The sequence below is a fragment of the Terasakiella sp. genome (assembly GCF_048267425.1).
Taxonomy (GTDB): Bacteria; Pseudomonadota; Alphaproteobacteria; order Rhodospirillales; family Terasakiellaceae; genus Terasakiella.
Window position 1 is genome coordinate 283,089 of sequence record NZ_JBLWXN010000001.1, and the last position, 113,028, is coordinate 396,116.

Here is a 113,028-nt window from a genome sequence, read left to right on the forward strand (position 1 = left end):
CACCCTTCATCATTGTATACACTGTTCACTTTTGAATGGTTCCAATATTTTTCAAGGGATGATATGGTCGAACATAAAATGTTTGATCCCCTATCATTCCAACCAAGAGAAGGCAGCTTATGTCCGTTACCATCTATCATAATCCACGCTGTAGCAAATCCCGCCAAACACTTCAACTTATTGAAGATAAAGGCATTAGTCCGACAATTATTACCTATCTGGACAATCCCCCCAGCATTGATGAGCTTAAAGCTATTTTATCCAAACTGGGGATTACGCCACGCGAACTGCTGCGTAAAAAAGAAGCGGACGAATGTGGCCTGAATGACGATTCGCTCAACGAAGATGCCCTTATCGCCGGCATGGTTGCCAACCCACGCGCCATTGAACGCCCGATTGTGGTTAAAGGCGACAAGGCCGTTCTGGGGCGTCCCCCTGAAAATGTACTGGATCTGCTCTAATTTTTAGCCTTAACGTTAATGCGTTGTCGCAGGTTTAAGGCAACCTGCTCGGGATTACTTTAGAGGACTTCATTTATTTCATTGGTAAATCCTTTGTCATTAAACCATAACATGACTCTTCGTATATTCACGAAATATAAAAATGATATGAAAACAGAGAATGCCATACAGTTATTTGCCGCCCTTGCCCATGAAACAAGGCTTGGGGCTTTTCGAACCCTTCTCAACAAAGGGGCGATGAGCGCCGGCGACTTGTCTGAATGTCTGCATGCAACGCCATCAACACTTTCAGCCCATTTGCGGGAATTACGATCCGCCGGATTGATAAGCAGTTATAAACAAGGGCGTTTCATGTTTTATGAAGCCAACGTTTCAGCAATCGGTGTATTGGTAAACTATCTGCTGATGGATTGCTGCAATGGCAAACCGGAAGCCTGTGCGGATTCTCTGGGAGTTTTGAAATCCATATCAGAGGGTCTTTCCATGACGGCCAACATCACAGAAGACAAAGTATTCAACGTTCTCTTTCTTTGTACGGGCAATTCCGCCAGAAGCATCATGGCAGAAGCGATTTTAAACCGTGAAGGAATAGGACGTTTCAACGCTTATAGTGCGGGTTCCACCCCTCGCGGTGAAGTCCACCCGGAAACAATCAAATTGCTGCGCCGAAGCAATCTTCCTGTTGAACATCTACGATCCAAAAAATGGGAAGAGTTTATAGGGGAAGATGCCCCGAAACTGGATTTTGTTTTCACAGTTTGTGACAATGCCGCCCATGAAGTCTGCCCGGTTTGGCCTGGTCAACCCTTAACAGCCAATTGGGGGGTGCCTGATCCTGCACTGGCAGCGGGTACACCGTCAGAAGTTGCTCTTGCTTTTGCCGATACTTATCGAATGCTGAATAATCGAATTTCTATTTTCACGGCTTTGCCGTTACAAGCGCTCGATAAACTTTCGTTACAAAAACGACTAGATGAAATCGGGCAATCCTGACTTATCTAAATTACATGAATGAAACAGGCAGATAACGGATATTTAAGATGGGACTATTTGAAAAATATTTAACGCTTTGGGTCGGCCTCTGCATTGTCGCAGGTGTTGTCTTGGGAAATCTGTATCCTGCACTCTTTGCCTTTATTGCCGGATTGGAACTTGCACATGTCAACCTGGTCGTTGCGGTTTTAGTCTGGGTGATGATTTATCCGATGATGGTGCAAATTGATTTCTCCGCTATCAAGGATATAGGTAAAAAGCCCCAAGGTATCCTTCTGACTGTTCTTGTGAACTGGTTCATCAAACCCTTTTCAATGGCCTTTCTGGGTTGGTTGTTCTTCAAAGTTATCTTTGCCGGATGGATCGACCCCCAAACGGCAGAACAGTATATTGCCGGTATGATTTTGTTAGGGGTCGCCCCCTGTACAGCTATGGTATTTGTCTGGAGCCAGCTTACAAAAGGCGACCCTAACTATACATTGGTGCAAGTCTCGGTAAATGACATCATTATGGTGTTCGCCTTTGCCCCAATCGCCGCTTTTTTGCTGGGTATTTCAGAAATACATGTCCCGTGGGAAACCCTGCTTCTTTCCGTCGTTCTTTACGTTCTCTTTCCCTTGATTCTGGGTGTGCTGACTCGTAAACGACTGGAACGAAAAAATGATGACAGCAAACTCATGGCTTTTTTGGAGAAAGTCAAACCGTGGTCAGTTGTCGGCTTACTTTCAACCGTCATTCTTCTCTTTGGGTTTCAGGCCGAAAAGATCATCGCACAGCCTCAAGACATTGTGTTGATCGCAATCCCTTTGCTCATCCAGACGTATGGTATTTTTATCATTGCCTATCTGGCGGCAAAAGCCATGAAATTGGCACATAATATTGCAGGTCCGGCATCCTTGATCGGGACATCCAATTTTTTTGAACTGGCCGTCGCCGTTGCCATTTCACTTTTTGGCCTGCATTCCGGCGCCGCCCTTGCCACTGTTGTCGGCGTCCTCGTCGAGGTTCCGGTAATGCTGTCACTGGTGGCAGTCGTCAATAACACCCGCCATTGGTTCACAGAAAAACCCGCAGACTGATTGCTGCGGGCCTCCTCTCAACTTTTAAATCAGGTTGAGGACTTCTTTGACGCAAGCTTCTGCACCATCGGCAATCTGGGCAATATTGGCGTCCAGCATATAACAAGGGGTTGTGACCACTTTGGCTGCTGCATCAATGATGATGTCACCATGATCGGTGCAAGTATGCGTACAGCCCAATGTTTCAATCGCACCCGCAACGCCTTCGTCCTGACCGATGGTCACGTTCACATCCCCGAATACCTTGGCAAGAACAGCGGGGCTAATGCATAAGGCACCGATTGGTTTGCCTGCGCTGCGTGTTGTTTTCAAGGCCGCTTCCACATCCGCATTCACCGTGCAATTCGGCCCGTCAATCGCAAATGTGGACAGGTTTTTCGCCGCACCGAAACCACCGGGCAAGATCAATGCATCATAATCGGCAGCCTTATAATCAGACAGCGCTTTGATATCGCCGCGTGCAATCCGCGACGCTTCCACCATCACATTGCGTTTTTCGTCCATTTCATCACCCGTCATATGATTGATGACGTGGTATTGGTCCATGTCCGGTGCAAAACATTGATATGTGGACCCGGCACGCTGAATGGCCAGCATAGTCAAAACGGCTTCGTGAATTTCTGCGCCGTCAAAAACACCACAGCCTGATAAAAGAACTGCAATTTTCGCCATCTTCAATTCTCCCCAAATAAAATAAACGTATTAGAAGAAGTATAGACAGAAAAACGCCCCCCTGTCATGCGACACACCATAAAAAAAACCGGAAGTCTCCGTTCAGGACTTCCGGCTTTTTCATAGATATTCACAAGCGGTTTAATCAAGACCTTCACAAAAGTCTTTATAACCCGCTTCATCCATCAAACCATCCAGTTGCGCCGCATCGCCAATGGTCATTTTGAAGAACCAGCCGTCGCCTTCCGGGGAACTGTTGACAAGGGCGGGGTCGTCTTCCAAGGCTTCGTTGCCTTCAATGATTTCGCCGGTGATCGGCGCATAAACTTCGGAAGCTGCCTTTACAGATTCAACAACGGCACAGTCTTCACCCTGTTCAACTTCGCGGCCCGCTTCCGGCAATTCAACAAAAACGATATCGCCAAGGGCGTTTTGAGCATAATCGGTAATGCCGACCGTTGCGTTCTCGCCTTCAATCAATACCCATTCATGGTCTTCAGTATACTTTACTGTCATTCTCTTAGCCCTTGTAGTAACGTTGTGGAACAAATGGTAATTTAGCAACTTCCGCCGGCATCGCTTTGCCGCGTACAATTAAATTGACGGACGTGCCGATTTTCGAAAATTCTTGTTTGACGTAACCCATCGCAACCGGTCCTTGAAAAGTCGGACCGAAGCCACCGGATGTAATTTCACCGATGATGTTACCGTCTTGATCTGCAATCTCGGTATGGGCACGCGCAGGCGCACGGCCCAAAGGTTTAATCCCCACCCGTTTGCGTGCAATGCCGTCATTCAAATGCGACATCACGACACCATGACCGGGAAAACCACCTTCTTCGCGGCGACGTTTCCCCACCGCCCAATTCAAGGAAGCTTCAATCGGGGAAGTGGTTTCATCAATATCAGCCCCATAAAGACACAAACCGACTTCCAAACGCAGGGAGTCACGTGCGCCCAAGCCAATGGCTTCGACCTCGTCTTCACCCAGAAGCTTACGGGCCAAGTCTTCAGCTTTATCCGCCGGAACGGAAATTTCATAGCCATCTTCCCCGGTATAGCCGGAACGAGACACCAAACAAGGAATACCCGCAATATCGTATTCCCCCATATTCATAAAGATCAGTTGATCAATACCGTGGGCAAAACGGTTCAAAACCACAGGCGCCATCGGGCCTTGTAAGGCCAACAGCGCGCGATCATTCAATAATTCCAGCTCATAATCCGGTAAAGATTGGGCGATATAATCAAAATCGGCCTCTTTACACGCCGCATTTACCACCAGATAGAGATGATCCCCCCGGTTGGTCACCATAAAATCATCCCGGATACCGCCCTGTTCATTCATCAATAAAGAATATCGAATACCGTTTTGAGGAAGGCCTTTAACATCACTTGGCGTCAGGCTTTCAATCGCAGCGTGAACATCAGCACCCTTTAAAAGGGCTTGTCCCATATGGGACACGTCGAACAGACCGCAGGCCTCACGGGTATGTGTATGCTCTTTCATAATGCCCAGTTTATATTGCACTGGCATATCATAACCGGCAAAGGGCACCATCTTGCCGCCCAACTCCAAATGCAAGGCATGAAGCGGGGTGGTTTTTAAATCTTCACTCATGGAAAATTCCTTTTGTGATGAGTCCAGACCTACAAAAAACGACCCTTTTCAGGTCGAAACGGGCCCCCCTCTGTCATGGAACCTGAAAGATTCCCCCAACCCATACGGTTTGGGGTTTCATCGTCGGTGGGATTCGTCATGGCAGTCATGCTAAAAAAATCCACTTTCCAGAGTCTCATCACCCAGCGGTCCTATATGCCTGAGAGTTTGCAGGGGCGCTTGCTCCTTCGGCGGATGATCCATTTAACAGTACAGATCATCGCTCTCCCGCATGGGGTCATATGATTTAGCCTCATTTTACAGAGGGTCGTTTTTACGGTCAAAAGGATTTTACGCAATCTGAAAAATATCTCGCCACACACAGAAATATGAGATGCGTAATGATACTTATAGGAGAAATATTTATTTTGAAATAATTTGTATTATACTAAATAAAAAATGAAAGATATGGCAGGCATTTATATTTGCGGGGGGAATACCTTATGGCATTTGAAGTCACACATAAAACCTTTCCTGACGGAACTGAATATATATACTCTAAATATGCATCCGACATTGACGCCCTTGATGTTATTCAACGCCTTGTTGACAATCTCGTTAAGGGAAGTCAGCAATCCATTACCCTTGTTTTCAGTGATTGGGAAGACGTTACAAACGTGAGTTTTGACCCCGAAGATGTCCTAACAGTCACCTCTTTAACATCGGTTGTGGAGTTTAATCACGAGAAAGTTTACATCGCTTTATATGCACCACAAGACAATGAAATAACGCAACATATCGAGACTTTTGTGCGGGAAAACTTAAATCAAAACGTTATTGCCAAGCGATTTAAAGATAAACAAGATGCATTAACTTGGCTTGAAAGCCATCAAGATTAGCGTCCCAGTTCCTTAAACGCAGCAAGGGCACGTTCCCGTGTCGATTTCAGATCCACAATTGGCCGGGGATATTGGTCATCAAGAACAATCGAATACTTCTTTAAAATATCCATCGGTGCCATCCACGGTTTGTGAATATATTTATCCGGCAAATTGGCCAGTTCCGGTACATAACGCCGGATATAATCGCCACTTGGATCAAATTTTTCTGATTGGGTCACCGGGTTAAATATCCGAAAATAAGGTGCGGCATCTGCCCCGCAACCAGCTACCCACTGCCAGCTTGCACTGTTATTGGCAAGATCGGCATCAAACAAACAATCCCAAAACCAGGCCTCCCCGTCTTGCCACGGGATCATTAAATTTTTAATCAGAAAAGATGCAACAATCATACGTACCCGATTGTGCATATATCCAGTTTGCCACAGCTCGCGCATCCCGGCATCAATAATGGGATATCCCGTTTTTCCAGTTTGCCATGCACTCACATGCTGTGCATTTTCCAACCAAGGAAAATCATTAAATTTTTCCTGAAGCGGTTTTTCCGGTATGTGCGAATTATAATAAAGCAGGGAATGGGAAAATTCGCGCCAAGCCAGTTCCGAACAGAAGTGATCCAGATCACGATCCAGATGATGCACCTGCCCATAACTGCGTGCCGCTGCCCATACCTGATGCGGTGAAATCTGTCCAAAATGCAGATAAGGCGCTAATCTTGAGGTGTTATCCTGCGCGGGGCAGTCTCGTCCCGTTTTATAATGGGACAGGCCGTCACACAAAAATGCATCCAGTCGGTTATGAGCCCCTTCCTCGCTAATATCCCAATGGGCGACCATATCGCTATACCAATCGATCTTGCGTGGTAATAACGACAAATCATCCAGTACAAGCCCCTCGCGTTTTTGCACCAATGATAGTGTGTCCTGTGCAGGCAACGGCAACCGCGGCGGAGGTGCGTTTAGGCACCCTTTACGAAAATAGGGCGTAAAGACCTTGTAAGGTGTGCCATCTTTCTTTTGGATCTCCCACGGTTCCCATAACAGAGAATGGTTGAAACTGCGCACATCCACGCCTTGTTGCCGAAAACGTTCCTTAATGGTGCAATCGCGTGCCATACGCCACGGCTCATAACAACGTCCCCAATAAAGCCCTTTGACGTCATAATCCGCAATCAGTTGCGCCAAAATCTCAGCCGCATTCCCCTGAAAAACCTGTAAACACCCGTCAAGCTGGTCATTCAAATCCTGCAAAGCTGAATGGAGCCAAACCCGTGACGCTGCCCCCATCTTCCACGGGGCCGCCGCCTCGTCATCCAGAATATAAATGGGTAAAACCATCCCGCGTTGCGCGGCATATTGCAACGCCGGATGGTCCGCCAAACGCAAATCCTGTCGAAACCAGACGATATTTACTTCGTTCATGCATTTAACCTACAAGGTTCATTTTTCTTCTAGCCAACAATCAATAATTTATAAGGTAAAAGCAACCAGCAATCCTTTGTCATAAAACTGCAACCAAATTGTCATACTACTTTTGTTGCAGTTTAACTATCCAAATAAGATAAATACCTATCCAAACATATAATAAATGACGTCATTTTATCAAAGTCATCCCCTCTTTCTTTCGGGAGCCTATGTCCATGATCCGCCGTCTTGCCATTCGCAATCAAATTTTGATCATCATCGCCATTTGTATTCTCTCCTTTGTTTTTCTTTCTCTCTATTATTCTTTTGAAAACAATAAATTAGATAAAATCGAATCTTATTTGGGACAAAGCAGGGAACTCAGTGCTATTGCATCAACAGCCCATAAAAACCTGCTACAAATGGTTCCCCTGCAAAAAGATTTCATCGCCCACCCCAACGAGGCAAAAGCAGAAACCTTTAATCGCCTGAATCATGAGCTAGACCAATCGCTGAAGACCCTTGAGAGCTTGGTTAAGGACAAATCTATCATCCAACAACTGGATGCCCATCAAAAAGAAATTGATCAACTCTTTAACCAATTAAAAGAGTCCCTGACCATCCTTGGATATAATGAGAAAGAAGGGCAACGCGGAAAATTGCGCAACGCTGTCCATTCCATTGAAACAGAGCTAAAAGACATTCAAGTTAAATCTATTGGCACAACTTTGGACATCGCCAACCAATTGACGATTAAGATGTTAATGATGCGCCGTCATGAAAAAGATTACATCATTCGAGGTAATCGCGAGAAATATCTGGGACGGGTCAACAAAAGAGCCGCAGAGTTTCGAGAAATTTTAGCACCTGCACCATTCACAGATACGATTAAGGAAAAACTGGATACTCTGCTTAGCACATATGTACAGGAACTCAGCACATACGCCGAAACCAAAGAAAACCTCTTCCAAATCAAATCAAAATTTGAAGACCATATCTCTCAATCCGGTGTGAAACTCGCAACCTTTGCTCAACAGGCTGATAACACTGCACAAACGGCACTTATGGAAGCACAATCCGCACGAAACGAGATGCAACTCAACTTACTGATCGGTGCCCTCTTCGCCATAAGCTTAATGACAATTTTAGGTCTCAGTATTGCCCGCATCATTGTTTCTGGATTGAAATCAAGTGTCCGCAACCTGATCCGCCTTGAAAAAGGCGATACGACAATTGAGGTCGTTAATACTGATCTACAGAATGAAATTGGCGAAATGGCACGGGCCTTACTTGTTTTTCGCGATAATCTGATGGAGACTCAACAACTTCGCGAAGAACGTAAACTTCAAAAACAACAAAGTGAAATTGAACAACGCGCGGCTTTGGCCAATCTTGCCAATAGTTTTGAAACAGATGTCGGAAACGTTATTCAAACAGTGACAAGTGCCGTCACTCAATTACAGGTTGCCTCCACACAAATGGCACAAACAGCACGCCATACGACTGTTAAAACCCGTGAAGTCGCCTTTGCCGCGAATGAGGCCTCTCAAAACGTACAAACAGTTGCCAGTGCCAGTGAGGAACTTTCCAGTTCGATCCACGAAATCAGCCGTCAGGTCGCAACCTCCAGTACAGTTTCAGAACGCGCCGTCAAGATTGCGACAGAAACATCGGCAACGATTGAAGAGCTTTCCACCACGGTTGCCGAAATCAGCAACGTCGTTAGCCTCATCACCGATATTGCCGAACAGACAAATATGCTTGCTCTCAACGCCACAATTGAATCTGCCCGCGCTGGTGAGTCAGGCAAAGGATTTGCCGTTGTTGCATCTGAAGTCAAAAATCTTGCCAATCAAACGAGCAGTGCCACGGATGAAATTTCCCGCCAAATTACCCACATTCAGGCAGGTACAACCCGTGCCGTAAACGCGATAGACAATATTTCCAACGTAATTCAGAAAATGAATGATATTTCAGCAACTGTTGCAACAGCTGTAAAACAACAGGCTGAAGCCACCGGTGAAATTGCTCGCAGCGTTGAACAAGCCTCTCATGGGACCCAACTCGTCCACAGCAACATTTCCGATGTTGAACAGGCGACCACAGATACCGGTGATGCCGCCGAACAGATTGCAACTTCGTCAGATGACTTATCGCGTCAATCTTCATTCCTGCAGGAAAAAGTTGCAAACTTTCTCCACGGTGTTCGATCCGATAAAAATATGTCAGCTTAATATAGGCTTTTGAACAACGTCTGCGTCCAATTAACGTTGGCGCAGGCGTTCGTTATAGGCCATCTCTTCTTCGCTCAGTTGAAAGCCGACGTAGATTTCATAGGCCGTACCGTCTTTACTGCCATCCGTTGTAATGGTCAGATCGATCGGTTCATCACGTACTTCATTTTGAACCAGATTGCCGGGGAAAGCGAGTTTCAGGGGAAAGACATTTTTTTGCAGAATTTTTTTCTGTTCATCCACCATTGCAACAAAATACTCAATTTCTGCCAAACGGCTGGTATCTGCCGGGCCGCGTTTACCTAAAATCACCGGTGCAATCTGTGCATGAATGGAACCCGCACGCGTGTCATAATCCACGTCATACTCACAAGCGCTATAAACATTTGTCACCTTGGCTTCAAACAGCACATCGATCAGATCACGCCCCGGTCCGGGTTTGAATTTGGTTAATTCCGCTGCGTTGCGCAAAACCGTGACACGCGGACAAGGTTCCGGTTTTGCCTTGCGCCAGACTTTCAAACTATCCACAGTATCACAAGCACTTAACCCAACACCAAGGGCCAAAGCGAGCAAAGTGAATTTAGCGATTTTCATTGAAAACTCCATAGCTTGAAAGGCAGTGACAGCACCTTACCCCATAAGCAAGGCGACAATCAATCAAAGCGATACGCCAAAGCTGCAAATTTTGCCAAGGCCCGTGAGCGTGCCCACGGATTTTTAAGTTCCTCAACCGTTGCAAGCCCCAGTTCAAAGGCGTGTTTTGCCCGTTCCGGCTCATTTTCCGTCTGATAATATTCCACCAGATCACCCAAGACCCAAACCCGGGAAAATTTACTTTTTATCGCCCCGACCGCCATTTGAGCGACAGCGTCCAAATCCGTACCAGCCACGGATAAATGATTCCGATTGGTAGCATGGGCCAGATCCCAGAGGCCACGCGCTTTCAAGCGGTCATCACTTATATCTTGTAAAATGGCATAAGCCCGCACCGCATGGACACTATCTTGCGAATTTTCCGCAATCTTCATCAGGGTTTGCGCGATATTGGACAAAGAAAAATTGCGTGCAAAGGGCAATTTCACCCCTTTGGCAATGACAACGGCTTTTTCCAACACATTCAAAGCATCTTGATGTTCCCCCGCACGCCACATATGTCCGGCCATATCGGCCAAGATAACACTGCGATAACGTTTCGCTGAAATCCGTTCAATGGTTTGACGGGCCGCATTAAAACGTTGTGCCTTTAAGAAAGCCCGCGCCGCCGCCATCAAGACCGGAATGCGGGTTTCATCATCCGGCATTTTTTCAAGCACTTTTAAGGCCCATTCCGGGTAGCCGATCTTTGCAATCGCCCCGGCCGCCTGACGCATCAAGGTGACTTTTGATCCGTTTAGCGCTTTTGTTCGGGCACGTTCAGACATGGCATCCAATAACTTAAGCGCCCGTTTACTCTCAACATCACCCAGCAATTCTGCCGCTTCAATCTGAAGAGATAAGCCTTCCTCAAAAGACTCCAGCCCCGCCGCTGTTGCCAAAATATTATCAACGATACGTTTAAGGTCCCTTTTACGATTTTCAGTGCGATAGGCTTTGGCAATTTCCAATAAAACAGAGAGGCGACGTTCAATCACCGGGATCAAATCCAAGCTGCTCAAGGCTTCTTCAATCTTGCCTTCACGCGCATGGGTTTTCGCAATATTGGTCAAGGCCGCAATAATCAAACGGCTGTCTTTAATCCGCGCCGCGGTTTTCAAGGCATCTTCTTCCTGACCGACAGCGACTTGCGCGGCCAAAATCTCGCCCAGCGCCCAATCGCGCATATCGTCTTCATAAACCGCCTTTGAAGCCTCAACCGCAGCCTTGAGCAAACATCCGCTGGTCGGTTGTGCAAAACAATGCGACATATCGCGGGTCGGGTCTGCGGTTTTATGGTCTTTTTGTTCCAGCAATTTCCGGGTGCGTGGATCTGACAGCAAAGCCTGACGCGCCTTTTCTCGACGTTGACGGCGCACGTCTTCCAATCGTGTGATCAGCGCCCGGATACGCCCAACATTTTCCAGATGCGCAATTAATTCTCCCGATATCTTGCCGGTTTGCGGTAATCCCTGTTCTTTTTGATACAACCGGATTGCGCGTTCCAGATCGGACCCCATAAAACCATCAATCGCCCCTTCATAACGCCCTTGCGCTTTCAGAAGTTCCTGAACACGGGCAACCGGATTCTTCAAACGATACAGTTCGGGGCGGGTCTGCGGGTCCGCCAATCCATCAGGTTTGGCAGCAAAGGCGGGCAATCCCATCCCGATCAACAAAAATATGAGTATCATGCGCAACATGGAAAAAATTTTATCACGAAAGAACAGGATTGGCTTTACTCTTTGTTTCGGGTTTCTATATTGGGCTTATGAAACCAACCTTGACCATATTACTGGCCGGACCGCGCGGCTTTTGCGCCGGTGTGGACCGGGCCATCCATATCGTAGAACGCGCACTGGAAAAATTCGGTGCGCCTGTTTATGTTCGCCACGAAATTGTCCACAACAAGTTTGTTGTGGATAGCTTGCGCGATAAAGGCGCTATATTCGTCGATGAACTGGACGAAGTGCCCGACGACAGGCCGGTGATTTTTTCTGCCCACGGTGTTGCCAAGTCCGTCCCCGCAGAAGCAAACCGCCGCGACATGACGTATGTAGATGCCACGTGCCCGTTGGTCAGCAAAGTCCATCGTGCGGCAGAAAAACATTATGACAAGGAACATCCCGTTATCCTGATCGGCCACGAGGGCCACCCCGAAGTCATCGGTACGATGGGGCAATTACCGGACGGGGCCGTCGTTCTGGTTGAAAATGTTACACAGGCCCAAACGGTTGAACTTCCCCGTGATGTCCCGTTAGGATTGGTCACACAAACCACCTTGTCGGTTGATGACACCAAAGAAGTTCTGGCGGTTTTAAAAGAACGTTATCCCAATCTGGAAATGCCGCGCAAAGAAGATATCTGTTATGCCACCACCAATCGTCAGGCTGCGGTTAAGCAGATTGCACAAAAGGCCGATATGATCATGGTCATCGGTGCGCCAAATTCATCCAATTCCAAACGATTGGTCGAAGTTGCCCGACTGAACGGTTGCCCCAAATCCATGCTGGTTCAACGCGCCGATGAAATTGATTTCGATTTGTTTGACGGGGTAAGCACACTCGGTATCACAGCAGGGGCATCCGCCCCGGAAATTCTGGTCGAAGAAGTGGTCAACGCCTGCAAAGATCATTTTGACGTTAGCGTTAAATTTGAAACATTCACCGAAGAAGACGTCGTCTTCAAACTGCCTGCAAGTCTGAGTGCATAAATCATGGCTGTTTATACCGAAGTCAGTGATACCGAGCTGAGCACCTTTGTTGAACGTTTCAATATCGGATCGTTACTATCCTATAAAGGCATTGCCGAAGGGGTGGAAAATTCCAACTACATTATCCAGACGGAACAAGGCCCGTTTATTCTGACGCTTTACGAAAAACGCGTGAACGAAGACGATCTGCCGTTTTTTCTGGATTTATTAGACTATTTAAGTGAACGCAACATCACCTGCCCAACCCCGTTAAAAGATGAGGCAGGTCATGCATTGGGGGTGCTGGCTGGTCGACCCGCTGCCATTTTTACCTTTCTGGCCGGGATGTGGCCGCGCAAGATCAAGCCGGTTCATTGTGCCCAGTTGGGGAAAGCCTTGGGTGAACTGCATGTTGCCGGAACCGATTTCCCCCATCACCGCAAAAATGATCTGGGGGTTGGCGATTGGCGTGCCTTGTTAAATAAATGCCGGGACCACGCAGATGATGTTATGCCCGGTATGGGTGATAAGTTATCAGCAGAACTGGATTATTTGGAAGCCTGCTGGCCAACAAATTTGCCCAAAGGCATCATTCATGCCGATGCCTTTCCCGACAATGTCTTTTTTCGGGATGAAAAATGCAGCGGTCTGATCGATTTCTATTTCGCCTGTTATGATATTTTTGCCTACGATCTCGCCATTTGCATGAATGCATGGTGTTTTGAAAAGGACGGTGATTTCAATGTCACCAAGGCCCGTTTACTGTTATCCAACTATCGCAAGGTACGTGATTTCAGCAAGGAGGAAGTCGAGGCCCTACCCTTGATTGCACGCGGCGCCGCGCTGCGGTTCTTGCTGACGCGCTTGTATGATTGGGTCAATACGCCCAAAGAGGCACTGGTTAAACCCAAAGATCCGCTGGAATACTATCAAATTCTTAAATTCCATCAGTCCATCCGCACCGCCGGTGCCTACGGGTTAGAATAATGAGCAAAGATATCGTAGAAATTTACACAGACGGTGCCTGTAGCGGCAATCCCGGCCCCGGCGGCTGGGGCGTTTTATTGCGCTGGAAAGGGACCGAACGTGAATTATGTGGTGGCGAAGAAAACACCACCAACAACCGCATGGAACTGATGGCCGCTATCCGCGCGCTGGAAAGCCTGAAACGTCCTGTTAAAATTGCCCTTTATACCGATAGCACGTACGTCAAAGACGGCATCACTAAATGGATTTTTAACTGGAAGAAAAACGGTTGGAAAACGGCTGCCAAAAAACCTGTTAAAAATGCCGATCTGTGGCAACAACTGGAAAGTGCGCTCGCCAAACATGAAATCGAATGGCATTGGGTCAAGGGTCACGCCGGACATGAAGAAAATGAGCGTGCCGATGCTTTGGCCCGTGAAGGTGTTGAAAAAATCAAAAACAGTATGATCTTGTAATTACCCCAATAAAAAAGCCCTCTTTTGAGGGCTTTTTGTTTGCTCATGTCGGCGTTTTCACCACAACATGGCTTTCTTTCATTACATGTGGGTTCCTGTTTATCGGTTTTCAACCCTTGGCCTTTTCAAGGGCGTTCAAGACCGTCTCTTCATCCAATAATTCCGGCAAGACAATACCCTTTGGGGCCCCCGGTCCATAAACCGCATTAAACGGAATGGCATAACGCCCGAAACTTGCCAGATACGCCGCAATTGTTTCATCCGGGTTGGTCCAGTCCGCTTTCATCGGGGTCACTTGGGCATCTGATAAAGCCGCGAACGCATCCCCACGATACAGAACAAGGTTCTTATTGACCTGACAGGTAATGCACCATTGGGCCGTAACATCCACAAACACAACTTGTCCGCGGGCAACTTCTTCCTCAATTTTCTGCAAGTCAAACGGAGTCCAAAGCTTTTCCGCCTGCGCCTTGTCAATTTCATCTTTTTGCGCAAAAGTCGGAACCGCAAAGGCGGCCAAGAACAAGGCAATCACCACTGGGCCCACCAGCGTTTTCAACTGCTTGTTCATCGCCAGTACCAAAATAACCCCTGCCATTAAGGCTGACAGGGCAATCACGCCATTCAAGCCGATTTGCACCCAAAGCACACTTAACAACCAACCCGCAGTGCCGAGCAACAGCAGCGCCAAAACCTTGCGCAAAGTGACCATCCACGCCCCCGGTTTGGGGAGACGGGTGGCAAAGCCGGGGAAAAGGGCAATCAGAATATAAGGCAGAGCCAGACCAACCCCAAGGGCGCTAAACACCATGAAAATATCAATTGGCCCACGCGCCAGAGCAAAACCAACCGCGGTTCCCAAAAACGGGGCAGAACACGGGGTCGCCAGCAATGTCGCAAAGGCACCAGTAAGAAAATGCCCCCCCAACCCATGCACATGAGAAGATCGTTCACCCAAATTCGACAACCAGCCCGGCAGGTGAATTTCAAAAAATCCCCACATGTTGCAGGCAAAGAGAATCACGATCAAAGCCAGCGCAATCAAAAACAAGGGTTGTTGGAACTGAATACCCCAGCCAATAGAAGCCCCCCCCATTTTCATCGCAACCAGAATCCCCGCCAAGACCCAGAACGAGAATAAAATCCCGGCGCTGGAGGCTAAAAAGCTGAGACGCACGGTTCCTTTTGCCGCCCCGCCATGACTGACCAGTCCGATGACTTTTAAGGAAAGAACCGGCAAGACACAGGGCATCAAGTTTAAAATTAAGCCCCCCAGAACAGCCAAGGCCAAAATCGTCACAAACGGCAAGTTATTCAAGCCGGTTTCACCGGGTGTACTAAACCCTTCCACAAAAGGAGGCATACCCGCTGGACCTGCCATCACTTTGGTCTTAAGCTCGACAGCCTGATTCCCATCCATCAGGGTAATGATAAAATCGTGATCCTCAAACCCGTTTTCGAGGAACTTCAACCCATCTAGCGGCACATCCACCAACACCGCTTTCTTGTCTTCTGAAAGCTGAAACCCCGGCTTGAAAAAGGCCAGTTCAATCGGTCCTTCAACCAGAACGTCAGGATTTTGATAGGCATTGTTTGAAGCAACCTTCAAACGCAACGTTCCTTTGTTGCCTTCGCGATCAGGATAAAGGGTCGCTGTTTCAATTGTGCGCGCCAAGGGGTCGTTCTGGGACGGCACAAGGCTTTCATACTTGTTCACCAACTGGGCATCTACACCGGGTTGGGTCGGGCCTGCAGGCAGATGTAAGGATAAATCCGCTTCCACCGGGACGCAAATTTCCGCGCAGGTCAAATAACGGACTTTGGCCTGAATATTTAAATCCTGTGACGGATCGTTCACTTTGACGCGGATCGGATAGACAACTTCTTTTTTATATCCAACCGTTTCCAGTCCCAGAACGACAAAGCGTTCTGGTCGGGGCCAACGCATTTCTGATGATTTGATATTGGGATTATTCTGCCAGTCGATTTCCGGGGGATATCCGGCATCACCGGGACTGCGCCAGTAAACTTTCCAACCGTCTTGCATTTTAAAATGCAAGCCCAGCGTCACTTCATCGCGATCCCCAATGGCGGTGGTCTGCGCAATCAAACGGACTTTGGCCTGATCGGCACCATGCCACCCTTCTGTCTGACTATGGGCCGATGTCGACCACGCCAACAGAAAAACAGATAAAACCAGAGCAATATTTTTAAATCGATGCATCATTATACGACCTCTCGCCCTCTGTATCAGGCAGAATTATGTCAGAATTAGGGTGAAACACAGCCATATTTCAGGGCATAAACTCATAAAATAGACCGGAAAAGCTTGCACTTGCGGGTAATCAGCCATATTTGTAAGTCATGGAAGAACAAGAAGACATAAACACCAGCTTAACCGGACAGCTTTTGGTCGCCATGCCCGGCATGCCGGATCCGCGTTTTGCAAAAACGGTTATTTACGTGTGCTCCCATAGTGAAGAAGGCGCAATGGGGCTTGTGGTGAACCGTCTTGTCCAATCGCTTAGTTTTCCTGAACTGATGAAACAGTTAGGCATTGATGCACGGACACCGGAAAACCAAATCCGCGTTCATCTGGGCGGCCCCGTTGATGAAGAACGGGGATTTGTCTTACACAGTCCCGATTATATGAAAGAATCCACCGTGGTTATCGGGGCGCATTTCGCCCTGACGGCAACCATTGATATTTTACGCGATATCGCCGTTGGGACAGGCCCGCGCAACAGCATGCTGGCCTTGGGTTATGCCGGATGGGGACCAGGACAACTGGATCAGGAACTCATGGAAAACGGCTGGCTGAACGTGCCCGCCAAAAGCGAAATTGTCTTTGACAACCATCTGGAAAGCAAATGGGAACGCGCCTTGGGCCAACTTGGTATCGACCCGCGCCTGTTGGTTGATGATGCCGGACACGCCTGATTGCTTTTTTCTTTACTGGGACAATTCAAGCGCCCGGTTATAAACATCCTTTTTCTTTAAGCCGGTCATCGCCACAACTTCAGCCACCGCATCACGAACCGATAACCGCGCCAAAGCATTTTTCAACAAGCTATCCAAATCTTCCGCGCTGGTTTCATTGACCGTCTCATCGGGTGGGCCGATTACCAAAACGATCTCGCCGCGCACTTCCGCATCCACATACATATCCGCTAATTCCGGTAACGGGGCGCGACGCACTTCTTCAAATTTTTTGGTTAATTCACGGGTCACGGCCGCCTCCCGCGTACCAAGAACCTCGGCCATATCCGCCAGACAAGCGGCCACCCGACGTGGGGATTCCAAAACGATCAATGTGGCCTTCACCGATTTAATTTCATCCAAGGCTTTTTTACGGGCCGTTGTTTTATTGGGCAAAAAGCCCAAATACAGGAACCGATCACTGGGTAATCCCGATAAAACCATCGCCGTAATGACCGAACTTGCCCCCGGTGCAGTCGTATAAGGCAGGCCGACTTCCGCACATTCACGCACCAGCTTATAACCCGGATCATTAATCAACGGTGTGCCGGCATCACTGACCAGAACAACCACTTCGCCTGCCTGTAATTTTTCCAGAACTTTAGGGCGCATTTTTTCCGCATTATGTTCATGGTAAGCGATGCATTTTTTTCTGGAAATACCATGTATCGCCAATAATTTAGATGTTACACGGGTATCTTCGCATAAGATGGTATCAGCTTGTTTCAACAGATCAAGCGCACGCAAAGTTATATCCTGTGCGTTCCCGATCGGTGTCGCCACAATATAGAGACCAGCGCGCCCTTTACTCCCTTGTCTACTCAGAGTAATCTCTTGCGCACCTTCTTCTTTGTCTTGGGGACCCAATGTTTCTAAATCTGCGTTATTTTGTTTTACCATTGATGCTCTGTATCACTTTGTTGTTGAGCGCATGTGAAACCACAACTGCACCCTCTAAATGGTGGGAAGTCCCCGGTACAACACCACAAGCGCGTGGTTCTGCCCCTGAAACCTATGATCCCACTGCCCTACCGCGCAGCGGAAGCGAGATCCCGCCTTGGGACCCTTCCCAGCCCGTGACGGTGCAACAGCCAGACGCGCAGGTCAAGGCCGAAGAATGGATGACCCAATATGATGCCCGCGGTGGCCTGCGCGCCGCCCGTGTCGGTTTGCTCGTCCCTTTAAGTGGCAGTGCCGCAAATGTGGGACGCGAAATTCTCAACGCGGCCCAGCTTGCCTTGTTCGATTTCGCAGGCCCGCATTATGAATTGCTGCCTTACGATACCAAAGGAACACCCGAAGGGGCTGTACGCGCCGCACAATACGCGCTTGCGGATGGCGTTTCCATCATTATCGGCCCGCTTCTGTCACAATCGGCACAAGCCATTGCCCCTTATCTGGAAGCGGCCAACGTCAATGCTCTGGCCTTCAGCAACGATTCGAACGCAGCCAGTCAAAATGTGTTTGTCATGGGAATTCGCCCAGAAGAAGAAGTCGAACGCATCATCAATTTTGCCGCCCTGCAAGGCAGCCAGCGTTTTGCCCTGCTTGCGCCCGCCGATGAATATGGCATACGTATCCGCACCGCTTTTGAACAAGCTGTTCAAGCCAATGGCGCCCAAGTTTCCAAAGTCGTTCAATTTTTATCCAGCAGTGATGACCTGCCCGCTTTGATCCGCGATATGGCAGATTACGATCAACGCCGTCAGGATTTACTGAAACAAAAACGCGAACTAGCCGGGAAATCAGACGAATTATCCAGAAAAGCACTGGATCGCCTTGAATTGCTGCAAACCGTTGGGGATGTGGATTTTGATGCCTTATTGGTTGCAGCAGGCGGAAAAACATTACAAGCCATTGCTGCCAACCTGCCTTATTACGATGTCGATCCCAAAAAGGTCCGGATTCTAGGCACCAGTTTGTGGGAAGCCAAATGGGTCCATGCCGAACCGGCTTTATTAGGGGGCTGGTTTGCCGCCCCCAGCCCAAAAAATCGAAGTGAATTTGTTGAACAATATCGTTCTGTTTACAAGGACACACCTCACCGCCTTGCCACCTTGGCCTACGATGCCATTGCTTTGTCTGCGGTTTTAGCCGATGACAAGGGCGAAGCCGATTATAGCCGGACAACCCTGACCGATCCTGCCGGGTTTTTAGGACGCACAGGTATTTTCCGTCTCCATCAATGGGGACTTGCCGAAAGGGGTTTAGCTGTTTTACAAGTTCAGTCAAAAGGGTTCCGCGAAATATCTCCTGCCCCCCGGAGCTTCGCCCCCATAACAAATTAGTCTCTTTTGGGTAACATTGATTATGGCTGAATATAAAAATCAGGAATTTAAGAACGGGGAATATATTATACGCGAAGGGGATGATCCCACTTGTGCCTATATTTTAAAAAACGGCAGTGTCGAGGTTATAAAAAGCCGTAACGACGGGGAAGAAGCCATTTTGGATGTGCTAAAAGCCGGGGACCTGTTCGGTGAAATGGCCTTGGTTGATCTGGAACCGCGTTCGGCAAGTGTGCGCGCGCTGGAAGATGTGACGGTCATCGTGGTTGATGGGCCGACCTTCAATCAAAAACAAGAAAAACTTGATGTTTTCAGCAAAAAGCTTGTGAAAACCCTGATTGACCGGGTTCGCTTACAAAACCAAAAATTAGCCGATCTATCCGACCCTTCCAGCTTGTTAAAAGCCGTGAGGAAAGGCCAGGTGAATGCAACCAAACCCGCCCATACCAATGTTCTGATCCGTGATGATTATCGCGACAAAATTGATTTTGGCAAAATACGCCTGTTGATGGGCGACAGTAACCCACAGTCACGTCAAGGCATTAAGGGTGGTTTGCATATGCAAGGGTTTCGTGAAATCGAGGATGTCAATAATGCCAAAGATTTCCGCAATTTAGTTGCCTCCACCGACTATGATCTGATTGTTGTGGATAGCAGCCTCAACGTGGCCGATATATCCGATGTCATCAACGACATCCGCCACGGTAAAATGGCGACCAGTCCGTTTGCTGTCATCTTCGCCGTTATCGAACAACCCGACCCCAAAACATTGGAAATGCTGGCCGAAGCCGGGCTTGATGATGTTTTGGTCAAACCGATTGCATTGGCCAATATTATCGATCGGGTGGAACGGCGCATTAAAAAACGCAAAGACTTTGTCGTGACCCTTGATTATGTCGGACCGGACCGGCGCAGCAGTGCCCGACCCGGCGGCGAACAAATCCCGTTGGTTGCTGTTCCCAATCCGCTCAGCTTCAAAGCGTTGGACCTTATTGATGAACGGACTTTTATCAGCTTGAGCAAAAAAGCGCGCGGACGTATCGAAGATTTAAAGATCGAACGTTTCGCCGTCCAAATTGACTGGTTGCGTGGAAAAATCGCCACACAAATCGGTGAAAAGCGAGACCCGGCCTTTTTCTTGGAACGTATATTTGAGGTCACGCAAACCCTTATTGAAAAACTGGACCGGCGCAAAGATGAAGATCACGTCACCACATGTCGCCTCATTTTATCCAGCTTGGATGATTTTGAAGTCGGGACAGCCGATATGGCAGGACAGGATTGGGAAAATTTTGCCAACCTGACCCGTCAGCTCCGCAGTGAACTCGGGCCGCAAAAAGCCGCTTAAAAAACACCTGATCCATCCCCACAAGGTGAAAAGAAGGTAATGTGTATGAACCCTCATAATCTCATCACTTTGACAGGAGGACCCGGTTCTGGAAAAACCAGTGTTCTTCAAGCCTTGGAGAAAGTTGGGTGGTGTTGCGTAAATGAAGTCGGACGCTTTGTTATTCAACAAAACCTTGAAACTTTAGGCGATGCCTTACCTTGGCAAAATAAAATCGCATTTCGTGATGCCATGTTACAGCAAGATTTGCTGAACTATGCCACCCATAAGCATAGTGAAAAAACGGTCTTTTTTGATCGGGGGATTATTGATGTTTATGGCTATAGCCTCTTAGAAAATCTACCGCTTTCCACGGCTTTGTTACACGCATGTGAAAAGACGCGTTACCACCCATGTGTATTTATATTTCCACCTTGGGAAGAGATTTACTGCAATGATACAGAACGCAAACAAACTTTCAAAGAAGCGATCGCCACATATCAGAAAATGCAAGAAGCCTACATGCATTGGGGCTATCACCTTGTCGAAGTTCCCAAAGTTTCCATAGATCAAAGAATGATTTTTATTTCGGAGACACTTAAGGCTTTTAGGCCATAAGCTCCTAAACCTGAATCAGCTTTTCCAGCACACCATCCAGACATTTGCGTCCTTCATAAGTCGGGCGCAAATGTTGTTGATCCCATTCAATCAAATCATGGGTTAATAAAAGGTCCAGCCCATCCGGGTCCAAGCAGCTTTTCAGGCTTTTGCCACTGACTTGTTGGAACTTCTCACAATTAATCCCGTTTTTCAGTCGCAATCCCATCATGAGCAACTCAACCGCGCGCTCATCCGGGGCAAGTTTTTTTCTTTTTTGCTCCCCCGTGCCGTTTTCCAGAACACCGTTCAGCCACAGGTCTGGCTTATATATTTGATGAATAGCAAAATTGTTCAGGCGGCTATGGGCACCGGGGCCAATACCGATATAGTCATCGCCTTGCCAATAAACCAAATTATGGCGGCTTTCTTCACCCGGTTTGGCATGATTGGATATTTCATAAGCCGGCATCCCGGCCTGTTCCATCATGGTTTGCGTCAAATCAAACAGATCAGCCCCCAGATTTTCCTCCGCTGCGGGGACATTGTCTTTATAAAAGGCCGTCCCCGGTTCGATCGTCAATTGATAAAGCGACAAATGCCCGGCACTCAGGCTTAAGGCCTGTGTCAATTCATCCTGCCAATCTGCAAGGCTTTGGTTAGGGCGGGCATAAATCAGATCGAAGCTATAGCGATCAAACGTTTTTGCTGCCAGTTCAAGGGCCCGATACCCTTCCTCTACACTATGGGCACGACCAAGAAACTTTAACACATCGGGGCGTAAAGATTGGATACCGATGGACAGGCGATTGATACCGGCATGTTTAAAATTGGCAAAGGTATCGCTTTCAACCGTCGTCGGGTTGGCTTCCAACGTAATCTCGACATCATCGCACAATCCCCACAAGGACGCGGTTGTTTCAAGAATCCGGTTAACGGTTTGCGGGGCCATTAAAGAAGGCGTCCCCCCACCAAAGAAAATACTGGAAACCTGTTGCCCCTTGCTTTCCTGAAAGACCCGATGCAATTCGGCTTCAAAAGCCTGTGCCCATTGGGCATGGTCAATCGTTTGCGCCACATGTGAATTAAAATCACAATACGGGCATTTCGACACACAATAAGGCCAATGAATATAAAGGCCAAAAGGGGGCTTTTTAATTTGGGTCATGGCCAAGGCTTATTACCTGCAAATGCAAAGAAAGACAGCGTCACCCAAGCAGGTAACCCTCTAATCATCAAGAACGCTTAAATTCTGGATGCGCAAACGATGAATGCGACGGGGATCGGCTTCAAGAATTTCAAATTCCAATCCACTTGGCGCATGGCGGATAATTTCACCACGAATAGGCACATGTCCGGTGATGGAAAACACCAGACCGCCGAGCGTATCAATATCTTCACGCTCGGTTTCTTCGAGGAAGATGCCGATTTTTTCTTCAACATCTTCAATTTCCCAACGGGCATCCGCATCAATTTTACCATCGGCGCGTTCGACAAACATCGGCCCTTCCGGTCGGTCATGTTCGTCTTCGATCTCGCCGACAATTTCTTCGACCAAGTCTTCAATGGTTACCAGACCGTCTGTGCCGCCATATTCATCGACCATCAAGGCCATATGGACGCGCTTGGTCCGCATTTCCAACAATAATTCCAGCACACGCGCACTGGGGGAAACAAACAGAACCTTGCGACAAAGCTTTGCCAGATTAAACGGGGTGGATTGGTTTTGCCACGCAATAACATCCTTGATATGCACCATCCCGACTGGATCGTCCAAATCTTCCCCATAAACTGGAATGCGCGAATGCCCTTCCTTGGTCATCAGCCCGACCACTTCCTCCAAGGAGGCATCCACCCCAATGGCACAAATATCAGAGCGCGGCACACACACATCTTCGATTGTACGTTCACGCAACCCTAAAATATTCTTGAGAAGTTGAGCCTCTTCGGCTTCCAGCGGAATTTCCTGTTCTTCGCGCTCTTCCAACAGTTCTTCCAGCGTGTCACGCACACTGTTATCGCCATTAGATTTTTTTCGGAACGGGTTTAAACGTTCGAGTAATCCGGGCTCATTCGTCCCGTTTTCCGGCCCCGCTTCACGGGGCATGCAACTGTCGCCTGACTGGTCGTTCATTCGTTTCTGTTTCGGTTAACCAATTTATCTTTTTACTCTGCCTCAGAATCATAGGGGTTCGCAATGCCAAAATCTTTTAATATGGCAATTTCCAGCGCTTCCATTTCCTCGGCTTCTTCATCTTCAATATGATCAAACCCAAGAAGATGCAAAACCCCATGCACAATCAAATGGCTGAGATGATCTTCAAATGCAATCTTTTGATCCGATGCTTCCTGCGCCACGACACCATAGGCCAGAATAATATCCCCGAGATGCAAGGGGCCGGGTTCCAAAATCAGGTGGCCCGGTTCATCACATTCAAGGGCAGGAAAAGACAAAACGTTAGTCGGTTTGTCTTTTTCACGATATTCACGATTTAAGTCCTGAACCTGATCATTATCACTCAGCAAAATACTGAGCTCAAACGGACGGCCATGTTGCGTATCGGTTTGACAATGGGCCAACGCGGCTTTGACACAGTTTTCGATTAACACATCACAATCAGGCCATGCCTCGTCCGCATGGGTGATATCCAGATCGCCCAACATTATACTTTTGGCCTTCTGCGCGGTGGTTTGACATAAATTTCAGCGTCTTCACGGTTCTTTTCTGCCGTGTCATAGGCTTCAACAATGCGTTTCACCAAGGCATGACGTACCACGTCTTTTTCAGTAAACTGAATGCCTGCAATCCCTTGAACACCGCTGAGAGTTTCCCACGCATCGCGTAAACCCGAACGCACCCCATGCGGCAGATCCACCTGTGATAAGTCGCCCGTTACCACCATGTGAGAGCCTTCGCCCAAACGGGTCAGGAACATTTTCATCTGAACAGCTGTGGTGTTTTGCGCTTCATCCAAAATAACAAAGGCATTGGACAGGGTTCGTCCGCGCATAAAAGCCAATGGCGCGATTTCAATCTCGCCCTTTTCCATACGTTTTTCCACTTGATCCTGAGGCAGCATATCATAAAGCGCATCATAGATCGGACGTAGATAGGGATCGACTTTTTCCTGCATATCACCGGGTAGAAAACCCAGCTGTTCGCCCGCTTCCACCGCAGGGCGTGACAAAATAATCCGGTCCACTTCGCCTGTGGTCAAGGCTTCCACCGCTTTTGCAACCGCCAGATAAGTTTTGCCCGTTCCCGCCGGACCGATACCAAAAACCAGCTCACAGGTATCAATAGCCCGCAAATATTCCGCCTGAAGATGGGAACGCGGCGAAATATGTTTTTTGCGGGTTTTCACCACCATTGCCGTATCGGGCAAAGCCGCGCGTGCTTTCTTTTCGCTTTCTTTGACATGAGGGGGCTGGTCGCCGTCAATCGCCATACGAATGGCACCATCAACCTCGGCAGAGCCAACGATCATGTCTTTTTTCAAACGGTTATAAAGACTGGAAAGTACATCGCGCGTGCGATTAACATTTTCAGGGTCCCCGACAACAATCAGTTGATTGCCGCGTTCGTGGATGGTGACATCCAACATTTGTTCCAAACGAGCCAGATTGCGATTGTGTTCGCCAAACAAGTCCGGCAGCAAGGCATTATCTTCAAAATCCAGATTCAGATTAATCTCGTCGCTCACGCACGTTTCCTTTCGCCATCAACCAATTGTGCCCCCAACGAATTCGGGCGGGCACTCACAATCTTAAGATCATGGATTTGGCCGACGAAATCAAGCGGCGCGTCCACATGAACGGGTTGCATATAAGGACTGCGTCCAACAAGCTGCCCCGGATTACGACCTTCGCGTTCCAGTAAAATCGGAAATTCCTTGCCGATGCAGGACTGGTTGAAATCGGTTTGAATATCGCCCAGTAATTTTTGCAAAATCTGCAAACGCTCGTTCGCCACCGCTTTGTCTACCTGCAAATCCATCGTGGCCGCCGGTGTACCAGGGCGCGCACTATAAACGAAGGAAAACGCCTGAATGAAACCGACCTGACGGATGATATCCAGTGTATCTTCAAAATCACGATCATTTTCACCGGGGAAACCAACGATAAAATCAGACGACAAAGCCAAATCCGGGCGTGCGGCCTTCAGTTTTGCGATAATTTCCAGATATTGTTCGCGCGTATGATTACGGTTCATTGCCGCCAACACACGGTTAGACCCGGCCTGAACAGGTAAATGCAGATACGGCATCAGTTGTGGCACTTCGGCATGGGCGCTGATCAGATCATCATCAACTTCTGCCGGATAAGATGTGGTGTAACGGATACGTTCCAGCCCGTCGATTTCAGCCAGCTCGCGGATCAAACGGCCCAAAGACCATTCCCCGCCCTGCCCGTCATCCCCATGATAGGCATTGACGTTTTGACCCAGCAAAGTGATCTCCAGCGCGCCTTGCGCAACCAATTGACGTGCTTCTTTCAACACATGAGCTGCGGGACGCGAATATTCAGCCCCGCGCGTATAAGGCACAACGCAATAAGTACAAAATTTGTCACAGCCTTCCTGAATAGACAGAAACGCGCTGTAACCTTCTGGCTTAACCGGATCAGGCAAATGATCAAATTTGTCTTCGGCGGGGAATTCGGTCATCAAAATGCCCCGACCTTTATCATCACCTGCCCGATGGGCCTTGGCGATCATTTCCGGCAAATTGTGATAACTTTGTGGGCCAAACACCATATCCACATAAGGGGCCCGACGTGAAATTTCTTCCCCTTCAGCCTGCGCGACACAACCTGCCACCGCAATAATCATTTCGTTATTTTCATCACGGACTTTTTTGATATTTTTCAAACGCCCCAGTTCGGAATACACTTTTTCCGAGGCTTTTTCCCGAATATGGCAGGTATTCAAAATCACCATATTGGCCTGATCCGGCCCGTCGGTCATTTCATATCCCAAGGGTTTAAGAACGTCTTCCATACGTGCAGAGTCATAGACATTCATCTGACATCCGTATGTTTTGATAAATACCTTCTTCGGCGTAGCCATGATTGATCCGTACTTTATAATATGAACATTGCAAAACTGTTGTGGGGTGCAGATAAGCCGAGACGCCCGCAGAGTCAAGCGATTCACGGCGACAGAAACCACGCCCCGTCTTTAGGAACAAGCGTCATTATTAAAAAATCAGAAGTTATAGAACTGAAACTTAGTCTTTTTTCAGCGGTACACCGAATAATTCCATTCGATGATCAACCAGCTCGTATCCAAGCTTTTCTGCAATCTTGCGCTGAAGCTCCTCAATTTCATCATCATGAAATTCAATGATCTTGCCGCTTTGCACATCAATTAAATGATCGTGATGATCTTCGGAAGCTTCTTCATAACGTGCGCGCCCATCACCAAAATCAAGGCGTTCAACGATCCCGGCTTCTTCAAACAAACGGACCGTGCGGTAAACCGTTGCGATAGAAATTTTCGGGTCAACTTCACTGGAGCGGCGATAGACTTCTTCAACATCAGGGTGATCGTCCGCATCGGAAAGAACTTTGGCAATCACACGTCGTTGCCCAGTCATTTTCATGCCTTTTTCAATGCACATTTCTTCGATACGAGAATCAGTCATTTTCCCTAAGCCCTATATCTGAAAATTATAAATTTCAGCAATTGCGAATGCGAATCACCGCTTCAATAATAATGCCTACTAAGGCATTTATGTCAATGTAAAGGAGCACTATTTTAAAATTTATCATGCTTCTAAACTAAAGATTATGGCTTTCAAGAAATAGAAATCCTTGAAAGCCAATACCCTAAAGCCAAGATCAAATCTGTTGAAAACAATTATTTGGCGCGTGCGCGCGTTCCCAAACCGATTTTTTTCGCCAAACTACTACGATGTTCCGCATAATTGGGCGCAACCATCGGATAATCAGACGGTAAATTCCATTTTTCACGATATTCTTCGGGTGTCATGTTGTAAGCGGTTTTCAAATGGCGCTTCAACATTTTCAATTTTTTACCATCTTCCAGACAGATAATGTAATCCTGTTGAATGGATTTTTTCACAGGTACGGCTGGAAGAAGTTTCTCTTTCATGTCGGATTTTTCACCAACTGAATTCAGAGATCTATAAACGTCTTCAATCAATTGCGGCAAATCGGCCGGACTGACAGAATTATTGCCGACGTGGGCAGAAACAATTTTGGATGTCAGCTCCAAAAGTTCTAGTTTGCTCGGTTGTTCGCTCATGCTAAAACCAACTCCAATTATTATGTTTGGTCGTTTTTATATAGGTCTTATATTCAAATCATAAAAGGGGTTACAAGTATAAAATGCTAATAAACAGTAATAATGACCAAGAAATTCAGGTTGATGAGTCTATAGACATTACTTCAGATACATGTCCCATGACATTCGTGAAGACAAAATTAAAAATCGAAAAAATGAAATCCGGGCAAATTCTCGAAGTTTTATTAAACGAGGGCGAACCTTTGAAAAACGTTCCGCTATCCGCCGAAGAATTGGGCCATAAGGTTTTAAATATTACACCTCAAAGCGACCAAAAAACATATAAACTCCTTATTCAGAAGAAGTAAATCGCTTGCCTTCTGTTCAACACTCATTCTATTTGCTATATTTCTCGTAGAAAAACAAAATATAAAGCGCTTAATCAATGGACGCTCAAAAAACGGATAACCATGACAAAGGACGCACGATCCTCCCCCTGATCGTTCTGTTTGCTGTTTTATGGACTGTTGTCGTTGCCGCTTCTTTAGCCTGGAATACGCACAAGGCCGAAGAAGAAGTCATGAACCTCGCCCGTAAAGAAGCCCTTGCCATGTATAACAAAGACATGGGCTTTCGACTGTGGGGTACACGTCATGGCGGTGTCTACGTCCCCATCAGCGAACATACGCCGCCCTCTCCTTATCTGGCACATATCCCGGAGCGTGATATTGAAACACCATCGGGGAAAAAGCTGACCTTGATGAACCCGGCCTATATGGTCCGACAGCTTATGGATAATTATAACGAGTTGTATGGAACCCGCGGTCACATTACCGGACTGGTCCTGCTGAGACCTGAAAATGCACCGGACACATGGGAAACCAAAGCCTTAAAATCCTTTATTGATGACGGCGTGAAAGAAGCCAACGAATTAACGGAGATAGATGGGGAGCCTTTCTTGCGCCTGATGCGCCCGATGATTATGACCAAGGGCTGTGAAAAATGCCACGGTCATCTTGGATTTCGCGAAGGCGATATTCGCGGTGGCGTCAGTGTCGCCATCCCTATGAAATCCTATCTTCAGCATCAAGCCGCACAAGAACAGGTTCTTTATGCAACACACGGCAGTGTCTGGCTTATCGGCCTGTTTTTAATTGGTTTTGGCGGACGGAAAATCCATACCGGATTGCAGGAAACCCTGAACGCCGAACAAGAGGTGCGCAAATTAAACCGCGACCTTGAACAGCGGGTTGCAGAACGGACAAAAGAGCTGAAGGAAAAAGAAGAACGACTGCGCATGACCGTGGAAAATGCCGCCGATGGCATTATCGTTATCGACGAAAACGGCATCATCGATACCTTTAACGAGTCCGCGCAACACATCTTCGGTTATAGTCCCAACGAAGTCATCGGTGAAGATATCGCCCTGCTCATGCCGGATGACGATGGAAAAAAACATGACAACTATGTCAGCACCTTCTTAAGGACAGGCCGTTCAACCGTATTAGGGGTCGGACGTGAAGTGACGGCAAAACGTAAAAACGGCGATCTATTCCCGCTTCATCTGGCGGTCAGCCAAACCCATATGGAAGATCGCATCCTTTTCAGCGCCATCTGTCGCGATTTAACCCATGAAAAGCAAATCGCACAGGAACTTTTGCAGGCCAAAAAAGAAGCCGAACAGGCCAACCATGCAAAGTCCGAGTTCCTGTCTTCTATGAGTCACGAATTACGCACACCCCTGAATAGCATTATCGGGTTTTCCCAATTGCTGAATTTGGGAAATAATGATCCTTTAAGCGCAAGCCAAAGCGAAAAAGTCAAACAAATCCATAACGCTGGACAGCACCTTCTCTCCCTCATCAATGATATTCTGGATCTTTCGCGCATTGAAACACAGGGATTTTCCCTATCACTGGAACCCATCGACGTTAAAAAAGCCGTTCAGGATTGTCTTGTCCTCATTACACCACAGGCCCAAAAACGTAAAATTCGCATTTGTGATAATATCACCACAAAAGACCTTCCCTTGGCCTTTGCTGACTTTGTACGTTTCAAACAAGTGTTGATGAACTTATTATCCAACGCCTTGAAATATAATGTCAAAGGCGGACAAATCACCTTAAGTGCTGAAATCAATGGCCCTTATATCAAACTGTCCATAGCCGATACCGGTGCCGGTATTGCACAAAGCCAGCTTGATCAGGTCTTCCTACCGTTTAACCGCCTCGGACATGAAAATGGGGATATTGAAGGGACTGGCATCGGGCTTTCCATCACAAAAAAATTGATTGAAACCATGAACGGGCAAATTTCCGTCGAAAGTATCCTTAATCAAGGGTCCGTCTTCCGCATTGAAATCCCGGTCTGCATCTCGGTTGAAGATTCTGAAAACGGGATACAGGTTTTGCCAATCCTGCCTGCCGGGTCGTGGCGTATCCTTTATATCGACGATAATGAAAACAATTGTAGTCTGTTAAATGATACATTCAGCCATTACGATACGGTTGAATTTATAAGTGTTCAGACAGGCGAGGAAGGTATAAATCTCGCCTATGAAGAACTCCCCGATATTATATTGATGGATCTCAACCTGCCGGGCATGGATGGATTCAGCAGCCTGCACGTTTTGAAAAACGATGACGCAACTTGTAACATTCCCGTGATTGCGCTTTCCGCCAATCGGGCCAAAAACCAAAAACAACTTGCCTTGCAAGCCGGGTTCCAGTCCTATATCGCAAAGCCGTTTGATATTGATAATTTACTCACAACGATTGCGACCATCCTGAGCCGTCAAATCAGACCGTAAATTCATAAACCAAGGCATCCACAACCACGCCGTTGGGGCGTTTATAATAATTTTTGCGCACCCCGATTTTAGCAAAGCCGTGTTTTTCATAAAAAGAAATCGCCGATAGGTTATCTGTCGCCACTTCTAAAAACATACGTGCGGTTTGCGTACAAGCGGCCTTCAGCAATGTACCGGCCACCCCTTTTCGACGAACACTGGGCCGGGTTGCAATCGTGATGATTTCAGCTTCGATATCATCGCCTTGGCACAAAACAAACCCAAGGGGATCATCGTTATCACGATCAAAGGCCAAAAAGCCAAACGTTGCCGGTAAACTGATTAAATCTGCAAATGCCTGTGTTGACCAGTTTTCTGTAAAGCTTTCCGCGTGTAAATCTGCAATTACCGCACAATGGCCTAGTCCCAATTCACATATATTCATGGGCGCAAGCGCCCACCGTTTTTAGGTAAAGCCGCATCCGGGGGGCGAATATAAAAAGCAGACGGACGGGCTTGATCCGCATCCGGCAAACCTTTGGCCGCCGCAATTTGCACGACATAACGGGCTTCAGGCAAAGTGACATCGCTACAGACAGCTTGCACTCCGCGGTCTTTCAACAGGTCTTTGACCCGGTGAAAAGAATCGCCACAGACAACGACCTTTGTACAGTCATCGGGCAGAATTTTAACCACATTTTCCGGCAATAAGGCCTGCGCCGGTGTACAAGCTTGCCCCATCCCATCAAACAATTGGCAATAGAGATCAGCGCGTTTCGCATCCAAGGCACACAAAATCGGGCAATCCTGTTTTCCAACACCGAAAGCCAAGGCTTCCAACGTCGTGACACCAATGACCGGCAAACCGCTGGCAACGCCAAACCCACGCGCCGCCGCCAAGCCAATGCGCAATCCGGTAAACGCCCCCGGCCCAACCGTAACCGCCAAGGCATCCATTTCCTTGACGCTTAATCCTGCCTCATCCAACATGTCAGAAATCATAGATAAAAGTTCGCTGGCATGCCCGCGTGTCATTTCTTGCAAAATAGAATGCGTAACATTATTATCCTGCCAAATCGCAACCGAACAAGACGCCGCTGCCGTATCCATGGCTAAAATTTTCATGGGTGCTTTCACCTTTTTCAAAGATCTCCGGCTTCTTATACTGTGAAAACCGTTTAACCTTCAAGGTTGGCAATATGGCCCTTATCGAAATTACCGAAGAAACCCACGACGTCATTCTGGATTTAAAATACGCCACAACCGATAATTTCACCGACGCGCCTGTTTACACAAATCCCCATTGCTACTTGCATGAAGAAGCCGAAGAACTGCTACGCAACGCCATTGTCCTTGCCAAACCGTTTGGTTATCGCTTTCGCATTTTCGATGCCTTTCGTCCGTCTGAAGCCCAATGGGCCTTGTGGAACCACACACCGGACCCGGAATTTTTGGCAGACCCACGACGCGGTTCCCCCCATTCACGGGGCGCTGCAATTGACGTAACCCTGACCGACGAACATGGAAATGATCTGGATATGGGCACAGGCTTTGATGCCTTCACACCCCTTTCCCATCACGGTAATATGGAAATTTCCGTCGAAGCACAGAAAAACCGCTGTCTGTTGATGGGGATTATGACCACGGCTGGTTGGGATTTTTTCCGCAATGAATGGTGGCACTATCAACTGTTTAATGCCCGCCGCCTGCCTGTTTTCAGCGATACCACTTTGCCAAATCCAATGATGAAAAATATTTAAAATTTTATCAACATAAGTATTTACATCTTTTGATAAACGCCTCTAAACTCTGCAGGAAAGTCTTACGGCAAAACAGGGAAAGATAGATGCTGCGTATTTCATTGGGTTTATTGGGAACGGTTCTGCTTTTAACAGGCTGTATGCGCGCTCATCTGGTTGCTGAAAACCGGGACGGTCTCATCGTTTTTCACCGAACCAATTATCAAAGCCGTGATATTTCCAATGTAACCGCCGAAGAATACTGTCAAAAACTTCAAAAGCCCACCACCTGGATTTCCACCAAAGTTGCAAAACGGGGCGGCTATTTAGATACATATAAATGTGGTGCCGTCCCCCCTGCTGCCTTGTCACATCAAAATAATCCTAAGGCTGAATATTCACCCAGACGCCCGCAAGCATCCCAAAACCGTTACGACCGCGAAGATAGCGAAGCTATCTCCGGTGACTATTTCGGATCACGTCGCCAATCTCGCGATGACAGCAACTGGTAAGGGCTCCTAAGCCGCATCGGCATTATCACAATGCGTTGCCAGTTCCAGCAAGGTTTTCATCGGTTTTGTCTGAATGGTGGATTTATTGCAGATCAGATAGGTCTGCACCAATGCGATATCATCGGGAATAAGTGAGATTGAGATATCGCTCGATAAATTGCGCGCGACTTCTTCGGGCAAAAGTGTAATGCCCAAACCGGCAGAAACACAGCCGATAATGCCTTCCTGTGTGCCAAATTCCATAACCTTATAGGGCAAACGCCCTGCACGTCGCAGCCATTCTTCAGCACGTGCGCGATAGGCACAACCTTGTCGATAAACCAAAAGCGTATTATCCGGGGCACTGCCTGAGGCACTAACCAGGACCAAACGTTCTGTAAAAAACGGATATTGCACAATTTCATCGCTTTGCACCGCACTTCCCACAATCGCACAATCAAGCTGATGATTAAGAACCTGTGCAATCATCTCATCCGTTGTCCCGGTACAAACTGACAATTGTGTGCGGGGCTGGCGTTTATGAAATTCCTTTAACAGACGGGGCAGTCGAACCGCCATTGCCGTTTCCATCGACCCCAGCGACAAAGTGCCACCATCTTCCACACTGGCCCGCACGGCCCGGCTGGCTTGGCGTTCCATATCCAGTAAACGATAGGCATGATCCAACAGAACACGGCCCTGACTGCTGAGTTCCATCCCCCTGCTTTTGCGCAAAAACAGACTGACCCCAAGTTCTTCTTCTAATTTTTTAATACGAGCCGTCACATTGGATTGCACACAGTTCAATTGCAGTGCTGCGCCCGAAACACTGGCATTTTCTGCAACGGCAACAAAGACTTTCAAGGCTGAAATTTCCATGGGCACATCCTATTATCACTTTTTATGAATGATAACATCAAAACAAATCATTTGTAATGATTTTTTATTTCCCCTACACTTTGTTCGTCAATCAAACAAAAAATAAATAGGGTGGTAACACATCATGTCCCAACGTCTGGCAACCTGGAAATTGCTTTGTGCCGGTATCTCGTCGTTAATCCTTGTTATGGGGATTGCCCGCTTTGCCATGACCCCGTTACTGCCCGCCATGCAGGCAGCCACTGGGTTGGGGGATGACGGGGCAGGATTTCTCGCTGCCTCCAACTATGCCGGATATCTCAGTGGCGCTTTATTTGCCAGCCGTTTGCGCGATCCTTTAAAAAAGCTGTTTTATTTCCGCCTTGGTATTGTTTTTGCCGTCCTGACCACCGCTGCAATGGCCCTTAGTGATCATGTTATCATCTGGTCTGTCTTGCGCTATTTCGGCGGATTAACCAGTGCAGCGGGTATGGTCATTGGGACAGCGATTATTTTAGACCACCTGAAACAACGCCATCGTCCCGATTTCATCGGTATTCATTTCAGCGGTGTCGGGTTGGGGGTTGTCCTCAGCGGAACGGTCCTCACCCTGATTGAACCGATTATGAGTTGGGATCAAGGTTGGTTACTGGTCGGTGGCATCGGTTTACTGCTCGCCCTGCCCTGCCTGTTCTGGATGAATGTTCATAACCTGAATACCGCACCAGCCGCACATGCCGATGCCGTCAGCATGCGTTCCAAACCCATCTTGTTTTTACTCATTTCCTACGGTTTTGCCGGGGCGACTTTCTCAATTGGCACAACCTTTATCATTTCGATTATGGCGCAAAGCCCTTCCTTGTCAGACAGTCGCAACCTCGCTTGGATTTTGCTGGGGGTTGCCTTGGCACCGTCTTGTTATTTCTGGATGCGCAGTGCGGTTAAACTTGGTGATTTCCGCGCCCTGACACTGGCCTATTTGTTGCAGGCTGTCGGTTGTGCCCTGCCTGTGATTTGGCCGTCAACCGCCAGCGCATTGATCGGTGGCTTCCTGTTTGGCGCCTGTTTCATGGGGATCGTCACAGTGGTTCTGGCCCTTGGTGGTAAATTATCACCCCACAATCCATCCGCCTTGATCGGAATTTTGGTGGTTTCCTATGGTGTCGGACAAATCGTCGGCCCTGTCTTAGCCGGAATTGCGATGGAAAAAACCGGCTACAGTGAAATTGGATTGTGGAGTGCGGCGGCCTGTAGCCTCTTATCCATCGTCACCTTAGCCGGTAGCCGTTGCCCAAGCGATAAACCAGTTGAAGAAAACTGTGGCTGTTTAACCTGACAATAACCCTTCTTTCACTTTTTTATCCTACCCTTACCCTGTAAATATGAAAGACAGGGTAAGGGTATGACTGACTTTGACAGACGAGAAGGGCCGGATCGACGCAAATCCCCCGTTCAGGATCGAAATAAATCTGTCGGACGACGCGAAAACGATATCTTAGATGCCGTTGCCCCTCTGGAACCCAGCTTCAAGGCACAAGGCCACAACCAAACCACACGCAACCGTATTTTTGAGATTATGGAAGTCGGCAGTCAAAAGGATGTCATTTCCCGTGCATTTGATATTTTTATTATCTGTTTAATTTCACTCAATGTCCTTGCCGTTATTCTGGAATCCGTCGTCAGCATTCACAAAGAATGGTTTCTGGAATTTGAATATTTTGACCGCTTTAGCGTTTTTATTTTCACCATCGAACTTTTAATGCGTATCTGGACCGTTATTGAAAGCCCGGACCCTAAATTCTCACATCCTATTTGGGGGCGAGTACGTTATCTTTTCACCTTGAATGCACTGGTTGATATTTTGGCAATTTTGCCATTTTATCTGAGTTTCCTTATGACATTGGACCTGCGCTTTATGCGTGTCCTCCGGTTATTGCGGGTCTTTAAACTGACGCGTTATTCCTCTGCCATGTCCATTATGCTCACAGTCTTACGCCAAGAAGCTCGCGCCTTTGGCGCAGCTCTGTTCGTCCTGCTTTTATTGATGATTTTTTCTGCTTCCATGATTTTCCTGTTTGAACACAAGGCCCAGCCGGACGTCTTTTCAAATATCCCCAATTCCATGTGGTGGGCGGTGATTACATTAACCACGGTGGGATTTGGTGATGCTTATCCCATTACCCCTATGGGCAAACTGTTTGGCGCGATGATTTCCATCATCGGGATCGGTATGGTGGCCTTGCCTGCTGGTATCTTGGCCTCGGCCTTTTCCGAGCAATTACATATTCGGCGTGAAAAATATCGTGATCAGGTTAATGATGCCCTGTCCGACGGTATCTTGACCCACGGCGAAGCCGAACAGCTACGCAAAATTCAAGAAGATCTGGGTATATCTGTGGAAGAAGCTCGCAATATTTTACATCATAGCGTAAAAGGCAAACTTCATTTTTATACCCACTGCCCACATTGTGGCGAAAACCTGCAAAAAGACCCATCCAAACCATGAGCAGCACTCCTTTCGACCTGATAATCTTTGACTGCGACGGCGTCCTTGTTGACAGCGAGCTTCTCGCATCAGACGTTTTGTCCGAAGAACTTGCCCGTCATAATATCGACATTCCGCCGCGCGAATGCCGGGACCGTTTTACCGGGTCCAGTCTAAAGCGGGTCAAAGAATTGGTCTTTCAAAGTACGGGGATTGAACTTCCCGATGATTTTGAAGAAAACGTACGTAAACAGGATCGTGATATTTTTGAAAAACGCCTGCGCCCCGTTTCCGGTATCGAAGAAACACTGGAACTTTTAAACATTCCGGTCTGTGTGGCCTCCAGCGGGTCTATGGAAAAAATCACCCATTCATTAAAATTGGCAACAATCTATGATCATTTTGCGCCGAACATTTTTTCTGCTGAAATGGTCGCACGCGGCAAACCTGCCCCTGATTTATTCCTGTTCGCCGCAGAAAAAATGGGTGTTGCCCCGGAACGCTGCCTTGTGATCGAAGACAGCCCTGTCGGCGTCAAAGGGGCCTTGAAAGCCGGCATGACCGTTTTTGGTTTCGCCGGGGCATCCCATGCCGGGCCGGGACATGCGGAAATGCTGGATTTAGCCGGGGTTAAAATCTCGTTTCGCGAGATGTTCGCTTTGCCCAACCTGATCAATTTTTATCAATAGAACCATATCGTTCCAGAACTTCATATTCCGCCCCATGTTGTGTCAAATGAGACTGAAACAGGGAAAAATGGGAAATTTCAAAAGTGTCCGTTTTAAAACGGTTGTTCTCGCTGATGTAATCCAGGAGTTTCTCTTTAGGAAAACGATTAAGATAAGACAAAGTCACATGGGGTTTAAATTTACGTCGTTCCGGTTCCAACCCTGCGCGTTCTAATGCTGTCATGATTTTATGCTGCAAATGACAGAGAGCCACCCGATCTCCATCAACACCCGTCCATAACACCCGGACCTTGCCCCGGCTTTCAAAACAATCGACGCCTGCCAATTGCAAATCAAACGGGTCAAAACGCAATGTGTTCAGGGCTTCGTGCAGATCGGCTGCCTGCACACTGTCCAGTTCCCCCAAAAAGGCCAAGGTTAAATGCATATTGCGCGGGGCCACCCAGCGCACATCTTTTAATCCTGTGCACAGGGTGACAACCGCATCACAAACATCTGAAGGCAGTTCCAGTGCGATAAATAATCTCATGTCCTGCCCCTTCTTCCTACTTACGGAGCCGGATTAGGGAAACTTCTGTGAACCGCATCAATATCGGCCAGTACATCGTCAGACAAGGTCAGTTCATAGGCATCAATATTGCTTTTCAACTGTTCCATCGTCGTCGCCCCAATAATCGACGCCGTAACAAAATTCTTGGATTTCAAAAAGGCCAGCGACATTTGGCTAAAATCCAAACCATGTTTTTGGGCCACCTCTGCATACGCCTGTGTCGCCTCCAAACCGCGCGGTTTGGTGTAGCGTGAATACCGATCCGGCCAAAGGGTCAGACGCGCACCTTGTGGTTCTGCACCATTTAGGTACTTGCCACTCAGCGTTCCACATCCCAAGGGCGAATACCCCAGCAAGCCAACCTGTTCACGCACCGCAAATTCGGACAAGCCAATTTCAAAAGAACGGTTGAGCAGGTTATAGGGGTTTTGGATGGATGCAATTCGTGGCCAGCCGTTTTTCTCCGCCAGTGCCAGATATTGTGCCACACCCCACGGTGTTTCGTTGGATACACCGATATGGCGTACCTTGCCTTGTTCCACCAATTTCGCAAGGGCGGACAAGGTTTCTTCAATCGCGACCGCATCCGAATAGTCCGCATTGTTGGGGAAATCCAACTGCCCGAAACAATTGACCGGACGCGACGGCCAATGGATTTGATAAAGATCGATATAATCCGTTTTCAATCGCTGCAAACTTTGATCACAGGCCGCGAAAATTTCAGACTCGGTCAAACGTTTGGCATCGTCGCGAATATATTTAAACCCACCCGGTCCAATCACTTTGGTTGCCAGCACGATCTTGTCACGCTTGGTGCTTTTTTCAAACCATGTCCCGATCACCCGTTCGGTATCGGCGTAGGTTTCCTTGCGCGGGCTGATGGGATACATTTCCGCCACGTCAAAGAAGTTTACCCCGCGTGAAACGGCGTAATCCATCTGTTCATGGCCTTCAGCTTCGCTGTTTTGTTCGCCCCACGTCATTGTGCCCAGACAAACAAGGCTAACGTCAATATCGGTGCGTCCCAGTTTTCTATATTCCATTAATTCATTACCTTTTTGATATGGGGTAGGAGACGTTCTACAATAATCGCAACGCCGTCTGCATTTGGATGAATACCGTCTTCCTGATTCAAATCCGCAATCCCTGCAACCCCTTCAAGAAAAAAGGGATATAGGGCGACCCCATGCTTTTTGGCAAGGCGGGGATAAATTGAATTGAATTCCCGACCATAATCGCCCCCCAGATTGGGCGGTGCCAACATACCTGTCAGTAAAACCTTCATCCCACGATCTTTTAAATTCTGTAAAATACCATCAAGATTTTTTTCTGTCAGTTTTGGGTCCAAACCACGCAAACCATCGTTTGCCCCCAGCTCCACAATCACCATATCGGGATTATCCACCAAGGCCCAGTTCAGACGTGCCAGACCGCCTTTGGTCGTATCCCCAGACACCCCGCCATTCATCACTTTGATATCTCGGTCCGGGAAATTATGATTAAGTGCTTGTTGCAGTTGAACCGTAAACCCCTGATTTTGATCCAGCCCGTATCCAGCCGTCAAACTGTCCCCCAGTGCCAGAATTTTAAAATCATCCGCCCATGCATTGACAGACACCATATTGACAAGGCCAAAGATCAGGACAAATCTGATAAGAACTGTTTTTATTGAAAATAGGCCCTGTTTCATGGACAAAACTCCCGCGCTGCGTTTAACCGACATTCATCTTAAACTGGCCAGTCAGGCCGGTCACGTCAATATCCTGCGGGGAATTGATTTGGAAATCAACCAGGGTGAAACCGTTGCCATTGTCGGCCCCAGCGGGTCTGGCAAATCTTCCCTTATGATGGTGGTTGCCGGGTTGGAACGCGCAACGTCCGGCAAAATTGAAATTGCCGGTCAAGATGTCACAGGCTTTGATGAAGATCGTTTTGCCCTGTTTCGACGTGATCAAATCGGCATTGTCTTTCAGGATTTTCATCTGGTTCCGACCATGACGGCCTTGGAAAATGTCGCCATTCCGTTGGAATTTGCAGATATCGCCAATCCGTTTGACGTGGCACGCCAACAGCTTGAAGCCGTCGGGCTGTCCCACCGAATAGATCATTATCCCTCGCAACTTTCTGGGGGGGAACAACAACGCGTTGCCCTTGCACGCGCTTGTGCGACAAACCCTGCTTTGTTACTTGCTGATGAACCCACCGGTAATCTGGATGGCGATACCGGAAAAAAAATTATGGACCTGTTACTGGGCCGTCATAAGGCGCAGAAGAACACACTTCTCCTGATTACCCACGATCCCAAACTGGCCGATAAATGCGACCGGATTGTCCGTGTTAAAGATGGCCTGATTGTTGAAAACATTCAGACACAAAAGGCCGTTGCGCAATGACCAATTGGACCCATGCCTTTCGCCTGGCCCGGCGCGAACTGCGCAGCGGCACCAAAGGGTTTCGCATTTTTCTGGCGTGCCTGATTTTAGGCGTCGCAACAATTGCCGCTGTTTCCTCTCTGAACCTGTCCATTTCCGATGGATTGGCGCGCGACGGTAAAATCTTGCTGGGGGGCGATGTCGACCTGCGCCTGTCCGGTCGCACCATTGATGAAGACCAACGCGACTATCTGACCAGCTTTGGCCAGCTTTCCCACGTCAGTGAACTGCGTGCAATGGCCCAAGGCGACGATAAACGCCTGTTGGTGGAACTCAAGGCCGTTGATATACTCTACCCACTGGTGGGCCAAGTCCAAACCAACGGGGCCAGCCCTTTTGACAGTGCCATGAATTCCGCACAAGCGGTAGTGGATCAGGAAGTTCTCAACCGCCTGCAAATAAACGTCGGTGACACAATAAAACTGGGGGAAGCCACCCTGTTTATTGCCGATGTGTTGAAAAAAGAACCGGACCGCATTGCTTCCGTCATCAATTTTGGGCCGCGTGTTCTCATTTCACAGCAAACTTTGGATCAAACCAAACTGTTACAGCCCGGCAGCGTTGTGCGCCATCATTACCGCCTGTTACTGGACGATCCCAATCAGGCTGTCGGTTTTGAAGAGAAACTAAAAGAGACTTTCCCCGAAGCCGGATGGCGCATTCGCACGCCCGATAATGCGGCCCCCGGTGTGGAAAACTTTATTGATCGTCTCGCCCTTTTCCTCAGTTTCGTTGGCTTTACCACTTTATTGATCGGCGGGGTTGGTGTCAGTGCGGGGGTGCGTGATTATCTGAATGGCAAAACCGCCACCATCGCGACCTTTAAATGCCTCGGGGCCTCCAGCGATATTATTTTTCGCACCTATCTCATTCAAATCACCCTGATCTCTTTAATCGGTATCTCAGTCGGTCTGATTTTGGGTGGGTCCGCCCCATTAATCGCAGCACAGATCGGGTCCAGCCTATTCCCCGTTGTCCCGCATGGCGCACTTTATCCCGGTGCCCTTCTTAGTGCCGCAGCCTTTGGTATTTTAACCGTCATGGCCTTTGCCTTCTGGCCCTTGGGCCGGGTGCAAAATGTCGCGGCCAGTGCGCTTTTTCGCGATAAAGTGACACCGATCACCGCGGAACCTGCTCGTAAATACAAAATATATTCTTATGGTGCAGCCGGATTATTAATTTTATTAACACTCATAACCGCGCATCGCCTTGATTTTGCGATTGTGTTTGTCGTTGTGGCTGCATTGGTTCTTTTAATCTTGAAACTTGCCGGACGCCTCACAGGTACGTTGGCGAAGAAGGCCCCACATCTGGGCCATACCGGCATGCGCCTTGCTATTGCCGCCTTGCACCGTCCCGGCACCACCGCCCCTGCTGTTATTCTCTCCCTCGGGCTTGGTCTGTCTGTTCTGGTCGCCGTCACCCAGATTGATCAGAACCTGCGCGGACAAATCAGTGACGAACTCCCCAAACAGGCACCGACCTTCTTTTTTATCGATATTCAAAGTGATCAAGCCGAAGCCTTCGATCAGGCCCTGCAAACCATCACCGGAACCGCACAGTATAAACGGGTCCCGTCTTTGCGCGGACGTATCACCCAGATTGACGGTGTCGATGTGGATAAAGTTAATATCGACAGTCAGTCCCAATGGGCGGTGCGTGGGGATCGCGCGTTGACCTATGCCCGTGAACCTGCTGAAGGATCCAAAATAATCAAAGGCGAATGGTGGCCTGCCGATTATCAGGGTGCCCCGCAAATATCGTTGGATGCAGGCCTCGCCAACGGGTTTGGTGTGGATATCGGTGACAGTCTGACCGTGAATGTCTTGGGGCGCAATGTAACAGCTAAAATTACCTCCTTGCGCGAAATTAACTGGAAATCCTTACGTTTTGATTTTGCCATTATCATGTCCCCCGGCCTGTTGGAACACGCCCCGCATTCCCATATCGCCGCCATTCATGCCAATGATCAAGCGGCCCCTGATATTGAACAAAAACTCGCACGTGGTTTTCCCAATGTTTCCATCATTCGGGTGGAAGAGGCACTTAATTCCGCACGCACGATCATGGACGGGATTTCCAGTGCCATTGGTGTCGCCGCCAGCCTGACCGTTATGGCGGGTGCCCTTGTCTTGGCCGGAGCAATGGCATCGGGTCGCCAGCAACGCATTTATGAGGCAGTTGTCTTCAAGGTCTTGGGCGCAACACGTGCAAAGATGCTACAGGCCTATTTAATCGAATATAGCGTCCTTGGCCTTGTCACCGGTGTCATCAGCGCCATTGTCGGAAGTTTGGCGGCTTGGGGTGTCATCACCTTTTTGATGGATATGAATTGGCGCTTTCATCCTCAAGGCGTGGTTCTTACCTTGGGCATCTGCCTGATTTTAACCATCGCCGCCGGATTCATCGGTACATGGAACGCCTTAAGCGAAAAGGCCGCGCCCCACTTGCGCAATGAATAGGAAATCGGTGCAATTCTATCCGGTTTCCCTTGCATTGCGGGAATTTCATGACATATTAAGTGGTAACAAATTCATTTTGATTGAGTCTTAATAGCTCCAACGAGGATTCAAATGCAATTCGGTAATGACCGTCAAACCATGTCGCACGCTGAAGCACGCGTTTCACAGTATGACGTGGGCCTACGCAAATATATGCTAGGTGTCTATAACTACATGGCTGCGGCCCTTGCCCTAACCGGTATTGTGGCCATGCTGGCCTCTAAATCCATGCCCTTGATGCAAACCATTCACGGTACACCGCTGAAATGGGTCATTATGCTGGCGCCGCTTGGCTTCGTCTTTTTCCTAAGCGCCCGCATCAATAAAATGTCTACTCAAGCCGCGCAAATGACCTTCTGGGCCTTTGCTGGTGTGATGGGTCTGTCCCTGTCCTACATCTTTCTGGCTTACACCGGGACAAGCATTGCGCGGACTTTCTTTGTGACAGCCGTTTCTTTCGGCTCACTCAGCCTGTACGGGTACACAACCAAACGCGACCTGTCCGGCATGGGCACGTTCCTGTTTATGGGTCTGGTCGGCTTGATCCTGGCGTCATTGGTCAACCTGTTCCTGCAAAGCTCCATGATGCATATGGTGATCTCTGCCATTGGTGTTCTGTTGTTTGCCGGTCTGACCGCCTATGACACACAACGCATCAAAGATATCTACAACCAACTCGATTCGTCCGATATCGCTGGCAAAAAAGCCATTATGGGTGCTTTGACGCTCTATCTCGACTTCATCAACATGTTCATGTTCCTGCTCTCATTCCTGGGCAATCGCGAATAGTCGAACATTATCGAGAGATAAAAGAAGAAGCCCGGCAATTACCGCCGGGCTTTTTTTATATCTGTTCCATAATCCCACTTGCGCCTTTTTAAAGCACTGCCATACTCCTTTTCAGTACACTGCCTTATGAGGAATCGATCATGGTTGCGACCAAAAAAAACAAAGAAAGCCAGCCCAAACTGATTGTGCGCAATACACAACACAGCGATATCAAACGCATTCAAAAACTGTGCAAAAAAGTTTATCCAGATATCCCGGCTTACTCTGCCGCTGAAATTAAAGCCCAGATCCAGAAATTCCCCGAAGGTCAGTTCGTTGTCATATTTGAAGATGACATTGTGGGATTTTGCGCCACTTGCCGCCTGCCTGAGAATTTGGCTTTTTCCAAACACGACTGGGAAAGCATCACAGGAAACGGATATGCTTCGCGCCACGATCCAAAGGGGGATTGGCTTTATGGCATTGAAATTTTGGTCGATCCCGATATGCACGGCAATCGCATCGGGCAACGCCTGTATAATGAACGTAAAAACCTGTGCCTGAACCTCAGTCTGAAAGGCATTGTATTTGGCGGACGCCTGCCCAACCTTGCCAAACGTTGGAAAAAAGTCGGCAGTGCAGAAGCTTATATTGAACTAGTTCAATCCAAAAAATTGCGCGACCCTGTGCTGGGGTTTCAGCTACGCAATGGCTTTGAACCCATCGGTGTTTTGGCCAAATATTTTCCCACAGACCATGAATCGATGGGGTATGCCGCCCATATGGTTTGGCGCAATATCAAATATGTTGATGACCCCATTCGCGAAACCGATCAACAACGCGGACGTACCATTAAAACGGTTCGGGTTTCGATCGTTCAATATCAGCAACGCAAGCTGGCGTCCTTTGAAGAATTTGCCACTCAGGTCGAATATTTCGTTGATGTGGTTGCCGATTACAAGGCGGATTTCGTTCTCTTCCCCGAATTATTCACCCTGCAATTGCTGTCGATTGAAAATCAGGAAATCCCAGCTTCCAACGCCATTGAAACACTCACCCAATATACCGAACCGCTGAAAAAACTGCTCTCAGAACTCGCCGTTTCCTACAATATCAATATTATTGGTGGCTCGCACCCCACCCGGGATGAAGACGGTAATATCCTTAATATCTGTTATGTCTGCCTGCGCGACGGGTCCATTCACCAACAGGCCAAAATCCACCCCACGCCCAATGAACGCTATTGGTGGAACATTGAAGGCGGGAACGAGCTGCAAACCATTATGACCGATTGCGGGCCGATCGGCGTTCTCATTTGCTATGACAGTGAATTTCCCGAACTGGCCCGCCATCTGGTGGATCAAGGGGCTGAAATTCTGTTTGTTCCCTTTTGTACGGACGAACGCCAAAGCTATATGCGGGTACGTTATTGTTCACAAGCGCGCGCCGTTGAAAACCAATGCTTTGTGGCTATGGCCGGGAATGTCGGCAACCTGCCCAACGTGGCCAATATGGATATACAATATGCCCAAAGCAGCATTTTAACCCCCTGTGATTTCCCCTTTGATCGGGACGGCATTGCCGCCGATACCACACCGAATGTGGAAATGGTCGCATTTGCCGACCTCAGACTGGAAGATTTACGCCAAGCCCGCCATAGCGGAACTGTCCAGAACCTGAAAGATCGCCGCTTCGATTTATATGCAACTCATTGGAAGAAGAAATCATAGAGCAAATCCCGAGCAATCTATTTTAGATTGTGACGACGCATTTGCGTAAAATCAACAACTTAGAGCATGACACATGATTCAAATGAAAAGGGACATGCTCTAAGAAATAGCCCATAAAAAAAAGCCCCTGAAAATATCCTCAGGGGCTTTTGCTTAACGCATCAGGTTTGTTTATTCATAGGTACGGATATCGTCGATAACCTTCCCGTCATTGGCCAAGCTGCCCGGGGCAACAAATTCAATGCCACCGCGCAATTTACAAATTGTTTGCACAGTCTCACCAATAGCTTTTGCCAAATCGTCTGTGCCGTTTTCCACTTCGCATTGCAAGGTCATAGCGTCGCGGTTGTCTGCGTTTGTCACCACCAGGCGTCCTTTTTGAATTTCATCAAAACTTTTCACCACCTGATTGACTTGGCCCGGATGGACAAACATGCCCTTTACCTTGGTGGTTTGATCAGCACGACCCATCCAGCCTTTAATGCGCATGTTTTTACGTCCGCACGGGCTTTCGCCTGCCAGAACAGCCGACAAATCACCTGTACCGAAACGGATCAACGGGTAAGCTTGCGAGGTCAGGTTTGTAACAACCACTTCACCAACTTCGCCTTCTACGACCGGATCATTTGTACCGGGACGTACGATTTCAACCAAAACGCCTTCGTCAACAATCAGGCCCTCACGTGCCGGTGATTCATAGGCAATCGCGCCAATATCTGCCGTTGCATAAACCTGACCAACCTTAATACCGCGCGCTTCAAACCAATCGCGCACCGATGGCGGCAAGGCTTCGCCTGTCACCAAGGCCTTGTTCATAAAGCTGGTATCAATCCCTGCACCATCACATTTTTCCAGCAAAATACGCAGGAAAGACGGTGTGCCGCAGTACCCGTTCGGTTTTAAATCACGCAGGATTTCAAGCTGTTGTTCCGTATTGCCCGGGCCGGCGGGAATAACAGCACAGCCCAAGGCACGTGCCCCACCTTCCACAATAAAACCACCCGGTGTCATGTGGTAAGATAACGTATTTAAAACCACATCACCTTCACGAAATCCAGCGGCATGAAACCCGCGTGCCGTACGCCAATAATCTGGCTGACGACCTTCCGGATCATAAATCGGTCCCGGTGATTGAAACAAACGGCCAATCAAGCCGTTTCCTTGCGCCGTCATTCCCCCAAACGGCGGCAATTCACGTTGTTTCGTGACGAGATCGGACTTGCGTGTCACCGGAATGCTCGCCAGCACCTCGCGATTAATAGATTGCGGATCAATATCTTTTAGAAGATCCGTAAAAAAAGAAGCATTGGCTTTCGCGTGGGTAAGCTGTGTGGAAAGCTGGGCGAACTGTTCCTTTTCGCGCTGCGCCTGATCGCGTGTTTCCAGTTCGTCGTAATAGTGTTGGTCGCTCATGGTTTTACCCTGTAGTTATCTTTTTTGGCCTGAGTGCTGAGTCTGATTTACAGCCAACGCTTACGACGTTTATAGGATTTAAGGTTCTTAAAGGATTTGCGTTCTTCACCGCCACCGCCGAGATAAAACTCTTTGACATCTTCGTTGCTCAGCAGTTCTTCACGCGTTCCATCCAGAACCACTTTACCGGATTCCATAATATACCCGTAATCACAGTGTTTCAGCGCCATATTGGCGTTCTGTTCCACCAGCAACATGGTAATGCCCAGCTCTTTGTTCAAAGTCCGGATAATTTCAAACACTTCTTTCACCAACAAAGGCGACAGACCCATGCTCGGTTCATCCAGCAAAATCATATCAGGCTTGGACATAATCGCGCGTCCGATTGCCAACATTTGCTGTTCCCCACCCGACAGATAACCTGCCAGACCCGTCCGTTCTTTCAAACGCGGGAAATAATGGAAAACTTTTTCAATGTCGGCCTTGATCTCGGCATTACTGTCTTTGCGGGTATAGGCACCCAGACGCAGGTTTTCAATAACCGTCATATCTTCAATGATCCGGCGGCCTTCCATCACCTGAAAGATCCCATCGCGGACAATCTGATCCGGACTGCCGTTGGCAACGTTTTTACCATTGTAAATGACTTCACCACGGGTCACTTCGCCGTCTTCCGTTCCCAAAAGACCGGAAATGGCCTTCAATGTGGTTGATTTGCCCGCACCGTTCGGACCCAACAAAGTCACCAGTGCGCCTTTCGGTACATCCAGAGAGACACCACGCAGTACCAGAATAACCTCGTTATAAACAACTTCGATGTTGTTTACACTCAGCATCAGGTCTGCATTGTCATTTGCTATAGCTGCCTCTGCCATCGTTTTTTCCTTTTTCCCTGCTTGCCCGCGAAAAATTCGAGCGATTTGTTTTTATAAAATGGATAAATATATAATTTTAATTTAGCGAGGGTATCGGAGGCCCCGGACAAATCGTCCTGTCCGGGGACACTCCAACACCTCAGGAAGGTGAACCTTAGAGGCCAAGCCACTCGGGCTTACGCTCCAATTTCGCATCGAACAATTTTGTCATGCCGATTGTACCGTCTTTCAACAGTTCAGGGACAGACTTGCTCGGGTCAACATCACCTTTTACGTTGGCTTGATAGACATAAACATCCATGTGACCACGGTGATCTTCCGCTGTCCAAGTGCCTGCCGGGCAAACGCCTTCAAGACCAGTCGGTACCCAATCTTTCTTCTGGTACATGCCTTTTTTGATGTTGTCGCCGGTGATGCCGCCATTTGCTGCAGCCCATTCCATTGCTTCTTTCATGTAGAAGAAGGAACAAACGCCACGCATATAGTGCACAGGGTGGTGTTCTTCATTTGAACCGGCTGCGTTAATTTCTTTCACCAGTTTCATGCCCGGAACGTCAGCACCATAAGCTGCTGCACCCATCGGGAAGACAACGCCGTCTGCTGCAGCACCAGCCGCTTTCATTACGTTTTCATCCATACCCCAAACATTGGTTACAAACTGAACGCCAGCACCCACAGATTTACACGCTTTCAAAAGCGCAATACCAGAACCGCCTGTGTTGGCAAGGTACGCGTAGTTTGCACCAGACTCTTTCAATGTCAGGCATTGTGCTTTGAAATCACCCGGCTTCATTGAATAAATAATGTCGTTGCCAACTTCGAAACCAAGATCTTCTGCATAACCTTTCGCCGCTTTTTTCGCAGCATTCGGATAAGGGTGGTTGTCGCCCATGTAAACGAACTTCGGCTTGGCAATGCCTTTTTCTTTGGCATCAGCTGCCGCCCACTGAATTACAGCGCGCGCACCGTCAGAATAAGACGGACCAGCAAAGAAGTTATAAGGTGCACCTTTTTTCACATGCTCGGATTTACCTGTCGGATCCTGCAGGTGAGCAGAATAAGACGCAGAGTAGTAAGGGATTTTGTCACGGCTTACGAAACCAACCAAAGCTTCTGTATCCGCTGTTCCCCAACCTTGGATAACCTTAACGCCTGCTGATTTCCATGATTTGTACTGAGCAATCGCACGCGGTGCAGCGTATGCATAATCGACTGTGTCCAGATCGATTTCCATACCGGCAATACCACCGTGTTTGTTCAAGTATGCTGCCGCATCCTGTTTGCCTTGTGTAAACGGCTTGGATACAGAAGCGGTCGGACCTGTCAAGTCAGCCAAGTTGGCAATCAAAACTTTGTCAGCTGCCAGTGCAGAACCGGCAAAAGCAACCGCCGTCGTTGTGGCCAACAGGCCTGAAAGTAATTTGCGCATGAAATGCGTCTCCCTTTATTAAGTTAACCTTCCTGAAGAGGTGATCCGGGGCGTTTGGTCTTGCTTTTATCGCCCCACAGTATTCACGTAACGATTTCTCGTTATCGAGCTTAGTAAGAGAAGGGATAAAGCTTCCAATAAGCTTTAATCATCCGCCAGCGGTGTGCCAGTCCGTCCGGTTCAAAGATAAGGAACAGGACGATTGCCAAACCGATGACCATCTCTTTCATAAAGTTGATACCTTCGGTAATTGCCGGAATGTTACCCCAGTCGGTGGAGGTAATCATACCCGCCGCCCCTTGCATAACTTCAGGCAATAAGACCATGAAGGCTGTTCCCATCAGGGAACCCATCACACTGCCCAATCCCCCAATAATGATCATGCCGATAAATTGGATGGAAAGGAACAGGTTGAAACTTTCTACAGATACATATTGCAGATAATGCGCGAACAAAGCGCCTGCGATCCCGGCATAGAAAGAAGAAATACCGAAAGACAAGACACGGTACCATGTCAGGTTAATGCCCATGACTTCTGCAGACAAGTAGTGGTCACGCACCGCAACAAAGGCACGGCCATCACGCGAACGCATCAGGTTTGCTGCCAGAATGTACATGGCAATCATATAGAACAGAACGACGTAATAATAACTACGGTCCCCGGACAATTGAAAACCAAACAGTTCGAAAGGATTTGCCAAAGCACCGGCAGACCCCCCGGTGAACCAATCGGCACGGGCAAAGAAATCTTCCAGAATGAACTGGGACGCCAAAGTCGCAATCGCAAGGTACAGACCTTTAATACGCGCGGCCGGCATCCCGAATAACATCCCGATTGCCATTGTCAGCACACCTGCCAACGGAATGGAGAAAAAGACCGGAATAGAGAAATCATTGTTCATCCAGGCCGAAGCAAATGCCCCGAACCCGAAGAATGCGGCATGGCCCAATGAAATTTGACCGGTAAAGCCCACCAGAATGTTCAGCCCCAAAGCCCCGATCGACAGATATCCGATTTGGATCATCAAGGTCAGGATTGTCGGGCTTACCAGTGAAAATTCACCAAATTGCAACGGCGCAACAGCGCAAAGTAACACACCCAGAAGAGCAAACTTCTTGGACATAGGGGTCGGAAAGATGGTTGTGTCTTTCTCGTAAGTCGTGCGGAATTCCCCGCAACGCATCATATTATAACCAGCCATCTAATTACACTCGCTCAATATCTTTTGTGCCAAACAAGCCGTACGGTTTAATCATCAAGATAATGACCAATACATAGAACGGCGCGATCGTGTACAGGTTACCTACATGGAACCATTGACTATCGGTAAATTCAGCGAAGTTTTCCAACAGACCGATAATGATCCCACCAACGATTGCCCCGATAATGGAGTCAAGACCACCGAGGATAACCGCCGGGAACACTTTGATCCCGATGAAGGCCAAGGTGTCGGACACCCCGTTTACAATCCCGATAACCACACCGGCAACCGCAGAAACAACCGCAGAAATTGCCCAAGCCATCGCAAATACGTTTTTAACCGAAATACCCAAAGATTGAGCAACCTGTTGGTCAAACGCTGTCGCACGCATGGCAAGACCGTGTTTGGATGTTTTAAAGAACCATGCAAAACCGATCATGATGAAGAGTGATATCACAAGGCTCATGATATAAGCCGTTTGCACTTGGAAGCCGAGGAACTCAACCGTTTGCGTATCAAATACACGCGGGAACGGCTGAACGTTTACACCAAACATCCATTTCATGCTTGCCTGGAAAAACAGGCTCAGACCGATGGTCACCATGATGACGGAGATAATCGGCTCGCCAATCATCGGGCGCAGGACAATCACCTGCAAGGCAATCCCGAATACGGTCATAAAGCCCAATGTAAAGAGGAAGCCCACGATGAACGGCAGTTCCCAAGTGGTCAAGAACCACCAGCAGACCCACGCCCCGATCAAGAGAAATTCCCCTTGGGCAAAGTTTACAATTTGTGTCGATTTATAGATTAGAACGAAGCACATCGCGACCACGCCGTATAAACAGCCGATGATCAGCCCGTTCATAAGCAGCTGGATAAGCAGATCCCAGTTCATTTATCGTCCTCCCTTATTCAGCCGCAGCTTTATTTGTTTGAATTGATGCACCGTCCATTGTTTCCACAACCAGGTCGGTGACGATGCGTGATTTGGATCCATCTTGGAACTGGATCATCGTGTCGATATGCACTTCCGGCTTATCTTCATAAATCGCATCGATAATATCTGCGTACTTTTCTGCAACCACTTTACGACGTACCTTACGGGTACGGGTCAGTTCGCCGTCATCGGCATCCAACTCTTTGTAAAGTAGAACGAATTTTTTGATTTGCTGCGCTTCGGGCAGCGTCTCATTAACTTTTTCAATCTCTTTTTTCACGGCCTGATAAATCGGCGGCAATGAAGAAAGGTTTGTATAGTTGGTAAAGGTAATCTGATTTTGTTCCGCCCATTTGGAAACAATGGAGAAACGGATACAGATCATAGCCGACAGATACGGACGGTCTTTACCCAAAATAACGGCTTCCGCCACAAACGGAGAGAACTTGAGTTTATTCTCGATAAATTGTGGGGAGAAACGAATCCCGGTTGACGTTTCCGCCAAATCCTTGATCCGGTCGATCACAACCAAATGACCGTTTTCTTTCTTGAAGTAACCGGCATCGCCAGTATGCATCCAACCGTCACGAACGTCTTCCTTGGTTGCTTCCTCGTTTTTGTAGTAACCGAGGAACATACCGGAGTTGCGCGAAACGATTTCGCCCACACCTTCTTCATCCGGGTTGATGATTTTGATTTCGGCATTATCAAATGGGAAGCCAACAGAATCGAAATCAATGTCATCGCCACGGTGGATGGTATAAGCACCCGCCATTTCTGTTTGACCGTACAGCTGTTTCAACGGCACACCCATTGCGAGGAAGAAACGGAACGTATCCGGCCCCATCGCCGCACCACCGGTTGCCGCAGAACGTAAGTTGGTGAAACCAAGACGGTCACGCAACGCACGGAACAAGATAAAATCAGCCAATTTGGAACGACGGCCCTGATCCAGCGCTTCTATCCCCAGCTTCATCCCCCATTCAAACATTTTCTGTTTGAATTTAGTGGAATCCATCATGCGGGCGCGCACATCAGCCGCGATATTTTCCCAAACACGCGGGGCCAGCAAAACGAAACTCGGTCCGATTTCACGCAGATCGGCCATCATGGTTTCCGGCTCTTCCACAAAGTTTACGATCACACGGGCAATCAAAGCCTGAGAAACCACATAAACCTGTTCCATAATCCACGGTAACGGCAGAACAGACACATAATTATCGCCCGGCATACGCCCATCGGCACGCAAATAAGCCAGCGAATGGTCTAAAAACGGACCGGACTGTAACATGGTCAGTTTCGGATTTGATGTCGTCCCGGACGTTGTACATAAAATGGCAACATCATCATCTTTGCCCTGATCGACCAGCTCGTCATAAAGCTTGGGATTCTTTTTCAAGGCATCGGTTGCGATTTCTTTGAGTTTTTCATGGTCAATCAAACGCGGATCATCGTACTTACGCATGCCGCGCGGGTCACAATAAACGATATGCTTGATGGAAGTGACGTCTTCCAGCTCCAGCAGTTTATCGACCTGTTCTTCGTCTTCTGCGATAACGACTTTTGTTTCGGCGTAATTGATCAAATAGGACGCTTCCGGTCCCAATGAATCTTCATAAATCCCCATAGACATGGACCCGATTGCCTGTGCAGCAACCTCACCCCATACCCATTCGGGACGGTTTTTACCCAGCAGGCCGACCGTATCGCCCTTGCCACAACCCAGTACATGCATACCAACAGCCAGAAGCTTCACTTCTTCCTGATAATCTGCCCATGTATATTCATTCCAGATACCGAATTCTTTTTCGCGCATGGCGGTTTCATTCGGCCAGTTCTGTGCATTGTAACGCAAAATCTTGGGGAAAGTATTATGCGTTTTGATGTCGCAATACTGTTCGCTCATCTTATGCCACCTCGTCGGATGCATTTTCGTCAGCGTCGTCTTCTTCACCGAGGTAAGCGCGCTTAACGTAATCGTTGCTCATAATTTCATCCGGCAGACCTTCGGCGATATTCTTACCGAAATCCAACACCATGACGCGTTCGGAAATATCCATAACAACGCCCATATCGTGTTCGATCATAATAACGGTCATGCCCCATTCTTCGTTGAGATCGACGATATAGCGCGCCATATCCTCTTTCTCTTCCAGGTTCATCCCGGCCATCGGTTCGTCCAGCAAAATCAGGTCGGGACGCAAAGCAACGGCGCGCGCCAACTCAACACGTTTGCGCAGACCGTAGGACAATGTACCGGCAACAGATTTACGAATATGGGAGATTTCCAAAAAGTCGATAATGTCTTCGGCTTCGCGGCGATGGATCAATTCTTCTTTTTGCGCGCCACCAAACCAGTACATACTGCCTGACAGGAAATTATTTTTCATCAGGTGATGACGACCAACCATGATGTTATCCAGAACAGACATATGCGCAAACAGCGCCAGGTTCTGGAATGTCCGCCCCATACCCAGTTCGGCACGGTGGTTCGGTGTCATCTTGGTGACTTCCTGGCCTTTAAATTTAATAGACCCTTCCTGCGGTGAATACCGCCCGGAAATACAGTTCAATAACGATGTTTTCCCCGCTCCGTTCGGACCGATGATGGAAAACAGCTCACCTTTTTTCACATTGAAACTGACATTGCTGAGCGCACGGACACCGCCGAAACGCAAGGAAATGTCGTCGACTTCCAATATGGGCGTGGTTTGCCCTGTCATGTATTTTCTCCCCGTCACATCGGCCCCTTATTTTTGAGAAGGCCGTTCTTTCTTGCTTATTTACAGCGTCTTATTTGATATCACTAAATTAGTTTCTAGCGAAACAAAAAGCGCAACGTTCACGTAAACGTCTTATTCGACTGTGTAGAGGCTACCTGAAAACTGTGAAGGGTCAATGCAGAGACATTCAAGAAGCGGATAAACATTGTAAAGGAATGTAAAGTTCGCCCCATCAAATCCTCTTTTCGCTAGCCTAAATATAAGTTAAAAACGGATATGATTATGGCGAAAGCGAATAAAATCGTTAATAAACAGCTGCTTAATAAATTGGAAGCGCCCTCTTTAGATGCGCAGCAATGGGCGTTCGTCCAAACCGGGCTTGAGCATCTCGATGATGGTTTTTCTATTTATGACGCGGATTTAAAGCTGGTTGCCTGGAATTCCAAGTTTTTTGAACTGACAGATTTCCCGATGGAGGGATTCGCATATTATGGCGCACCGTTTGAAGATTTCATCCGATATAACGCTGAGCGCGGTGAATATGGTCAATTTCCCGTTAAAGATATCATCGAAGACAAAGTCGCAGAAGCCCGCAAATTCCTGCCCCATACAATGGAGCGTGAACGCCCCAACGGCATGATCCTTGAAGTCCGCGGCAATCCGATTCCCGGGGGCGGTTTCGTCACCGTTTACAAAGATATCACCGAACGTAAAATGGCCGAACGGGCCTTGCGCCAAGCCAATGACGAATTGGAAGCACGTGTTCAAAAACGCACGGCTGAGCTTAAAAACGCGTTGGATGCCTTAAAAATTTCCGAAGAACAAATTCGCCTGATCGCCGATACGGTTCCGGCCCTGATCGGTTATGTCAACCGAGATTTGACCTATTCCTTCGCCAACCGCCAATATCAGGAATGGTTCGGACGCACCCCGGCCCAAATCGTTGGACGCACCGCACAAGAAGTTTTGGGTAAAAAAGTATATCGCGAACATTTGCCCTGCATTCGTGCGGCCTTGCGCGGTGAACGCGCCTCTCGTGAATTTGTGCTGAATGTTGCTGAAAATAAAGAACTGCATGTTCTTGTCTCTTTCATCCCGCATATGACCGATGACAATCAAGTTCATGGTTATTTCGTTCTCGGTCAGGATGTGACCGATGTGCGCACCGCCGAATTCAAATACCGCCAAGCCCAGAAAATGGAAGCCATCGGTCAATTAACCGGCGGCCTGTCCCATGATTTCAACAACCTGTTGACCATCATCGTTGGCAACCTGTCCGTTTTGGAAGAAGAAGAAGAAGAAAATTCCGAAACGATGGACCTTGTGTCACCTGCCTTGGATGCCGCACGGCGCGGCGCCGACCTCGTCAAACAGCTTTTGGCTTTTGCCCGGCGCCAACCCTTAAAACCCCGCATCAGTAACACAGGCGAGCTGATCAACGGAATGAAAGAACTGGTTGCGCGTGCCGTGGGTTCCCAGATCGATACACATATGCATATCAACCAGAATATCTGGCCCGTCCTGATTGATCCCTACCAATTGGAAAACGCAATCCTCAATCTCGCCATCAATGCGCGCGACGCCATGAACGGTGCGGGTAAATTAGGGATTTATGCCGAAAACGTCACCTTAAAGAATGTCTTTTCCGATCGCAGTGTCGACCTGACACCGGGCGATTATGTGGTGATTTCAGTGCGCGATAACGGCTCCGGCATGTCACCTGAAATTATTGAACGCATTTACGAGCCCTTTTTCACCACAAAAGAAAAAGGACCGAACAGCGGCTTGGGCCTTTCCACCATTTACGGGTTTGTGCGTCAATCCAACGGTCAGTTACAGGTCGAAAGCACACCGGGTGAAGGTACAACCTTCCGCCTTGTCTTGCCGCGCAGCACCAAAGTCGGGGAATATGAACCCATCGCCCAGCGCGCAACCAACCTGCCCAAGGGAACAGAACGTATCCTGTTGGTCGAAGATGATCCCGGCGTGCGCGGATTTGCCACCAACAGCCTGCGCCGTCTCGGTTACGATGTGGTTGCCGCCAGCGACGGGGTGGAGGCCTTGGGCATTCTGGAACGCGATCCGGAATTTGATCTGTTGTTTTCAGATATCGAGATGCCCGGCGGTATAAACGGCATTGAACTGGCCACACAAGCGCGCACGTTAATCGCAGACCTGCCTTTGTTGTTTATGTCGGGCTATCCCGATAAGGTGATGGATCAAACCGGCCTTATTCAGGATGAACTGGACTTGGTCGCCAAACCGTTCGAACGACAGGAAATCGCCACACGGGTTCGCAAGGCATTGGACCGAAACGACTGAGTCCTCTTGTTTTTTCAGCTTTGCAGGGGGGGCAACATCGGTTAAAATCCCGCCAACCTACAAAAATGCAATAATAAAGTCAGGGAAGAAATGACAGATACGGGCCATATTCTGGTTGTTGATGACGAACCGCATATTTGCTCGCTGGTTGAACGCTGTTTAACCGGTGTCGGCTTTCGTGCCTCTTCTGCCTCCAGCGGGCAGGAAATGAAGGAAAAAATCGCCAAGGGTGATGTGGATATGGTTGTTCTCGATCTGATGTTGCAGGGCGAAGACGGCCTCGATCTGCTGCGTGAAATCCGTCAACAAAACCATATTCCCGTTATTATTCTGACCGGAATGGGCGAAACCGCCGATATGGTCATCGGTCTGGAATTGGGCGCTGACGATTACATTTCCAAACCGTTTGAACCACGCGAACTGCGCGCACGCGTGCGCAGCGTCCTGCGCCGGGCCAAAGGCAACGCACAAGCCACGCCGAAAGGTGAAGATATCTCTGAAATGCGCTTTGCCGGATGGGTGCTGGATCGCATGGCGCGTAAACTCATTGACCCGCAAGGCGACGAGTCACCTTTGACGGCAGCGCAGTTTGACTTGCTCTGCGCCCTTGCCAGCCACCCCAACCGGGTGCTGAGCCGTGATCAATTGCTCGATTTGGCCCGTGGACGGGAATCGTCCCCCTTTGATCGCTCCATCGATGTACATATCGGCCACCTGCGCCAAAAAATCGAAGCCGACCCCAAAGACCCCACCATGATCAAAACCGTCTATGGCGCCGGCTATATCTTTACACCGAATGTAACGGTTCGTTGAAAGAGGTTGAGAGAGGGAAATAGGTAGCTGTCACCGGTTATTTGTGGGGGAAACTTAAATGTTCAAATGTATTTTATTTGTAACAATGTACTTATTATGTAGTTCTTCTTATGTATTAGCTAATGATAATAATGTTTATTCAATATGGAAAAAGCCTTTTTCTACTAAATTTTTAGCAGAAACTGAGAATTTTGAGAAAGTAAAATCGATGTCATTAAGTGTGGGACTTGCATTGACAAATTTCCTTAAGATAAGCAATGGATTAATTGTCCATGATGAAACCAAAGCACCAAATGTGTTCATTGTTTTTGATGACATAAATAAAATGTCTATCAATGGTAAATATCATAAAAATTTTCGGGCACAATCAAATAGCAGAAAATACATAGAAAAAATTGATCATTTATTTGATGAAATTAAAAAACAAGGAAAAACAAACTGCTTTTCGGGAAATTTAACCAATGGTGGAGAAATTCATCTTACTTTAATATTTAATGATATCACAAATAGTCAAGTTGAAACGGCTCTATGCTTGGAAAAAGCATTCATGCTAATGGCAGGAACCCCATGTACAATACTTAATAATGAGTCGATACTTGATGGAAAAAGAATAAAGTACACAAACTTAGATAAAAAAATTTTGAAAAGTCTCTATTCAAACGATCAATCATTCGTCACAAACGTTTGCTCTAGTACCCCGGTTTCAGCGTCCGAATAGAAATAATCATCCTCGTCAGCCTCAAGGTATTCCGGTTCCCCTATTCCGGGGTCAACCACCTAATTAAGTTGCGCAATCAAGAAAGATAATTTCGTAGCTGACCCCGGAACTCAATTGCCCGTAGAAACGTCTAAAGCCATCCAAGCCGATTTTTTTTCGTGGAACCCGTGTTTCTTATAAAAGCCTCTTTTATAGCTCTCTCTTTCCTTATTCGTGGAAAGGATAATTCGTTTTACCCCGATATTTTGAGCGATTTCTATAGAGTGTTTGAGCAACACTGTCCCAATACCTTGCCCTCGATATTTTTCCCCTACGCTTAATTCATCGATCTCCATAATCTCCCCTTGTATGCGTAATTGGGGTTTAAAAGAGTAAGACAAATAACCTGCAATCTCGTTGGCAGTGACAGCGGTTAATATTTCCATGGTGGAATTTGAATGAATTTTTTTCCATACCTCTTCTAATTGCGATAGGCTAGCCATACCATAGCCCAAATCCTTCATTAAGAGTGCAATTTGAGGGATGTCTTCATAAACAGATTTTCGAACGCGTACTTTCTCATCCATAGAAAAAATTTTAAATTACTTTTCAACAAACCGGTATAATTTTTTGATTTTAATCCCTATCCCTTTCTCAAACTCACCATGAAAATCCTCCGAAAATAGGTACCTGCCACCGATTGCTTACACTTCCCTAATGGTTGCTACACTAATGTTTAAATTCCAAACAATCACCACAAAAGAGACCTACAACATCCGTCATAGGGTTTTATGGCCTGATGAGCCGATAGAATATTGTATGATGACTGAAGATGATACAGCCCACCATTTCGGTGGTTACATTGATCAGAAACTCGTCTGCGTTGCATCCTTATTTCCTGATGGAGAAATGAAAGTCCGTTTGCGAAAATTTGCGATCCTTCCTCATATGCAAAAAAAGGGACTTGGCTCAAAAATGTTGAAAGAAATACAAACCTTTCTATCTGAAACAAAAATTTCAACACTATGGTGTGATGCCAGAGAAGCAGCCTTACCTTTCTATATAAAAAATGGATTTTTACCTTATGACGATGTTTTTTATAAAAACGGAATTCCTTATCAAAAAGCCGAATATAAAGTCCTTCCAGAAGCACCCTAACTGAGTTGAGTTCGCCTAGTTCTAGTTCGGGGTAGTTCGCTATGATACTTTTTTCCACATTGCGTGACGTGATGGGGTAAATTCGGTATTGTTACGCACTCTAAGAGAATTCTAAGGCCAACCTCGAAATTATATTACGTTTTAACATGATCGTAATAGCAACGGATCACCGATTGCTTAATACCTGTCTCGTGAACTGTATTTAGGAAAAATGATGCAATTTATAATCATGGTCCTTGTCGCTATCCTCACTTTCACAGCTCCCCTTGCGCATGCCGCCGGGCTGAAAAAAATTGAAGTTCCCGCTGATAAGACAGGCCCGATCATCAAGGCTGTACAATGGTCACCATGCGCGAGTGCTCCCGTAGACATACAAGCTGGACCATTCGTTCTTCCCGGTGTTCGAGATTGTCCGGTTGTGGGAAAAAACCTACCTTTGATTATCATGTCACACGGGTTTGGCGGAACAAGTCTCAGCCACCATGATACAGCCGAAGCTCTTTCCAATGCAGGTTTCATGGTGGTCGCTCTCAACCATCCTGATGACACATCGACCAATAAAACAAGATTTCGTAACCTTAAGGCTTTGATTACCCGCCCGATGGACATCAAACGTCTCATTACTTTCATGCTGAGCGCGTCACCAAACGCGGCATCAATAAATCCAGATGCCATTGGTTTCTTCGGTTTTTCGCGGGGAGGTTATACGGGGCTTGTCCTTGCAGGTGCCCGCCCTAACTTTGATAAACTCCGTGTCCCTTGTACGGATGGGTCAAACGTGACTTGTAAACATCCCCACGTAAAAGATATGCCCATACTACCACCAAGTCGCGACCCTCGGATTAAGGCTTATGTTATTGTTGACCCCCTCAGTAATGTATTTGCCACACCAGATAACCTAAAAGACATCTCTCAGCCCATAGACTTGTGGGCATCTCAGGAAGGGGGACATGGTGTGTCCCCAAAAGATGTTCCCGCAGTTGCACACAACCTGCCCGCAAAACCTACTTTGCATATTGTCCCCAACACAAGCCATTTCGCTTTTTTGACCATATGCCCGCCAAAACTTGCCAAAGCCTTACCAGAACTGTGTAGGGACAAACCGAATTTTGACCGTGCCGCCTTTCATAAAGAGTTCAATACGAACATCATTTCTTTTTTTCGCCAAAATATAGGCTCAGGTCTCGTTGATGAGAACAATAGGTAGCTGTCACTGATTATTGCGATGGTAATATTACAGACGGCTTCATTGATAATTATTAGGAGGAATTATGCAACGAGATATTCAGCTATATCAAGAGTACGCTCAAATACTGATTGATAATGTTCCATGTGATTTTAAGAAAATTACTTCAGATTGCATTCTTAGTGCAAAAAATGCTTTTGTTCCAGTTCGGGGGACAGTTACCGATCTCTCTTCCTGGAGTTCGGGGGACTGCCTATTCCGGGGTCAGCCTCGAAATTAATTAGGTGGCTGACCCCGGAATTCTCCTTCATTTTCTGAAAGAGGTATGAAAAGCTTAGGCAAGTAATTCGGTAACTGTCCCCCGAACTTCAACTTCGAACTTCGCAACTTCAACTTCAACTTCCAACTTCCCCCGGGCTTTTTAGGCAATAAAGGGCGGCCAAGCTGTTCCTCTAAGTTTTGAACAAAGTTGTCGTCGCCTAAAGGTCGTCCGGTCCTTTCGTACTGTTGTAATTTTAAATGGTCCTTTTGCGGCAAATCATCCGCGAGAAAACGCTGCCAGCTCTCAACATGCTGTAGCAATGGCGCAACACGAAACAGTCCGTCAACCTCGAAATTTAATTAGGTAACTGCCTCCAGAATTCCTAAAATTTTGCCTTAAATTCCGCAAAATTTTAATCACTAATTACAAAATAGGCTAAAAAAACAAGAATAAAAACCACACTTAACTCAAATCCATTATTAAAAATAACAAGATAATCATTTTTATAATAAGAAAAAAGAGGAAAACAAATTGATAATAGAAAAGCTGCTAACTTTTTACCAATATCAAAAAAACCATTATACAACAATGATACAAATAAACAAAAAATAACAGAAAAAATAAAACTAAAAAATAATCCAAATAAAAAATAAACCAAAAAAGATAAAGAAATAATCAACAAAACCAATAAAATAAAATATAAATTTCTTATTATAAAGAAAATAAAAGCAGCAGATGTAAATATAAAATAAAATATACTTATATCATCATAACTAGAATCAAATAAAAAATAAAATAATGCTGAAAAAAGCATACCTAAAAGTAGAATATTCACTTCGTACTTTTCCATTCTCTTCGAATAAGAAAAGTTAAAACCCATTTTTTCGAACAAAATCAGATCCTTAAAAATCAAATAGAACAGAGAAATAGAAAATTAATGATAGACTATCTCATTGTTGTTTACTCTATCCCTGAATAAACATTTAGTATAGCTTGTGAACATAATGAATTCTGAGGTCAGCCTCAAAATTATATGACGCCTTAAATTCTAATCTCACCATAAAAAGCCCCCGACCCTTCCCTAATCCACCCTATGATGGACAAAAAATTAAAAGCGGTGCGGTTTGGGCGTTGGGGGGAAGAGCTGGCGGCTTGGACTTTGCGTTTAAAGGGATATCGTATCCTTGCGCGCAATCTGCGCACACGCGGTGGTGAAATCGATATTGTTGCGCTAAAGGGGCGGACCCTTTGTTTTATTGAGGTAAAATCGCGCCCCAGTCTTGATCTCGCCTTGCAGTCTTTTTCCCTTGCTCAACAAAAACGCCTGATTGTCGCAGCCGAGGCTTTTCTTTCTGCAAATCAGCGTTATGCTGATAGGGATATTCGGTTTGATTTTATGGCAATTTCCCCCCATAGATTGCCCAGACATTTGAAAAACGCATGGTACGACGAAAGATGATCACCCGTTTTGCTTTTTTAAGCTTGAGCTGCCTTATCCTTATGGCCTGCACACCGTTGGGGGTTTTAACCACCGTTGGGACCACAGCGGGCACCTACGCGATGGAAGAACGCGGGCTGGAAGGCGCGACAAACGATTTGGGGTTAAAAGCCGACATCGTCGGTGCATGGGCACAGGAAAAACTGTCTTATGCCTCTGACTTATCCGTGATTGTCTATAATTCCAAAGCGATGGTCATGGGCGCGGTTGAAAACGAAGAAGAACGCGCCAAAGCCATTGCTCTTGTCTGGAAAGTGGATGGTATTAAAGATGTTTACAACGATATTGTGCTGAAACGAGAAACCGGTATTGAAGATTTCACCCATGATACCTTGATTAACACACGTTTATTTGCTGCCCTGACGTTTGACGGGCAAATCATGGATATTAACTATAAATACGATACTGAGGGCGGAACGGTTTATGTCATCGGTTTCGCCCAAAGTCATGGGGAACTGCGTCGGTTTATTGCCCATGCCAAATCCATCCCATACGTGCGCAAAGTCGTTTCACATGTCGAGGTCAAAGAAAGCAAATCCATGTATCGTCCGAAAGAAGAAAGAGTCCTGAGCGACGCATCATGACACTCCCCGGTCAAATCCAACATGGCTTTCAGTCTCTTGCACAACAAGATGAAGAAACCTTCAATCTGTGTGAAGCGGGCCTTTTGGTCGGCAAGGTTCTTAAACCGTCCCTTGATCTGAGCCGTTACCGCGATGAAATCACGCGCCTGTCACAAGACCTCAACACACGGTTTCAAGGCTTGTGCCTGCATAACGATCCCTTACAAGCCAAAGTCGAGGCCCTGCAAACTCTGTTCTGCAAAGAAAAAGGATTTCAGGGGGATGAAGACGCGTACGACGATCTTGATCATATGAATATGGCCTGCCTGCTGGATGAAAAATACGGCACAGCCTTGTGTCTCAGTATGTTGTTCATCCATTGTACGCGCCAATGCGGTTGGGCGGTGTTCGGGCTGAACTTCCCCGGTTATAACCTGATTTGTATTGAACATGGGGCAAAACGCGCCATTCTCGATCCCTTTCAAGGCTGCATCGAACTGGATGCTTATACCCTACGTCAAATGATCAAAGTTCTGGGCGGTGCCGAAGCGGAATTACAACCGCTGTTCTACGATATGCTGCCTGCCAAAACGCTGTTTATTCGCCATTTGGGGGCAATCAAAGCGCATTTCCTGCGCTGTGATCAGGTGCCGCAAGCCCTCGAAATACTGGAAATTTGTCATATTCTGGAACCATCATCGCCTGCCTTTTGGCGCGACAGCGGCCTGTTGCATGCCCGTATCGGTCAATTATCCGAGGCGATCCAAGACTTGAAAACGGCATTAAAATATACAACGGATATGGATGCCATTCGCCATACCGAACGGATTCTGACAGATTTGCAAAATAAGACGCAAAGTTAGTCCCCGCAGGCTTCACAACTTTTTTATCATCAACAACTGGCACCACCTTATAAGTTGGTCTATATCTGATTTCATATCATTTTAAGGTGAGGAAAACACATGTCCCTGCGCGTTGCTATTCAAATGGACCCGATCGAAACCATCGACATCAATGGGGATTCGACTTTCGTGATGGGGCTTGAGGCCCAAAAACGCGGCCATACGCTTTTCCATTACCACCCCAAAGATTTAACCATGCAAGATGGTCGCGTGGTGGCGTATGCCCGGCCCATGACGTTAAAACGCGAACATGGCAATCATTTTGAATTGGGCGAAGCAAGTTGGATCGACCTGCAAGATGATGTCGATGTCATCTTGATGCGTCAGGATCCGCCGTTTGATATGGCTTATATTACCGCCACACATTTGCTGGAACATATCCATCCCCAGACATTGGTCGTCAACAACCCGGCAGAGGTGCGCAACGCACCCGAAAAACTGTTTGTCACCAAATTCCCCGACCTGATGCCGCCGACCTTGATTACCAGCAACAAAGAACAAATCGAACGTTTTCGTGATAAACATAAAGACATCATCGTCAAACCCCTGTTTGGCAATGGCGGTGCCGGGGTTTTCCATATCAAACCGGGGGATGAAAACCTCAATTCCCTGATTGAAATGTTTAGCGAACTTTACCGCGAACCGATCATGGTTCAAGCCTACTTGCCTGATGTGCGCAAAGGCGACAAACGCATTATCCTGATCGATGGAGTGGCAGCCGGGGCCGTCAACCGTATTCCGGCAGAAGGCGAAGCGCGCTCCAACATGCATGTCGGCGGACAGGCCGCGAAATCCGAGCTAACCGCGCGAGAACGCGAAATTTGCGAACGCATCGGCCCGGAACTGAAGGCACGCGGCATGATTTTTGTCGGCATTGATGTTATCGGCGATTATCTGACTGAAATTAACGTCACGTCACCCACTGGCCTGCAAGAAATCAATCGTTTTGATGGATCCTGTCTGGAAAGCCAGATTTGGGATGCCATTGAAACCCATACAGCCTCTTAATTGTTCTAAAGCCCCCCAATGACCTATCACGCCGGTTTTACCACACTGCGCGCAAGCGACCTTCCCTGTGCCTTGTGGTATCCCACCGAAACACCCGCCCAAGATTTGCGCCAAGGTGTTTATCAGTTTCATGTTGCCAAAAACGGCGATATCGCACCGGGATATTTCCCCCTAGTCGTCATGTCGCATGGGTCCGGCGGGACACGTTTCGGACATTGCAAAACGGCGGAGTTTTTGGCCGAGAACGGTTATATCGTGCTGGTCCCGGAACATCCCCATAACAATTTTTTTGATGACAGCGCGGTGGGCTCTGCCCGGTCCTACAGTGGACGTTCACGCCATTTGAAATCGGCACTGGATATGGTGCTTGCAGATAATAAATGGGATCCGGTTATTGATCCGCAAAAAATCGCCGTTTTCGGCTTTTCACTGGGTGGGTTTACGGCCCTGACCTGTGTTGGGGCCACCCCTTATGTAAAAGGATTGGCCCGACATATTCGCATGAACCGGGAATTCGACCCCATTTTCAGCGGATATGAGGTTATTGTGCGCGATGGCTTTGACGAGGATTACCTGCCTGTTACCTATGATCCGCGCTATAAGGCCTGCATTGCCCTTGCCCCGGTCAGCGGCGGTTTGTTTCCACCTGCCAGCTTGCAAAACATTAAGGTTCCCGTACAAATTTTTCGCGCTGAACATGATATGATTTTACGTCATCCCTTTCATAGTACGGAAATCCGCGAGAACCTGCCCAATGGATGCGATTATCACGTTACCAAAAAAGCCGGGCATTTTTCCTATCTATCCCCGGTTCACGAGGATGTGAAATCTCAACTTGGGGAACTGGCAAACGACAATCCCGGCTTTGATCGACAAACCGCACATGACAAAATTCATGTCTTAATTCTCGATTTCCTCAACAAAGCCCTTTCCTGCGGGCGATGATCGGGCTACATAAAACAATCAACCCTCGAATCGATATAAAGAACACGATAGAGTCTCATGATCTCCGCTTTCACAAAATCTTTCGCACAGTTACCCGACCCCACTTTCCGAAAAGTCATTTTTCTAGGCGTTCTCGGTGCTTTGGTCACGTTCTTGTTGCTTTTCAGCGCGGTAACAGGCTTTTTATTTGAAAGCGTGCTGGTCAATATTCCGTGGGTGGATACCGCAATTGACTGGCTGGGTTCCATTGCAACCATTGCCGTTGTCTGGTTACTTTTTCCTGCTGTGGCTTCTGTCATTATCGGTTTTTTATTGGAAGATATTGCCGAAGCGGTTGAAAAGAAACACTATCCTGACCTCCCCCCTGCCGATTCCATTCCGTGGGGGGAGACACTGGTTGAAGCCATTAAATTTGCAGGCGTGATGTTATTGCTCAACATTCTCGCTTTACCGATTTATTTGCTATTTCCGGCTGTCAACCTGCTGGTCTTTTATTCCCTTAACGGCTATTTAATAAGTCGAGAGTATTTTGAATTGGTTGGCCAGCGTCGTGTCGGCGTCAAGAAAGCCAAAGCCTTGCGTAAAGCCTATCAGGGACGATTGCTGATCGCGGGCGCATTGACTGCTTTCTTGTTGACGATTCCTCTGGTAAACCTATTGGCACCCGTAGTTGGCACAGCCGCTATGGTCCATCTTTTCCATCGCTGGCGACAGGAGCCGAAATTCCTGATGCTGGAACAGAGTTCTTAAGGAGTATGTGTGAGCATGTTTGGGCGTAATAAAAACGGCGACAAAGCATCCACCGAAACAAAAACTGAGCAACCGGCTGCACAGACGAACAACGAAGACAAAGTCGAGCAGTTGCCGCCTTTGAAGCCGTTTTCGTCAAAAGGTACACATACCCCGGCCCCGCCAAGTAAACCGGCTGTACCCAATGCGGCCTCTTCCGGGTCTTCCCCCGGTTATCGCCCGGATATTGCGGCACGCCGTTTAATGGATATTCCCGGTGCCACACCGCGACGTGGCGACCAACGCAACTATCAAGACCCGCGCACGTTGACCGTAGGTCGTGAAATTTCGCTGAGTGGGGAAATCACCGCTTGTGAAACATTGGTTGTTGAAGGCAACGTGGATGCCAAAATCACCGATGCGCGTGTTCTGGATGTCTCTTCCCACGGGGTTTATACCGGCAGCGCCCATGTGGAAGAAGCCTATATTTCCGGCGTGTTTGATGGCGAACTTTATGCTTATAAAACCCTGACGGTTCGCAGTGGCGGCCGCGTTAAAGGAAACGTGCGCTATGGTCGGATCGTTATTGAAGAAGGTGGTGAAATTTCCGGTTCTATGGCCACGCTCAGCCCCGATGAAATTGCGGCAGCGCGTAACGACGACACCAAAACCTGATTTAGCAAGATCGTGATGTCATTTTCCAATCGCGCCGTTCAAGCCCTTGCCTTGTGCGGCGCGTTGCTGCTTTCCGCCTGCGCCAGTCCCACCAAACAGGACATGTATGGCGGGGAACGCCCGCAACAAACCACACCACAGGCCAAAATCCAGAAAAAACCCGAAACGCCGCGCCTGTCTGCACGTCGGTTGGCGGCAATTAAGGAATACGGGCTGGAAAAGGCACACCCCGATAAACTTGTCGGATTAGATGGATTTGAGGTGGAACAAGCCCTTGGTGCCCCCGATTTCGTTCGCAAAGATAGCGGAGTTGAAATTTGGCAATATCGGGCCAAACACTGCATTCTGGATCTATTTTTATACCAAAACGGCGCCCACCTGCGGGTCGATCATGCCGAATTGCGCGGCAGTCTCCCCAAAGAAAAAGCGACAACCAGTTGTTTTAATCAAATCGTTATGGATTTGAGACCATGAGAAGCTGGCTGGACGCGTCAAAAATCTATTTCGATCGACGAATTCTGGCCATTCTCTTTCTTGGTTTTTCCAGCGGGCTCCCGCTTTTGCTAGTCTATGGGACCCTGTCTTACTGGTTAGGGGTTGAAGGCGTTTCGCTGGCAACCATCGGCTTTTTTTCACTCGCGCGCCTGCCCTACACCTTTAAATTTCTTTGGGCGCCGCTGATCGACCAGGTGCGCCTGCCTGTTCTTCATCGCTTGATCGGACATCGACGCAGTTGGGCTTTGCTTTCACAAATTTTCCTGATGCTGTCCATTTTAGGACTTGGTCATTCCGACCCGGCCCAAACACCCGAAACAACAGCCCTATTTGCCGTCTTTGTTGCTTTTTTCTCTGCCACTCAAGACATTCTAATCGATGCCTATCGTATCGAACTGCTGAAAGACGATGAACAAGGCGCAGGCGCTGCCATGTACGTCAACGGATATCGCTTGGGTATGTTAATTGCCGGGGCAGTTGCAATAGGTCTGTCAGACTGGATTTCCTGGCCGTTGGTTTATACCATCATGGCCGGATTAATCATCATTGGCATGATCACCGTCTTACTCAACCGCGAACCGGAAAACCTTGCGGCCCAGCAACAATTGGAAGAACGTAATCTCCACAGTGCCCAATTGATTGCAGACGGCAAAGCCCCGTGGCTGGCAGCCCTGATTGCCAATTTCAAAATCGCAGTTATTGAACCTTTTAAAGATTTTATGACACGCGCGGGCTGGATTTGGGTACTGGTCTTCATCGTTCTCTATAAAATGGGCGAAGCCATGCTGGGTGCAATGGCCAATCCGTTTTATTATCAGATCGGTTTCAGCGCGACCGAGATCGCTTCTGTCACCAAGGTTTTTGGGCTTGGGGCCACCATTATCGGCGGTATGATCGGCGGCATCGTCGTTTATCGTTATGGTATTCTGCGGGCGTTGCTTTATTGCGGGATCGTACAGATGCTTTCCACCTTGTTATTTGCCGTACAGGCCGAGGTCGGACACAACGTCCCCATGCTGATGGCCGCCATTTCCGGTGAAAATATCACCGCCGGTATGGCAACAACCGCCTTTGTCGCTTATCTGTCCAGCCAATGTAATTCCGCCTATACGGCAACCCAATATGCCTTGCTCAGTTCTTTTATGGCGGTACCACGCGATATGTTTGCGGCCCTGTCCGGCATTATGGCAGACCAACTGGGCTGGACCTTCTTTTTCGTCGCTTGTTCTGCCATTGCCCTGCCCGCCCTGCTTCTACTTGTCTGGATGCAGCGCAGATATGATACAGCGGTTGATAATCCTGCTTGATAAAAGAGTGCCTTTTCGCTATCGTGCGCCTGCAATTTAGGGGGCGCTTTCGGGGCCCACAGTAACAGTGTGAGGAAAATCCATGGATATCAAAAAGATTCCTGTTGGCGATGCACCGGAGTCCGTCAACGTAATCATCGAAGTTTCTGCCGGCTCTACACCGGTGAAATACGAATTTGACAAAGACAGCGGCGCAATCTTCGTTGACCGCTTTGTTCATACGCCGATGCATTACCCGGCAAACTACGGCTTTATTCCGCACACATTGTCTGATGACGGTGATCCGGTTGATGTTTTGGTTCTGGCACCGGAAAGCATCATCCCCGGCGCAGTAATCGCAGCTCGTCCGATCGGTGTTTTGATGATGGAAGACGACGGCGGTATGGACGAAAAAGTTCTGGCCGTTCCGACCAACAAAATGCACCTGATGTATGCCGATGTGGCAACACACACAGACCTGCCGCAAATCATCCTTGATGAAATCGCGCATTTCTTCCAGCACTATAAAGACCTTGAAAAAGGAAAATGGGTGAAAATTGCCGGCTGGGAAGGCGCAGAAAAAGCCAAACAGTTGATTTTGGAAGGTGTTGAACGCGCCAATAAAGGCTAAGTTCAGTTCCGACCCATAAAGAATAAAAAAGCCCGATAGGTCATCCCGTCGGGCTTTTTCTTGTTTAGAATGTTCTCTTACTGACGGCCGATGGAATTCATCTGAATTTTATTTAACTCATCCGCCATTTCTTTTTCACGCTTGGCCTTTTCCTGAACCTCGCGACGGCGTTTTTCCAGATCAGTTTCTTCAACACCGGGTAACAATTGTTTCTCACCCTTTTCAATCGTCCATACCCGACGGCGCGGTTGCATTTTTTCCAAAATTTTCTGCGCATCCTTGGTGTTTTCAGGGACTTCGATTGAAATTTCAACGCGGCGGTTTTTCGCCCGCGCCTCAGGGGTCTTATTTTCAATCAACGGACGGGAATCAGCATAGCCTTGTGATGTCAGACGTTTTTTCGGTATTTGACCGGAACGTAAGAAATAATGCACAACCGATGTTGCCCGCGCCGACGATAAATCCCAGTTTGATCGATATTGCAGGGTTGAAATCGGGATATCATCCGTATGTCCTCCTACTTTAATATCCCCGGGTGTGCGCGCCAGAACCGGAATAATTTTATCCAGTGTCGCATAAGACGATGGCGCCAATTCCGCCCCGCCGGACTGAAATGCCGTCTCAGACGGAAAGCGCACAATAATACCTGTGTTGGTTTCCTGTAACTCCACCAAATGATTAGCAATGTCTGCCTGTAGGGAACGACGAAGCTGGGCCACCATCGCTTCACGAATAGCTTCGGTTTGCGGGATATCCATTTGCACCGACCTCACGCCGGATAAAATCCCGCGCCCACCGGATAAATTGGATTGTTCGTCCGTTTGAAAATCCGCATTCTGGTTAAAAGCTTCCCGCATGGGACCAGCGTTTTTCTGGAAGCTGTTATCATTCACTTCTGAAAAAGACAGCAAAAGGACAAATAAAGCAAACAACAACGACATCAAATCGGCATAGGTCACCATCCATGCCGGGGCGTCCTTATTATGCTTGATGTTTTTTGACCCATCAATGGTGTCGTCTTTGGTGTCCTCAGATGTTGTCATCCGCGCTTAGCCCCGCTTTTTCGCATCACGACCGGCGGTATAACTGCCACCCGTCCCCATTTGGCGTTGTTTTTCAGGGAGATGCGGTTCCAAAATTTCCAGCATCGCCGTCGGATTCTGCATTTGCTGAATTTGGAAAACACATTCAATAATCAAGGAACGCAACGCTTTGTCTTCGGCTGATTTTGACTCCAGCTTATCGGCAATCGGCAAAGCAATCAGGTTGGCAATCAACACGCCATAAAGGGTCGTCAACAACGCAACCGCCATTGCCGGACCGATTGTGCTCGGGTCTTGCATATTGGCAAGCATTTGAATAAGACCAACAATTGTCCCAAACATCCCGAATGCCGGGGCAGAATCGCCAATTGCGCGGAAAATTTTGCCCCCGATTTCTTCGCGCTGAATGGCCATCGCCATTTCCTGCGTCAAAATCTTGCGGATATAATCCAGATCACGCCCATCCGCGCAAAGCTGAACGCCTTTTTTAAAGAACGGGTTTTTCAAATTGTTCTTTTCAATGGTTTGAATACCGTTCTTACGGGCGCGTTTGACAAGCTGAATAGCCTGACGGATGTAATCACGCGGCTTTTCTTTTTGGACGGTAAAGGCTGCACGTATCCCGATCGGAATGGAAATAAAGATACCTGACAAAGGAAATTTGATCAAAGTTGCGGCAAATGTTCCACCGAAAACAATTAGAAAACCGGGAATATTGAAAAAGATGGCGATATCAGATCCCGTCAGGATCGCTAGCGTGACAACTGTCAAACCGATTATCAGCCCGGCAATGGTTGCAAAATCAAACTGCATAGATCTCGATCCGCCTCTATTATATTTTTTCTTCTCATTCGAATATTCGATTTTGCAACCTCAAACTCTATCTTGCAAGAGGCAAAAATCATCACATTCGCTTATAATTCCGTACGTTAGATCATTCTTTCAGAAATTTTAGCTATTTTACAACTTGTCGTTGGCAAAAATAAATAGATATAACTATAACGCATGAAACACGTTACAAAGAAAATGATAAAAGAAATGACTGCTTCGTATCGGCTTTCTACAGACATTTTGTTTTTTCACTTTTTTTGCAATCTTCTTTCATAGATACTATCCAGACGTTAATATTTCTTTAGCTTGCAAAGATTGGGGTTGTTTTGTGCAGGGCGTTTAAGTTATCCGCTATTCTTTTTCTATTTTTAAGCCTGTTTGCCCTGCAAGCACAGGCACGCCCATTGCAAATCTGTACCCATCGCGGTTTTGAACCCTATGTCATTCAGGGAAAAAATTCTTTAACCGGGATCGATATCGAAATTATCCTCGCTATTTTAAACAATCTCAAACAACCTGCAGAGATTAAAGCCTATCCGTGGAAGCGCTTGATAAGCCTCATTGAAAATGGGGAATGCGATATGGGGTTTTCCTTATTCGATACGGATGACCGACGTGATTTTGCCCGTTATCTTTTTACCGTCCCCATGCATTATTCCACCTTCAGCGTTTTTGTGCGTCGATCCAATCCTTTAAAATTCAATCGAATTTCAGATTTTTTTAATTTACGGATTGCACATAATCGCGGGTTTGCTCTGTCGGTCGGATTTGAACAGGCCATTGCAGACGGAAAGATAAAACGCCTGCAATTCGATGACGTAAAGAGCGCCATTAAAATGCTGGAAAACGGGCGCATAGACGCCATTATAGATAACGAAGCCCGCTTTAGATATTACCTGAAAAAGCAAAATAAACTGGGGATAATCAAGTCCCTGAATATTCCGTTTATGCCACACCAGCCCGCTTTTCTCGTCCTGTCCCGCAAATCGAATATGACAGACATCGACAAAATCAAGCGCCGATTCGAAAGGGAACTAAAGACGCTCCATCTCAACGGCACCATTTTAGCCATCAGCAATAAATATCTAAATTAGAGCAAATCCCGCGTAATCTAAAACAGATTACGACGACATATTTACGTAAAATCAATAAGCTAGAATAACATGTCTTCTAAATTAGATTGAATGAGACATGCCCTAAGATCCCGTTTGCGCAAGATTATGTTCATCGTCTTGAATGCCCGCTTCCAAGCGTGCTTTCAATCGTGAACAGCGTGTACGTTCACTCTCCGACTTCAATTGTCCACAGGCTGCTAGAATATCCTGACCACGCGTGACACGAATCGTCGCCGTATAGCCCGCGCGGTTCAGAATTTCTGTAAAGCGTTTCTGTGTTTTACGATCTGAACATTCATACTCACTGCCCGGCCACGGGTTAAATGGAATGAGATTGAATTTGCAGGGAATGCCCTTGACCAGTCGCGTCAATTCACGTGCGTCTGCTTCAGAATCGTTGATCCCTTTCAGCATAACGTATTCAAAGGTCACGCGACGCGCATTAATCGCTGCCGGATAATCACGCACAGCGGCCATCAGGTCCTTGAGGGGATATTTTTTATTGATCGGCATGATCTCATTGCGCACATCATCGCGGGGCGCATGTAAACTAATCGCCAACTCCACATCAGCCTGTTCGCCAAGACGGCGTATTTCAGGAACAACGCCGCTGGTTGACAATGTGATACGTCGCTTGGATAAAGAGATACCTTCTTGATCCATCAGGATTTTCAAAGCTTTCACGACATTGTCAAAGTTATAAAGCGGCTCCCCCATCCCCATCAGAACGATGTTTGACAGCAAACGCTTATCACCGGGCGGAGACGGCCATTCATTATAACTGTCACGCGCAGCCATAAATTGACCGACGATTTCAGCCGCACTTAAATTTCGCACCAGCAATTGCGTGCCCGTATGACAGAATTTGCACGTCAACGTACAACCAACCTGAGAGGAAATACAAACCGCACCGCGTTCTTCTTCCGGGATAAAGACCGTTTCCGCTTCGTTATTGTCGTCAAATTTGAACAACCATTTGCGCGTCCGATCTACAGAGGTCAGTTCCTCAGAAACATGCGGGCGGGAAATGATGAATTGATCTGCCAACTTGCCATGCAAATTTTTAGAAATATTGGTCATTTTTGAAAAATCAGTGACGCCGTAATGATAGATCCATTGCCAGATCTGTTTGGCACGAAAGCCTTTTTCACCAATACGTTCCATTTCGGCCTTTAGCTCTTCACGGCTAAGGCCGACCAAGTCGATACGTTGGTCGCTCATTTCATTAATTTCCTGAGTATTGTGCTCGGTTATTCCAAGCGGTCGGCGCATCTATACAGGAAAACGACCTTGATTGCAAATCCCGTCATTGGAAAGACTATAAAAAGGATTGAACAAGGTCAACTCGAGCTGCGACGACGCATTTGCGCTCAACCAAAGACGTCTTATTTTCTAAATACCTTGATCTGATCGATGATATAACGCCCCATTTTCAGGCGCAAGCCATTGACTTCTTCGCGTAAATTCAACAAGGCACCGGCGACACCGGCCGTTTCTGTCATGTTCGACTCGACCAATGCGCGCAACGTGACCATATCCTGTTCTAATTTCAGGGTCCGCGCGGATTGTTCCTGTGCACCACGTTCCAGATCGCTGGTGCGTTGACGTGTATTTTCCAGATCGGTTCGTACCACGCGAACCTGACTGGCTAAATCTTTCAAGCCCCCTTCACCTTCGACGATTTCCATCAAATCGGCCATGTCTTTGCGCACGGCATATAAGGCTTTCTGGTAACCGGAAATTTCACCGCGCATCACATCGACTTCTTTATGAACGTCGTCCGCTTTCATCGCGGCTCGTTCCATGCGTTGTGTTCGCGCACGAATGCCTTTTAATTCGACCTGTTGGCGTTCCATCGCCAGATAAGCTTGTTTCAAAAGGGTGCGAATATTCTGAATATCACCTGCTTGGGCCGAACTGGGCTCGCGCGCCACATCGTGAATACGTTCCACCAATTCATCAACCGTCCCTTTCAGGGCTTTATAACGGGCTTTGGTGCTATCGCGCTGCAAACGCAGCTTATTCATTTCCAGTTCACGTTCTTTAAGATATTGCTCATGGCGTTTAACGGCGTCCGGGCGAATGCCAAATCGTTTTGCGGCAGATGCCAATCCCGGTGTCAGCGGCGAACGGCGCAAGGGCGTAATATTTTGCGTATGCGCTGTTTCCGTTAAAATCTGTTGTGCCTGTGCCATATTTTGCGCTCTCCCAAACACATAACGTGTTCATAAAACAAATCCATTCGACCTATCATGACGCATAAAAGTGATCAGATCGTTAACAAGCATATTTTTGTAAGATGAAAAAAAGAACCGATAAACAATAATCGAAGGGAGGGGAGATAGAAGGGTTACGAAGACAGATTGGGCGGAGGATCAAAAGCTCAAAGCGCGTGGAGGCAAGTCACATGAGGGTGGGATATAGAGTGACGATGAGCTTTCAATCCTCCTAGTCTGTCCGGTTCGATCATTTTCGTTTATCGGTTCTAACAGGGATAAACTATGTGTTTACAAAACCAGTATCCGATAAAAAAACATCCCTGTATATCCGCACGAATACTTGCGTAATAACCCAACCCGTAAGTTTACTATTATTCAAAAGTATCAATTAAATGGATAATACCCCTATAAAAAAACCGCCGCACTCAATCAGAGTACGGCGGCCTTCATTTTAGCAGTCAGATGATAAAACAGACTTAGTGTTTTACATCTGCCCAGATTTTACGCTTCAAAGCATAAAGCATAGCTGTCAGAACCAACAGGAACAGCATAACTTTCAAGCCCAAAGATTTACGTTCGTCCAGCTCAGGCTCAGCAGCCCAGTTCAGGAACGCAACGATATCTTCTGCATGTTGTGCAGCTGTTGCTTCGGTGCCATCTTCATACTCAACCAGCTCGTCCATCATTTGTGGCGGCATGGACGTATAATAGCCCGGGAAGTACACATTGAAGTTTTTGTCTTCGTTCAGAATAAAGCCTTTCTGATGCATGACTTCTTCTGGCACTTCATCCATATAGCCTGTCAGGAAGCTGTATAGATATTCCGGACCGCCCAAACGTGACTTGGCAACCAAAGACAGATCCGGCGGCAAAGCACCGTTCGCATCAATCGCAGCCGCATCGTTCGGGAACGGGCTAACAAATTTATCAGACGGCTTGGCTTCACGTGTGAAGAATTCGCCATCGTCATTCAACAAGGCACCTGCATCGCCATGTGGCAAACGGATTTCTTTCTCCGCTGCAATTTCCTTGATCTCGTCTTCTGTAAAGCCGAGCGCAGACAGGTTACGATAAGCAACCAAACGCAGGGAGTGACAAGCTGAACAGACTTCGTTGTAAATCTGGAAACCGCGACGCAATTGCTTTTGATCATATTGACCGAAGAAACCTTCGAACGACCAGTTTACGTCTTTTAGTTCCGGCACATAAGCACCACCGGAAGCCTGGGCTGCACCAGCACTCAATGTCAGGGCAGCAACAGCAGCAATAAACAGTTTACGCATGTTACGCGTCCTCCGATTTCTTGAGTACGGCAGCGGAAATGCTTTCCGGCAGATCGACGACTTTCTCAATCTTGCTCATCAACGGCAAAATCACGAGGAAGTGGGCGAAATAGTACAGGGTCGCAAGCTGCGCCATGATGATGTAAGACCCTTCGGCCGGTTTTTTACCAAGGTAACCAAGGAAAACACAATCAAGGAACAGGATCCAGAAGAACCATTTGTAAACCGGGCGGAACTTACAGGATTTCACCTTGGAACGATCCAGCCACGGCAACACCATCAACAAAATGATGGACGCAAACATCGCCAAAACACCACCCAGTTTCGCCGGGATAATGAAGATGTCGAATGTAATCGCACGCAGGATCGCATAGAACGGCAGGAAGTACCATTCCGGCACGATATGCGGCGGTGTCACCATCGGGTTCGCAGGGATATAGTTGTCCGGCTCACCAAAGAAGTTCGGTGCCCAGAAAACAAAGAACAGGAAGAACATAAAGAACAGACCCATCCCGAACAGATCTTTGATCGTGAAGTACGGGTGGAAAGGAATGCTGTCTTCCGGCTGTTTCATTTCAACACCCAGCGGGTTGTTGGATTTTACAGCGTGCAAAGCCCACAGATGCAAACCAACGAATGCAAACAGAACGAACGGCAACAGGTAGTGCAAGGAGAAGAAACGGTTCAATGTCGGGTTATCAACAGAGAAACCACCCCACAGCAACGTTACGATGAAGTCACCAACGATCGGGAAGGCCGAGAACAAGTTGGTAATAACGGTCGCGCCCCACAGGGACATTTGGCCCCACGGCAGAACGTAACCCATAAAGGCCGTGCCCATCATCAACAACATGATGATCACACCGAGGATCCAAAGGATCTCGCGCGGGCCCTTATAAGAACCGTAGTACAGGCCGCGGAAAATGTGGACATAAACGACAATAAAGAACATCGACGCGCCGTTCATGTGGATATAGCGGATCAACCAACCATAGTTGACGTCACGCATGATGCGTTCAACAGAATCAAACGCCATATCAACGTGCGGCGTATAGCTCATGACCAGAAAAATACCGGAAACGACCATAACAATTAAAACAGTGAGCGCAAGGGAACCAAAGTTCCACCAGTAGCTCAGATTGCGCGGCGTCGGATAGCCGGCAGTGGAGTGGTGCATCAAAGAGAAGACCGGTAGACGATCATCAACCCATTTGACGACTGGGTTATTCCATTCAGGAGAACTCATTTATCGGGCCCCTTATCCAATCTTGACGTGTTCGTCGTCGAGGAATTCGTACGGCGGAACGGCGAGGTTCAACGGTGCCGGACCTTTGCGAATACGACCAGACGTATCATAGTGAGAACCGTGGCACGGACAGAACCAGCCACCGAAATCACCGCGCGGATCGCCGGGCTTCTGACCAAGCGGTACACAACCCAGGTGGGTACATACACCAATCAAAATCAGCCATTCCGACTTTTGAACGCGATCAGCGTCTTTTTGAACGTCAACCATGGACGCACTGTCGTCTTTAGCGGCTTGTTCGATCTCTTCCGCGTTGCGGTGGCGAACAAATACCGGTTTCCCGCGCCATACTACAGTGACGCTTTGCCCTTCCTCGATCTGGGAAATATCTACTTCTGTGGTAGACAATGCCAGAACGTCAGCAGCAGGGTTCATGCTGTCAACGAAAGGCCAGATCGCGCCTGCAACACCTGCTGCACCGACGGCAGAAGTCGCCAGCAGCAGGAAGTCGCGGCGAGATTCACCGTCTTCCGTCTTATTCTCTACGTTAGTAGCCGTATCAGCCATGTTTTACCTCATTTTTGTCCCCGAACGCGAATCGGGGTGCCCAAGTCGTTGCCTTCAATCAAGCAGAAAACCTCTGCGATATCATGGTGTCTTCCAAAATGGGAAAAGACACAATGACAAAACTCAATTAACAACGTGACCCGACCTAAAATGAAGGACGAGTCGCGCATCCGTATAATGCATTTCGCCTGACAAGAAAAGGTTTAACCTGTACAAATCCATGAAATTATGTTGCGAATTGCCTTAATTTAGGTGTAGTTAATAACGACTCTTAATTGGAAGGATTTTTTACGTGCGTTTGGCCTTGTTTCAACCCGATATTCCACAAAATACCGGAACCCTTCTTCGACTCGCCGCTTGCATGAACATCGGTGTCGACATTATCGAACCTTGTGGATTTGTTCTTGATGACAAACGTATGCGCCGCGCCGGGATGGATTATCTACATCGCGTCGATTTAATTCGCCATAACAGTTGGAACGCTTTTGTTGATGCAAAAAAAACACAAGGCGGCCGGTTGATCCTGCTGTCAACCAAAGCCGCCCATATCTATACCGAATTTGAATACCGCCCCGACGATACCTTGTTATTGGGTCGCGAAAGCCAAGGTGTTCCTACCGATGTCCATGATCACGCCGATGAACGCCTGATCATTCCAATGTCAGAAGGGATGCGCTCTATTAATGTCGCCATTAGCGGAGCAATGGTTCTGGGGGAAGCCCTGCGCCAAACCGGTGGTTTCCCCAACTGAACAAACCAGATTTAAGCCTTTAAGGTATAAAGGTTACGATAATCCGCTGGCTTGACGATTTTCCCCAACAGGCAACAAAACGGATCATGCAACGCACAAATCAGCTTGCCGCGCCATGACCCTTTTTTTGACAGGCCCAAACGGAATTTCACTTCCGCTGTACGATGATGAACAAACGGGACGATCAAAGCCGTCGCCCATTTGGAACGACGCATCAACCGGACATAGGGCACCGCCCAAAAATGATATCCCTCCATGAAAGACGGAGCTAAATATTTATGTGCAAAGACAAGACAGGCTTTTTGATCAAAGGAAGACATCAAACCCTGTGTTCCCATTTCTGTACAAATAACTTTTGCACCGCTTTCGCCACCATCACCATTGGCTTCCGAGCCGTCTGTGTCAGACGCAGAACCGACACCTTCGCCCGTATTTCCGCCATCACCGCCTTCGCGGTTTGCTTGAGGTTTCTCCTTCTTTTTTGGGGTTGTTTGTTTTTGCGTTTTGCTGTCAGTTTGTGCATCCGCCTTCGCTGTCTGCGAACTGCCTGAATCTGAAATTGTTTGCTCCCCACTGATCGGGTTGCTCCACGGGGTCAACTGACTGTCAGTGGTCCCCGTTGTCTGTAAACGGCCTGTATTTGCCACCGCAGGAACCGGCACATTATTGTTTATGTTTTGTTCTTGTTTTTTTGAAGTGACCTGAACCGGTTGTGAACGTCTGCGTTCAAATTCCGCAACCGTGATTGTTTGTGATGCATTTTTTCTATTTTTATAATACCCCTGACCTAAACGCCCCATCGTATCCGGGACATAAACCCAATCCTGCGCACTGAAAATGGTTTCCGACATCTGCTTTTGCTCCTGTTCCAAAATAATAGACCTCCTTCATTTAAGGTATTTATTCCTTTAAACAACCCTTTATGGAAAAAATTCATATGACCTATCAAATAAAACAGATGCATATCCTTTTTAAATCAGGCATCCTGATGCTGTTTTTAAAGGAGAAGAGAATATGAGCGTGGAATTTCTAATCACAGCTTTCATTGTGGTCCTTCTGCCCGGCACCGGCGTTATTTATACCGTTTCCATTGGGTTATTTCGGGGCACGACCTTTTCCTTATGGGCCGCCTTGGGCTGTACGTTCGGTATTGTGCCACATATGCTGGCTTCCATTCTCGGACTCGCCGCCCTGATGCACACCAGCGCACTTGCCTTCCAAACGGTTAAATATGCCGGTGTGGTCTATCTTTTGTATCTCGCATACGGCATGTGGAAGGAAAAGGGCACCCTGTCCGTCAAACAAGTCGATCAACATAGAAACGGCGCCCGTGTTGCGTTTCATGGCACATTGATCAATGTGTTGAATCCCAAACTCTCCATCTTTTTCCTCGCTTTTTTGCCCCAGTTCATCACCACGCAAAGCCAAACGCCCCTTCTGGATATGGGTATTCTCAGCCTGACCTTTATGGGGATGACCTTTGTGGTCTTCGCCATATACGGCTGTGCCGCCGCATGGATGCGCCGTTATGTTATGGAAAATGAACGCCTGCTCGGCTGGCTCCAACGCAGCTTCGCCGCAGCCTTTGTCGCCCTTGGGGTTAAACTGGCATTTGAAGAACGTTAGGGGCAGAGCCTATCTGGATTGATCCCCATAGGCTTTTAGAACGGCAATCATATCTTCTTGGCCGTATCCATTATGTTCTACGTGATGAAAAAGTTTTTCACAAACGCTTAACAACGGCGTATCCGCTTGAATGCTGGTGGCAGACCCGGTGATAAGCGTGGCATTATACAAGACATCATGGATGGAAGCCTGTCTGTCAAAATCATGGCGGATCAATTTATCCAGCTTTATCTTCATCACATCATTTGCCATAGGGCCGGACCCGAGAACCTGTTCCAGTATTTTTAAATCAATACCGGCCTGTGTTGCATAATGCATGGACTCCACCAATGCCGTCACCAATCCGATCAGGTAAGTGTTAACCGCAAGCTTGGTATGCATGGCCTTGGGCACGCTGCCGCAATCCACAATTTCCCGGGCTATCGGTTTTAAAAGTTGTGAAATGCGGGAACGAAGTACTGAATCCCCGGCAATCATAGCCACCAATTGACCCTGTTCCGCCGGAACGCGAGACCCGGATACCGGGGCTTCTATATACTGCCCGCCTGCAAGCTCGATCTCGCGGCCCAAGGCCTCGGAATAAACGGGTAAAACAGTCCCCATCTGCACAAGGGTTTTCCCCTTCACCATATCCCCAAATCCGACAGCAGACCGGTTCAGAACCTGATCAAGAATATGTCCGTTTGCCAGCATAGCAAAGATGATATCGCAGTTCTGAAAAACATCCTGGGCTGTTTCGGCAATGATCGCCCCTTCCTGCCCCAACGTTTTTGATTTGTCTTGCGTGCGGTTCCAAACCCTTAAGGTTTGACCGGATTTTAAAAGATTTCTGGCCATCGGAAAGCCCATTGTTCCCAATCCAATAAAACCAACGTGGTGATTCATTTGATATTCCTCTTTGTCAGCTATCTCCAATCTTGCTTTGAGTCTATCAAGCTTCTATAGTTTCGATTAACAAATAGTTTTGATAATATATATTTGATTTTTTTAAGTATGAACCACACCTTCGACCTCGCCGCCTTAAGAACCATCGTGACCGCCGCCAGACTCGGCAGTTTTTCACGGGCCGCCGATTATTTGGGACGATCTCAATCGGCAGTCAGTATGCAGTTGAAAAAACTGGAAACACAGTCGGGAACCGCCCTGTTTGTGCGCGATGGAAAAAAGCTTGTACCGACTGAAGCAGGTCAATTGCTCTTGGCTTATGCGGAAAAAATCCTCAAGTTAAATGACGAGGCCGCCACGCTACTGGAAACTCAAGCCACCCGATCCAGTGTTCGTCTGGGGCTACCACAAGATTTTGCAAAGACCCTGTTGCCCGATATTTTATCGCAATTCAGCGCCCTTTACCCCAATGTCGAGGTCGAAGCCCATATCGGGCGCAACTATGCCTTATGTGAAGAAGTCCAACGTGCCGAATTGGATGTTGCATTGGTTTTTACACCCGATATCCAACCTTCGGACACTGTCATTGCCGCTTTGGAAATGGCATGGGTGGGAACCTTAATCGCGCCGCCAACGGATCAAAACAGTCTTGTCCCTCTCGTTGCGTTTAATTTTCCCTGTGAATTCAGAAAATGTGCCTTGTCGGTACTGGAAAAAGAAAAACGCTTATGGCGCTATACCCTTACCACCCCCAGTCTGGATGGTATTTGGGCAGCGTTACAGGCTGGACTTGGTGTCACCCTGCGCACAAAATACCAAACACCTGATTATTTATCGCAGTGCCACGACTTGCCAGAAGTCCCCGTTATGTACGTAAAACAGGTTGCCCATAATTCATTAACACCCGCCGCACAGACATTATCAGATGTGGTGGCGCATGTAGCACAAACTCATTTAAGTGAATGGTCGGTTCTTTAAACAGAACCGGTGAATTCCGAAATTATTGTACTGATTTTATAATTCCACGCTCAACTTTCCAAATATGGCGAGCAAACTTAAGGCCATAAAACCCAACAAGCAAAATTATTCCCGCCTTAATGGTATAGTCAATTGGACCAGCAAAACCAAATTCCTGGGAGAAATACGTCTCCATACCAAAAAGGACAGCAAGAGCTTCGCATATCACCAGACCGGATACGCTGATCGCATTCACAAGGGCTTCAATAACCGAACTACTCATCATTTTGTTTTTTCTTTCGGAAAGTAAGGAAAACTATCACGGTGTAAACACCTGTTAAACCAGAACCAGATGTGTGTTTAGACGCATCCTCGTGTGTAACTAAAAACATATTCGGATCATAACCGGAATATCAAGGATTAGCAGGAAAGCAAAGAGAAAAGAATTGCCAAAAATTCAAAATTTCTGAGATATGCTTCAGGTTTTGATCCTCTCCCTGATTCAAAGCCGTCAGAGAATATTCCCTCTGGCCTTTCCATATGCCAATATAGGATGAATTATTTTTACTTTCACGGGCAGGGCTCATAATGCCAAATATTGCGATAGGCCTCTTTCTTTTCGCTGTATCTATTTTTTCTCTACATGGTTCAGCCGCAGCTGAAACTTCTAAAAACATCGAAAGTGCCATTCGCCATGCATGGGAAACGAACGATTGTAAGCGGGCGGCATCTTTGATGGATGAAATGCGCACAACCTCGTCTCAGGCTGTCTATTCTTTCTATCAGGCTGAAGCCTTTGAATTTGGCCGCTGTAGCGAGAGAAATATTGATAAAGCGATTACGGCTTATAAAAATGCTTACAATATCTCTCAATCATTGGGAGCTATGCATATAGGCGCGTTATACTTAAATGAAAAAAACGATCCGGAAACCGCCCAAAAATGGTTTCGGATGATGGCTGTTCTTTTTGGATCTGAAAAGAGAAGTACTGTTGAGCCTGAAGACCGATATCGTATTTCAGAAGCTGTTAAAGACCTTTTTGTTCAAGCATTATTTGGAAACAGAGAATTTCCTGAAAAGGAATTTGAAGAAGCATTAAAATGGGCTTATCAATTAAAAAATAGTGACGCAAAACAAATCTACGAACAAGCTTTGGTGTTTGAGAAAGGGTTGAATGGATACCCAATAAGTAAAAATGCATTCAATAAATTATTACACCTTGCTGTAAGACAAGATTACCCTCAAGCTGCTTGGCGCTTTGCGCAAAGGTTATTAGATGAAGTAAAAACAGGAAAACGCGCTCTGTCTGCTCCTATGGGTTCACTAACAACTGCTGCACATGGCGGAATTGTAAAAGCACAAGTTCAACTGGCTAGAACATTCAGAGATATAAACAAAAATACACGTGATTTAGAAAGAGCGTATGAGTGGTTTATTTTTGCTCGGAAAAATGGCGCCGATGTTGATACTGAAATTAAACATTTAACCCGTCGAATAGATCCAACCAAAGCTGCAAAAATAAGAAAAAACATTGAACAAAATAATGAAATACCACGATAGAGCAAAAGAACTATCCTTTGCTCTATCGTTCAAAAGTTATTTTCCACATTCACGTCTGTATTTATCTTTTAGATCAAAATATGTGGTTCGGAGTTCGTCGGCTATGTCTAATGCATCTAGCCAATCTTCGCGGAACGTCTCGAGTGCGTCCAGTTCATCGCTATATGTTGAATAAGCATCATATGAGCTGCTTAGATATTCTGCAATATCCAGTATCTTTAAGGCTTTTTTGGCAAGCCTTTCAATAATATCAAAACTGAACAATTGACTTTTTGAACCTCGGTCTCTGTTTGTTGCATCACCATCCGAATGTGGTTTTTTGGGAATTTGAAGTGAAGAAATTCCGATATCTAACAGTGTTTCTACAAAATCATCCCAAGCTTTATCAGCAACTTCAACTTGGTTTTGTAAGGTCTCAAGGTAACGATCAGCGTCATCATTAGCACCCTGCAAATCCTCAAAAGCATTGTCCATATCTTGCTTCAAAGATACACAATCTGTTCCTTCGTCTTCTTTTTCACCTTTCTCATCTTGGACTGGTTTTTCAGAAGGGTCTTTCTGCGAAATATTTTTAGACCTGCTTCGAAGCTCCCCATCAGGATCAAAAGGTTCCACATCCTCAGGCACAATAGCCGCTTGAGGTTGGTTCATTTTTCCTGTCTTGTCATATGAAACCTGTCCAGGGAAAGCTTTCTTAAATTGCGACGCAACATGATCTTTTAAACGAGTATCTTGTTTATCCTGATAGCGTTTGTCTTGCATCATGGAAACAAGACGCTGCTGAACTGTTTCTCCTTTTGGGATGATAGCTGTTTTCGGCTTTTGCTGTTGTGCAACCTTTTCCCAGATTTTCGCAGCCGGCATTTTCCCTTCCGGCAGACCTGTCAGCGAATCAATTTTGGGTACGTTGACTTTAGGCTTTGCAGCTTCCACAAGGTCTGCGTTGGTAACATCTTGCTTAACCATTGCTTCCCCGAGTTTAGCCTCAGTCGGGCCATTTGGTTTCATCACACCATCAACTTTTAAACCATTTTTCTGCTGAAAAGTTTTGAGCCCCTTGATCATCCCCATATCGGGAATTTCAGTAATGCCAAAATCAGGGACGTTATAATCACCTGTTTGCACCAAGGCGGATTTTGTTTTTAAAACATCATCCGGTTGCATATTAGCCAATGGACTAATCGTATTTCCCACACGGAAGAACCGGTTAGATTGATCAAACATTCTCATGTTCGTCTCCCTTCTCACATAAAATGAAAAAGCCGCCTTCCAAATCAATGGAAAGCGGCTTTGCTAAAACAAAAAAAGGAGAAGGGACCTAATTGGTCGCACTTCTCCTGTTGACTTTATCCTATATGGCACAGGCTTATAAAGCTGTCAAGAACATAACAAGAACGATTATTCTGATAGAAGTGGTATCTATTTACAAACAACTAGAATTTATACGCCATGCGCACATTGCCCCAATGGCGGCCACGGATGTAGATCGGGGCATCGACTTCTTTTAACAAGACCACCTGATCCCCGACTTTACGGTCATAAGCCTGTACGAGAACGGGCTGTGTATTGCGCGCTGCGCGCAGGCCCGCCGGGTCGGCAAAAATACGACGGTTGCGGCAATTCGCATCATTCCAGATCGGATCGTCGCTTTGTTCCTTCATATAGACCTTATTGTGGGTCGGCAAATAAGCGGCACGATCCACTGCCGCACAAAAAACAATGTTGGGTGCACGTTGAATGATGTCTTCCTGAATATCCGGCAGGTATTCATCCGTAATGGCCGTGAATTTTGTCAGCATTTGACGGGGGTCGGTATTGGCAATCGGCTGATAATCGATATCGAAGAAATCGTCGAAAGAAATCTGGTTTTTACGAAGGGCTGTTTCAAATGCTTCTTCTGTTCGGTTGGCTGCCTCTTGAACCAATGCCACATATGTTTTGTCATGGTTCTTTGTTTCTTCCAACAGCTGAACAATCCGTGCCTTTTCCCCCTCGGTATGGGCACCAAAGGCGGCATTCACCACATTATCCGCCACTTGGCGAATATCCATGTCAAATGCCCCGAGTTTATCCAAGACAATATGACATGCCCCCGTCTTCAAATGATCCTCTGCACGATCCACACGCAACGAGACCCCACCAAGGCTTAAGTCCGCAGTCGTTCCAACAAATTCAGTCCCATTTTGCTTCAAGGTTACTGTCATGCCCAAGGGCACCCGCTCGCTATGGCGACGGTTCCCGGCATAAGAGGTACGCAGCAACATGGTCATCGCGCCCCGCAACCCCGAAACATCCCGGATGACATTGCGCGAAATATTGGAGACTTTGCGCGCCATCGATTGTGCCGACACATTGCGTTCAGACACATCTTTCATGCTTTCATCCACATGGGATGTACTATCCGACGCACTGCTTGCACTGCTGCTGATTTCTGTTGTCGCAGCCGTTTGTTGTTCCACCGCTTCGGAAATATGACCAACACTTTCGCCCATTTTCTGGATCAATTGGTTGGTGATTTCAATTTCATGGACTGCGCGTTCGGTGGCTTCGCGAATTTGACCGGATTGCATATTAACCTGATCAATGGCCTTTTCGGTTTCCGCCGCCAAATTTTTGACTTCTTGTGCCACGACGGCAAAACCTTTGCCCGCCTCGCCGGCACGTGCCGCCTCAATCGTTGCATTCAAGGCAAGCAAACGAGTTTGTGAGGCAATATTTTGCACAAGGGCAACAACCGAGGCAATTTCCTGCGCACTGCTTTCCAGACTATTGACCGTTTCCTGACTACGCCGCGATTGCTCAATGGCATTTTGAGCGATTTCTTCAGAGGATTGCACCTGCCCGGCAATACTTTGTGACGAGGCATCCAATTCCTCTGTCGCAGCGGCCACCGTTTGAATAGAATTCAAAGTGTGATTCAAAGATTCAGTTGCAAAATCGACCTGTTTTTGCAATTCAATCTGCGCTTCACTTAAATTATCGACATTTTCCTGCATCAAGCTCGTTTGATCGGAAACGCTTTGAATGGTTTGATCCGATTCATCCAGAATTTCATCGGACATTTGTAAAAGCTGTTCACGAATTTTACGCAGTTCGCCGCTTTCAATATAAGTCATCATGGCCAGATCAATATCCAGACAGACCGAGCGTAACATCGCCCCGACGCCATCCATGACCTTGGTGTTTTTAACCCCATTTTTTCTCAGGTAAGTTTGCAGCATCTGTTCGATCAACATGAAGTAACCGCCCAGATACCAGCGCGGTTCCAATCCGATCACATCATGGACGCGTCCGACCGTCAGCGCGCGTTCCACATAAGAATCGGAATAATTTCCGCTGAACATGTTTTCCCAATGCTGGCGCTGCGCATCCGTTAAGGTGCGCACATCGGAATGTTGATCAATGATGGACTGGGTTTCTTGAAACCCGGACAAGTGCGCATAAAAGTTTTCCACAATAGCTGGCACATCGCCATTTATGGTTGCGAAAAAATCCCGCATCGAGTTTTTCGCATTTTCGTCTATTCGTAAAAACTCAAGACGTCTTGTGAGATCACTTTTATCGCTCATGGTCGTTGCCTACCCAATTGTCAGTCCAAGTACAATGTCCCGCTAATCCTACCCCTTAAACGAGGTTTTTATAAATATAAGGGACTTTTTGTAAATTCTGCAACCATGAAGGAAAAATAAAAAATGTAAATTATACTTATGATCTAGCCAATGAGTTGACTAAAGCTTTCTTTCGTATAACCCGGCGGCAAAACCTTAACATGTTCTTTATTCATATACATATCAACTTCAGGGTTTCGGACTTCCGGTTGTAAAACATCACTTAAAAAGGCAAAAACCCCCGGTGCCATTTTCGCAGGGAAGGTCTGCCACGTGATAAAAACCCCACCACGCATGTCATAGCTCATAATTTCGCTGCTTTGTTTGGCATCTGTAATATCCATCGCCAGATCTTCCGCCATCCCGACATAGACCCAGCCCGGTTTCACCCCACCATGCCAAATGACATAGATTGCCGAAACACCGGATACATTTTCTTTTGCCAATTCAACAAAGGGGAGACGACGAAACTTGCCCGCCGCATTTTTAGACCAGGCGACTTCAAGCACACCGCTTTTGGCTTCGCTTTTCTTACCACCGCCGAAAAAGTCAAACAGTCCCATTTTTTGCATTCCTTACATAAGCGATAAACTTATTATAAGCCCCTGCCTTGGGAATGCAATAAGGTCATTGAGATCAGACAGATAAAGGCAATGGACAGTTAACGCCCAAACAGGCTTTTGGCTTTGGCTTCACGTCGTTTAATTTGCGTCTCTGTGATTTTTTCAACAGCCGCTTCGACCAACTGACCTTCTTCGCTTGCATCGCTAATCAAACTGATAAAATGGCGAACGTGTTCTTCCTTATCCGCCGGGCAAGGAATATTAATCATACTTTTCGCTGCATTTTGCTGGCGGCGTTGCATAACGGACGGATCACCTTCCTTTTGACCCAATAAATACGGGGCATAGGCTCGGTCAACCTTTGCAATATGGTTCAACAACCAACCTTCCAGAAAAGTAACGATTTTCTCCGCATCCACATCTTGCGGACAGCGGGCATGAAAATTATGCAAGGAAATCACACTGTCGCGAAATTCATCATGTTCTTTTTTATGGGCGTCAAAATCGGGATAACCCGCGCGCAACATAAAACGTTCTTCACGATCAAAATGCTCTTCAACATAAAGACCCAACGATTTAATGGTTGCTTCAATAACGCCTGCGTTGCGATTTCCGGCGATTTGTTCCCCTAATTGACGAATCGTACGAAACAACATCTGGTGATCTTCATCAATCACACCAATTCCCAGCTCAAATTCATCAGACCATTCTTTATACTTCATTTGCTATGCCTTATTCGCGAACGGACGATAGATACAACAAAATCTTATAGTTATAGCGTTTTGTTGCATAATTCACTTTAGCACAATTAACTTAAAAGAAAACCCTGCCACATATTTTGGGCCGATTTCTTTCGCATAATATACGAAGCGATAAACAACACGTTCTTATAGTTAATCTGCTTAACATCCGCCTGTTCACAACATTATTTCGATATCGATTTAAATGTCACAACCTCATACTTCCTCGGTTTTTTCTCAGAGACCACGGGCATATCTACAATTTGCAATCTTCACTCTAGATCAATACGTTAATTTTTTTGCGCCAGTTTTTGCGTGAAGCTTGCATTTCTTAGGTAAGCAGTGGATGATTTGCCAAAAGTGAATTTTCTCCATGATGAATGAAAACAAGCGTGTCTGATAAGCATAAAACGGGATTAACGACTGGATCTGTCACCGCAATTCTTGAAAATGCAGGTGCGGCAATTTTCATGTGTGATCAAAAAGGTCATGTCAATTTCGCGAATCCCGCTTTTTGCCAGATGGTTGGACTGACAAACGACACGCTTCTGGGCCAAAACGTCTGCGCCATCTATCCCGGTGCCGATTTCACCGATATTCAAAACACCATCGCCCGTTCAAAGGTCTGGCAGAATGAACTTGAATATCGTACGCAAAACGGAACGTCTTTATGGTTTCATACGAATATCACCCGGAATGGCGATCATTTTATCTGGATCCAAATGGACGTTACCGCACAAAAAGAAGAGTCCTTTCGCCAGATCAATAACGAGAAAAAACTGCAAAGTATTCTGGATCATATCCCCGCTTACGTATTTTCTAAAAACCGCAAAGGGGAATATACCTACGTTAACCATATGCTTGCAGCCCTGCATGCCTTAAAAAGCGATGAAGTCCTCGGTAAAACGGATTATGATCTCTTTCCTGTCCAGGCCGCAGAATCTTTTGAAAAAAATGACCGCAGTGTTTTTGAACAACACAAAACCGTACGTGCGTTGGAAGACGGCGGCATGGACGAATATGGGATCGAACGCTGTTATTTATCTGTCAAATGCCCTATGGAAAATGAACAGGGCGAAGTTCATGAGCTTCTCGGAATGTCCATTGACATTTCGGAACAACAACGACTGGAAAAAGCCTTGTGGGCCAGTCAGGAAAAGCTCAACAGTATTCTGGATAACATGAAAGCGCGTGTTTACATCAAAGACACGGATCTACGCTACACCTACGCCAACGAGGAACTCTGTCAAACCCTGAAGATGGATCGTACCAGCATAACCGGTAAAAACGATTTCGATCTTTTTGAACCGGAAACCGCTGTTGGTTTTCGCACGACGGATCAAGAGGCGCTTAAATCCCGCCAGAAAATTTCTCGAATGGAAACATCCGTCGATACGCAAACCCGCACAAAAAGTTATTACTGGTCTGTCAAAGTCCCATTACTGAGCGCTGACGGAGACGTCCATTCGATTTTAGGTATCTCAACCGATGTCACCGAGCAAAAGCGACTGGAACAGAAACTTCAAGCCAACGAACGTCAATTGACAACCATCCTTGATAACATGAAAGCCCATGTTTACATCAAGGATACAAGCTATACCTATACCTATGTAAATGCCGATATGTGCGAGTATCTGGGCAAAACATTTGATGAAATTGTCGGGAAAACAGATGCCGAGATCTTTGGCGAAAGTGTCGCCGAACGCTTCCATAAAAGTGACACTCAGGTCTTCAATTACCGGGAAAACTCTACCAGTATTGAAAAATCACGCCATTATCGCACCGGCAAAAGTTGTTATTTCCTCTCCATCAAAGCCCCTCTGATCAATGATGTCGGCAATGCCCATGCCTTGATTGGCATCTCCACTGACGTTACGGAACAGCAACGAATGGAACGTGAACTCCGTAAAATGGCGTCAACCGATGTTTTGACCGGGGCCAACAATCGCCGCCATTTCCTTGAACTCTGTGAAAAGGAAATGGACCGTGCCAAACGATATGGTCATAACCTATCCTTGATTATGTTGGATGTGGATCACTTTAAACATATTAACGATACCTATGGTCATGCCACAGGTGATGAGGCCATTCGGTCCATGACCGAAATTTGCCGCGGCAGCTTGCGCAATTCCGACGTTTTAGGCCGAATCGGCGGTGAAGAGTTTGCCATTTTGCTGCCAGAAACCGATTTGATCGGTGCCTGGCAAATCGCCCAACGGATCCGACAAAATACCGAGGATTTCGCCTTTGATACCGGACAAGGCAAAATCGAAGGGTTTACAGCCAGTTTCGGCCTGACCGGCCTGTTGGAAAAAGACGAAGACCCGGACGATTTACTCAAACGCGCTGATGTTGCCCTCTATGACGCAAAAACACAGGGCCGCAACCGTGTTTGCGAGAAAATCGATTAATTCGGTTGAAAAACAGAAAAATCTGAACTCTTGGTGTAATTGTTTATGCCGAAGCGCTTGCATGAACGCGACAATCGTCTTATATAACGCCCAGTTTTTGACCCTCAGGGAGTTCTAAATGTCTGTGCCTTGTTTGAGAAGGGCGGACGACAGGGAACTCGCCGCAACAAAGAGAGAGTAAAATGAGTAAAGTCATCGGTATTGACCTCGGTACAACCAACTCCTGTATTGCCATCATGGATGGTGGTGACGCACGCGTTATCGAAAATTCCGAGGGAACACGCACAACCCCTTCTATGGTTGCTTTCACAGATTCAGGTGAACGCCTGTCCGGCCAGCCTGCCAAGCGACAAGCCGTTACCAACCCGGAAAACACACTGTTTGCCATCAAACGCCTGATCGGTCGCCGTTTCGACGACCCGCTGACCAAAAAAGATCAAGGCCTGGTTCCCTACAAAATCGTCAAAGCAGACAATGGCGATGCGTGGGTAGAAGCCAACAACGAAAAATACAGCCCGTCACAGATTTCTGCCTTCATCCTACAAAAGATGAAAGAAACAGCGGAAAGCTTTGCCGGTGAGACCATCACACAAGCCGTTATCACAGTTCCGGCCTACTTCAACGATTCCCAGCGTCAGGCAACCAAAGACGCCGGTAAAATCGCTGGCCTTGATGTTCTGCGTATCATCAACGAGCCGACAGCCGCAGCGCTAGCTTACGGTATGGACAAAAAAGAAACCGGCACCATCGTTGTTTACGATTTGGGCGGTGGTACATTTGACGTTTCCATCCTTGAAATCGGCGACGGTGTTTTCGAAGTAAAATCCACCAACGGTGATACATTCCTCGGCGGTGAAGACTTCGACATGGCGATTATTGATTACCTCGCCGACGAATTCAAAAAAGAACAAGGCATTGACCTGCGTTCTGACCGTATGGCCCTGCAACGCCTGAAAGAAGCGGGTGAAAAAGCCAAGATCGAACTGTCTTCCTCTATGGAAACAGAAGTCAACCTGCCGTTCATCACCGCTGACCAGTCTGGCCCGAAACACCTGAACATCAAGCTGAGCCGTGCAAAACTGGAAAGCCTCGTTTCCGGCCTGATCGAACGCACCGTTAAGCCTTGTCAGGCAGCCTTGAAGGATGCCGGTCTGAAAGCCTCTGAAATCGACGACGTTATTTTGGTGGGCGGTATGACCCGTATGCCGAAAGTTGTTGAAAAAGTTAAAGAAATTTTCGGTGTAGAACCGAGCAAAGGTGTAAACCCGGACGAAGTGGTCGCCATGGGTGCTGCCATTCAGGGTGGCGTGTTGAAAGGCGACGTGAAAGACGTTCTGCTTCTTGACGTGACGCCGTTGTCTTTGGGCATTGAAACATTGGGTGGTGTCTTCACCCGTTTGATCGATCGCAACACTACAATTCCGACACGTAAATCTCAGGTCTTCTCAACAGCCGAAGACAATCAGTCTGCTGTAACCATCCGCGTCTTCCAGGGCGAACGTGAAATGGCGGCTGACAACAAACTGCTGGGGCAATTTGATCTGGTTGGTGTTCCGCCGGCACCGCGTGGTGTTCCACAAATCGAAGTTACCTTCGATATCGATGCCAACGGTTTGGTGAATGTGTCTGCCAAAGACAAAGCCACGGGCAAAGAACAACAAATCTCGATCAAAGCATCCGGTGGTTTGGACGATAGCGAAATCGACCAAATGGTTAAAGATGCAGAAGCGCACGCCGAAGAAGACAAAAAGCGCAAAGAGGCTGTAGAAGCCCGTAATCAAGCGGAAAGCCTGATCCACACAACCGAGAAAAACCTCACCGAACATGGGGATGCCTTGGGTGCAGATGAAAAAGGCGAAATTGAAAAAGCGATCAACGAGCTGAAGTCCGCGTTGGAAGGTGACGATCTCGACCCGGAAGATATCAAGGCGAAAACAGATGCTTTGATGAACGCTTCTATGAAATTGGGTGAAGCCATGTACAAAGCCCAGCAAGAATCCGCTGGTGCTGAGGCTCCGCAACAAGAAGACGCACCGGCTGATGACGGTGTTGTCGACGCCGATTTCGAAGAAGTCGACCCGGACAAAAAAGACAAGTAACCTGTAAAAGTGTGCCCCTTGCGAAAGCAGGGGGCCTTGTTTCAAATAGTCCCCGCCACAAACGGGGACATATTTGTCTTTAAAGAGGACAAAAAATGGCAAAACAAGATTACTACGAAACGCTTGGCGTCAGCCGCGATGTAGACGATAAAGCCCTGAAAAGCGCGTTCCGTAAGCTTGCCATGCAATATCACCCTGACCGCAACCCGGATAATGCGGATGCCGAATCCAAATTCAAAGAAATTAACGAGGCTTACGAAGTCTTAAAAGATGCCGAAAAACGGGCAGCTTATGACCGTTATGGTCATGCGGCGTTTGAACAAGGCGGTCCGGGCGGCGGACATGGCGGTTTCGGCGGTGGCGGGTTCTCCGGTTTTGGCGACATTTTTGAAGAAATGTTCGGCGATATGATGGGCGGCGGACGCGGCCAGTCATCCGGGCGCGGTTCTGATCTGCGCTACAACATGGAAATCAGTCTGGAAGATGCCTTCAACGGTAAAAAAGCCCAGATTGAAGTCCCGACATCCGTTCATTGCGGATCCTGCGACGGTTCAGGTTCCAAAGGCGGTAAACCACCGAGCATGTGCCCCAGCTGTCACGGCCGTGGTAAAGTACGCGCACAACAAGGCTTTTTCACCATTGAGCGCACCTGCCCGACCTGTCATGGCGCAGGTTCTGTCATTTCCGATCCTTGCGATAACTGCGGGGGAACTGGACGTGAACGCAAATCCAAGACCCTGTCCGTCAGCGTACCGGCTGGTGTGGAAGATGGAACTCGTATTCGTCTGTCCGGCGAGGGTGAAGCCGGATTGCGCGGCGCACCCAGTGGTGATCTATATATTTTCCTAAGCATCGCACCGCATCGGATCTTCCAGCGCGAAGGGGCCAATATTTTCTGCCGCGTACCGATCCCGATGACAAAAGCCGCCCTTGGTGGTGAAATTGAAGTCCCGACCGTTGACGGGGGACGTGCCCGTATCAAAGTGCCTGAAGGCACCCAAAGCGGTAATCAATTCCGTCTACGCGGCAAAGGTATGAGCGTCATGCGTACCGAGTCACGCGGGGATATGTTCGTTGAAGTTGCCGTGGAAACACCGGTGAAACTGACAAAAGAACAAAAAGAAATCCTGAAACAATTTGAAGCCGCCGGCGGTGGCAATGTAGAAAACCACAGCCCGGAAAGCCAAGGTTTCTTCAGTAAAGTCAAAGATTTCTTTGAAGATTTAACAGACTAAGTCCTTCACTGTTTGAAGTTAAGAAAACCCGCCAATATAAACGGCGGGTTTTTCATTTGTATATAAAGATAAAAATCCCCATATGCCATAGGGTTAAATAGATCATACTTGGTAAATGAGGATCCTGTTGCGTCATCGTCTTTTTTTAATCATTTTTGGATGTTTACTCTCTCTGACTGTCATCAAAACAGCCTGGAGCGAGGACTTACTCTTCTTCACCGAACATTACCCTCCTTATAATTTTATTGGATCAGAGGATGAAGTAAGCGGAATTTCGACGGAAATTGTTCAAGAAATTATGAAACGAACCGGTTTTGCCTACCGTATAAAACTAACCCCTTGGAAAAGAGCCTATGAATTAACTTTATCTCAAAAAAACACCTGTCTTTTCACAACAGGTCGCACGAAAGAGCGTGATAACCTCTTTAAATGGGTTACGCCACTTACGGAAAATCCTATCGTGTTATTTGCTCAACCAACCAGCACAATTAAAATTACGCAACTCAGTGATCTATCTGAATATCGAATTGGTGGATATCTGGGTGATGCTGCTGTTGACTATTTGGTCACACGTAATATTCCGGTTGAAACCGTACGAGATGATAAATTGAATGTGCGCAAGCTTCAGGGGGGACGTATTGATTTATGGGTGACAGGCGAAATGGCAGGTCACGCCCTTGCCAATAAAACAGGTGATGAAATAAAAAAAATATTTAAACTCACCGCCATTGCCGGAGGAATTGCCTGTAATTTACATCTAAGTGATTTAATCACAACACGTTTACAACAAGAGCTCCACGCGCTTTATCAAGAAGGGTTTATTGAAAGGGTATATCATAAATACGACCCGAACTTATCCGTTCCTATCTATAAAGCAGAATAAGAATAAGCCCGTTTATTCTTTCCATGCAATCCAGCCCCCAAACAGGAACGCACCATAAAAGGGTTCAACGGTCTTAAAACCAGCGGCATGAAGCAGTTCCATAATCCGGTCTTCCCCAATAAACTGGATATCACGCACAACATGTTCGAACCCACGGTCCACAATATGTTCCGGCATACCTTGATGCAGTTGCCAATCGCGCCACACATCCAGAAAACGCTTAAAGCGCACGCCTTCGACCTCTGCATGCAAATCTGCCAAAATTAACGGGGCACCGGGATTAAGCCGCGCCGCGATGGAGCGCAATAAGGCCTCTTTCGAACCATCGTCCGGCACAAAATGCATAACCAAAATCAGTGTTGCCGCATCAAAGCGAACCTCACTGTTCATGTCCTCCACATAGCCATTGATGATTTCACAACGATCAGAAAGCTGTTGAATTTCCAAATTCGCTTGCGCAACCGCCGCCATTGCCTGTGCCGGTTCAACCCCGGTGATGGACCAATTGGGAAACTCCTGCCCCAACGTCATCAATTCAACCCCGGTTCCACAGCCTACAGACAACAAACTGGAATTCGTTCCCAATACGTAACGTTTTAAAAGAACCTTGATCATTTCATGTAAAACATCATAACCCGGCACAACTTGGCGAATAACCCGGTCGTAGGCCTCTGCCTTTTGATCATCAAAATGCTGTGTGGTATCAAAATCAGTCATGGTTTAAGTTCTTTCAAAATCACTTTCCCTTTTACAGGAATGAACGCAGGCACACGGGATTTATAAGTCGCATAATGATCGCCGTACAGTCTTATTAAATGGCGTTCTTCAAATCGCGCGCCGACCCATAAATATAACGTGCCAAAAATAGCTGTCATCAGATCAAATGGGCCCGTCACCCGGCCCCATAAAATCAGCAAGCCTGCGCTGTAAAGAGGATGGCGCACCCAACAGTGAAACCCTTTGAAATGCAAGGGTTCGTCATCGTGAGCCAAAATCCCCTTAAAATGATCACGGATTTGAGTCAAGCCACTGAAAGTGCCTAGATCATATTCACGTAGCGCCAGAATCATCAACAACCAGCCGATCAAATAAACAGCCCCCTGCCCCACAACCAGCCAATCTGCACGCGCAAAAGCCACTTCATGTTCGTAAAGCCATAAACCAACAACATAAACAGCTGCGATTTGCAAAGTTGCAAATATATTATAGGCCAAACGATAAAAGGCCCCAAACAGAGGTTTCAGCCGGGATTTCACAAATTCACGGGCCAGTAAAGAATGGACAAGCCCAAAAATCAACCAAGCCGCCCCATATATGAGATGATGCTCAAACATCCACCCAGTTTGGGTCAGAGATACCCGTCTGTCAACAACCGGGGATCAGAGCATTTTTTCAAAGTACGCGATGGTTTTTTTCAATCCATCTTCCAAGGCAATGCTCGGATTCCAGCCCAGATGATTTTGCGCCTTATCAATAATGGGTTTACGCTGCATCGGATCATCCACAGGTAGGTCTTCAAACGTCAAGGTCGACTTTGACCCAATCATTTCAATGACTTTTTCCGCCAGTTCCCGGATTGTAAATTCGCCGGGATTGCCCAAATTGATCGGTCCGGTAATCTCATCCGGTGCCGCCATCAAACGTACAAATCCATCAATTAAATCATCACAATAACAGAAAGAACGCGTCTGTGCCCCATCCCCATAAATGGTGATCGGCTCATTGCGCAACGCCTGCATGATAAAGTTGGACACCACGCGCCCGTCATTGGGGTGCATGCGCGGACCATAGGTATTGAAAATACGGGCGACCCGAATGTTGACCCCGTGCTGACGGTGATAATCGAAAAATAACGTTTCCGCACACCGCTTGCCTTCGTCATAACAAGCACGCGGTCCAATGGGATTAACATTGCCGCGATATTCTTCCGGCTGAGGATGAATTTCAGGATCACCGTACACTTCGCTGGTGGAAGCCTGAAAAACCTTGGCCCCCACACGTTTGGCCAACCCCAGAACATTAATTGCCCCATGCACACTGGTTTTGGTCGTCTGCACCGGGTCATGCTGATAATGGATCGGGGACGCCGGACATGCCAAGTTGTAAATTTCATCCACTTCTACATAAAGCGGAAACGTAACGTCATGGCGCATCAATTCAAAATAAGGATTGTCCAGCAAATGACGGATATTATCTTTGCTGCCGGTAAAAAAGTTATCGGCGCAAATAACGTCGTGGCCTTCTTTCAATAAACGTTCACACAGATGCGAACCCAGAAAGCCTGCCCCACCGGTAACCAAAATCCGTTTACGTATATGCACGAGCTGAATCTCCCCTTTAAAGACTGCCGAACCATGTAACATATCCAGCCTCAAAAAACATAGAGCATTTTAATTTTTTATGAAGTGTTTTATCTCTATGATACATTTAAGGATAAATTGGGTTTCTACGCTGGGACAGACGAAAGAAAATGGCAGAAAATTTAAGCGATGCACAGTTGATGCGGGCCATCCGGGCAGAAACCAACAGCCCGGAAAATAAACTGCTGGAAAATATGCAGATCTTGGAAAAAAAACCCACAGGCCTGTGCGCAGTTCATCTTCATTTGTCTCAATTACAGCGTACCAATCGAAAACCCGATTATATTCGCATTGCTGAGCGTTGTTTTGATCCTATAACGATCACCCATATGTCAGACCTGTTCGTTCTGGCCAACTTTGACATTGTCCTGAGCTGTCAAAGCAGCCGCGTGGAAGAGATCGACCGGGCCTTATCCTCTATTCGCAATATGTTTCGCGCCGACCCCTTAATCGAACGGCGCGATATCAGCGGAGAAGAGGCTTTTTGTACATGGTACGACCTTGAAGAAGATTTTGAATATTTCAAGGAAGCCGTTGTTTCCAGCATTTTATCGGCCAAACGTCAATCACTGGATAAAAACGTCGCTTCTATGGATGACGAAAAACTGACACCGAAAAATCTGGATAAACTGGCCCATACCTTTCGAAAACTGGATGCCCGTCCTTTGATGCGCCATCAAAGCGCCGTTCAGGTGGGAACAAACGGACAAGGTCAGCTTCTGTTTCGTGAATATTATGTGTCCATCGCCGATTTGCGCAAAATTGTTGCCCCGGATGTGGACCTGCTGGCAGATCGATGGTTGTTTCAATATCTCACAACGATTTTGGATCAACGTGTCCTGCATATGCTGCGCAGTCAAACGATGGATGATTTACCGAAAAATATCAGCCTGAACCTGAATATCCAAACCATCCATACCAAAGACTTTCAACTATTCGACCATTTTGTCGGCGAAAATGCTCATCGTTTTATTATCGAATTTCAACCCGTTGATGTTTTCAGCGATATCTTTGCTTATGAACAAGTGCGCGATATGCTGCAAACCCGTGGCTATAAGGTCTTGATTGACAGTCTGCAGCCCTTGGTCTTGGATTACTTCGATCCTTCCAAACTGAAAGCCGATTTTTATAAAATTGCCTGGGGTGACCGGCTCGGTGCCTCCGCAACGCAGGAAGGGCGCGGGGAAATGCGCGAATTGATCCAGAGCATCGGAGCTGCCAACGTTATTATTTCGTTGGTTGATAGTGAAGATGCTGTCAAATTCGGTTTGCAATTGGGCGTCCAGCGCTTTCAGGGCTTCTTCGTTGATCGGCTGGTGGAAGCCATGACCCAAAAAACGGCTGCAGCCATGAGGGGGGCGTAAACCATGCAAACCCAAAATCAGGAAAACCTGTTCTACGATTATATCCGTCGCCTTGAACACCACCGTCAAGGCCGTGAAATGGTGCATTTCCACCTGTCCAAGCTGCGCCCCTTCAACCGACGCGAACATCATATTCGCGTTGCCGCCGATGCCTTTGAAGGGATGGTGAAGGATTTGCTTGGACAAATCTTCGTCTTTAAAAATGCCGATATTATCTTTGTCTTTAAAACCGAAGCAATGGGACAAGTTGAACAAGCCATTGAAAAAGTCAAATTCCTGTTCGGCGATGACCCCTTATTGGAAGAAAGCGGACCGGACGGCAAGGATTTTAACAGCTGGTACGATGTTGAAGCCGACTATGAAGACATTGTCGCAATGGCCCGTGATCTGGTGGAAAAGGATAAAAACGCCCGCGCTGCAATGGGCGGTAGTGTCGATATCAAAACCGCCCTGCTGGCCAAACAAGAAGCCGGCGAACGCATGACACCACGTATCCTGGATCGCGTGATCGAGGCCTTGAAAGCTGCCGATCTAACCAATATGGTGCGTCGTCAATATGTCTGTAGTGTCGAAGGGCCGCAACTGGTCCCCACGGCACGTTTTAGCGAATTATTCATTTCAATCAGTGACTTGCGTGAAACTCTTCTGCCTGGTGTCAATCTGACATCTTCACCTTGGTTGTTCCAGCATTTGACCGAAACATTGGACCGGCGCGTTCTTTCCCTGCTCAGTAAGACCGAAGATCGCGATATCACCGGTGATATCAGCATCAATTTGAACGTTGCAACCCTGCTGTCCACCGAATTTATGCGCTTTGATGAAAATGTCATTGCCGCCATGCGGGGCAATATCGTTTTGGAACTGCAACATCTTGATATTTTCAGCGACTTGAACGCCTACCTTTTTGCGCGCGAGTATGTCAAAGAACGAGGCTATCATATCTGCATTGATGGGGTGAATTACAAAACATTACCCTTTATTGACCGCGAACGTCTGGGCGCAGATATGATCAAACTGATCTGGTCACCCGACATTATCCACGGTGGGCATGATTTGTCAGATAAGGTCATTCGACAGATCATGTTAACAGGAGCCAAGCAGATTATCCTCAGCCGTTGTGATAGTGAAGAAGCCGTCGAATTCGGGCGCAACAATGGAATCGAATTATTTCAAGGACGCCATGTTGAAGCCTTGATCGCAGAAGAAGCCCGTCGTAAAAACATGCGCACCCTGAAAAAACGGGCGGCTGCACACGACAAAATGAATTTGAAAAAACGCTCTCTGAGCAAACGGACCTAGATAAGGCAACTATGGAAAAGATACTGATCAGCGCCTGCCTATTTGGCGAAAAAGTCCGTTATGATGGGGGCGATACCCTGATTGATGATCCCATCATAGCACAATGGAAAAAAGAAGATCGTTTTATTGTTCTTTGTCCAGAAGTTGCCGGTGGTTTACCTGTCCCGCGTAAACCCTGCGAACGAGACCTGGAAACAGGGCAAGTTATCAGTCAGGATGGTGAAGATTTTACCGAGGCCTTTCATCAAGGCGCATCAATTGCGCTTAATTTGGCAAAAAAACACAATATTCGATATGCTTTGCTCAAAGAACGCAGCCCGTCATGTGGCGTTAACCTGATCTATGACGGAACCTTCACATCCAATAAGATCAAAGGATTGGGCGTTGTTGCCAAGCTATTGAAAGAAAACGGTATAAATATATATAGCGAATTCGATCTTGATCAACTCAAGTCCGATCTCCACGAAAAATAACATTATGTTCGCGATTTCCTCCCTTGTCCCCTTCGACAGTTACAATCCGCTATGGTTGTTGCTTTGTGCCTTGGCTTTGGATGCTTACGTCGGGGATATGAACCGATTATTTCAGGTCATCAAACATCCCGTGGTCTGGATCGGGGAATTGATCGCCTTTCTCGATCAAAAATTAAACCGGGAAAACCGTTCCGAAGTCAACCGCACCATCCGCGGGGCTGTGGTTGTTGTCTTCATGGTTTCCCTTTGTTTCGTCATTGGCCTTGGCGTCACATGGTTTGGGCAAAACTATCCTTTTGGCTGGATCCTTGAATTGTTCCTGACCATTGCCCTTATCGCGCAACGCAGCCTGTTTACCTATGTACGACGGGTCGCCATTGCATTAAATGAACACGGGATTTCAGGGGGGCGCGAAGCTGTCAGCCATATTGTCGGGCGCGACCCTGATCAACTGGATCAACACGGCGTTGCACGCGCTGCGATTGAATCGTTGGCTGAAAATTTCGGCGACGGCGTTGTCGCCCCCGTGTTCTGGTACGTTCTTTTCGGATTTCCCGGTCTGTTGGTTTACAAGGCTGTAAATACAATGGATTCCATGATCGGTCATAAAACAGACCGCCACAAATCCTTTGGCTTTTGCGCCGCACGGTTGGACGATGTCCTCAACCTTATTCCTGCGCGCCTTGCCGGCTTCTGGATTTTCTTTGGCTCCTTCTTTTTACCGACCTCCAGCCCATTCAAGGGCTTGAAAACCATGTTTCGCGATGCGCGTAAACATCGTTCCCCCAACGCGGGTTGGCCAGAAGGTGCAATGGCCGGAGCGTTGGATATTTCCTTGGCTGGACCGCGCAAATATCGCGAAGGTCAAGCCAATGATCCGTGGATCGGCGATGGTCGGGCCCGTGTCCTATCCAAAGATATCAAACGCGCCTTACAGGTTTATGTCGCGGCTTGCCTTGTCAACGCCAGCGCGATTGCTTTGCTTTGCTTGCTCTAAACCTACCTTTACGATTGCGAAATCTTTGCAGACTCCTATATTGAAGGAAACCGTTTCTTAAAAAAGGGAAGGACACCCCATGTCAGACCAAGATCTGGAAAAACACGCCAGTAAAATGGCAAAAAAGAAAGCTGCCCGTGACCGTATGATGGAAAAAAAGATCGATGAAAAAGGTCTTGTCATCGTCCATACCGGCAAAGGTAAAGGTAAATCCTCTTCTGCATTCGGCATGGCATTACGTTGTGTTGGACACGGGTTTAAAGTCGGCGTGATCCAGTTTATCAAAGGGGCGTGGGATACGGCGGAACGCCGCGTCTTTGAAGGATTCCCTGATCAAGTCACCTTCAGAGCAATGGGTGAAGGTTTCACATGGGAAACACAGGATAAAGAACGCGATATTGCCGCTGCCCAAAAAGCATGGGCCGCCGCCAAGGAAATGATTATGTCGGGCGATTACCGCATGGTTATTCTGGATGAAATCAACGTGGCCATCCGATATGAATATGTCAGCGAAGACGACGTTCTGGATTGCTTGGCAAACCGCCCCGATATGGTGCATGTCGTGCTGACAGGTCGCCATGCCTCCGATACATTGTTGGATGCAGCTGAACTGGCAACCGAGATGACGTTACTTAAACATCCGTTTCGAAGTGGTATCAAAGCGCAGCCCGGTGTGGAATTTTAGGACTTTCTTCAGACTTAATGCGCATAATCGGCAACAACGCTCTTATTTCAAAGGATAGATGCCATGAAACGCTTTCTGGCGATTGCATTTGCGGTCTTCACCCTTCTTCCCTTCCACAAGGCACAAGCCGTGGATCAGGACGCCATTCAGATTTTGTTGGAATCCGAAGCAACGGCGCGCCATGTTCTCGGCTCTAAACAATATCCCGATCTGAACAACGCGTTTGATAAAGCAGTCGGGGTCATCATTGTGCCGCGCCTGCTCAAAGGTGGCTTTATTGTTGGCGGTGAATACGGCAATGCGGTTTTACTGTCTAAAAAACCCAATGGCAACTGGAGCTACCCGGCTTTTTATACTATCGGTGGCGGCAGTGTCGGTTTCCAGATCGGCCTAAAAGACAGCCAAATGATCCTCGTCATTCGCACACACGCCGGGATGGAAGCCATTTTGGCCGACCAGTTTAAAGTCGGTGCCGAAGCCGGGATCGTTGTCGGGACTTTTGGCGGCAGTGTCGAAGGGGCCTCAACAACAGCTGTTGGTGCAGATATTCTGGCCTTTTCCCTTGATCGCGGCCTTTTTGGCGGTGGTGCACTAGAAGGATCCATTTTCGCCAAACGTGCCGACTTGAACCAGTCCTTTTATGCACAAGCCATTGAACCACGCGATATTGTCATTGAAGGAAAAGTCAGTAATCCGGCAGCGGATAATTTACGATCCACTTTGGCGGCGCTTGCCAGTAAATAAAGAGAATATTCATGCAGAAGCCTGTCAAAGCCCTTATGTTTCAAGGGACCGGATCAGATGTGGGAAAATCCCTATTGGTTGCCGGACTGTGTCGGGCTTTTGTCAAACGGGGTATGAAAGTCGCCCCGTTTAAACCTCAAAATATGTCCAACAACGCCGCCGTCACCCCTGATGGCGGTGAAATTGGTCGCGCCCAAGCCTTGCAAGCGCGTGCCTGTGGGCTGAACCTCAGCGTCCATATGAACCCGGTTTTATTAAAACCACAAAGCGACGTCGGGTCTCAGGTCGTTGTACAGGGCAACGTTATCGGCAATGCAACAGCGCGTGACTATACTGCCTTGAAACCAAGCTTGATGCCAAAAGTCTTGGAAAGTTTTCACAAACTGGCAGAAGATTGTGATCTTATTTTGGTCGAAGGCGCCGGCAGTGCCGCCGAAGTCAATTTGCGCAAAAGCGATATTGCCAATATGGGATTTGCCGAAGCCGCCGACATCCCGGTCATTCTCATCGGGGATATTGATCGCGGCGGTGTCATTGCCTCCATCGTTGGAACACAAACCCTGTTGCAAGGCAGCGAACGCGCCCGCATCAAAGGCTATTTGATCAACAAGTTTCGCGGGGATGTCAGCCTGTTTACCTCTGCCCTTAATATCATTAAAGACAAGGCTGATCTTGATAGTTTCGGTATCGTTCCTTTCTTTGGCAAGGCCCGCCTTCTCCCCGATGAAGACGCCATGAGCCTTGATAACCGCAAAAAAGAAACAGACCAAAAATCGATTAAAATTTCTGTACCACGCTTTGCCCGCATTGCTAATTTTGATGATCTCGACCCCTTGCGGGCCGAAGCCGATGTTCAGGTTGAAATTGTTGAAGCCGGAAATGCCCTGCCCGGTGATAGTGACATTATCTTACTACCCGGATCCAAGGCCACCTTGGCCGATCTTGCTTTTGTGCGCGAACAAGGCTGGGATATTGATATCAAAGCTCATGTGCGTCGGGGCGGGCGGGTGGTCGGCTTATGCGGAGGCTATCAAATGTTGGGGAACACAGTGCGTGACCCTGACGGTATCGAAGGCCATATCAAGGAATTACCCGGTCTTGGCCTGCTGGATATGGAAACGACCTTGTGCGGTCCCAAGACTTTGCGTGAAGTCACAGGTCATTGCAAAACCAACGGTCTTGCTGTTCACGGTTATGAAATGCATATGGGAGTTTCAAACGGCCCGGCCCGGCAAAACTCATGGCTGGACTTAAACGGACAAGACGAAGGCGCCATTAGCGATAACGCATTGATCATGGGCAGTTATCTGCATGGCCTGTTCAATGCAGACGAATTCCGCCATGCTTTTCTGGGGGACATTCGCAAGGGACGACAGGCCGGTTTGCGCTATGATCAACAGATTGATGATATTCTCGATGAATTGGCTGCCCATTTGGAAACCTACTGCGATCTGGACGGATTGCTGGCATTGGCCCAAAAAACATGATCCATATCCGCTTGTTTGAAACAGAGGATTGCGATGCCATGATCACCCTGTTCCAACGCAGTGTCCATGAAGTCGCCTGCCAACATTATAACCCGGACCAACTTGCCGCCTGGGCACCTAAAGAAATTGACCGGGAAAGCTGGTTAAAACGCTGTTTATCGCGCCCGACCTGGTTGGCATGGGACGGTGACATACTTGCCGGGTTCATCGATTTGGAAGCAGACGGGCATCTGGATCTTCTGTATGTTTCCCCGGATTATCAGGGACAAGGCGTTGCAAAAGCCTTGTATCACGAGGTTGAAAAGCAGGCGCGGTGCAATAAAAACAAATCCATCTTTGTCGAAGCCAGTCTCAGTGCCCGTCCTTTTTTTGAAAAACAAGGGTTTCACGTTCAAACCCGCCAAACGGTTGAACGCAACGGGGAAACTTTCATCAATTTTAAAATGGAAAAGTCCCTTTAAATCGGGCCTTGTTTACTGTTCCACCATGTTGGTTTGCGATTGACGCCCTCTAATAAATCGCGCCCGCGTTCAACATTCATAACATGACCCGGTATTTTAAAATATTTCTGTATAAAATTAGAAACATGGGCTTCACTGAGGTTTTGCAGGGTTGCCAAAACATCGTCTGACAGTTCCCCCCGATCAAAAATCGCCTGCTCCACTGTTTCGTCATCCCCATAAACACGAATAATCGTAATCATGGTATGGTCGTTGATCTTCGCTCCCTTATTTTCCAAAAGGCGCAAAACAGGCTCCTTACGACCCATTGAGACAATCCGGCGACAGACTTGGGCCGAGACATTATGGCGCTCGGCAATTGCCAGCATTTTATCCACAACGCCGGTTTTTAAAACATCTTCCAGAAAACGATCTTCCAGAACCGGAGATAATTTTAAAACCGGTAAGCTGATCGCAGAAATATCGCGTGCAAGCTTATGAGCCAGTTCAACCGGCAAATGCGGCGATGTTCCAACCGCCACAGCAATGGAAAGTCGTACGGATTCGACTTCATCATCAATCAGGTTGGCAATAATTTCCTCAGCCAGATAGCGTTCGCGTTCATTTAAACCGTTATGATCAAAGATATGCGCCATGTCATTGGCAAGCCCACACCGTTGCGCAGAATCCATATGTTCCTGCGCATTTAAAACGTAATGCTGCAAATTATGCCGGACGGTCTCAAACATAAGGACCATCTTATACCTCAAAAAACAATGTATGACGAGAGGCTTATATTATAACGTAATAAAGCACTATAACATGTGACCAATCGCACAAGTACTCAGGTTTTATTAACCTTTAAAAGCGGTTATACCCTTTACTCAGCATAAAATGGATCGCCTGCGCCACATTATCCCAATGGCTTTGTTTGGCTTTTTCTATCGCCTGATCAAAGCCAAATGCATTGACCAACAGTTTTGCCAACTCGTTGGTACGGGTTTCATGGCCGGGGTGGGTATAGCGGTTCTTGCGCGCGATTGTGAGTGTTCTATTCATAATCATTCCCTCATCTGCAAAATGAAAACGGAACCTGCTTGTTATTTTTTATTGATATAGGAACGTTTCGATTCTGTTTCAATACCCACGAATATAACGAGTCGCAAAAAAAGCCCCATCTTGTAAATGGAGCTTTTTCATTTTAATTTTCGCCTGAGCGGTCTTAGGCAACGCCGCGATAGTCGTCTTGCATAAAGCGGAGTTCCTCTGCCACATTAAACAGTTGGAATTCCATCGCCGTGCAAATCGCATCGTTATATCCTAGGCTAAGTACCAGACGCTCGGCATAAGCGCGGACTTGGGTATCATTTTGATATTCTTGTGTCGTAGTTTCAATATGTCCGGTAATCATAGCGACCTCACTCAGGGCTTTGTTCGTTTAGATTGTGGGAGCGGTCAAAAAAAGCAGGGCGTTTCGGGTTAGGGAGCAGGAATAAAAAGTTGGGGGATTTAATCCTGATGTCGAAACGCCCTGATAAGTATGTCCGTTTCACAATTCCATATAAACACACAGATATTGCCAGCGTTTTTCTGCAATAATTTTTTTTGTTTCTGAATATTTCAAAATTATTCTCTAAAAGCCTATAGAGTAGACTTTTCAAAGGAAAGCTCGACAGGCTATAAAGAAACCTGCTTTTTCTGTGCTGAATTAATTTAAATCCATGATTTATAAAATAAATTATCTCAGCAGGAAGAAAGGATTGAAAAAACGGTTTCGCCATCTGCGCGAATATGCTTTTTCACCCTTCGCCGAAGCGTTAAAATACAAGAGGTAAGACCGGAAATATTTGTTCTTTTGAAGCTTATTTTTTTCTGAAATATTTATCACATACAGACTTTTTTAGTGTAACCGCTCACCTGAAATTTAAAGAGTAAACCAAACATGTCACAGCACGCCCACCTCATCGATATGGTCAATCGGGCCGAAACAGTCGAAATTCTTTGCGTCGGCGATATCATGCTGGACCGTTTTGTCTACGGCAGCGTAGACCGTATCTCCCCAGAAGCCCCGATCCCGGTCTTGCGAATTGAACGTGAAGACGCCATGTTGGGTGGTGCGGGCAATGTGGTGCGCAATGTTCTCAGCCTCGGGGCCAATGCCCGTTTTTGCGGTTTGGTCGGTGAAGATGATGCCGGGCGACAAATTGCCAACCTGTTAAATGAAAATGATCAATGCTGTGCGGCCCTTTTACTGGATGAAACGCGCCCGACTTCGTTAAAAACACGTTTTATGGCCTCCAACCAACAAATGTTGCGCACGGATCATGAAAGCCTCGGTCCCTTATCGGAAAAACAACATGGTGATCTCATCATGGATGTGGCCCAAAGCCTCGGACAGGCGAAAGTCATGGTTTTGTCAGATTACGGCAAAGGGGTTTTACATGGGGAAAATGCAATTGATTTAATCGCTTTGGCTAAAAAAGCCCGTCTCCCTATCATTGTAGATCCCAAAGGCGATGATTACAGTAAATACCGCGGGGCGACACTGGTCACCCCGAACCGCAAGGAACTCAGCGAAGCCAGCCGTATGCCCTGTGATAGCGATCAATCCATTGTCGCCGCCGCCCGTCATATTATTGAAACCTGCGGAATTGAAAATGTTTTGGCCACCCGGTCCCAAGACGGTATGACACTTGTGACCCAAGAAGGCGATGTCATTCACCTTCCAACCGAAGCCCGCGAAGTATTCGATGTATCCGGGGCAGGCGATACGGTTGTTGCCTCCTTGGCAGTCATGTTGGGCCTCGGCACCTCCTTAAGCGATGCGGCCAAGCTTGCCAATATTGCCGCCGGGATCGTTGTCGCAAAGATCGGAACCGCCAGTGTCTATGGCGAAGAACTGATCGAAGCCCTCCATCATCAGGATCTATCCGAAGCCGAAGCCAAAGTTGTCGGGCGTGACAGTGCCAAAGACCGCGTGCTTCGCTGGCAGGCACAAGGCAAAAGCGTTGGTTTTACAAACGGCTGTTTTGATCTTTTACACCCCGGTCATATTTCCCTGTTAAAACAAGCCGCAGAACAATGCGACAAGCTTGTGATCGGGTTGAACAGCGATGCCTCCGTCCAGCGCTTAAAAGGACCGGAACGTCCCGTTCAAAACGAAATGGCCCGGGCAACCGTTCTCTCCTCCCTCGCCTGTGTTGATATGGTGGTCATTTTTGATGAAGATACCCCGATGGAGCTCTTGTCAACCCTACTTCCCAATGTGCTGGTCAAAGGGGCTGACTATACGATTGACCAAGTTGTTGGTGCTCAATTGATCCAGCAAAATGGTGGTCGTGTCTTCCTCGCCCAATTGAAAGACGGGTTTTCAACAACGAATACAGTGAAAAAGATGAAAAAGGATTCTTAATCTTTCGGATGATAGAGAACATATTTTAGAATCATGACCGTTTTTTCCATTCAACAAGGCGATATTACCAAGTTCGATGTCGACGTTATCGTCAATGCTGCCAACGAAACCCTGCTGGGCGGAGGTGGTGTAGATGGTGCCATTCATCGGGCTGCAGGAAAAGGTCTGCTGGAAGAATGTCGTCGCCTGAACGGTTGTCAAACCGGAGAAGCCAAATTAACAGGTGGATATAATCTACCAGCCCATCATATCATTCATACCGTCGGCCCCATTTGGCAACACCATACCCCGGAAGAGGCAGATCAACTTCTTCTCAACTGCTACTTTAACTCCCTGAGAATTTGCTTGAAGAAAGACCTGCAATCTATTGCTTTTCCATGCATTTCTACAGGGGTTTATGGCTTTCCATCAAAACGGGCAGCTCAACTTGTCGTTAAAAATGTTACTGAATTTTGTAAAAATCACCCCGGATTGTCACAAGTGATTTTTTGTTGTTTCGATATCGAAAGTAAAACACTCTACGATCAGGCGTTTCACGAAATCGTCTCTTAACTTTCCTTCAAAACAATCACATCCATCGGTTTTTCAACACCACCGACTTGACGGTCGGGTCGAAGCTCCCAACGCTCTTCTGCGTTCTCGTAACCATTATTCATTGCGCATTTCAAGGTTTGTGCCGTCGCAATAGCGCGCACGCCCTCAATCTTTGTCTGTTTTTCCATTTTGGCCGACACATTTGCCGCATCCCCAATCACAGTATATTCCAGCCGATGCGATTCACCGATCACACCAAACACGATGGGACCGGATGCGCACGAGACATGGATCACAACCGGGTCTTGCCCCAAGGCCAGCCGGTCCGCATTCCATTGATCAGACGCTTTAATAATGTCTTCCATCGCGTGTAAGGCTTGTGCCCCATGCTGCGCAGATTCTTTCAACACCCCGAAATAGGCCATAATGCCATCGCCCAAAAACTTATCCACATGACCGCCAAATTTGGAAATTACCGGAACGATCCGCGCATGATATTCGGTAATCAGTGCAATTTGTTCAGACGGCTTTAATCGTTTGGTCAATGGGGTAAAGCCCCGAATATCCACATTCAGGATTGATGCCTCACGCGCCACCACATCCCCGACATGGGCATCATTTTCAGCCGATTTGATATGATCGGCTAAATCTTCCGAGAAAAAACGTGAAAGCGATTGAGCGGCCTGACCTTGGGTTACGGCACGCACCAGCAAAGCACGCGCCCGCAAAGTTGCCAAAGCCAAAATCACAGCCACCAAAACCATCGAGACGATTTTGTCAAATTCCGCCCCGATCAACACACTGTTTGAGGTCAGATAATGCACATAATCGCGCGTCACCATGTTGTTCATATCATCATGGACAACCACATACCCCACCATCACAGCCCATCCTAAAACGGCGGCCAGTCCGCTCAGCAGAATATAACGAGCTTCAAAACGAAGGGCACGTAACGCAATGAAAATAAAGATATAAAGAACCGTCGGAGCCTTTAAATAAAAACTCGGCGGTTGCATATACTGGATATGAAAGCTGAAAATTGTGCCAAACAACAATAAAATATCAGCCACAATCGATAAGGAAATCACCCAACCGGGCAAACGCATGCGATAACTGAAATAAAGCCGGATAAGGGTAAAGCCAAAATACAGGCTTAAGACATAGGGGACCGGTTCAAACGGTGCATCCATGCGAAAAGTTTTGGGCGAAACGGCATAAAGGGTACCGAAAGTCAGCACCACCGCCAGCTGGATCCAGCCGACCAGTTGTTCCGAGACATTCTGCTGTTCAATAATCGCATCCTGAACCCGCTTGGGGATTTTGCGATCATCGTCATCACCGACAAAGCGACACAGCAGCGCGCGCAACATAACTAGGGCACCAACTTATAGCCGCCCGGCTCCGTCACAAGGATCTGGGCGTTGGAAGGGTCTTTTTCGATCTTCTGGCGCAAACGATAGACATGTGTTTCCAATGTATGGGTCGTCACCCCCGCATTATAGCCCCAGACTTCATCCAATAACGTATCGCGCCCGACGACTTTACCCCCGGCACGGTATAAAAATTTGATAATATTGGTTTCTTTATCTGTCAGACGGATTTTTTGCTCTGTCTCATTTTCAATCAACAGCTTGGAAGCCGGTTGGAAAGTATAAGGCCCTACCTTAAACGTTGCATCTTCACTTTGTTCATGCTGGCGCAAATGGGCCCGCAGACGAGCCAGCAAAATCCCCAAACGAAACGGCTTCGTAATATAATCATTGGCCCCAGCATCCAAGCCAAGGATGGTATCGGCATCGGTATCAGCCCCGGTCAACATGATAATCGGGCATTTCACCCCTTGTTTGCGCATCAATCGACACACATCACGACCATCCATATCGGGCAGGCCCACATCCAGAATCACCACATCAAAAGTATCATCCTTGGTCACAGCCAAGGCACTGGCCGCTCCATCGGCTTCAACCACGTCGAAATCCTCATGTAGCGACAATTGTTCAGTCAACATTTGACGTAACGAATCATCATCATCAACAAGAAGAACACGTTTGGCGTTAGACATAGCTTCCCTCACACGGACCTGAATATTACTCATCCGTTACCATAACAACTAAAGAATATCTCGTATAGAAGACTTTAAGGGCGATAACGCTATTGTGAAATCACGTTATTCGGCCTACATATGGGGACCTTTGTTAAAAAAATGTCCGTTATTCCCATGCCGCATCGCCTGTCCATTACTTTAAGCGAAACAAAATCCGCCACCACAGCCCCATCTTTGCTGGCGGTTGACCGCGCCCTGTCTGACCTGCGACGCGCACAAATCGTTGCTATTGATAACGCAAATGGGCTTGTCACCTTGGTTTTAGCCGCAGAAGGCGCGACAAAATCAACGATCCAACGCCTTAAAGATTTAAGTAAGGGACAACCGGATTTAATCATCACGGCCGCACGCGCCCATACATTGGGATTGGGCAGTTTCAAAAACAAAGCTGTGCGCGCAAAGATGGGCAAAGCCCTGCGCCCCGATTTGATTGAAAGTCTGGTCAATCCACTGGCTGAATTTTCAAAGAACGACTTTTTTGATATTCCATTTGAAGATATCGATCTTGAAAGCGGCGAAAGTGCCGCAATCGGCCTAACCAAGCTTTCCCGCCTGTTACCGGCAGCGATTACGGTAAACCTGCCTGTAGACGATTTTAAATCCTTTATCAGTGCAGAAAACCTAATGGGTGTGACCAACCATGATATCTTTGGTTATGAAGAGGCCGCTGCACGTTCCCTGCGCGCTGTCAGCGACGCACAAGTGCCGCTGGCCGATGCCCCACAGACCAAAATGGTCGCTTTTCGCCCGGCAGACGGTGGCATTGAACACATCGCCATCATTATCGGTGAACCCAACCCCAATGAACCCGTCCTGATCCGTATTCATTCAGAATGTTTCACAGGCGATCTGGTTGGTAGTTTGCGCTGTGATTGCGGGGATCAACTGCGCGGTGCAATCAAGGCCATTGCCGATCACGGCAGTGGCATTTTGCTCTATCTCGCACAAGAAGGGCGCGGGATCGGTTTAATCAATAAATTGCGCGCCTACAAATTACAAGATACCGGGCTGGATACGTTTGATGCCAACGAACAATTAGGTTTTGATGCAGATGAACGGGTCTATATCCCGGCGGCACAAATGCTTGACCATCTGGGTGTTAAACAAGTTCGTCTTATGACCAACAACCCGGAAAAAGTCAAAGTTCTGGGCACCTGTCATGTCGATGTGGTGGAACGGGTCGAACATGCGTTTGAAACCAACAAACACAACGAACCTTACCTTTTTGCCAAGGCGACCAAAGGTGGGCATTATCTTTAGGTCTTTAAACCGCTGAGTCGGAATTTTTTGCCCTCCCCTGCCCTATGATATAAATATAATACTTATTTTTCAAATACTTATAATCTGGCATAGAGTTTGCGACATATCGCTTAAAAGAAATAAACCTAAGAGCGATAATTGAGCAACCGGAGCCGGATATGGTCGATCATGTAAATACGCAGGTGGCATATAATCCACCACCCGCTGGCAACGAGGCGACAAAACCATCCAACGAGCCCGCCAAACAAGCTGATAAAGAAAAAGAATTCAGTTTCTTTGGCGATGATGGCGTTACTTTCTGGGATATGTTGGATGTCGTCAATCCCTTGCAACATATTCCCATTGTCTCCACCGCTTATCGCGCCATTACCGGCGACGAACTGGACCCCGGCGCACGATTGGCAGGGGGAACGCTTTTTGGTGGTCCTATTGGACTGGCGGCCTCTGCCTTCAATGTGATTTTAGAAAACAACACCGGAAAAGATGCCGGGGAACATGTGTTAGCCATGTTCCAGGGCGATGAAGTTGATGTTCCGGAACAAGACAAAACCATGATGGCACAAAACGAGGGCCTATCACGCAATATAAACGGGTTCGCCCCGATCAAATCCATCCCAGAAAGCGAAGCTGATGCATTTGCAGCCGGTGAAGAATCCTTAAGACTGGCGCAGTTACAGGAATTTATGAACCCCGCCACCACGCGTGAAGTCCCAACGCCTATCAACACTCCGGTTGGAGCCGGGTCGGCTGGCACCTGGGCCCCCCCGGCAAATCAGCCGCCTTTGCCCTTCCCAACCGAACGACCACAGGCACAAACATCTTCACCTGCGCCTGCTACATCAACAAAAACAAACCCCGTTCCCGCCAATACAATCGTTAGTGAATCGCAACAATCCGTTGGTTTTCAGGCAAAACAATCACATAACGAATCCCTTGATGCCTTGCGTGCCTTTGCCCGTGATATGCAGGCACAACGCCAACAGGATCAAGGAGAGCGCCTGAAAGCAGAAAGAAAAGCACCTGTTGCGCCACCAACACCTGTGCCTGCCAATACGGCACAACTCAGCCAAACATCCGATAATGCCTGGTTCGCCAATATGATGTCACAAAATATGAAACGTTACAAAACCACGGCACAATCCGGGGGTTGATAAACCATGACAATCTTGGTTCGGGCCGACAACACCCTGATTTATGGGGGTAAAACCTATCACTGCGCCTTAGGTAAAGGTGGGGTAAAAACAGATAAAGTCGAAGGCGATGGGGCCACACCGACCGGAATTTTTGCGTTGCGTTACATTCTTTATCGTGCTGATCGTATCAAAAAACCCGATAGCGCCTTAAACGTTCGTGTTATTGAGAAAACAGACGGCTGGTGTGATGATCCGCAACATGCGGATTATAACTGTCCTGTTACGCTGCCCTTTCCTGCGTCACACGAAAAGCTTTATCGCGATGATCATATCTATGACATTATTGTTGTTTTAGGACATAACGACAGCCCGCCCGTTCCCGGTAAAGGCAGTGCGGTGTTTTTTCATCTGGCACGTGATCAATATGCCCCAACAGAAGGCTGTGTTGCCGTAAACTTCACCGATATGCTTGAGGTTTTAGCCAAAATCACCCCGGGTGAAACTATGGAAATTTGCCTGTAGCCTCAATTAATGTGGGGCCCGTTCGCCAAAGATGGCTGTTCCCACACGCACCGAAGTTGCGCCAAACCGAATAGCGGTTTCATAATCCCCGCTCATACCCATACTGAGTTTTTTAAGCCCGTAACGTTGTGCTAGTTTACGCAAGAAAGCAAAATGTACGCTCGGTTCTTCCTCAGCAGGGGGAATACACATCAGGCCCAGAACCGGCAATTTCAGTTCATCGCAGCACAATTTGATAAATTCATCCGCATCCCCGGGTA

113 protein-coding genes, 1 pseudogene and 2 riboswitches (1 of these 116 cut by a window edge) are annotated in these 113,028 nt (G+C 47.5%); of the genes and pseudogenes, 61 read left to right on the forward strand and 53 right to left on the reverse strand.

The features are described 5' to 3' along the window. The first annotated feature begins 119 nt into the window (after positions 1-119). The 4 genes and pseudogenes from arsC to arsB all read left to right on the forward strand — a co-directional run bounded on the left by arsC (position 120) and on the right by arsB (position 2,533). Complete coding sequence (gene arsC / locus ACN0VA_RS01320; RefSeq protein WP_417819390.1) at positions 120-461, forward strand: arsenate reductase (glutaredoxin); 342 nt, start codon at positions 120-122, stop codon at positions 459-461. A 147-nt stretch (positions 462-608) separates the two neighbouring features. Continuing rightward, positions 609-827, forward strand: a pseudogene (locus tag ACN0VA_RS01325) (ArsR/SmtB family transcription factor); the annotation flags it as partial. A 129-nt stretch (positions 828-956) separates the two neighbouring features. After that, a complete protein-coding gene (locus ACN0VA_RS01330) occupies positions 957-1,454 on the forward strand; it encodes an arsenate reductase ArsC (protein WP_417819740.1) in 498 nt (165 codons plus the stop codon). 47 nt (positions 1,455-1,501) lie between these two features. Then, complete coding sequence (gene arsB, locus ACN0VA_RS01335) at positions 1,502-2,533, forward strand: ACR3 family arsenite efflux transporter (RefSeq protein WP_417819391.1); 1,032 nt, start codon at positions 1,502-1,504, stop codon at positions 2,531-2,533. Between the two features lie 24 nt (positions 2,534-2,557). On the opposite strand, the gene elbB is transcribed toward arsB, so the two are convergent. From elbB to gcvT, 3 genes are all read right to left on the reverse strand, one after another. After that, complete coding sequence (gene elbB / locus ACN0VA_RS01340; protein ID WP_417819392.1) at positions 2,558-3,205, reverse strand: isoprenoid biosynthesis glyoxalase ElbB; 648 nt, start codon at positions 3,203-3,205, stop codon at positions 2,558-2,560. A gap of 141 nt (positions 3,206-3,346) precedes the next feature. Then, positions 3,347-3,721 carry a glycine cleavage system protein GcvH gene (gene gcvH, locus ACN0VA_RS01345; protein WP_417819393.1) on the reverse strand — a complete coding sequence of 125 codons (375 nt, stop codon included), beginning with the start codon at positions 3,719-3,721 and terminating at the stop codon, positions 3,347-3,349. Positions 3,722-3,725: 4 nt separating this feature from the next. Then, a complete protein-coding gene (gene gcvT / locus ACN0VA_RS01350; RefSeq protein WP_417819394.1) occupies positions 3,726-4,826 on the reverse strand; it encodes a glycine cleavage system aminomethyltransferase GcvT in 1,101 nt (366 codons plus the stop codon). Between the two features lie 68 nt (positions 4,827-4,894). Then, a riboswitch (glycine riboswitch) is annotated at positions 4,895-4,999 on the reverse strand. A gap of 3 nt (positions 5,000-5,002) precedes the next feature. Then, positions 5,003-5,106: riboswitch (glycine riboswitch) on the reverse strand. A 202-nt stretch (positions 5,107-5,308) separates the two neighbouring features. Here gcvT and ACN0VA_RS01355 point away from each other — a divergent pair. Then, entirely contained in the window at positions 5,309-5,704 is a 396-nt protein-coding gene (locus tag ACN0VA_RS01355; RefSeq protein ID WP_417819395.1) for a hypothetical protein, read from the forward strand. Here the strand turns inward: ACN0VA_RS01355 and ACN0VA_RS01360 are convergent. Next, on the reverse strand, positions 5,701-7,125 hold the full coding sequence (locus ACN0VA_RS01360) for a cryptochrome/photolyase family protein (RefSeq protein WP_417819396.1): 1,425 nt from the start codon (positions 7,123-7,125) through the stop codon (positions 5,701-5,703). The two genes, ACN0VA_RS01355 and ACN0VA_RS01360, sit on opposite strands and share 4 nt — an antisense overlap. Positions 7,126-7,343: 218 nt before the next feature. On the opposite strand from ACN0VA_RS01360, the gene ACN0VA_RS01365 reads away from it, so the two are divergent. Continuing rightward, entirely contained in the window at positions 7,344-9,341 is a 1,998-nt protein-coding gene (locus tag ACN0VA_RS01365; protein WP_417819397.1) for a methyl-accepting chemotaxis protein, read from the forward strand. A 30-nt stretch (positions 9,342-9,371) separates the two neighbouring features. Here the strand turns inward: ACN0VA_RS01365 and ACN0VA_RS01370 are convergent, their stop codons facing one another. Beyond that, positions 9,372-9,938: a hypothetical protein gene (locus ACN0VA_RS01370; RefSeq protein ID WP_417819398.1), complete on the reverse strand. Its 567-nt coding sequence runs from the start codon at positions 9,936-9,938 to the stop codon at positions 9,372-9,374. Positions 9,939-9,997: 59 nt separating this feature from the next. After that, the gene (locus ACN0VA_RS01375) at positions 9,998-11,671 is read right to left on the reverse strand and encodes a peptidoglycan-binding domain-containing protein (RefSeq protein WP_417819399.1); all 1,674 of its coding nucleotides are present in this window, start codon (positions 11,669-11,671) and stop codon (positions 9,998-10,000) included. A 77-nt stretch (positions 11,672-11,748) separates the two neighbouring features. On the opposite strand from ACN0VA_RS01375, the gene ispH reads away from it, so the two are divergent. Genes ispH through rnhA form a run of 3 tightly spaced genes read left to right on the forward strand, consistent with a single transcriptional unit; the run spans position 11,749 to position 14,111 of the window. Next, positions 11,749-12,690, forward strand: a complete 942-nt coding sequence (gene ispH, locus ACN0VA_RS01380) for a 4-hydroxy-3-methylbut-2-enyl diphosphate reductase (protein WP_417819400.1) — start codon at positions 11,749-11,751, stop codon at positions 12,688-12,690. A 3-nt stretch (positions 12,691-12,693) separates the two neighbouring features. After that, entirely contained in the window at positions 12,694-13,656 is a 963-nt protein-coding gene (locus ACN0VA_RS01385; RefSeq protein WP_417819401.1) for a homoserine kinase, read from the forward strand. After that, entirely contained in the window at positions 13,656-14,111 is a 456-nt protein-coding gene (gene rnhA, locus ACN0VA_RS01390; protein ID WP_417819402.1) for a ribonuclease HI, read from the forward strand. The genes ACN0VA_RS01385 and rnhA overlap by 1 nt, the downstream gene beginning before the upstream one ends. A gap of 109 nt (positions 14,112-14,220) precedes the next feature. Here the strand turns inward: rnhA and ACN0VA_RS01395 are convergent, their stop codons facing one another. Beyond that, on the reverse strand, positions 14,221-16,338 hold the full coding sequence (locus ACN0VA_RS01395) for a protein-disulfide reductase DsbD family protein (RefSeq protein WP_417819403.1): 2,118 nt from the start codon (positions 16,336-16,338) through the stop codon (positions 14,221-14,223). 137 nt (positions 16,339-16,475) lie between these two features. Here ACN0VA_RS01395 and ACN0VA_RS01400 point away from each other — a divergent pair, with 137 nt between their 5' ends. Beyond that, complete coding sequence (locus ACN0VA_RS01400; RefSeq protein WP_417819404.1) at positions 16,476-17,051, forward strand: YqgE/AlgH family protein; 576 nt, start codon at positions 16,476-16,478, stop codon at positions 17,049-17,051. 12 nt (positions 17,052-17,063) lie between these two features. On the opposite strand, the gene rsmI is transcribed toward ACN0VA_RS01400, so the two are convergent. Next, positions 17,064-17,990 carry a 16S rRNA (cytidine(1402)-2'-O)-methyltransferase gene (gene rsmI, locus ACN0VA_RS01405; RefSeq protein ID WP_417819405.1) on the reverse strand — a complete coding sequence of 309 codons (927 nt, stop codon included), beginning with the start codon at positions 17,988-17,990 and terminating at the stop codon, positions 17,064-17,066. Here rsmI and ACN0VA_RS01410 point away from each other — a divergent pair. The 3 genes from ACN0VA_RS01410 to ACN0VA_RS01420 are packed head-to-tail and all read left to right on the forward strand — an operon-like array spanning position 17,957 to position 21,323. Continuing rightward, positions 17,957-19,378: a penicillin-binding protein activator gene (locus ACN0VA_RS01410; protein ID WP_417819406.1), complete on the forward strand. Its 1,422-nt coding sequence runs from the start codon at positions 17,957-17,959 to the stop codon at positions 19,376-19,378. The genes rsmI and ACN0VA_RS01410 overlap by 34 nt on opposite strands. A 22-nt stretch (positions 19,379-19,400) precedes the next feature. After that, on the forward strand, positions 19,401-20,726 hold the full coding sequence (locus tag ACN0VA_RS01415; RefSeq protein WP_417819407.1) for a cyclic nucleotide-binding domain-containing protein: 1,326 nt from the start codon (positions 19,401-19,403) through the stop codon (positions 20,724-20,726). Between the two features lie 45 nt (positions 20,727-20,771). Further along, complete coding sequence (locus ACN0VA_RS01420) at positions 20,772-21,323, forward strand: AAA family ATPase (protein ID WP_417819408.1); 552 nt, start codon at positions 20,772-20,774, stop codon at positions 21,321-21,323. Positions 21,324-21,327: 4 nt separating this feature from the next. Here ACN0VA_RS01420 and hemW read toward each other — a convergent pair whose 3' ends face one another. The 7 genes from hemW to ACN0VA_RS01455 form a co-directional block, all read right to left on the reverse strand. Further along, on the reverse strand, positions 21,328-22,470 hold the full coding sequence (gene hemW / locus ACN0VA_RS01425) for a radical SAM family heme chaperone HemW (RefSeq protein WP_417819409.1): 1,143 nt from the start codon (positions 22,468-22,470) through the stop codon (positions 21,328-21,330). Positions 22,471-22,530: 60 nt separating this feature from the next. Then, positions 22,531-23,409: a hemolysin family protein gene (locus ACN0VA_RS01430; protein ID WP_417819410.1), complete on the reverse strand. Its 879-nt coding sequence runs from the start codon at positions 23,407-23,409 to the stop codon at positions 22,531-22,533. Positions 23,410-23,468: 59 nt separating this feature from the next. Next, positions 23,469-23,966: an rRNA maturation RNase YbeY gene (gene ybeY / locus ACN0VA_RS01435; RefSeq protein WP_417819411.1), complete on the reverse strand. Its 498-nt coding sequence runs from the start codon at positions 23,964-23,966 to the stop codon at positions 23,469-23,471. Continuing rightward, positions 23,966-25,006 (reverse strand): PhoH family protein, encoded by a 1,041-nt coding sequence (locus ACN0VA_RS01440; RefSeq protein WP_417819412.1) that lies wholly within the window; start codon positions 25,004-25,006, stop codon positions 23,966-23,968. Before ACN0VA_RS01440 ends, ybeY begins: the two co-directional genes overlap by 1 nt. Continuing rightward, a complete protein-coding gene (gene miaB, locus ACN0VA_RS01445) occupies positions 25,003-26,370 on the reverse strand; it encodes a tRNA (N6-isopentenyl adenosine(37)-C2)-methylthiotransferase MiaB (protein ID WP_417819413.1) in 1,368 nt (455 codons plus the stop codon). Before miaB ends, ACN0VA_RS01440 begins: the two co-directional genes overlap by 4 nt. Before the next feature lie 160 nt (positions 26,371-26,530). Then, positions 26,531-26,947: a Fur family transcriptional regulator gene (locus ACN0VA_RS01450; protein WP_417819414.1), complete on the reverse strand. Its 417-nt coding sequence runs from the start codon at positions 26,945-26,947 to the stop codon at positions 26,531-26,533. A 215-nt stretch (positions 26,948-27,162) separates the two neighbouring features. Next, entirely contained in the window at positions 27,163-27,570 is a 408-nt protein-coding gene (locus tag ACN0VA_RS01455) for a MucR family transcriptional regulator (RefSeq protein ID WP_417819415.1), read from the reverse strand. A gap of 83 nt (positions 27,571-27,653) precedes the next feature. Between ACN0VA_RS01455 and ACN0VA_RS01460 the strand changes: the two genes are divergently transcribed. Together ACN0VA_RS01460 and ACN0VA_RS01465 are read left to right on the forward strand one after the other, a co-directional pair. Further along, positions 27,654-27,917, forward strand: a complete 264-nt coding sequence (locus tag ACN0VA_RS01460) for a sulfurtransferase TusA family protein (protein ID WP_417819416.1) — start codon at positions 27,654-27,656, stop codon at positions 27,915-27,917. Positions 27,918-27,994: 77 nt separating this feature from the next. Further along, on the forward strand, positions 27,995-30,358 hold the full coding sequence (locus ACN0VA_RS01465; protein ID WP_417819417.1) for a PAS domain S-box protein: 2,364 nt from the start codon (positions 27,995-27,997) through the stop codon (positions 30,356-30,358). On the opposite strand, the gene ACN0VA_RS01470 is transcribed toward ACN0VA_RS01465, so the two are convergent. Then, positions 30,348-30,782, reverse strand: a complete 435-nt coding sequence (locus ACN0VA_RS01470) for a GNAT family N-acetyltransferase (protein ID WP_417819418.1) — start codon at positions 30,780-30,782, stop codon at positions 30,348-30,350. The genes ACN0VA_RS01465 and ACN0VA_RS01470 overlap by 11 nt on opposite strands. After that, positions 30,779-31,462, reverse strand: coding sequence for a tRNA (adenosine(37)-N6)-threonylcarbamoyltransferase complex dimerization subunit type 1 TsaB (gene tsaB / locus ACN0VA_RS01475; protein ID WP_417819419.1), 684 nt, complete (start codon positions 31,460-31,462; stop codon positions 30,779-30,781). Before tsaB ends, ACN0VA_RS01470 begins: the two co-directional genes overlap by 4 nt. Positions 31,463-31,536: 74 nt before the next feature. Here tsaB and ddpX point away from each other — a divergent pair, with 74 nt between their 5' ends. Continuing rightward, positions 31,537-32,097 carry a D-alanyl-D-alanine dipeptidase gene (gene ddpX / locus ACN0VA_RS01480; protein ID WP_417819420.1) on the forward strand — a complete coding sequence of 187 codons (561 nt, stop codon included), beginning with the start codon at positions 31,537-31,539 and terminating at the stop codon, positions 32,095-32,097. An 86-nt stretch (positions 32,098-32,183) separates the two neighbouring features. Further along, positions 32,184-32,588, forward strand: a complete 405-nt coding sequence (locus tag ACN0VA_RS01485) for a hypothetical protein (protein ID WP_417819421.1) — start codon at positions 32,184-32,186, stop codon at positions 32,586-32,588. 6 nt (positions 32,589-32,594) lie between these two features. Here ACN0VA_RS01485 and ACN0VA_RS01490 read toward each other — a convergent pair whose 3' ends face one another. Beyond that, on the reverse strand, positions 32,595-33,446 hold the full coding sequence (locus ACN0VA_RS01490; RefSeq protein WP_417819422.1) for a LysR family transcriptional regulator: 852 nt from the start codon (positions 33,444-33,446) through the stop codon (positions 32,595-32,597). A gap of 124 nt (positions 33,447-33,570) precedes the next feature. On the opposite strand from ACN0VA_RS01490, the gene ACN0VA_RS01495 reads away from it, so the two are divergent. The 3 genes from ACN0VA_RS01495 (at position 33,571) to ACN0VA_RS01505 (ending at position 36,599) form a co-directional block, all read left to right on the forward strand. Beyond that, positions 33,571-34,761: a YbfB/YjiJ family MFS transporter gene (locus ACN0VA_RS01495; protein WP_417819423.1), complete on the forward strand. Its 1,191-nt coding sequence runs from the start codon at positions 33,571-33,573 to the stop codon at positions 34,759-34,761. A 66-nt stretch (positions 34,762-34,827) separates the two neighbouring features. After that, positions 34,828-35,931 (forward strand): ion transporter, encoded by a 1,104-nt coding sequence (locus ACN0VA_RS01500; protein WP_417819424.1) that lies wholly within the window; start codon positions 34,828-34,830, stop codon positions 35,929-35,931. Further along, a complete protein-coding gene (locus ACN0VA_RS01505) occupies positions 35,928-36,599 on the forward strand; it encodes an HAD family hydrolase (RefSeq protein ID WP_188660878.1) in 672 nt (223 codons plus the stop codon). Before ACN0VA_RS01500 ends, ACN0VA_RS01505 begins: the two co-directional genes overlap by 4 nt. Here the strand turns inward: ACN0VA_RS01505 and thpR are convergent. From thpR to ACN0VA_RS01520, 3 genes are read right to left on the reverse strand one after another with little or no spacing between them, the layout of a single operon-like run. Beyond that, positions 36,583-37,128 (reverse strand): RNA 2',3'-cyclic phosphodiesterase, encoded by a 546-nt coding sequence (gene thpR, locus ACN0VA_RS01510; protein ID WP_417819425.1) that lies wholly within the window; start codon positions 37,126-37,128, stop codon positions 36,583-36,585. The two genes, ACN0VA_RS01505 and thpR, sit on opposite strands and share 17 nt — an antisense overlap. A gap of 20 nt (positions 37,129-37,148) precedes the next feature. After that, the gene (locus ACN0VA_RS01515; RefSeq protein WP_417819426.1) at positions 37,149-38,192 is read right to left on the reverse strand and encodes an NADP(H)-dependent aldo-keto reductase; all 1,044 of its coding nucleotides are present in this window, start codon (positions 38,190-38,192) and stop codon (positions 37,149-37,151) included. Then, positions 38,192-38,839 carry an arylesterase gene (locus tag ACN0VA_RS01520; RefSeq protein WP_417819427.1) on the reverse strand — a complete coding sequence of 216 codons (648 nt, stop codon included), beginning with the start codon at positions 38,837-38,839 and terminating at the stop codon, positions 38,192-38,194. The genes ACN0VA_RS01515 and ACN0VA_RS01520 overlap by 1 nt, the downstream gene beginning before the upstream one ends. On the opposite strand from ACN0VA_RS01520, the gene ACN0VA_RS01525 reads away from it, so the two are divergent. From ACN0VA_RS01525 to ACN0VA_RS01540, 4 genes are all read left to right on the forward strand, one after another. Continuing rightward, positions 38,838-39,542, forward strand: coding sequence for an ABC transporter ATP-binding protein (locus tag ACN0VA_RS01525; RefSeq protein ID WP_417819428.1), 705 nt, complete (start codon positions 38,838-38,840; stop codon positions 39,540-39,542). The genes ACN0VA_RS01520 and ACN0VA_RS01525 overlap by 2 nt on opposite strands. Beyond that, positions 39,539-42,043 (forward strand): ABC transporter permease, encoded by a 2,505-nt coding sequence (locus ACN0VA_RS01530; protein WP_417819429.1) that lies wholly within the window; start codon positions 39,539-39,541, stop codon positions 42,041-42,043. Before ACN0VA_RS01525 ends, ACN0VA_RS01530 begins: the two co-directional genes overlap by 4 nt. 111 nt (positions 42,044-42,154) lie before the next feature. Then, the gene (locus ACN0VA_RS01535) at positions 42,155-42,871 is read left to right on the forward strand and encodes a Bax inhibitor-1/YccA family protein (protein WP_417819430.1); all 717 of its coding nucleotides are present in this window, start codon (positions 42,155-42,157) and stop codon (positions 42,869-42,871) included. Positions 42,872-43,011: 140 nt separating this feature from the next. After that, on the forward strand, positions 43,012-44,580 hold the full coding sequence (locus ACN0VA_RS01540) for a GNAT family N-acetyltransferase (protein WP_417819431.1): 1,569 nt from the start codon (positions 43,012-43,014) through the stop codon (positions 44,578-44,580). Positions 44,581-44,751: 171 nt separating this feature from the next. Here the strand turns inward: ACN0VA_RS01540 and ACN0VA_RS01545 are convergent, their stop codons facing one another. The 7 genes from ACN0VA_RS01545 to ACN0VA_RS01575 form a co-directional block, all read right to left on the reverse strand. Continuing rightward, on the reverse strand, positions 44,752-45,993 hold the full coding sequence (locus tag ACN0VA_RS01545) for a phenylacetate--CoA ligase family protein (protein ID WP_417819432.1): 1,242 nt from the start codon (positions 45,991-45,993) through the stop codon (positions 44,752-44,754). 47 nt (positions 45,994-46,040) lie between these two features. Further along, entirely contained in the window at positions 46,041-46,868 is an 828-nt protein-coding gene (locus ACN0VA_RS01550; RefSeq protein ID WP_188660906.1) for an ABC transporter ATP-binding protein, read from the reverse strand. A 154-nt stretch (positions 46,869-47,022) separates the two neighbouring features. Next, positions 47,023-48,297 carry an ABC transporter substrate-binding protein gene (locus ACN0VA_RS01555; RefSeq protein WP_417819433.1) on the reverse strand — a complete coding sequence of 425 codons (1,275 nt, stop codon included), beginning with the start codon at positions 48,295-48,297 and terminating at the stop codon, positions 47,023-47,025. Positions 48,298-48,407: 110 nt separating this feature from the next. Next, on the reverse strand, positions 48,408-49,499 hold the full coding sequence (locus ACN0VA_RS01560; RefSeq protein ID WP_417819434.1) for a branched-chain amino acid ABC transporter permease: 1,092 nt from the start codon (positions 49,497-49,499) through the stop codon (positions 48,408-48,410). 4 nt (positions 49,500-49,503) lie between these two features. Next, on the reverse strand, positions 49,504-50,397 hold the full coding sequence (locus ACN0VA_RS01565) for a branched-chain amino acid ABC transporter permease (protein WP_417819435.1): 894 nt from the start codon (positions 50,395-50,397) through the stop codon (positions 49,504-49,506). 13 nt (positions 50,398-50,410) lie between these two features. Then, on the reverse strand, positions 50,411-52,345 hold the full coding sequence (locus ACN0VA_RS01570; RefSeq protein ID WP_417819436.1) for a long-chain fatty acid--CoA ligase: 1,935 nt from the start codon (positions 52,343-52,345) through the stop codon (positions 50,411-50,413). Between the two features lies 1 nt (position 52,346). Further along, entirely contained in the window at positions 52,347-53,162 is an 816-nt protein-coding gene (locus tag ACN0VA_RS01575) for an ABC transporter ATP-binding protein (protein WP_417819437.1), read from the reverse strand. A gap of 282 nt (positions 53,163-53,444) precedes the next feature. Here ACN0VA_RS01575 and ACN0VA_RS01580 point away from each other — a divergent pair, with 282 nt between their 5' ends. The 3 genes from ACN0VA_RS01580 to ACN0VA_RS01590 all read left to right on the forward strand — a co-directional run bounded on the left by ACN0VA_RS01580 (position 53,445) and on the right by ACN0VA_RS01590 (position 57,015). Continuing rightward, positions 53,445-55,484, forward strand: coding sequence for a PAS-domain containing protein (locus ACN0VA_RS01580; protein WP_417819438.1), 2,040 nt, complete (start codon positions 53,445-53,447; stop codon positions 55,482-55,484). Positions 55,485-55,574: 90 nt separating this feature from the next. Beyond that, the gene (locus ACN0VA_RS01585; RefSeq protein WP_417819439.1) at positions 55,575-56,297 is read left to right on the forward strand and encodes a response regulator; all 723 of its coding nucleotides are present in this window, start codon (positions 55,575-55,577) and stop codon (positions 56,295-56,297) included. Positions 56,298-56,355: 58 nt separating this feature from the next. Next, the gene (locus tag ACN0VA_RS01590) at positions 56,356-57,015 is read left to right on the forward strand and encodes a hypothetical protein (protein WP_417819440.1); all 660 of its coding nucleotides are present in this window, start codon (positions 56,356-56,358) and stop codon (positions 57,013-57,015) included. Positions 57,016-57,125: 110 nt separating this feature from the next. On the opposite strand, the gene ACN0VA_RS01595 is transcribed toward ACN0VA_RS01590, so the two are convergent. Beyond that, positions 57,126-57,581: a GNAT family N-acetyltransferase gene (locus tag ACN0VA_RS01595; protein ID WP_417819441.1), complete on the reverse strand. Its 456-nt coding sequence runs from the start codon at positions 57,579-57,581 to the stop codon at positions 57,126-57,128. Between the two features lie 145 nt (positions 57,582-57,726). Here ACN0VA_RS01595 and ACN0VA_RS01600 point away from each other — a divergent pair, with 145 nt between their 5' ends. Both ACN0VA_RS01600 and ACN0VA_RS01605 read left to right on the forward strand, forming a co-directional pair. After that, a complete protein-coding gene (locus ACN0VA_RS01600; protein WP_417819442.1) occupies positions 57,727-58,152 on the forward strand; it encodes a GNAT family N-acetyltransferase in 426 nt (141 codons plus the stop codon). Between the two features lie 211 nt (positions 58,153-58,363). Continuing rightward, positions 58,364-59,359, forward strand: a complete 996-nt coding sequence (locus ACN0VA_RS01605) for an alpha/beta hydrolase family protein (protein WP_417819443.1) — start codon at positions 58,364-58,366, stop codon at positions 59,357-59,359. Between the two features lie 653 nt (positions 59,360-60,012). Here the strand turns inward: ACN0VA_RS01605 and ACN0VA_RS01610 are convergent. Then, the gene (locus tag ACN0VA_RS01610; RefSeq protein WP_417819444.1) at positions 60,013-60,450 is read right to left on the reverse strand and encodes a hypothetical protein; all 438 of its coding nucleotides are present in this window, start codon (positions 60,448-60,450) and stop codon (positions 60,013-60,015) included. A 243-nt stretch (positions 60,451-60,693) separates the two neighbouring features. Here ACN0VA_RS01610 and ACN0VA_RS01615 point away from each other — a divergent pair, with 243 nt between their 5' ends. From ACN0VA_RS01615 to ppa, 10 genes are all read left to right on the forward strand, one after another. Beyond that, positions 60,694-61,059 (forward strand): YraN family protein, encoded by a 366-nt coding sequence (locus ACN0VA_RS01615; protein ID WP_417819445.1) that lies wholly within the window; start codon positions 60,694-60,696, stop codon positions 61,057-61,059. Beyond that, a complete protein-coding gene (locus ACN0VA_RS01620; RefSeq protein ID WP_417819446.1) occupies positions 61,041-61,682 on the forward strand; it encodes a BON domain-containing protein in 642 nt (213 codons plus the stop codon). The genes ACN0VA_RS01615 and ACN0VA_RS01620 overlap by 19 nt, the downstream gene beginning before the upstream one ends. Beyond that, positions 61,679-62,524, forward strand: a complete 846-nt coding sequence (locus ACN0VA_RS01625) for a tetratricopeptide repeat protein (RefSeq protein WP_417819447.1) — start codon at positions 61,679-61,681, stop codon at positions 62,522-62,524. Before ACN0VA_RS01620 ends, ACN0VA_RS01625 begins: the two co-directional genes overlap by 4 nt. A gap of 99 nt (positions 62,525-62,623) precedes the next feature. Further along, the gene (gene gshB / locus ACN0VA_RS01630) at positions 62,624-63,571 is read left to right on the forward strand and encodes a glutathione synthase (protein WP_417819448.1); all 948 of its coding nucleotides are present in this window, start codon (positions 62,624-62,626) and stop codon (positions 63,569-63,571) included. Between the two features lie 18 nt (positions 63,572-63,589). Further along, positions 63,590-64,516, forward strand: coding sequence for an alpha/beta hydrolase family protein (locus ACN0VA_RS01635; RefSeq protein ID WP_417819449.1), 927 nt, complete (start codon positions 63,590-63,592; stop codon positions 64,514-64,516). A 57-nt stretch (positions 64,517-64,573) separates the two neighbouring features. Continuing rightward, the gene (locus ACN0VA_RS01640) at positions 64,574-65,266 is read left to right on the forward strand and encodes an EI24 domain-containing protein (protein ID WP_417819450.1); all 693 of its coding nucleotides are present in this window, start codon (positions 64,574-64,576) and stop codon (positions 65,264-65,266) included. Positions 65,267-65,281: 15 nt separating this feature from the next. Beyond that, positions 65,282-65,920: a bactofilin family protein gene (locus ACN0VA_RS01645; protein ID WP_417819451.1), complete on the forward strand. Its 639-nt coding sequence runs from the start codon at positions 65,282-65,284 to the stop codon at positions 65,918-65,920. Between the two features lie 15 nt (positions 65,921-65,935). After that, positions 65,936-66,394 carry a hypothetical protein gene (locus ACN0VA_RS01650; protein ID WP_417819452.1) on the forward strand — a complete coding sequence of 153 codons (459 nt, stop codon included), beginning with the start codon at positions 65,936-65,938 and terminating at the stop codon, positions 66,392-66,394. Then, the gene (locus ACN0VA_RS01655; protein ID WP_417819453.1) at positions 66,391-67,722 is read left to right on the forward strand and encodes an AmpG family muropeptide MFS transporter; all 1,332 of its coding nucleotides are present in this window, start codon (positions 66,391-66,393) and stop codon (positions 67,720-67,722) included. The genes ACN0VA_RS01650 and ACN0VA_RS01655 overlap by 4 nt, the downstream gene beginning before the upstream one ends. An 82-nt stretch (positions 67,723-67,804) precedes the next feature. After that, the gene (gene ppa / locus ACN0VA_RS01660) at positions 67,805-68,332 is read left to right on the forward strand and encodes an inorganic diphosphatase (protein ID WP_417819454.1); all 528 of its coding nucleotides are present in this window, start codon (positions 67,805-67,807) and stop codon (positions 68,330-68,332) included. Between the two features lie 77 nt (positions 68,333-68,409). Here the strand turns inward: ppa and ACN0VA_RS01665 are convergent, their stop codons facing one another. Both ACN0VA_RS01665 and ACN0VA_RS01670 read right to left on the reverse strand, forming a co-directional pair. Next, complete coding sequence (locus ACN0VA_RS01665; RefSeq protein ID WP_417819455.1) at positions 68,410-69,375, reverse strand: OmpA/MotB family protein; 966 nt, start codon at positions 69,373-69,375, stop codon at positions 68,410-68,412. 6 nt (positions 69,376-69,381) lie between these two features. Then, entirely contained in the window at positions 69,382-70,188 is an 807-nt protein-coding gene (locus tag ACN0VA_RS01670) for a motility protein A (RefSeq protein ID WP_417819456.1), read from the reverse strand. A gap of 344 nt (positions 70,189-70,532) precedes the next feature. Between ACN0VA_RS01670 and ACN0VA_RS01675 the strand changes: the two genes are divergently transcribed. Continuing rightward, a complete protein-coding gene (locus ACN0VA_RS01675) occupies positions 70,533-71,300 on the forward strand; it encodes a substrate-binding periplasmic protein (RefSeq protein WP_417819457.1) in 768 nt (255 codons plus the stop codon). Between the two features lie 102 nt (positions 71,301-71,402). Here the strand turns inward: ACN0VA_RS01675 and rlmN are convergent, their stop codons facing one another. The 5 genes from rlmN to petA all read right to left on the reverse strand — a co-directional run bounded on the left by rlmN (position 71,403) and on the right by petA (position 76,636). After that, entirely contained in the window at positions 71,403-72,542 is a 1,140-nt protein-coding gene (rlmN, locus tag ACN0VA_RS01680) for a 23S rRNA (adenine(2503)-C(2))-methyltransferase RlmN (RefSeq protein WP_417819458.1), read from the reverse strand. Between the two features lie 164 nt (positions 72,543-72,706). Beyond that, the gene (locus ACN0VA_RS01685; RefSeq protein ID WP_417819459.1) at positions 72,707-73,516 is read right to left on the reverse strand and encodes a hypothetical protein; all 810 of its coding nucleotides are present in this window, start codon (positions 73,514-73,516) and stop codon (positions 72,707-72,709) included. A 500-nt stretch (positions 73,517-74,016) separates the two neighbouring features. Beyond that, complete coding sequence (locus tag ACN0VA_RS01690) at positions 74,017-74,823, reverse strand: cytochrome c1 (protein WP_417819460.1); 807 nt, start codon at positions 74,821-74,823, stop codon at positions 74,017-74,019. A 1-nt stretch (position 74,824) separates the two neighbouring features. Then, positions 74,825-76,069 (reverse strand): cytochrome b, encoded by a 1,245-nt coding sequence (locus ACN0VA_RS01695; RefSeq protein WP_417819461.1) that lies wholly within the window; start codon positions 76,067-76,069, stop codon positions 74,825-74,827. Between the two features lie 12 nt (positions 76,070-76,081). Then, complete coding sequence (gene petA, locus ACN0VA_RS01700; protein WP_417819462.1) at positions 76,082-76,636, reverse strand: ubiquinol-cytochrome c reductase iron-sulfur subunit; 555 nt, start codon at positions 76,634-76,636, stop codon at positions 76,082-76,084. 292 nt (positions 76,637-76,928) lie between these two features. Between petA and ACN0VA_RS01705 the strand changes: the two genes are divergently transcribed. Next, on the forward strand, positions 76,929-77,387 hold the full coding sequence (locus ACN0VA_RS01705) for a tRNA (cytidine(34)-2'-O)-methyltransferase (RefSeq protein WP_417819463.1): 459 nt from the start codon (positions 76,929-76,931) through the stop codon (positions 77,385-77,387). Positions 77,388-77,398: 11 nt separating this feature from the next. Here ACN0VA_RS01705 and ACN0VA_RS01710 read toward each other — a convergent pair whose 3' ends face one another. Then, positions 77,399-78,238, reverse strand: coding sequence for a hypothetical protein (locus tag ACN0VA_RS01710; protein WP_417819464.1), 840 nt, complete (start codon positions 78,236-78,238; stop codon positions 77,399-77,401). Between the two features lie 163 nt (positions 78,239-78,401). Between ACN0VA_RS01710 and ACN0VA_RS01715 the strand changes: the two genes are divergently transcribed. Then, positions 78,402-79,013, forward strand: a complete 612-nt coding sequence (locus ACN0VA_RS01715; protein WP_417819465.1) for a LysE family translocator — start codon at positions 78,402-78,404, stop codon at positions 79,011-79,013. 9 nt (positions 79,014-79,022) lie between these two features. Here the strand turns inward: ACN0VA_RS01715 and ACN0VA_RS01720 are convergent, their stop codons facing one another. After that, on the reverse strand, positions 79,023-79,898 hold the full coding sequence (locus tag ACN0VA_RS01720) for an NAD(P)-dependent oxidoreductase (RefSeq protein WP_417819466.1): 876 nt from the start codon (positions 79,896-79,898) through the stop codon (positions 79,023-79,025). Positions 79,899-80,006: 108 nt separating this feature from the next. On the opposite strand from ACN0VA_RS01720, the gene ACN0VA_RS01725 reads away from it, so the two are divergent. Next, the gene (locus ACN0VA_RS01725; protein ID WP_417819467.1) at positions 80,007-80,876 is read left to right on the forward strand and encodes a LysR family transcriptional regulator; all 870 of its coding nucleotides are present in this window, start codon (positions 80,007-80,009) and stop codon (positions 80,874-80,876) included. 22 nt (positions 80,877-80,898) lie between these two features. On the opposite strand, the gene ACN0VA_RS01730 is transcribed toward ACN0VA_RS01725, so the two are convergent. After that, entirely contained in the window at positions 80,899-81,141 is a 243-nt protein-coding gene (locus tag ACN0VA_RS01730; RefSeq protein ID WP_417819468.1) for a hypothetical protein, read from the reverse strand. 302 nt (positions 81,142-81,443) lie between these two features. Here ACN0VA_RS01730 and ACN0VA_RS01735 point away from each other — a divergent pair, with 302 nt between their 5' ends. Next, positions 81,444-82,415: a hypothetical protein gene (locus ACN0VA_RS01735; protein ID WP_417819469.1), complete on the forward strand. Its 972-nt coding sequence runs from the start codon at positions 81,444-81,446 to the stop codon at positions 82,413-82,415. A 36-nt stretch (positions 82,416-82,451) separates the two neighbouring features. Here ACN0VA_RS01735 and ACN0VA_RS01740 read toward each other — a convergent pair whose 3' ends face one another. From ACN0VA_RS01740 to ACN0VA_RS01755, 4 genes are all read right to left on the reverse strand, one after another. Then, positions 82,452-83,645, reverse strand: a complete 1,194-nt coding sequence (locus ACN0VA_RS01740) for a hypothetical protein (protein ID WP_417819470.1) — start codon at positions 83,643-83,645, stop codon at positions 82,452-82,454. 203 nt (positions 83,646-83,848) lie between these two features. Beyond that, complete coding sequence (locus ACN0VA_RS01745) at positions 83,849-85,984, reverse strand: protoglobin domain-containing protein (RefSeq protein ID WP_417819471.1); 2,136 nt, start codon at positions 85,982-85,984, stop codon at positions 83,849-83,851. A gap of 143 nt (positions 85,985-86,127) precedes the next feature. After that, positions 86,128-86,586, reverse strand: a complete 459-nt coding sequence (locus ACN0VA_RS01750) for a hypothetical protein (RefSeq protein WP_417819472.1) — start codon at positions 86,584-86,586, stop codon at positions 86,128-86,130. A gap of 98 nt (positions 86,587-86,684) precedes the next feature. Continuing rightward, positions 86,685-87,308: a bacteriohemerythrin gene (locus ACN0VA_RS01755; RefSeq protein WP_417819473.1), complete on the reverse strand. Its 624-nt coding sequence runs from the start codon at positions 87,306-87,308 to the stop codon at positions 86,685-86,687. A gap of 410 nt (positions 87,309-87,718) precedes the next feature. On the opposite strand from ACN0VA_RS01755, the gene ACN0VA_RS01760 reads away from it, so the two are divergent. From ACN0VA_RS01760 to ACN0VA_RS01775, 4 genes are all read left to right on the forward strand, one after another. Then, positions 87,719-89,737 (forward strand): PAS domain-containing protein, encoded by a 2,019-nt coding sequence (locus ACN0VA_RS01760; protein ID WP_417819474.1) that lies wholly within the window; start codon positions 87,719-87,721, stop codon positions 89,735-89,737. 182 nt (positions 89,738-89,919) lie between these two features. Further along, positions 89,920-91,836, forward strand: a complete 1,917-nt coding sequence (gene dnaK, locus ACN0VA_RS01765; RefSeq protein ID WP_417819475.1) for a molecular chaperone DnaK — start codon at positions 89,920-89,922, stop codon at positions 91,834-91,836. Between the two features lie 95 nt (positions 91,837-91,931). Further along, positions 91,932-93,071, forward strand: coding sequence for a molecular chaperone DnaJ (gene dnaJ / locus ACN0VA_RS01770; protein WP_417819476.1), 1,140 nt, complete (start codon positions 91,932-91,934; stop codon positions 93,069-93,071). A 127-nt stretch (positions 93,072-93,198) separates the two neighbouring features. After that, the gene (locus tag ACN0VA_RS01775) at positions 93,199-93,954 is read left to right on the forward strand and encodes a substrate-binding periplasmic protein (protein ID WP_417819477.1); all 756 of its coding nucleotides are present in this window, start codon (positions 93,199-93,201) and stop codon (positions 93,952-93,954) included. 12 nt (positions 93,955-93,966) lie between these two features. On the opposite strand, the gene ACN0VA_RS01780 is transcribed toward ACN0VA_RS01775, so the two are convergent. From ACN0VA_RS01780 to ACN0VA_RS01790, 3 genes are read right to left on the reverse strand one after another with little or no spacing between them, the layout of a single operon-like run. Continuing rightward, positions 93,967-94,671 (reverse strand): methyltransferase domain-containing protein, encoded by a 705-nt coding sequence (locus tag ACN0VA_RS01780; protein ID WP_417819478.1) that lies wholly within the window; start codon positions 94,669-94,671, stop codon positions 93,967-93,969. Then, positions 94,668-95,288: a methyltransferase family protein gene (locus ACN0VA_RS01785; RefSeq protein ID WP_417819479.1), complete on the reverse strand. Its 621-nt coding sequence runs from the start codon at positions 95,286-95,288 to the stop codon at positions 94,668-94,670. The genes ACN0VA_RS01780 and ACN0VA_RS01785 overlap by 4 nt, the downstream gene beginning before the upstream one ends. Positions 95,289-95,333: 45 nt before the next feature. Then, entirely contained in the window at positions 95,334-96,275 is a 942-nt protein-coding gene (locus ACN0VA_RS01790; RefSeq protein WP_417819480.1) for a UDP-glucuronic acid decarboxylase family protein, read from the reverse strand. Between the two features lie 149 nt (positions 96,276-96,424). On the opposite strand from ACN0VA_RS01790, the gene ACN0VA_RS01795 reads away from it, so the two are divergent. From ACN0VA_RS01795 to ACN0VA_RS01830, 8 genes are all read left to right on the forward strand, one after another. Beyond that, positions 96,425-97,678 carry a hypothetical protein gene (locus ACN0VA_RS01795; RefSeq protein WP_417819481.1) on the forward strand — a complete coding sequence of 418 codons (1,254 nt, stop codon included), beginning with the start codon at positions 96,425-96,427 and terminating at the stop codon, positions 97,676-97,678. 3 nt (positions 97,679-97,681) lie between these two features. Continuing rightward, positions 97,682-98,977 carry a hypothetical protein gene (locus ACN0VA_RS01800; RefSeq protein WP_417819482.1) on the forward strand — a complete coding sequence of 432 codons (1,296 nt, stop codon included), beginning with the start codon at positions 97,682-97,684 and terminating at the stop codon, positions 98,975-98,977. Positions 98,978-98,988: 11 nt separating this feature from the next. After that, complete coding sequence (locus ACN0VA_RS01805; protein WP_417819483.1) at positions 98,989-99,450, forward strand: DUF523 domain-containing protein; 462 nt, start codon at positions 98,989-98,991, stop codon at positions 99,448-99,450. Between the two features lie 4 nt (positions 99,451-99,454). Further along, positions 99,455-100,447: an adenosylcobinamide-phosphate synthase CbiB gene (cbiB, locus tag ACN0VA_RS01810; RefSeq protein WP_417819484.1), complete on the forward strand. Its 993-nt coding sequence runs from the start codon at positions 99,455-99,457 to the stop codon at positions 100,445-100,447. 79 nt (positions 100,448-100,526) lie between these two features. Then, positions 100,527-101,132 (forward strand): cob(I)yrinic acid a,c-diamide adenosyltransferase, encoded by a 606-nt coding sequence (gene cobO, locus ACN0VA_RS01815; RefSeq protein ID WP_417819485.1) that lies wholly within the window; start codon positions 100,527-100,529, stop codon positions 101,130-101,132. A gap of 63 nt (positions 101,133-101,195) precedes the next feature. Beyond that, positions 101,196-101,876 carry a lipid-binding SYLF domain-containing protein gene (locus tag ACN0VA_RS01820; protein WP_417819486.1) on the forward strand — a complete coding sequence of 227 codons (681 nt, stop codon included), beginning with the start codon at positions 101,196-101,198 and terminating at the stop codon, positions 101,874-101,876. Positions 101,877-101,887: 11 nt separating this feature from the next. After that, positions 101,888-103,363, forward strand: coding sequence for a cobyric acid synthase (locus tag ACN0VA_RS01825; protein ID WP_417819487.1), 1,476 nt, complete (start codon positions 101,888-101,890; stop codon positions 103,361-103,363). Further along, positions 103,360-103,824 carry a GNAT family N-acetyltransferase gene (locus ACN0VA_RS01830; RefSeq protein WP_417819488.1) on the forward strand — a complete coding sequence of 155 codons (465 nt, stop codon included), beginning with the start codon at positions 103,360-103,362 and terminating at the stop codon, positions 103,822-103,824. Before ACN0VA_RS01825 ends, ACN0VA_RS01830 begins: the two co-directional genes overlap by 4 nt. On the opposite strand, the gene ACN0VA_RS01835 is transcribed toward ACN0VA_RS01830, so the two are convergent. The 3 genes from ACN0VA_RS01835 to ACN0VA_RS01845 all read right to left on the reverse strand — a co-directional run bounded on the left by ACN0VA_RS01835 (position 103,821) and on the right by ACN0VA_RS01845 (position 105,214). Beyond that, the gene (locus tag ACN0VA_RS01835; protein WP_417819489.1) at positions 103,821-104,552 is read right to left on the reverse strand and encodes a DUF2336 domain-containing protein; all 732 of its coding nucleotides are present in this window, start codon (positions 104,550-104,552) and stop codon (positions 103,821-103,823) included. The two genes, ACN0VA_RS01830 and ACN0VA_RS01835, sit on opposite strands and share 4 nt — an antisense overlap. Positions 104,553-104,664: 112 nt before the next feature. Further along, positions 104,665-104,862: a hypothetical protein gene (locus ACN0VA_RS01840; protein ID WP_417819490.1), complete on the reverse strand. Its 198-nt coding sequence runs from the start codon at positions 104,860-104,862 to the stop codon at positions 104,665-104,667. A 163-nt stretch (positions 104,863-105,025) separates the two neighbouring features. Beyond that, on the reverse strand, positions 105,026-105,214 hold the full coding sequence (locus ACN0VA_RS01845) for a hypothetical protein (RefSeq protein ID WP_188662492.1): 189 nt from the start codon (positions 105,212-105,214) through the stop codon (positions 105,026-105,028). A 531-nt stretch (positions 105,215-105,745) separates the two neighbouring features. Here ACN0VA_RS01845 and hldE point away from each other — a divergent pair. After that, positions 105,746-107,215 carry a bifunctional D-glycero-beta-D-manno-heptose-7-phosphate kinase/D-glycero-beta-D-manno-heptose 1-phosphate adenylyltransferase HldE gene (gene hldE, locus ACN0VA_RS01850; protein WP_417819491.1) on the forward strand — a complete coding sequence of 490 codons (1,470 nt, stop codon included), beginning with the start codon at positions 105,746-105,748 and terminating at the stop codon, positions 107,213-107,215. 33 nt (positions 107,216-107,248) lie between these two features. Continuing rightward, positions 107,249-107,767: an O-acetyl-ADP-ribose deacetylase gene (locus ACN0VA_RS01855; protein WP_417819492.1), complete on the forward strand. Its 519-nt coding sequence runs from the start codon at positions 107,249-107,251 to the stop codon at positions 107,765-107,767. Here the strand turns inward: ACN0VA_RS01855 and ACN0VA_RS01860 are convergent. Together ACN0VA_RS01860 and ACN0VA_RS01865 are read right to left on the reverse strand one after the other, a co-directional pair. Beyond that, positions 107,764-109,119 (reverse strand): adenylate/guanylate cyclase domain-containing protein, encoded by a 1,356-nt coding sequence (locus tag ACN0VA_RS01860; RefSeq protein WP_417819493.1) that lies wholly within the window; start codon positions 109,117-109,119, stop codon positions 107,764-107,766. The two genes, ACN0VA_RS01855 and ACN0VA_RS01860, sit on opposite strands and share 4 nt — an antisense overlap. A gap of 2 nt (positions 109,120-109,121) precedes the next feature. Then, positions 109,122-109,811 (reverse strand): response regulator transcription factor, encoded by a 690-nt coding sequence (locus ACN0VA_RS01865; RefSeq protein ID WP_417819494.1) that lies wholly within the window; start codon positions 109,809-109,811, stop codon positions 109,122-109,124. A 141-nt stretch (positions 109,812-109,952) separates the two neighbouring features. Here ACN0VA_RS01865 and ribA point away from each other — a divergent pair, with 141 nt between their 5' ends. From ribA to ACN0VA_RS01880, 3 genes are all read left to right on the forward strand, one after another. Beyond that, entirely contained in the window at positions 109,953-111,113 is a 1,161-nt protein-coding gene (gene ribA, locus ACN0VA_RS01870; protein WP_417819495.1) for a GTP cyclohydrolase II, read from the forward strand. A gap of 158 nt (positions 111,114-111,271) precedes the next feature. Continuing rightward, positions 111,272-112,264 carry a hypothetical protein gene (locus ACN0VA_RS01875; RefSeq protein WP_417819496.1) on the forward strand — a complete coding sequence of 331 codons (993 nt, stop codon included), beginning with the start codon at positions 111,272-111,274 and terminating at the stop codon, positions 112,262-112,264. Between the two features lie 6 nt (positions 112,265-112,270). Then, the gene (locus ACN0VA_RS01880; RefSeq protein ID WP_417819497.1) at positions 112,271-112,768 is read left to right on the forward strand and encodes a L,D-transpeptidase family protein; all 498 of its coding nucleotides are present in this window, start codon (positions 112,271-112,273) and stop codon (positions 112,766-112,768) included. 6 nt (positions 112,769-112,774) lie between these two features. Here the strand turns inward: ACN0VA_RS01880 and ACN0VA_RS01885 are convergent, their stop codons facing one another. Further along, positions 112,775-113,028, reverse strand: the end of a protein-coding gene (locus ACN0VA_RS01885) for a YggS family pyridoxal phosphate-dependent enzyme (RefSeq protein ID WP_417819498.1). It continues 415 nt past the right edge of the window; the window shows 254 of its 669 coding nt (coding positions 416-669); the start codon falls outside the window, past its right edge — the gene reads right to left on this strand; the stop codon is at positions 112,775-112,777.

Excerpts from the sequence above, each read along its gene's own strand:
- arsC (WP_417819390.1), top strand. The coding sequence starts at position 120 with ATGTCCGTTACCATCTATCATAATCCACGCTGTAGCAAATCCCGCCAA.
- arsB (WP_417819391.1), top strand. The coding sequence starts at position 1,502 with ATGGGACTATTTGAAAAATATTTAACGCTTTGGGTCGGCCTCTGCATT.
- elbB (WP_417819392.1), bottom strand. The coding sequence starts at position 3,205 with ATGGCGAAAATTGCAGTTCTTTTATCAGGCTGTGGTGTTTTTGACGGC.
- gcvH (WP_417819393.1), bottom strand. The coding sequence starts at position 3,721 with ATGACAGTAAAGTATACTGAAGACCATGAATGGGTATTGATTGAAGGC.
- gcvT (WP_417819394.1), bottom strand. The coding sequence starts at position 4,826 with ATGAGTGAAGATTTAAAAACCACCCCGCTTCATGCCTTGCATTTGGAG.
- ACN0VA_RS01355 (WP_417819395.1), top strand. The coding sequence starts at position 5,309 with ATGGCATTTGAAGTCACACATAAAACCTTTCCTGACGGAACTGAATAT.
- ACN0VA_RS01360 (WP_417819396.1), bottom strand. The coding sequence starts at position 7,125 with ATGAACGAAGTAAATATCGTCTGGTTTCGACAGGATTTGCGTTTGGCG.
- ACN0VA_RS01365 (WP_417819397.1), top strand. The coding sequence starts at position 7,344 with ATGATCCGCCGTCTTGCCATTCGCAATCAAATTTTGATCATCATCGCC.
- ACN0VA_RS01370 (WP_417819398.1), bottom strand. The coding sequence starts at position 9,938 with ATGAAAATCGCTAAATTCACTTTGCTCGCTTTGGCCCTTGGTGTTGGG.
- ACN0VA_RS01375 (WP_417819399.1), bottom strand. The coding sequence starts at position 11,671 with ATGATACTCATATTTTTGTTGATCGGGATGGGATTGCCCGCCTTTGCT.
- ispH (WP_417819400.1), top strand. The coding sequence starts at position 11,749 with ATGAAACCAACCTTGACCATATTACTGGCCGGACCGCGCGGCTTTTGC.
- ACN0VA_RS01385 (WP_417819401.1), top strand. The coding sequence starts at position 12,694 with ATGGCTGTTTATACCGAAGTCAGTGATACCGAGCTGAGCACCTTTGTT.
- rnhA (WP_417819402.1), top strand. The coding sequence starts at position 13,656 with ATGAGCAAAGATATCGTAGAAATTTACACAGACGGTGCCTGTAGCGGC.
- ACN0VA_RS01395 (WP_417819403.1), bottom strand. The coding sequence starts at position 16,338 with ATGATGCATCGATTTAAAAATATTGCTCTGGTTTTATCTGTTTTTCTG.
- ACN0VA_RS01400 (WP_417819404.1), top strand. The coding sequence starts at position 16,476 with ATGGAAGAACAAGAAGACATAAACACCAGCTTAACCGGACAGCTTTTG.
- ACN0VA_RS01410 (WP_417819406.1), top strand. The coding sequence starts at position 17,957 with ATGTTTCTAAATCTGCGTTATTTTGTTTTACCATTGATGCTCTGTATC.
- rsmI (WP_417819405.1), bottom strand. The coding sequence starts at position 17,990 with ATGGTAAAACAAAATAACGCAGATTTAGAAACATTGGGTCCCCAAGAC.
- ACN0VA_RS01415 (WP_417819407.1), top strand. The coding sequence starts at position 19,401 with ATGGCTGAATATAAAAATCAGGAATTTAAGAACGGGGAATATATTATA.
- ACN0VA_RS01420 (WP_417819408.1), top strand. The coding sequence starts at position 20,772 with ATGAACCCTCATAATCTCATCACTTTGACAGGAGGACCCGGTTCTGGA.
- hemW (WP_417819409.1), bottom strand. The coding sequence starts at position 22,470 with ATGACCCAAATTAAAAAGCCCCCTTTTGGCCTTTATATTCATTGGCCT.
- ACN0VA_RS01430 (WP_417819410.1), bottom strand. The coding sequence starts at position 23,409 with ATGCCCCGTGAAGCGGGGCCGGAAAACGGGACGAATGAGCCCGGATTA.
- ybeY (WP_417819411.1), bottom strand. The coding sequence starts at position 23,966 with ATGTTGGGCGATCTGGATATCACCCATGCGGACGAGGCATGGCCTGAT.
- miaB (WP_417819413.1), bottom strand. The coding sequence starts at position 26,370 with ATGGCTACGCCGAAGAAGGTATTTATCAAAACATACGGATGTCAGATG.
- ACN0VA_RS01450 (WP_417819414.1), bottom strand. The coding sequence starts at position 26,947 with ATGACTGATTCTCGTATCGAAGAAATGTGCATTGAAAAAGGCATGAAA.
- ACN0VA_RS01455 (WP_417819415.1), bottom strand. The coding sequence starts at position 27,570 with ATGAGCGAACAACCGAGCAAACTAGAACTTTTGGAGCTGACATCCAAA.
- ACN0VA_RS01460 (WP_417819416.1), top strand. The coding sequence starts at position 27,654 with ATGCTAATAAACAGTAATAATGACCAAGAAATTCAGGTTGATGAGTCT.
- ACN0VA_RS01465 (WP_417819417.1), top strand. The coding sequence starts at position 27,995 with ATGGACGCTCAAAAAACGGATAACCATGACAAAGGACGCACGATCCTC.
- ACN0VA_RS01470 (WP_417819418.1), bottom strand. The coding sequence starts at position 30,782 with ATGAATATATGTGAATTGGGACTAGGCCATTGTGCGGTAATTGCAGAT.
- tsaB (WP_417819419.1), bottom strand. The coding sequence starts at position 31,462 with ATGAAAATTTTAGCCATGGATACGGCAGCGGCGTCTTGTTCGGTTGCG.
- ddpX (WP_417819420.1), top strand. The coding sequence starts at position 31,537 with ATGGCCCTTATCGAAATTACCGAAGAAACCCACGACGTCATTCTGGAT.
- ACN0VA_RS01485 (WP_417819421.1), top strand. The coding sequence starts at position 32,184 with ATGCTGCGTATTTCATTGGGTTTATTGGGAACGGTTCTGCTTTTAACA.
- ACN0VA_RS01490 (WP_417819422.1), bottom strand. The coding sequence starts at position 33,446 with ATGGAAATTTCAGCCTTGAAAGTCTTTGTTGCCGTTGCAGAAAATGCC.
- ACN0VA_RS01495 (WP_417819423.1), top strand. The coding sequence starts at position 33,571 with ATGTCCCAACGTCTGGCAACCTGGAAATTGCTTTGTGCCGGTATCTCG.
- ACN0VA_RS01500 (WP_417819424.1), top strand. The coding sequence starts at position 34,828 with ATGACTGACTTTGACAGACGAGAAGGGCCGGATCGACGCAAATCCCCC.
- ACN0VA_RS01505 (WP_188660878.1), top strand. The coding sequence starts at position 35,928 with ATGAGCAGCACTCCTTTCGACCTGATAATCTTTGACTGCGACGGCGTC.
- thpR (WP_417819425.1), bottom strand. The coding sequence starts at position 37,128 with ATGAGATTATTTATCGCACTGGAACTGCCTTCAGATGTTTGTGATGCG.
- ACN0VA_RS01515 (WP_417819426.1), bottom strand. The coding sequence starts at position 38,192 with ATGGAATATAGAAAACTGGGACGCACCGATATTGACGTTAGCCTTGTT.
- ACN0VA_RS01525 (WP_417819428.1), top strand. The coding sequence starts at position 38,838 with ATGGACAAAACTCCCGCGCTGCGTTTAACCGACATTCATCTTAAACTG.
- ACN0VA_RS01520 (WP_417819427.1), bottom strand. The coding sequence starts at position 38,839 with ATGAAACAGGGCCTATTTTCAATAAAAACAGTTCTTATCAGATTTGTC.
- ACN0VA_RS01530 (WP_417819429.1), top strand. The coding sequence starts at position 39,539 with ATGACCAATTGGACCCATGCCTTTCGCCTGGCCCGGCGCGAACTGCGC.
- ACN0VA_RS01535 (WP_417819430.1), top strand. The coding sequence starts at position 42,155 with ATGCAATTCGGTAATGACCGTCAAACCATGTCGCACGCTGAAGCACGC.
- ACN0VA_RS01540 (WP_417819431.1), top strand. The coding sequence starts at position 43,012 with ATGGTTGCGACCAAAAAAAACAAAGAAAGCCAGCCCAAACTGATTGTG.
- ACN0VA_RS01545 (WP_417819432.1), bottom strand. The coding sequence starts at position 45,993 with ATGAGCGACCAACACTATTACGACGAACTGGAAACACGCGATCAGGCG.
- ACN0VA_RS01550 (WP_188660906.1), bottom strand. The coding sequence starts at position 46,868 with ATGGCAGAGGCAGCTATAGCAAATGACAATGCAGACCTGATGCTGAGT.
- ACN0VA_RS01555 (WP_417819433.1), bottom strand. The coding sequence starts at position 48,297 with ATGCGCAAATTACTTTCAGGCCTGTTGGCCACAACGACGGCGGTTGCT.
- ACN0VA_RS01560 (WP_417819434.1), bottom strand. The coding sequence starts at position 49,499 with ATGGCTGGTTATAATATGATGCGTTGCGGGGAATTCCGCACGACTTAC.
- ACN0VA_RS01565 (WP_417819435.1), bottom strand. The coding sequence starts at position 50,397 with ATGAACTGGGATCTGCTTATCCAGCTGCTTATGAACGGGCTGATCATC.
- ACN0VA_RS01570 (WP_417819436.1), bottom strand. The coding sequence starts at position 52,345 with ATGAGCGAACAGTATTGCGACATCAAAACGCATAATACTTTCCCCAAG.
- ACN0VA_RS01575 (WP_417819437.1), bottom strand. The coding sequence starts at position 53,162 with ATGACAGGGCAAACCACGCCCATATTGGAAGTCGACGACATTTCCTTG.
- ACN0VA_RS01580 (WP_417819438.1), top strand. The coding sequence starts at position 53,445 with ATGGCGAAAGCGAATAAAATCGTTAATAAACAGCTGCTTAATAAATTG.
- ACN0VA_RS01585 (WP_417819439.1), top strand. The coding sequence starts at position 55,575 with ATGACAGATACGGGCCATATTCTGGTTGTTGATGACGAACCGCATATT.
- ACN0VA_RS01590 (WP_417819440.1), top strand. The coding sequence starts at position 56,356 with ATGTTCAAATGTATTTTATTTGTAACAATGTACTTATTATGTAGTTCT.
- ACN0VA_RS01595 (WP_417819441.1), bottom strand. The coding sequence starts at position 57,581 with ATGGATGAGAAAGTACGCGTTCGAAAATCTGTTTATGAAGACATCCCT.
- ACN0VA_RS01600 (WP_417819442.1), top strand. The coding sequence starts at position 57,727 with ATGTTTAAATTCCAAACAATCACCACAAAAGAGACCTACAACATCCGT.
- ACN0VA_RS01605 (WP_417819443.1), top strand. The coding sequence starts at position 58,364 with ATGATGCAATTTATAATCATGGTCCTTGTCGCTATCCTCACTTTCACA.
- ACN0VA_RS01610 (WP_417819444.1), bottom strand. The coding sequence starts at position 60,450 with ATGGAAAAGTACGAAGTGAATATTCTACTTTTAGGTATGCTTTTTTCA.
- ACN0VA_RS01615 (WP_417819445.1), top strand. The coding sequence starts at position 60,694 with ATGATGGACAAAAAATTAAAAGCGGTGCGGTTTGGGCGTTGGGGGGAA.
- ACN0VA_RS01620 (WP_417819446.1), top strand. The coding sequence starts at position 61,041 with ATGGTACGACGAAAGATGATCACCCGTTTTGCTTTTTTAAGCTTGAGC.
- ACN0VA_RS01625 (WP_417819447.1), top strand. The coding sequence starts at position 61,679 with ATGACACTCCCCGGTCAAATCCAACATGGCTTTCAGTCTCTTGCACAA.
- gshB (WP_417819448.1), top strand. The coding sequence starts at position 62,624 with ATGTCCCTGCGCGTTGCTATTCAAATGGACCCGATCGAAACCATCGAC.
- ACN0VA_RS01635 (WP_417819449.1), top strand. The coding sequence starts at position 63,590 with ATGACCTATCACGCCGGTTTTACCACACTGCGCGCAAGCGACCTTCCC.
- ACN0VA_RS01640 (WP_417819450.1), top strand. The coding sequence starts at position 64,574 with ATGATCTCCGCTTTCACAAAATCTTTCGCACAGTTACCCGACCCCACT.
- ACN0VA_RS01645 (WP_417819451.1), top strand. The coding sequence starts at position 65,282 with ATGTTTGGGCGTAATAAAAACGGCGACAAAGCATCCACCGAAACAAAA.
- ACN0VA_RS01650 (WP_417819452.1), top strand. The coding sequence starts at position 65,936 with ATGTCATTTTCCAATCGCGCCGTTCAAGCCCTTGCCTTGTGCGGCGCG.
- ACN0VA_RS01655 (WP_417819453.1), top strand. The coding sequence starts at position 66,391 with ATGAGAAGCTGGCTGGACGCGTCAAAAATCTATTTCGATCGACGAATT.
- ppa (WP_417819454.1), top strand. The coding sequence starts at position 67,805 with ATGGATATCAAAAAGATTCCTGTTGGCGATGCACCGGAGTCCGTCAAC.
- ACN0VA_RS01665 (WP_417819455.1), bottom strand. The coding sequence starts at position 69,375 with ATGACAACATCTGAGGACACCAAAGACGACACCATTGATGGGTCAAAA.
- ACN0VA_RS01670 (WP_417819456.1), bottom strand. The coding sequence starts at position 70,188 with ATGCAGTTTGATTTTGCAACCATTGCCGGGCTGATAATCGGTTTGACA.
- rlmN (WP_417819458.1), bottom strand. The coding sequence starts at position 72,542 with ATGAGCGACCAACGTATCGACTTGGTCGGCCTTAGCCGTGAAGAGCTA.
- ACN0VA_RS01685 (WP_417819459.1), bottom strand. The coding sequence starts at position 73,516 with ATGGCACAGGCACAACAGATTTTAACGGAAACAGCGCATACGCAAAAT.
- ACN0VA_RS01690 (WP_417819460.1), bottom strand. The coding sequence starts at position 74,823 with ATGCGTAAACTGTTTATTGCTGCTGTTGCTGCCCTGACATTGAGTGCT.
- ACN0VA_RS01695 (WP_417819461.1), bottom strand. The coding sequence starts at position 76,069 with ATGAGTTCTCCTGAATGGAATAACCCAGTCGTCAAATGGGTTGATGAT.
- petA (WP_417819462.1), bottom strand. The coding sequence starts at position 76,636 with ATGGCTGATACGGCTACTAACGTAGAGAATAAGACGGAAGACGGTGAA.
- ACN0VA_RS01710 (WP_417819464.1), bottom strand. The coding sequence starts at position 78,238 with ATGTCGGAAACCATTTTCAGTGCGCAGGATTGGGTTTATGTCCCGGAT.
- ACN0VA_RS01715 (WP_417819465.1), top strand. The coding sequence starts at position 78,402 with ATGAGCGTGGAATTTCTAATCACAGCTTTCATTGTGGTCCTTCTGCCC.
- ACN0VA_RS01720 (WP_417819466.1), bottom strand. The coding sequence starts at position 79,898 with ATGAATCACCACGTTGGTTTTATTGGATTGGGAACAATGGGCTTTCCG.
- ACN0VA_RS01725 (WP_417819467.1), top strand. The coding sequence starts at position 80,007 with ATGAACCACACCTTCGACCTCGCCGCCTTAAGAACCATCGTGACCGCC.
- ACN0VA_RS01730 (WP_417819468.1), bottom strand. The coding sequence starts at position 81,141 with ATGATGAGTAGTTCGGTTATTGAAGCCCTTGTGAATGCGATCAGCGTA.
- ACN0VA_RS01735 (WP_417819469.1), top strand. The coding sequence starts at position 81,444 with ATGCCAAATATTGCGATAGGCCTCTTTCTTTTCGCTGTATCTATTTTT.
- ACN0VA_RS01740 (WP_417819470.1), bottom strand. The coding sequence starts at position 83,645 with ATGAGAATGTTTGATCAATCTAACCGGTTCTTCCGTGTGGGAAATACG.
- ACN0VA_RS01745 (WP_417819471.1), bottom strand. The coding sequence starts at position 85,984 with ATGAGCGATAAAAGTGATCTCACAAGACGTCTTGAGTTTTTACGAATA.
- ACN0VA_RS01750 (WP_417819472.1), bottom strand. The coding sequence starts at position 86,586 with ATGGGACTGTTTGACTTTTTCGGCGGTGGTAAGAAAAGCGAAGCCAAA.
- ACN0VA_RS01755 (WP_417819473.1), bottom strand. The coding sequence starts at position 87,308 with ATGAAGTATAAAGAATGGTCTGATGAATTTGAGCTGGGAATTGGTGTG.
- dnaK (WP_417819475.1), top strand. The coding sequence starts at position 89,920 with ATGAGTAAAGTCATCGGTATTGACCTCGGTACAACCAACTCCTGTATT.
- dnaJ (WP_417819476.1), top strand. The coding sequence starts at position 91,932 with ATGGCAAAACAAGATTACTACGAAACGCTTGGCGTCAGCCGCGATGTA.
- ACN0VA_RS01780 (WP_417819478.1), bottom strand. The coding sequence starts at position 94,671 with ATGACTGATTTTGATACCACACAGCATTTTGATGATCAAAAGGCAGAG.
- ACN0VA_RS01785 (WP_417819479.1), bottom strand. The coding sequence starts at position 95,288 with ATGTTTGAGCATCATCTCATATATGGGGCGGCTTGGTTGATTTTTGGG.
- ACN0VA_RS01795 (WP_417819481.1), top strand. The coding sequence starts at position 96,425 with ATGGCAGAAAATTTAAGCGATGCACAGTTGATGCGGGCCATCCGGGCA.
- ACN0VA_RS01800 (WP_417819482.1), top strand. The coding sequence starts at position 97,682 with ATGCAAACCCAAAATCAGGAAAACCTGTTCTACGATTATATCCGTCGC.
- ACN0VA_RS01805 (WP_417819483.1), top strand. The coding sequence starts at position 98,989 with ATGGAAAAGATACTGATCAGCGCCTGCCTATTTGGCGAAAAAGTCCGT.
- cbiB (WP_417819484.1), top strand. The coding sequence starts at position 99,455 with ATGTTCGCGATTTCCTCCCTTGTCCCCTTCGACAGTTACAATCCGCTA.
- cobO (WP_417819485.1), top strand. The coding sequence starts at position 100,527 with ATGTCAGACCAAGATCTGGAAAAACACGCCAGTAAAATGGCAAAAAAG.
- ACN0VA_RS01820 (WP_417819486.1), top strand. The coding sequence starts at position 101,196 with ATGAAACGCTTTCTGGCGATTGCATTTGCGGTCTTCACCCTTCTTCCC.
- ACN0VA_RS01825 (WP_417819487.1), top strand. The coding sequence starts at position 101,888 with ATGCAGAAGCCTGTCAAAGCCCTTATGTTTCAAGGGACCGGATCAGAT.
- ACN0VA_RS01830 (WP_417819488.1), top strand. The coding sequence starts at position 103,360 with ATGATCCATATCCGCTTGTTTGAAACAGAGGATTGCGATGCCATGATC.
- ACN0VA_RS01835 (WP_417819489.1), bottom strand. The coding sequence starts at position 104,552 with ATGTTTGAGACCGTCCGGCATAATTTGCAGCATTACGTTTTAAATGCG.
- ACN0VA_RS01840 (WP_417819490.1), bottom strand. The coding sequence starts at position 104,862 with ATGAATAGAACACTCACAATCGCGCGCAAGAACCGCTATACCCACCCC.
- ACN0VA_RS01845 (WP_188662492.1), bottom strand. The coding sequence starts at position 105,214 with ATGATTACCGGACATATTGAAACTACGACACAAGAATATCAAAATGAT.
- hldE (WP_417819491.1), top strand. The coding sequence starts at position 105,746 with ATGTCACAGCACGCCCACCTCATCGATATGGTCAATCGGGCCGAAACA.
- ACN0VA_RS01855 (WP_417819492.1), top strand. The coding sequence starts at position 107,249 with ATGACCGTTTTTTCCATTCAACAAGGCGATATTACCAAGTTCGATGTC.
- ACN0VA_RS01860 (WP_417819493.1), bottom strand. The coding sequence starts at position 109,119 with ATGTTGCGCGCGCTGCTGTGTCGCTTTGTCGGTGATGACGATGATCGC.
- ACN0VA_RS01865 (WP_417819494.1), bottom strand. The coding sequence starts at position 109,811 with ATGTCTAACGCCAAACGTGTTCTTCTTGTTGATGATGATGATTCGTTA.
- ribA (WP_417819495.1), top strand. The coding sequence starts at position 109,953 with ATGTCCGTTATTCCCATGCCGCATCGCCTGTCCATTACTTTAAGCGAA.
- ACN0VA_RS01875 (WP_417819496.1), top strand. The coding sequence starts at position 111,272 with ATGGTCGATCATGTAAATACGCAGGTGGCATATAATCCACCACCCGCT.
- ACN0VA_RS01880 (WP_417819497.1), top strand. The coding sequence starts at position 112,271 with ATGACAATCTTGGTTCGGGCCGACAACACCCTGATTTATGGGGGTAAA.